The sequence below is a fragment of the Klebsiella sp. Q2 genome (assembly GCF_009900705.1).
Classification (GTDB): domain Bacteria; phylum Pseudomonadota; class Gammaproteobacteria; order Enterobacterales; family Enterobacteriaceae; genus Klebsiella; species Klebsiella quasipneumoniae.
Map to the genome: position 1 here is coordinate 962,028 of NZ_JAAABE010000001.1, position 115,343 is coordinate 1,077,370.

Annotated in this window: 104 protein-coding genes, 7 tRNA genes and 2 pseudogenes (2 of these 113 cut by a window edge); 79 read left to right on the plus strand and 34 right to left on the minus strand. The window is 58.5% G+C overall.

Translation table 11 applies throughout. The features are described from left to right. The 5 genes from sucA to sdhC form a co-directional block, all read right to left on the minus strand. Positions 1-19: the start of a 2-oxoglutarate dehydrogenase E1 component gene (gene sucA, locus GT756_RS04775; protein ID WP_160124575.1), read on the minus strand. The gene continues 2,789 nt to the left of window position 1, outside the view; 19 of the gene's 2,808 nt are visible here — the first part of the coding sequence; it begins with the start codon at positions 17-19; the stop codon falls past the left edge of the window. Between the two features lie 265 nt (positions 20-284). Further along, positions 285-1,001 carry a succinate dehydrogenase iron-sulfur subunit SdhB gene (gene sdhB / locus GT756_RS04780; RefSeq protein WP_008805686.1) on the minus strand — a complete coding sequence of 239 codons (717 nt, stop codon included), beginning with the start codon at positions 999-1,001 and terminating at the stop codon, positions 285-287. A gap of 15 nt (positions 1,002-1,016) precedes the next feature. Further along, positions 1,017-2,783 carry a succinate dehydrogenase flavoprotein subunit gene (sdhA, locus tag GT756_RS04785; protein ID WP_004179067.1) on the minus strand — a complete coding sequence of 589 codons (1,767 nt, stop codon included), beginning with the start codon at positions 2,781-2,783 and terminating at the stop codon, positions 1,017-1,019. Beyond that, on the minus strand, positions 2,783-3,130 hold the full coding sequence (gene sdhD, locus GT756_RS04790) for a succinate dehydrogenase membrane anchor subunit (protein WP_002894949.1): 348 nt from the start codon (positions 3,128-3,130) through the stop codon (positions 2,783-2,785). Before sdhD ends, sdhA begins: the two co-directional genes overlap by 1 nt. Further along, a complete protein-coding gene (sdhC, locus tag GT756_RS04795) occupies positions 3,124-3,528 on the minus strand; it encodes a succinate dehydrogenase cytochrome b556 subunit (RefSeq protein ID WP_004142216.1) in 405 nt (134 codons plus the stop codon). Before sdhC ends, sdhD begins: the two co-directional genes overlap by 7 nt. Before the next feature lie 640 nt (positions 3,529-4,168). Here sdhC and gltA point away from each other — a divergent pair. Further along, positions 4,169-5,452, plus strand: coding sequence for a citrate synthase (gltA, locus tag GT756_RS04800; RefSeq protein WP_004885983.1), 1,284 nt, complete (start codon positions 4,169-4,171; stop codon positions 5,450-5,452). A 90-nt stretch (positions 5,453-5,542) separates the two neighbouring features. Here gltA and nei read toward each other — a convergent pair whose 3' ends face one another. Genes nei through GT756_RS04830 form a run of 6 tightly spaced genes read right to left on the minus strand, consistent with a single transcriptional unit; the run spans position 5,543 to position 10,106 of the window. Further along, positions 5,543-6,334, minus strand: a complete 792-nt coding sequence (gene nei, locus GT756_RS04805; RefSeq protein ID WP_032455732.1) for an endonuclease VIII — start codon at positions 6,332-6,334, stop codon at positions 5,543-5,545. Between the two features lie 15 nt (positions 6,335-6,349). Further along, positions 6,350-6,994, minus strand: a complete 645-nt coding sequence (gene pcp, locus GT756_RS04810) for a pyroglutamyl-peptidase I (RefSeq protein ID WP_004885979.1) — start codon at positions 6,992-6,994, stop codon at positions 6,350-6,352. A 29-nt stretch (positions 6,995-7,023) separates the two neighbouring features. Continuing rightward, positions 7,024-7,776, minus strand: coding sequence for a 5-oxoprolinase subunit PxpA (pxpA, locus tag GT756_RS04815; RefSeq protein WP_032455730.1), 753 nt, complete (start codon positions 7,774-7,776; stop codon positions 7,024-7,026). Continuing rightward, positions 7,766-8,698 carry a 5-oxoprolinase subunit PxpC gene (gene pxpC, locus GT756_RS04820; protein ID WP_004885976.1) on the minus strand — a complete coding sequence of 311 codons (933 nt, stop codon included), beginning with the start codon at positions 8,696-8,698 and terminating at the stop codon, positions 7,766-7,768. The genes pxpA and pxpC overlap by 11 nt, the downstream gene beginning before the upstream one ends. Next, complete coding sequence (pxpB, locus tag GT756_RS04825) at positions 8,692-9,348, minus strand: 5-oxoprolinase subunit PxpB (protein WP_017901415.1); 657 nt, start codon at positions 9,346-9,348, stop codon at positions 8,692-8,694. Before pxpB ends, pxpC begins: the two co-directional genes overlap by 7 nt. 14 nt (positions 9,349-9,362) lie before the next feature. After that, the gene (locus tag GT756_RS04830) at positions 9,363-10,106 is read right to left on the minus strand and encodes a type 2 GTP cyclohydrolase I (RefSeq protein WP_004885970.1); all 744 of its coding nucleotides are present in this window, start codon (positions 10,104-10,106) and stop codon (positions 9,363-9,365) included. Between the two features lie 267 nt (positions 10,107-10,373). Between GT756_RS04830 and GT756_RS04835 the strand changes: the two genes are divergently transcribed. Beyond that, positions 10,374-11,852: an MFS transporter gene (locus GT756_RS04835; protein WP_004885969.1), complete on the plus strand. Its 1,479-nt coding sequence runs from the start codon at positions 10,374-10,376 to the stop codon at positions 11,850-11,852. On the opposite strand, the gene phrB is transcribed toward GT756_RS04835, so the two are convergent. After that, a complete protein-coding gene (phrB, locus tag GT756_RS04840; RefSeq protein WP_004885968.1) occupies positions 11,824-13,266 on the minus strand; it encodes a deoxyribodipyrimidine photo-lyase in 1,443 nt (480 codons plus the stop codon). The genes GT756_RS04835 and phrB overlap by 29 nt on opposite strands. Before the next feature lie 183 nt (positions 13,267-13,449). After that, on the minus strand, positions 13,450-13,659 hold the full coding sequence (locus GT756_RS04845; RefSeq protein ID WP_004142243.1) for a DUF2517 family protein: 210 nt from the start codon (positions 13,657-13,659) through the stop codon (positions 13,450-13,452). A gap of 305 nt (positions 13,660-13,964) precedes the next feature. Between GT756_RS04845 and kdpF the strand changes: the two genes are divergently transcribed. The 6 genes from kdpF to kdpE are packed head-to-tail and all read left to right on the plus strand — an operon-like array spanning position 13,965 to position 21,750. Next, a complete protein-coding gene (gene kdpF / locus GT756_RS04850; protein ID WP_020323459.1) occupies positions 13,965-14,054 on the plus strand; it encodes a K(+)-transporting ATPase subunit F in 90 nt (29 codons plus the stop codon). After that, the gene (kdpA, locus tag GT756_RS04855) at positions 14,054-15,733 is read left to right on the plus strand and encodes a potassium-transporting ATPase subunit KdpA (RefSeq protein ID WP_017901418.1); all 1,680 of its coding nucleotides are present in this window, start codon (positions 14,054-14,056) and stop codon (positions 15,731-15,733) included. Before kdpF ends, kdpA begins: the two co-directional genes overlap by 1 nt. A 20-nt stretch (positions 15,734-15,753) precedes the next feature. Next, positions 15,754-17,802, plus strand: coding sequence for a potassium-transporting ATPase subunit KdpB (kdpB, locus tag GT756_RS04860; protein ID WP_004885966.1), 2,049 nt, complete (start codon positions 15,754-15,756; stop codon positions 17,800-17,802). A 10-nt stretch (positions 17,803-17,812) separates the two neighbouring features. Further along, positions 17,813-18,388, plus strand: a complete 576-nt coding sequence (gene kdpC, locus GT756_RS04865; protein ID WP_004885963.1) for a potassium-transporting ATPase subunit KdpC — start codon at positions 17,813-17,815, stop codon at positions 18,386-18,388. Further along, the gene (gene kdpD / locus GT756_RS04870; protein WP_048323415.1) at positions 18,389-21,076 is read left to right on the plus strand and encodes a two-component system sensor histidine kinase KdpD; all 2,688 of its coding nucleotides are present in this window, start codon (positions 18,389-18,391) and stop codon (positions 21,074-21,076) included. After that, positions 21,073-21,750 (plus strand): two-component system response regulator KdpE, encoded by a 678-nt coding sequence (gene kdpE / locus GT756_RS04875; RefSeq protein ID WP_002894776.1) that lies wholly within the window; start codon positions 21,073-21,075, stop codon positions 21,748-21,750. Before kdpD ends, kdpE begins: the two co-directional genes overlap by 4 nt. Here kdpE and GT756_RS04880 read toward each other — a convergent pair. Genes GT756_RS04880 through seqA form a run of 3 tightly spaced genes read right to left on the minus strand, consistent with a single transcriptional unit; the run spans position 21,732 to position 24,445 of the window. Further along, on the minus strand, positions 21,732-22,169 hold the full coding sequence (locus tag GT756_RS04880; RefSeq protein WP_004885958.1) for a hypothetical protein: 438 nt from the start codon (positions 22,167-22,169) through the stop codon (positions 21,732-21,734). The two genes, kdpE and GT756_RS04880, sit on opposite strands and share 19 nt — an antisense overlap. A gap of 54 nt (positions 22,170-22,223) precedes the next feature. Further along, positions 22,224-23,864: a phosphoglucomutase (alpha-D-glucose-1,6-bisphosphate-dependent) gene (gene pgm / locus GT756_RS04885; RefSeq protein ID WP_002894773.1), complete on the minus strand. Its 1,641-nt coding sequence runs from the start codon at positions 23,862-23,864 to the stop codon at positions 22,224-22,226. A 32-nt stretch (positions 23,865-23,896) separates the two neighbouring features. Next, a complete protein-coding gene (gene seqA / locus GT756_RS04890; protein WP_017901421.1) occupies positions 23,897-24,445 on the minus strand; it encodes a replication initiation negative regulator SeqA in 549 nt (182 codons plus the stop codon). A gap of 183 nt (positions 24,446-24,628) precedes the next feature. Between seqA and ybfF the strand changes: the two genes are divergently transcribed. The 8 genes from ybfF (at position 24,629) to GT756_RS04930 (ending at position 32,287) form a co-directional block, all read left to right on the plus strand. Next, the gene (gene ybfF / locus GT756_RS04895) at positions 24,629-25,402 is read left to right on the plus strand and encodes an esterase (protein ID WP_160124576.1); all 774 of its coding nucleotides are present in this window, start codon (positions 24,629-24,631) and stop codon (positions 25,400-25,402) included. Between the two features lie 133 nt (positions 25,403-25,535). Further along, positions 25,536-25,829 (plus strand): LexA regulated protein, encoded by a 294-nt coding sequence (gene ybfE, locus GT756_RS04900; protein ID WP_004885954.1) that lies wholly within the window; start codon positions 25,536-25,538, stop codon positions 25,827-25,829. A 151-nt stretch (positions 25,830-25,980) separates the two neighbouring features. Then, a complete protein-coding gene (fldA, locus tag GT756_RS04905; RefSeq protein ID WP_002894765.1) occupies positions 25,981-26,511 on the plus strand; it encodes a flavodoxin FldA in 531 nt (176 codons plus the stop codon). A 291-nt stretch (positions 26,512-26,802) separates the two neighbouring features. Continuing rightward, a complete protein-coding gene (gene fur / locus GT756_RS04910) occupies positions 26,803-27,255 on the plus strand; it encodes a ferric iron uptake transcriptional regulator (RefSeq protein WP_004885952.1) in 453 nt (150 codons plus the stop codon). Between the two features lie 127 nt (positions 27,256-27,382). Then, complete coding sequence (tcuR, locus tag GT756_RS04915; RefSeq protein ID WP_108432903.1) at positions 27,383-28,309, plus strand: tricarballylate utilization LysR family transcriptional regulator TcuR; 927 nt, start codon at positions 27,383-27,385, stop codon at positions 28,307-28,309. A 97-nt stretch (positions 28,310-28,406) separates the two neighbouring features. Continuing rightward, positions 28,407-29,810 carry an FAD-dependent tricarballylate dehydrogenase TcuA gene (gene tcuA, locus GT756_RS04920; protein ID WP_108432927.1) on the plus strand — a complete coding sequence of 468 codons (1,404 nt, stop codon included), beginning with the start codon at positions 28,407-28,409 and terminating at the stop codon, positions 29,808-29,810. Then, entirely contained in the window at positions 29,797-30,936 is a 1,140-nt protein-coding gene (tcuB, locus tag GT756_RS04925) for a tricarballylate utilization 4Fe-4S protein TcuB (RefSeq protein ID WP_043521608.1), read from the plus strand. The genes tcuA and tcuB overlap by 14 nt, the downstream gene beginning before the upstream one ends. A 55-nt stretch (positions 30,937-30,991) precedes the next feature. After that, a complete protein-coding gene (locus tag GT756_RS04930; RefSeq protein WP_004885943.1) occupies positions 30,992-32,287 on the plus strand; it encodes an MFS transporter in 1,296 nt (431 codons plus the stop codon). A 51-nt stretch (positions 32,288-32,338) separates the two neighbouring features. On the opposite strand, the gene chiQ is transcribed toward GT756_RS04930, so the two are convergent. Together chiQ and chiP are read right to left on the minus strand one after the other, a co-directional pair. Continuing rightward, positions 32,339-32,671: a ChiQ/YbfN family lipoprotein gene (gene chiQ, locus GT756_RS04935; protein ID WP_023288851.1), complete on the minus strand. Its 333-nt coding sequence runs from the start codon at positions 32,669-32,671 to the stop codon at positions 32,339-32,341. A 47-nt stretch (positions 32,672-32,718) separates the two neighbouring features. Then, positions 32,719-34,122 (minus strand): chitoporin, encoded by a 1,404-nt coding sequence (chiP, locus tag GT756_RS04940; RefSeq protein WP_049003863.1) that lies wholly within the window; start codon positions 34,120-34,122, stop codon positions 32,719-32,721. Positions 34,123-34,196: 74 nt separating this feature from the next. Between chiP and GT756_RS04945 the strand changes: the two are divergent. Then, a pseudogene (locus tag GT756_RS04945) lies at positions 34,197-34,505 on the plus strand (methionine synthase). A gap of 54 nt (positions 34,506-34,559) precedes the next feature. On the opposite strand, the gene glnS reads toward GT756_RS04945, so the two are convergent. After that, a complete protein-coding gene (gene glnS / locus GT756_RS04950) occupies positions 34,560-36,227 on the minus strand; it encodes a glutamine--tRNA ligase (RefSeq protein ID WP_004885933.1) in 1,668 nt (555 codons plus the stop codon). Between the two features lie 178 nt (positions 36,228-36,405). After that, positions 36,406-38,361: a PTS N-acetyl glucosamine transporter subunit IIABC gene (gene nagE, locus GT756_RS04955; protein WP_017901426.1), complete on the minus strand. Its 1,956-nt coding sequence runs from the start codon at positions 38,359-38,361 to the stop codon at positions 36,406-36,408. 315 nt (positions 38,362-38,676) lie between these two features. Between nagE and nagB the strand changes: the two genes are divergently transcribed. The 12 genes from nagB to GT756_RS05015 all read left to right on the plus strand — a co-directional run bounded on the left by nagB (position 38,677) and on the right by GT756_RS05015 (position 45,770). Next, positions 38,677-39,477: a glucosamine-6-phosphate deaminase gene (gene nagB / locus GT756_RS04960; protein WP_002894749.1), complete on the plus strand. Its 801-nt coding sequence runs from the start codon at positions 38,677-38,679 to the stop codon at positions 39,475-39,477. Between the two features lie 112 nt (positions 39,478-39,589). Continuing rightward, positions 39,590-40,738, plus strand: a complete 1,149-nt coding sequence (nagA, locus tag GT756_RS04965; protein WP_004885928.1) for an N-acetylglucosamine-6-phosphate deacetylase — start codon at positions 39,590-39,592, stop codon at positions 40,736-40,738. Between the two features lie 8 nt (positions 40,739-40,746). Beyond that, a complete protein-coding gene (locus GT756_RS04970) occupies positions 40,747-41,967 on the plus strand; it encodes an N-acetylglucosamine repressor (RefSeq protein WP_004885919.1) in 1,221 nt (406 codons plus the stop codon). Between the two features lie 117 nt (positions 41,968-42,084). Beyond that, positions 42,085-42,837: an HAD-IIA family hydrolase gene (locus tag GT756_RS04975; protein WP_004885918.1), complete on the plus strand. Its 753-nt coding sequence runs from the start codon at positions 42,085-42,087 to the stop codon at positions 42,835-42,837. Positions 42,838-43,115: 278 nt separating this feature from the next. Further along, a complete protein-coding gene (asnB, locus tag GT756_RS04980) occupies positions 43,116-44,780 on the plus strand; it encodes an asparagine synthase B (protein WP_004885914.1) in 1,665 nt (554 codons plus the stop codon). Positions 44,781-45,017: 237 nt separating this feature from the next. Beyond that, positions 45,018-45,094 (plus strand) — tRNA-Met (locus GT756_RS04985). A gap of 9 nt (positions 45,095-45,103) precedes the next feature. Beyond that, positions 45,104-45,188, plus strand: a tRNA-Leu gene (locus tag GT756_RS04990). Positions 45,189-45,211: 23 nt separating this feature from the next. Beyond that, positions 45,212-45,286, plus strand: a tRNA-Gln gene (locus GT756_RS04995). Positions 45,287-45,322: 36 nt separating this feature from the next. Then, positions 45,323-45,397, plus strand: a tRNA-Gln gene (locus GT756_RS05000). A gap of 23 nt (positions 45,398-45,420) precedes the next feature. Beyond that, positions 45,421-45,497: transfer RNA gene (locus tag GT756_RS05005), tRNA-Met, on the plus strand. A 47-nt stretch (positions 45,498-45,544) separates the two neighbouring features. Next, positions 45,545-45,619 (plus strand) — tRNA-Gln (locus GT756_RS05010). A 76-nt stretch (positions 45,620-45,695) separates the two neighbouring features. Beyond that, positions 45,696-45,770: transfer RNA gene (locus GT756_RS05015), tRNA-Gln, on the plus strand. Between the two features lie 119 nt (positions 45,771-45,889). Here the strand turns inward: GT756_RS05015 and ubiF are convergent. Next, the gene (ubiF, locus tag GT756_RS05020; RefSeq protein ID WP_094309558.1) at positions 45,890-47,065 is read right to left on the minus strand and encodes a 3-demethoxyubiquinol 3-hydroxylase; all 1,176 of its coding nucleotides are present in this window, start codon (positions 47,063-47,065) and stop codon (positions 45,890-45,892) included. 179 nt (positions 47,066-47,244) lie between these two features. Between ubiF and miaB the strand changes: the two genes are divergently transcribed. From miaB to GT756_RS05075, 11 genes and pseudogenes are all read left to right on the plus strand, one after another. Continuing rightward, complete coding sequence (miaB, locus tag GT756_RS05025) at positions 47,245-48,669, plus strand: tRNA (N6-isopentenyl adenosine(37)-C2)-methylthiotransferase MiaB (RefSeq protein ID WP_004885906.1); 1,425 nt, start codon at positions 47,245-47,247, stop codon at positions 48,667-48,669. 153 nt (positions 48,670-48,822) lie between these two features. Continuing rightward, a complete protein-coding gene (locus GT756_RS05030) occupies positions 48,823-49,869 on the plus strand; it encodes a PhoH family protein (RefSeq protein ID WP_004176871.1) in 1,047 nt (348 codons plus the stop codon). Then, positions 49,866-50,339, plus strand: coding sequence for an rRNA maturation RNase YbeY (gene ybeY, locus GT756_RS05035; protein ID WP_002894722.1), 474 nt, complete (start codon positions 49,866-49,868; stop codon positions 50,337-50,339). Before GT756_RS05030 ends, ybeY begins: the two co-directional genes overlap by 4 nt. A 146-nt stretch (positions 50,340-50,485) precedes the next feature. After that, positions 50,486-51,364, plus strand: coding sequence for a CNNM family magnesium/cobalt transport protein CorC (gene corC / locus GT756_RS05040; RefSeq protein ID WP_004197606.1), 879 nt, complete (start codon positions 50,486-50,488; stop codon positions 51,362-51,364). Between the two features lie 127 nt (positions 51,365-51,491). Further along, complete coding sequence (gene lnt / locus GT756_RS05045) at positions 51,492-53,030, plus strand: apolipoprotein N-acyltransferase (protein ID WP_004885901.1); 1,539 nt, start codon at positions 51,492-51,494, stop codon at positions 53,028-53,030. A gap of 354 nt (positions 53,031-53,384) precedes the next feature. Beyond that, positions 53,385-54,296 carry an amino acid ABC transporter substrate-binding protein gene (locus tag GT756_RS05050; RefSeq protein ID WP_023288842.1) on the plus strand — a complete coding sequence of 304 codons (912 nt, stop codon included), beginning with the start codon at positions 53,385-53,387 and terminating at the stop codon, positions 54,294-54,296. Between the two features lie 164 nt (positions 54,297-54,460). Further along, entirely contained in the window at positions 54,461-55,201 is a 741-nt protein-coding gene (locus GT756_RS05055; RefSeq protein ID WP_002894709.1) for an amino acid ABC transporter permease, read from the plus strand. Further along, a complete protein-coding gene (gene gltK / locus GT756_RS05060) occupies positions 55,201-55,875 on the plus strand; it encodes a glutamate/aspartate ABC transporter permease GltK (RefSeq protein WP_002894707.1) in 675 nt (224 codons plus the stop codon). The genes GT756_RS05055 and gltK overlap by 1 nt, the downstream gene beginning before the upstream one ends. Beyond that, a complete protein-coding gene (locus tag GT756_RS05065; protein WP_004885898.1) occupies positions 55,875-56,600 on the plus strand; it encodes an amino acid ABC transporter ATP-binding protein in 726 nt (241 codons plus the stop codon). Before gltK ends, GT756_RS05065 begins: the two co-directional genes overlap by 1 nt. A gap of 300 nt (positions 56,601-56,900) precedes the next feature. Beyond that, a pseudogene (locus tag GT756_RS05070) lies at positions 56,901-58,570 on the plus strand (ShlB/FhaC/HecB family hemolysin secretion/activation protein). A 63-nt stretch (positions 58,571-58,633) separates the two neighbouring features. Beyond that, positions 58,634-60,412 (plus strand): filamentous hemagglutinin N-terminal domain-containing protein, encoded by a 1,779-nt coding sequence (locus GT756_RS05075; protein WP_080841209.1) that lies wholly within the window; start codon positions 58,634-58,636, stop codon positions 60,410-60,412. A 308-nt stretch (positions 60,413-60,720) separates the two neighbouring features. On the opposite strand, the gene GT756_RS05080 is transcribed toward GT756_RS05075, so the two are convergent. Further along, positions 60,721-61,203, minus strand: coding sequence for a zinc ribbon-containing protein (locus GT756_RS05080; RefSeq protein WP_025999140.1), 483 nt, complete (start codon positions 61,201-61,203; stop codon positions 60,721-60,723). A 226-nt stretch (positions 61,204-61,429) separates the two neighbouring features. On the opposite strand from GT756_RS05080, the gene leuS reads away from it, so the two are divergent. From leuS to lipA, 15 genes are all read left to right on the plus strand, one after another. Further along, positions 61,430-64,012: a leucine--tRNA ligase gene (gene leuS, locus GT756_RS05085; RefSeq protein ID WP_017899092.1), complete on the plus strand. Its 2,583-nt coding sequence runs from the start codon at positions 61,430-61,432 to the stop codon at positions 64,010-64,012. Between the two features lie 14 nt (positions 64,013-64,026). Beyond that, entirely contained in the window at positions 64,027-64,617 is a 591-nt protein-coding gene (lptE, locus tag GT756_RS05090; RefSeq protein WP_004885890.1) for an LPS assembly lipoprotein LptE, read from the plus strand. After that, on the plus strand, positions 64,617-65,648 hold the full coding sequence (gene holA, locus GT756_RS05095) for a DNA polymerase III subunit delta (RefSeq protein WP_004885888.1): 1,032 nt from the start codon (positions 64,617-64,619) through the stop codon (positions 65,646-65,648). The genes lptE and holA overlap by 1 nt, the downstream gene beginning before the upstream one ends. Next, positions 65,641-66,291: a nicotinate-nucleotide adenylyltransferase gene (nadD, locus tag GT756_RS05100; protein WP_023319968.1), complete on the plus strand. Its 651-nt coding sequence runs from the start codon at positions 65,641-65,643 to the stop codon at positions 66,289-66,291. Before holA ends, nadD begins: the two co-directional genes overlap by 8 nt. Before the next feature lie 72 nt (positions 66,292-66,363). Beyond that, positions 66,364-66,993 (plus strand): adenosylcobalamin/alpha-ribazole phosphatase, encoded by a 630-nt coding sequence (locus GT756_RS05105; RefSeq protein WP_048323398.1) that lies wholly within the window; start codon positions 66,364-66,366, stop codon positions 66,991-66,993. A gap of 223 nt (positions 66,994-67,216) precedes the next feature. Further along, positions 67,217-67,534: a ribosome silencing factor gene (rsfS, locus tag GT756_RS05110; RefSeq protein WP_002894623.1), complete on the plus strand. Its 318-nt coding sequence runs from the start codon at positions 67,217-67,219 to the stop codon at positions 67,532-67,534. Between the two features lie 3 nt (positions 67,535-67,537). Further along, complete coding sequence (gene rlmH / locus GT756_RS05115; RefSeq protein WP_002894620.1) at positions 67,538-68,005, plus strand: 23S rRNA (pseudouridine(1915)-N(3))-methyltransferase RlmH; 468 nt, start codon at positions 67,538-67,540, stop codon at positions 68,003-68,005. 27 nt (positions 68,006-68,032) lie between these two features. Then, on the plus strand, positions 68,033-69,934 hold the full coding sequence (mrdA, locus tag GT756_RS05120) for a peptidoglycan DD-transpeptidase MrdA (protein ID WP_004885880.1): 1,902 nt from the start codon (positions 68,033-68,035) through the stop codon (positions 69,932-69,934). Further along, positions 69,934-71,046, plus strand: coding sequence for a peptidoglycan glycosyltransferase MrdB (gene mrdB, locus GT756_RS05125; protein WP_004885876.1), 1,113 nt, complete (start codon positions 69,934-69,936; stop codon positions 71,044-71,046). The genes mrdA and mrdB overlap by 1 nt, the downstream gene beginning before the upstream one ends. A gap of 11 nt (positions 71,047-71,057) precedes the next feature. Next, positions 71,058-72,200, plus strand: coding sequence for an endolytic peptidoglycan transglycosylase RlpA (rlpA, locus tag GT756_RS05130; RefSeq protein ID WP_004885873.1), 1,143 nt, complete (start codon positions 71,058-71,060; stop codon positions 72,198-72,200). 139 nt (positions 72,201-72,339) lie between these two features. Beyond that, on the plus strand, positions 72,340-73,539 hold the full coding sequence (dacA, locus tag GT756_RS05135; RefSeq protein WP_002894539.1) for a D-alanyl-D-alanine carboxypeptidase DacA: 1,200 nt from the start codon (positions 72,340-72,342) through the stop codon (positions 73,537-73,539). A gap of 112 nt (positions 73,540-73,651) precedes the next feature. Next, entirely contained in the window at positions 73,652-73,915 is a 264-nt protein-coding gene (gene ybeD, locus GT756_RS05140; RefSeq protein WP_002894474.1) for a DUF493 family protein YbeD, read from the plus strand. Positions 73,916-74,019: 104 nt separating this feature from the next. After that, positions 74,020-74,664 carry a lipoyl(octanoyl) transferase LipB gene (gene lipB / locus GT756_RS05145; RefSeq protein ID WP_004885871.1) on the plus strand — a complete coding sequence of 215 codons (645 nt, stop codon included), beginning with the start codon at positions 74,020-74,022 and terminating at the stop codon, positions 74,662-74,664. A gap of 130 nt (positions 74,665-74,794) precedes the next feature. Then, positions 74,795-75,754: a YbeF family transcriptional regulator gene (locus GT756_RS05150; RefSeq protein WP_017899088.1), complete on the plus strand. Its 960-nt coding sequence runs from the start codon at positions 74,795-74,797 to the stop codon at positions 75,752-75,754. A 180-nt stretch (positions 75,755-75,934) separates the two neighbouring features. Further along, complete coding sequence (lipA, locus tag GT756_RS05155) at positions 75,935-76,900, plus strand: lipoyl synthase (protein WP_004885864.1); 966 nt, start codon at positions 75,935-75,937, stop codon at positions 76,898-76,900. Positions 76,901-77,080: 180 nt separating this feature from the next. Here the strand turns inward: lipA and tatE are convergent, their stop codons facing one another. Together tatE and GT756_RS05165 are read right to left on the minus strand one after the other, a co-directional pair. Then, a complete protein-coding gene (tatE, locus tag GT756_RS05160; RefSeq protein ID WP_004885862.1) occupies positions 77,081-77,287 on the minus strand; it encodes a twin-arginine translocase subunit TatE in 207 nt (68 codons plus the stop codon). Positions 77,288-77,529: 242 nt separating this feature from the next. Continuing rightward, complete coding sequence (locus GT756_RS05165) at positions 77,530-78,318, minus strand: deaminated glutathione amidase (protein ID WP_064190108.1); 789 nt, start codon at positions 78,316-78,318, stop codon at positions 77,530-77,532. 89 nt (positions 78,319-78,407) lie between these two features. Between GT756_RS05165 and crcB the strand changes: the two genes are divergently transcribed. Then, positions 78,408-78,791: a fluoride efflux transporter CrcB gene (gene crcB, locus GT756_RS05170; protein ID WP_002894459.1), complete on the plus strand. Its 384-nt coding sequence runs from the start codon at positions 78,408-78,410 to the stop codon at positions 78,789-78,791. Between the two features lie 67 nt (positions 78,792-78,858). On the opposite strand, the gene cspE is transcribed toward crcB, so the two are convergent. Both cspE and pagP read right to left on the minus strand, forming a co-directional pair. Then, a complete protein-coding gene (gene cspE, locus GT756_RS05175) occupies positions 78,859-79,068 on the minus strand; it encodes a transcription antiterminator/RNA stability regulator CspE (RefSeq protein WP_002439184.1) in 210 nt (69 codons plus the stop codon). Between the two features lie 194 nt (positions 79,069-79,262). Continuing rightward, positions 79,263-79,781, minus strand: a complete 519-nt coding sequence (gene pagP / locus GT756_RS05180; protein ID WP_004885852.1) for a lipid IV(A) palmitoyltransferase PagP — start codon at positions 79,779-79,781, stop codon at positions 79,263-79,265. Between the two features lie 337 nt (positions 79,782-80,118). On the opposite strand from pagP, the gene dcuC reads away from it, so the two are divergent. The 4 genes from dcuC to uspG all read left to right on the plus strand — a co-directional run bounded on the left by dcuC (position 80,119) and on the right by uspG (position 83,589). Beyond that, positions 80,119-81,492: an anaerobic C4-dicarboxylate transporter DcuC gene (gene dcuC, locus GT756_RS05185; protein WP_004885851.1), complete on the plus strand. Its 1,374-nt coding sequence runs from the start codon at positions 80,119-80,121 to the stop codon at positions 81,490-81,492. Positions 81,493-81,584: 92 nt separating this feature from the next. After that, the gene (rna, locus tag GT756_RS05190; RefSeq protein WP_064794473.1) at positions 81,585-82,382 is read left to right on the plus strand and encodes a ribonuclease I; all 798 of its coding nucleotides are present in this window, start codon (positions 81,585-81,587) and stop codon (positions 82,380-82,382) included. A gap of 179 nt (positions 82,383-82,561) precedes the next feature. Next, complete coding sequence (gene rnk, locus GT756_RS05195; RefSeq protein WP_004885849.1) at positions 82,562-82,972, plus strand: nucleoside diphosphate kinase regulator; 411 nt, start codon at positions 82,562-82,564, stop codon at positions 82,970-82,972. Positions 82,973-83,160: 188 nt separating this feature from the next. Next, positions 83,161-83,589: a universal stress protein UspG gene (uspG, locus tag GT756_RS05200; RefSeq protein ID WP_002894401.1), complete on the plus strand. Its 429-nt coding sequence runs from the start codon at positions 83,161-83,163 to the stop codon at positions 83,587-83,589. A gap of 77 nt (positions 83,590-83,666) precedes the next feature. Here uspG and ahpF read toward each other — a convergent pair whose 3' ends face one another. Together ahpF and ahpC are read right to left on the minus strand one after the other, a co-directional pair. Further along, on the minus strand, positions 83,667-85,232 hold the full coding sequence (ahpF, locus tag GT756_RS05205) for an alkyl hydroperoxide reductase subunit F (protein ID WP_017899084.1): 1,566 nt from the start codon (positions 85,230-85,232) through the stop codon (positions 83,667-83,669). A gap of 242 nt (positions 85,233-85,474) precedes the next feature. After that, a complete protein-coding gene (gene ahpC, locus GT756_RS05210; RefSeq protein ID WP_002894394.1) occupies positions 85,475-86,038 on the minus strand; it encodes an alkyl hydroperoxide reductase subunit C in 564 nt (187 codons plus the stop codon). Between the two features lie 410 nt (positions 86,039-86,448). Between ahpC and dsbG the strand changes: the two genes are divergently transcribed. From dsbG to GT756_RS05230, 4 genes are all read left to right on the plus strand, one after another. Next, the gene (dsbG, locus tag GT756_RS05215) at positions 86,449-87,198 is read left to right on the plus strand and encodes a thiol:disulfide interchange protein DsbG (RefSeq protein ID WP_004885845.1); all 750 of its coding nucleotides are present in this window, start codon (positions 86,449-86,451) and stop codon (positions 87,196-87,198) included. A gap of 179 nt (positions 87,199-87,377) precedes the next feature. Further along, a complete protein-coding gene (locus tag GT756_RS05220; RefSeq protein ID WP_004885842.1) occupies positions 87,378-88,310 on the plus strand; it encodes a LysR family transcriptional regulator in 933 nt (310 codons plus the stop codon). 113 nt (positions 88,311-88,423) lie between these two features. After that, a complete protein-coding gene (locus tag GT756_RS05225; RefSeq protein ID WP_017899082.1) occupies positions 88,424-89,647 on the plus strand; it encodes a phosphoadenosine phosphosulfate reductase in 1,224 nt (407 codons plus the stop codon). Beyond that, a complete protein-coding gene (locus tag GT756_RS05230) occupies positions 89,632-90,258 on the plus strand; it encodes a ParB/RepB/Spo0J family partition protein (RefSeq protein WP_004885834.1) in 627 nt (208 codons plus the stop codon). Before GT756_RS05225 ends, GT756_RS05230 begins: the two co-directional genes overlap by 16 nt. Here GT756_RS05230 and GT756_RS05235 read toward each other — a convergent pair whose 3' ends face one another. Continuing rightward, positions 90,259-91,404, minus strand: a complete 1,146-nt coding sequence (locus GT756_RS05235) for a pyridoxal phosphate-dependent aminotransferase (RefSeq protein WP_170921476.1) — start codon at positions 91,402-91,404, stop codon at positions 90,259-90,261. Positions 91,405-91,545: 141 nt separating this feature from the next. Here GT756_RS05235 and mtnC point away from each other — a divergent pair, with 141 nt between their 5' ends. Both mtnC and GT756_RS05245 read left to right on the plus strand, forming a co-directional pair. Continuing rightward, on the plus strand, positions 91,546-92,235 hold the full coding sequence (mtnC, locus tag GT756_RS05240; RefSeq protein ID WP_004885828.1) for an acireductone synthase: 690 nt from the start codon (positions 91,546-91,548) through the stop codon (positions 92,233-92,235). Beyond that, a complete protein-coding gene (locus tag GT756_RS05245) occupies positions 92,232-92,774 on the plus strand; it encodes an acireductone dioxygenase (RefSeq protein ID WP_004885825.1) in 543 nt (180 codons plus the stop codon). The genes mtnC and GT756_RS05245 overlap by 4 nt, the downstream gene beginning before the upstream one ends. 126 nt (positions 92,775-92,900) lie before the next feature. Here GT756_RS05245 and GT756_RS05250 read toward each other — a convergent pair whose 3' ends face one another. Then, positions 92,901-95,210 carry a molybdopterin-dependent oxidoreductase gene (locus GT756_RS05250; RefSeq protein WP_160124577.1) on the minus strand — a complete coding sequence of 770 codons (2,310 nt, stop codon included), beginning with the start codon at positions 95,208-95,210 and terminating at the stop codon, positions 92,901-92,903. Positions 95,211-95,618: 408 nt separating this feature from the next. Here GT756_RS05250 and GT756_RS05255 point away from each other — a divergent pair, with 408 nt between their 5' ends. Genes GT756_RS05255 through GT756_RS05275 form a run of 5 tightly spaced genes read left to right on the plus strand, consistent with a single transcriptional unit; the run spans position 95,619 to position 101,086 of the window. Beyond that, positions 95,619-96,599, plus strand: coding sequence for a sugar ABC transporter substrate-binding protein (locus GT756_RS05255; RefSeq protein WP_004885820.1), 981 nt, complete (start codon positions 95,619-95,621; stop codon positions 96,597-96,599). Between the two features lie 44 nt (positions 96,600-96,643). Continuing rightward, positions 96,644-98,146 carry a sugar ABC transporter ATP-binding protein gene (locus GT756_RS05260; RefSeq protein ID WP_174562422.1) on the plus strand — a complete coding sequence of 501 codons (1,503 nt, stop codon included), beginning with the start codon at positions 96,644-96,646 and terminating at the stop codon, positions 98,144-98,146. After that, positions 98,143-99,132, plus strand: a complete 990-nt coding sequence (locus GT756_RS05265) for an ABC transporter permease (RefSeq protein WP_004885817.1) — start codon at positions 98,143-98,145, stop codon at positions 99,130-99,132. The genes GT756_RS05260 and GT756_RS05265 overlap by 4 nt, the downstream gene beginning before the upstream one ends. Continuing rightward, a complete protein-coding gene (locus GT756_RS05270) occupies positions 99,129-100,133 on the plus strand; it encodes an ABC transporter permease (protein ID WP_017899077.1) in 1,005 nt (334 codons plus the stop codon). Before GT756_RS05265 ends, GT756_RS05270 begins: the two co-directional genes overlap by 4 nt. Positions 100,134-100,144: 11 nt before the next feature. After that, positions 100,145-101,086 (plus strand): carbohydrate kinase family protein, encoded by a 942-nt coding sequence (locus GT756_RS05275; RefSeq protein ID WP_160124579.1) that lies wholly within the window; start codon positions 100,145-100,147, stop codon positions 101,084-101,086. A gap of 42 nt (positions 101,087-101,128) precedes the next feature. Here the strand turns inward: GT756_RS05275 and GT756_RS05280 are convergent, their stop codons facing one another. From GT756_RS05280 to GT756_RS05290, 3 genes are read right to left on the minus strand one after another with little or no spacing between them, the layout of a single operon-like run. Then, positions 101,129-102,157 carry a 2-hydroxyacid dehydrogenase gene (locus GT756_RS05280; RefSeq protein WP_004885809.1) on the minus strand — a complete coding sequence of 343 codons (1,029 nt, stop codon included), beginning with the start codon at positions 102,155-102,157 and terminating at the stop codon, positions 101,129-101,131. Next, positions 102,154-103,650: an FGGY-family carbohydrate kinase gene (locus GT756_RS05285; protein ID WP_160124580.1), complete on the minus strand. Its 1,497-nt coding sequence runs from the start codon at positions 103,648-103,650 to the stop codon at positions 102,154-102,156. Before GT756_RS05285 ends, GT756_RS05280 begins: the two co-directional genes overlap by 4 nt. Before the next feature lie 12 nt (positions 103,651-103,662). Continuing rightward, complete coding sequence (locus GT756_RS05290; protein WP_008805607.1) at positions 103,663-104,271, minus strand: methylthioribulose 1-phosphate dehydratase; 609 nt, start codon at positions 104,269-104,271, stop codon at positions 103,663-103,665. A 454-nt stretch (positions 104,272-104,725) separates the two neighbouring features. Here GT756_RS05290 and codB point away from each other — a divergent pair, with 454 nt between their 5' ends. The 7 genes from codB (at position 104,726) to GT756_RS05325 (ending at position 113,246) form a co-directional block, all read left to right on the plus strand. Then, positions 104,726-105,988: a cytosine permease gene (gene codB / locus GT756_RS05295; protein ID WP_160124581.1), complete on the plus strand. Its 1,263-nt coding sequence runs from the start codon at positions 104,726-104,728 to the stop codon at positions 105,986-105,988. Further along, the gene (locus GT756_RS05300) at positions 105,985-107,220 is read left to right on the plus strand and encodes a PucR family transcriptional regulator ligand-binding domain-containing protein (protein WP_049115727.1); all 1,236 of its coding nucleotides are present in this window, start codon (positions 105,985-105,987) and stop codon (positions 107,218-107,220) included. Before codB ends, GT756_RS05300 begins: the two co-directional genes overlap by 4 nt. After that, complete coding sequence (gene codA, locus GT756_RS05305) at positions 107,217-108,455, plus strand: cytosine deaminase (protein ID WP_049115729.1); 1,239 nt, start codon at positions 107,217-107,219, stop codon at positions 108,453-108,455. The genes GT756_RS05300 and codA overlap by 4 nt, the downstream gene beginning before the upstream one ends. Before the next feature lie 145 nt (positions 108,456-108,600). Beyond that, complete coding sequence (locus GT756_RS05310; RefSeq protein WP_174562423.1) at positions 108,601-109,551, plus strand: LacI family DNA-binding transcriptional regulator; 951 nt, start codon at positions 108,601-108,603, stop codon at positions 109,549-109,551. A gap of 121 nt (positions 109,552-109,672) precedes the next feature. Further along, complete coding sequence (locus GT756_RS05315) at positions 109,673-110,482, plus strand: inositol monophosphatase (protein WP_017899069.1); 810 nt, start codon at positions 109,673-109,675, stop codon at positions 110,480-110,482. A 110-nt stretch (positions 110,483-110,592) separates the two neighbouring features. Continuing rightward, positions 110,593-111,951 carry an MFS transporter gene (locus GT756_RS05320; protein ID WP_023319949.1) on the plus strand — a complete coding sequence of 453 codons (1,359 nt, stop codon included), beginning with the start codon at positions 110,593-110,595 and terminating at the stop codon, positions 111,949-111,951. A 26-nt stretch (positions 111,952-111,977) separates the two neighbouring features. Then, on the plus strand, positions 111,978-113,246 hold the full coding sequence (locus GT756_RS05325; protein WP_017899067.1) for a histidine phosphatase family protein: 1,269 nt from the start codon (positions 111,978-111,980) through the stop codon (positions 113,244-113,246). A 54-nt stretch (positions 113,247-113,300) separates the two neighbouring features. Here GT756_RS05325 and mtnA read toward each other — a convergent pair whose 3' ends face one another. Beyond that, on the minus strand, positions 113,301-114,329 hold the full coding sequence (gene mtnA / locus GT756_RS05330; RefSeq protein WP_023319948.1) for an S-methyl-5-thioribose-1-phosphate isomerase: 1,029 nt from the start codon (positions 114,327-114,329) through the stop codon (positions 113,301-113,303). Positions 114,330-114,430: 101 nt separating this feature from the next. Here mtnA and mtnK point away from each other — a divergent pair, with 101 nt between their 5' ends. Beyond that, positions 114,431-115,343, plus strand: the 5' portion of a protein-coding gene (mtnK, locus tag GT756_RS05335; RefSeq protein ID WP_004151657.1) for an S-methyl-5-thioribose kinase. Its footprint extends 287 nt past the window's final position; only the first 913 of its 1,200 coding nucleotides appear in the window; it begins with the start codon at positions 114,431-114,433; its stop codon lies beyond the right edge, outside the window.

Consider the following 115,343-nt stretch of genomic DNA (forward strand, 5'->3'; position numbering starts at 1 on the left):
TCATTGCGCCGTTCTGCATCGTGATCCCTTAAGCATTCATATGCTTATTTCGCCGTAGAAACTACCACGCACACCGAGTGCACGTGCCGGGGTTCACTTGTTGCGGACGAGTTGTGGTTTCTATCCGCTAAGGAACCTTTAAAAACTGTCTAACTATCAGGGGCAGTTTTTAGAGGTTTCCTGCTATATCTATTGCCTGATGGCGCTTCGCTTATCAGGCCTACAAGATACGATCCTGTAGGCCGGATAAGACGTTTACGTCGCCATCCGGCAACGAAAACAACTTACGCGCTGCGCTGCAGCAGCATCGACTTAATATGGCCGATGGCGCGCGTTGGGTTCAATCCCTTAGGACACACACTGACGCAGTTCATAATGCTGTGACAGCGGAATACGCTGAAAGCATCGCTCAGACCTTCCAGACGCTCGCTGGTTTCGGTATCGCGACTGTCGATCAGGAAGCGATACGCGGCCAGAAGACCTGCCGGGCCGATGAACTTGTCCGGGTTCCACCAGAACGACGGGCAAGAGGTCGAACAACATGCGCAGAGAATACACTCGTACAGACCATCGAGTTTCTCACGCTGCTCAGGCATCTGCAGATGCTCGCGAGCCGGAGGATTTTGCCCATTATTCAACAAGTAAGGCTTAATCTTCTCATATTGTGCATAGAATTGCCCCATGTCCACCACCAAATCACGGATAACCGGTAATCCTGGCAGCGGACGGATAACAATCTTCTTGCCCGGCTGATTCAGCGCGGAGATCGGCGTGATGCACGCCAGACCGTTTTTCCCGTTCATATTCAGGCCATCGGAACCACAAACCCCTTCACGGCAGGAGCGGCGGAACGACAGCGACGGATCTTTTTCTTTCAGCTGGATCAGCGCATCCAGCAGCATCATGTCACGACCTTCTTCCGCTTCGAGGGTGTAATCCTGCATGTGCGGAGCGTCATCAACATCCGGGTTATAGCGATAAATTGAAAACTCGAGTTTCATTTTCCTGTCTCCGCATTAGTAAGTACGAATCTTCGGCGGGAATGCCGGACGCAGTTTCGGTTCCATGTTGACGCTACGACGCGTCATGGATTCCGACTCTGGCAGATACAGGGAATGGCACAGCCAGTTTTCATCATCACGATCCGGGAAGTCGAAGCGGCTGTGGGCGCCACGGCTCTCGGTACGGAAGTTAGCGGATACGGCGGTCGCGTACGCGGTTTCCATCAGGTTATCCAGCTCCAGGCACTCAACGCGCTGGGTGTTGAACTCGCTGGAGGTATCGTCGAGACGGGCATTTTTCAGGCGCTCGCGGATCACTTTCAGCTGTTCCAGACCTTTGTGCATCGCATCGCCTTCGCGGAACACCGAGAAGTTATGCTGCATACATTCCTGCAGCGCTTTGCGGATCGCCACCGGATCTTCACCGGAACGGGTGTTGTTCCAGCGGTTGAGGCGGTCCAGCGAGCCTTCGATATCGGATTCGCTGGCGTCGCGCAGCGTGCCCTGCTCAGCGATGGATTCCTGCAGATGCAGGCCCGCCGCGCGGCCGAAGACCACCAGGTCGAGCAGCGAGTTGCCGCCAAGACGGTTAGCGCCGTGGACCGATACGCAGGCGATTTCGCCTACCGCGAACAGGCCCGGGATCACCACGTCTTCGCCCTTCTCATTGACGGTCAGCGCCTGGCCGGTCACTTTGGTCGGAATACCGCCCATCATGTAGTGGCAGGTTGGGATAACCGGGATCGGCTCTTTCACCGGATCGACGTGAGCAAAGGTACGGGACAGCTCGAGGATACCCGGCAGACGAGATTCCAGAACCTCTTTACCCAGGTGGTCCAGCTTCAATTTCGCGTGCGGGCCCCACGGGCCATCGCAGCCGCGACCTTCGCGGATTTCGATCATGATGGAACGCGCCACCACGTCACGACCCGCCAGGTCTTTGGCGTTCGGGGCATAACGCTCCATAAAGCGTTCGCCGTGTTTATTGAGCAGATAACCGCCTTCGCCGCGGCAACCTTCGGTGACCAGAACCCCTGCCCCGGCGATGCCGGTCGGGTGGAACTGCCACATTTCCATATCCTGCACCGGCACGCCGGCACGAATGGCCATCCCGACGCCGTCACCGGTGTTGATGTGGGCGTTGGTGGTGGACTGATAGATACGGCCTGCGCCGCCGGTCGCCAGCACGGTGGCGCGGGCTTTAAAGTAGACCACTTCGCCGGTCTCGATGCACAGGGCAGTACAACCCACCACCGCGCCGTCCTGGTTTTTCACCAGATCGAGGGCATACCATTCGGAGAAAATAGTGGTGTGGTTTTTGAGGTTCTGCTGGTACAGGGTGTGCAGCAGGGCGTGGCCGGTACGGTCAGCCGCCGCCGCGGTGCGCGCCGCCTGCTCGCCGCCGAAGTTCTTCGACTGGCCGCCGAACGGGCGCTGATAAATACGGCCGTCGTCAAGACGGGAGAACGGCAGGCCCATGTGCTCCAGCTCGAGAATCGCTTCCGGGCCGGTCTTACACATATATTCGATGGCGTCCTGGTCACCGATATAGTCCGACCCTTTTACGGTGTCGTACATATGCCATTCCCAGTTATCTTCATGGGAGTTACCGAGCGCGACGGTGATACCCCCCTGCGCTGACACGGTATGGGAACGGGTCGGGAAGACTTTAGAGAGCAGCGCACAGGTCTGTCCGCTCTGGGAAATTTGCAGCGCCGCGCGCATACCTGCGCCGCCGGCACCGATGACAACAGCATCAAACTCTCTGACTGGCAATTTCATTACACACCCCACACCACAACAAATCCATAAAGAACGTAAGCCACCAGCGCCACAACGATAGCCAGCTGCAGAACCAGGCGCAGAGCCAGTGGTTTAACGTAGTCCGTTAACACCTGCCACATCCCGATCCAGGCATGGATAAGAATGGAAACGAGAGCCAGCAGAGTGAAGACTTTAGTGAAGCCGGAGGCAAAGAATCCAGTCCACACTTCCCATGAGATCTCACCGGTGGTAGCGAAGAAGCCAACCATGTAGATTATGTAGAGGGTCAGAACGATGGCGGTAGCACGGACCAGAATAAAGTCATGTACGCCGTTGCGTCCCAGTGCTGAGGCGTTGCTTACCATACGAGGACTCCTGCGAGAAGTGAAAGCACGACAGTAATAACAAAAGAAATCTTGGCGGAACGTTTCCCTGCTTCGAGGGTTTCGTCCAGGTAACCAAAGTCCATCATCAGATGGCGGATACCGACAACGACGTGATAGGCCAGCGCGGTGAGAATGCCCCACATGATGAACTTCACAAAGAAGCTATCCATGATCGAGGCCGCCGTCAGAAAACCTTCAGGGGAGGAGAGGCTGGTGCCCAGCAGCCAAAGCAGAATTCCGACCGCCACGAAGGTGATGACACCGGAAACGCGATGGAGAATGGACGCTATCGCCGTGATTGGGAACCGTATCGTTTGTAGATCCAGATTGACAGGTCTTTGTTTTTTCACATTTCTTACCATGAATAACGCCCACATGCTGTTCTTATTGTTTCCTTCCTCCGGTCTGCTTGCGGGTCAGACAGCGTCCTTTCTATAACCAGAAGTCATGTTAAAACGTCTTTTCAGGCATTAAAACATCACTAAACAACGCTGGGTGGCTCGGGATTGCAGGGTGTTCCGGAGACCTGGCCGCAGTATAGGCCGTTCACAAAATCATTACAATTAACCTACATATAGTTTGTTGGGTTTTCTCCGGAACAGTGATCAAGGTCACGATAACAACATTTTTTTAATTTTTAATCACCTGATTTGACAAATATTAAACATTCTTGTTACAACCATTACCAGTTAAATGCAATAATGCTCAAAAGTTATGGGGTCACTCTTTCACCTGAGAATAAGTTATGTAACAGTGTGTCAGTATTGACCGATGTAATCAGGACAGTTATTAGTGGTATACAGGTTTTAATATTCGGACTGCTAAAACGCTGATTTGCTGTTGTTTCACCGCAGCCCTGAAGAACGTGCCATCAAGCGCCGTTGCTCTGTACCCTGCCCTTTTCGCTGACGCAGAGCTGTGTGCAACATAACAAACTGGTAACGTATACGGGCGCGGGCCGAAAGCAAATCCACCACCCGGCAGTCTTAAGCAATAAAGGCGCTAAGGAGACCATAAATGTCTGATGCTAAAGCAAAAATCACCCTGGGTGGTGACACTGCTATTGAACTGGATGTGCTAAAAGGCACGCTCGGTCAGGATGTTATTGATATTCGTAGTCTTGGTTCAAAAGGCGTATTTACCTTTGACCCAGGTTTCACATCTACCGCTTCCTGTGAATCTAAAATTACGTTTATCGATGGTGACGAGGGGATCCTGCTGCACCGCGGCTTCCCGATCGACCAGTTAGCGACCGAATCAAACTATCTTGAAGTTTGTTACATTCTGCTAAACGGTGAAAAACCAACCCAGGCCGAATATGACGAATTCAAAACCACCGTGACCCGTCACACCATGATCCATGAGCAGATCACCCGTCTGTTCCATGCGTTCCGTCGCGATTCTCACCCGATGGCCGTTATGTGCGGGATCACCGGCGCCCTGGCGGCGTTCTATCACGACTCCCTCGACGTGAATAACCCGCGTCACCGTGAAATCGCCGCCTATCGCCTGCTGTCCAAAATGCCGACCATGGCAGCTATGTGTTACAAGTATTCTATCGGCCAGCCGTTTGTTTATCCGCGCAACGACCTCTCCTACGCCGGCAACTTCCTGCGCATGATGTTCGCCACGCCGTGCGAAGAGTACGAAGTCAATCCGGTGCTCGAGCGCGCCATGGACCGTATTCTGATCCTGCACGCCGATCACGAGCAGAACGCCTCGACCTCGACGGTACGTACCGCGGGCTCTTCCGGCGCTAACCCGTTCGCCTGTATCGCAGCCGGCATCGCCTCTCTGTGGGGACCGGCGCACGGCGGTGCCAACGAAGCGGCACTGAAAATGCTGGAAGAGATCAGCTCCGTTGAACACATTCCGGAATTTGTTCGTCGTGCGAAAGACAAGAATGACTCTTTCCGCCTGATGGGCTTCGGCCATCGTGTTTACAAAAACTACGACCCGCGCGCCACCGTAATGCGTGAAACCTGCCATGAAGTGCTGAAAGAGCTGGGCACCAAAGACGACCTGCTGCAGGTGGCCATGGAGCTGGAGCATATCGCGCTGAACGACCCGTACTTCATCGAGAAGAAGCTCTACCCGAACGTCGACTTCTACTCCGGTATCATCCTGAAAGCGATGGGTATTCCGTCCTCCATGTTTACCGTTATCTTCGCCATGGCGCGTACCGTGGGCTGGATTGCGCACTGGAACGAAATGCACAGCGACGGCATGAAGATCGCCCGTCCGCGTCAGCTGTACACCGGCTACGCCAAACGCGACTTCCAGTCCGACATCAAGCGTTAATCTCGCTGTCCGGATGATAAAAACGCGCCTGCTGGCGCGTTTTTTATGCCTGACGATGAAGCCTGGCGCTGACACTGCCTGGCTGCCGGCTTAATGCTGGCAGTGCGGGCACCAGTAAAACGGCCGCGATGAGAGCATGGTCTTCTCAATCACGCCCCCGCAGCGCTCGCACTTTTCCCCATCGCGATGGAAGACCTTAAAGCGGAACAGCGCGCCGTGGTGCTTGTTGTTATCGGGCTGGCCGCGAGTGCGATAAGAAAGCCGCGGGATATCGAGTAGCGCGTGCGCCAGCGCATCCAGCTGTGTTTCATTAAGCTCCGAGGCCTTATGCCCCCCGGTCAGCCCCACCTGCCAGAGGATTTCCACCCGCAGATAGTTACCCAGACCGGCAAGAAAAGCCTGATCCAGCAGCAGGCCGGAAAACTGACGATTGCGGAATTTGGCCGACAGCAGTCGCGCTTTCACCTGCTCCGCGGTTAACGTCATATCCAGCACGTCCGGACCGACGCGCAGCAAGAACGGATGGTTGGCCTCCTGCTCCGCCGTGAGCATCTCAATGTCCGACGCGCTGTAGAGCAAAATCGCCTTGCTGGCCGTCTGTAGCCTGACGCGCAGCACCCGGTTAGAGGCAGGCTGTTCGCCGGCCTCAACCACGCGCCAGACGCCGTACAGCTGATTATGGCTGTACAGGGTCAGGCCGCCGGAGAAGCGGGTCAGCAGGGCCTTGCCCCGGGTGTCGATATGGGTAACCCGCTGACCAATCAGTTCGGTTTGATAAGGTTGCAACCGGGGAAAAGCGAACCAGACGTCGGTTAAGGGTTCGTCTTTGATTGCTGCCTCCAGTGTATCCGCCGCGCGGCGGATCTCCGGACCTTCCGGCATACTGTCATCCTTCTGTTAGTGGGTGGCGCCGCCGCCCAGTTTACTATCCACCGGCTGGTGCAGGGCTACGGCTATGGCCGTCTCCAGCGCTTCCCGTACGGTGGCGGTCGCCATACTCGGCTCGCCGGGATGGGCCGCCGCCTGCGCCGGTAGCCAGGGAATATGGATAAACCCGCCCCTCACCTCATTCTGTCCCTGCAGCTTGTGCAGCAGACCGTACATGACGTGATTGCAGACGAAGGTGCCGGCAGTTTGCGACACCGAGGCCGGGATCCCGCGATCGCGCAGCGCGCTGACGATCGCTTTGATCGGCAAGGTGCTGAACCACGCGGCCGGCCCGCCGTCGACGATCGGCGTGTCGATGGGTTGCTGGCCTTTGTTATCGGGGATACGCGCATCATCGACGTTAATCGCCACACGTTCGACGCTGATATCGACCCGGCCGCCGGCCTGTCCCACCGCGATAACCAGCTTCGGCTGCAGGTCTTCAATCGCCGCGTCCAGCGCCGACAGCGCCTCGCCAAACACGCAGGGAAGCTGCCTGGCAATCACCGGCTGACCAGCAATCATTGTACCGTCAAGCTGCTGCACCACTTCCCAGGAAGGGTTCACCGTCTCGCCGTCAAAGGGTTCAAAACCGGTGAGTAATACGCCCGCCATCGTCTTCTCCTTCGCGGTCCTTCAGATTGTCATATCTCAGCCTCTGGCTGAGCGCTGACCATAATATGGCGCCCGGCGAACGCCGCCCGCAAACGGCGGGCAAATTCGAGGGCATGCGGACCATCGCCATGCAGACATACCGTCTGCGCCACCACGTTCGCCCATTCGCCGCTGACGCTACGCACCCGGTGGTGTTGCACCATTTCGAGGGTTTGCGCCAGGGCCTGCTCTTCGCTGTCAATCAGCGCGCCAGGCTCGGTGCGCGGCACCAGGCTGCCGTCGGCCAGATAACCGCGGTCGGCAAACACCTCCTGACGCGTCGTCAAGCCATAGCGTTGCCCAGCGCGGATCAGTTCGCTGCCCGCCAGACCCACCAGCACCAGCTGCGGGTTAACATCGCGGACCGCGCGGGCGATCGCGTCGGCCAGCGGCGGCGATTTGGCCGCCTGGTTGTAGAGCATGCCGTGCGGCTTTACGTGCTGCAACTCGCCGCCCTGAGCCTGAACGATCGCCGCCAGAGCGCCAATCTGATACAGCGTCTGGGCATAGACCGTTTCCGGCGGCAGATCCATCGCCGTGCGGCCAAAATTTTCCCGGTCGGGATATCCCGGATGGGCGCCCACCGCGACGCCGTACTTCAGCGCCTCGCGCACGCTCTGCACCATCAGCCCGGCGTCGCCGGCGTGAAAACCACAGGCGATATTCGCCGACGACACCAGCTGGAGCAGCGCGCTATCGTTCGCCCCGCCTTCCCCGAGATCGGCATTGAGATCAATCATCATCGTGGAGTCTCCACGCCAGTTGTTCAAGATAACGCTGACGATCGGCCCGCGCCTTCAGCGCCTCCTCCAGCGAGCAGGCCACGAAATGGATCGGCTGCCCCAGTGGGATCTGCGCCAGCTGGTACATATCGGCATCGATGATGCAGGCGATCCGCGGATAGCCGCCGGTGGTTTGCGCGTCGTTCATCAGCACAATGGGCTGGCCGTTGTGCGGCACCTGCACCACGCCCGGCAGCAGGCCGTGCGACAGCATTTCGCGATCGGTGGTGCGTTTCAGCGGCTGCCCCTGCAGGCGGTACCCCATGCGGTTACTCTGCGGACTGAGCTTCCAGGGGGCGCGCCAGAATGACGCCTGTGAGGCCGCGTCAAATTCGTGGTACTCCGGCCCGGGCAGCGCACGAATGCGGTTGCCCAGCGGCAGCTGCTTGACGCCGCGCGGGGTGGTGAAGCGGCGGGCGGCTTTCCCGAGCTTCAGCTTGTCGCCGTCCTGCAGGCGGCGTCCTTCCAGACCGCCAATCCCCGCCTTGAGATCCGTGCAGCGCGAGCCAAGGACCTCGGGTACCGCAATCCCGCCCGCCACCGCCAGATAGCTGCGAATGCCATGCTGCGGCGTTTTCAGCACCAGCCGCTGCCCGGGCCGGTAGGCGGTGCGCCAGCCCACCCAGACCGCTTTACCGTCCAGCGTCGCTTCGCAGGCGGCGCCGGTCAGCGCAAACCAGCCGCTGCGGGCAAATTCGATCTCCACCTGGCCGAGGGTAATCTCCAGCCCGGCGGCATTCGCCTCGTTGCCAACCAGCAGATTGGCAATCACCAGCGAGGGATAATCCAGAGCGCCGCAGCGGCTGATGCCAGACTGGCGCAGGCCTTCTCGTCCACCGTCCTGTACCGAGGTGTACAGGCCGGCGCGGATCAGAGTCAACATACCCCCTCCTTTTGCGGCACAAAGCGAATTTTATCGCCCACGCGCAGCAGCGCAGGCTCCTTCCGCGACGGGTCGAACAGCGTTAGCGAGGTCCGCCCCAGCAGCTGCCAGCCGCCGGGCGTCGCCAGCGGATAGATCCCGGTTTGCGCGCCGCCGATACCCACCGACCCGGCCGGGACGTGCACGCGCGGTTCGGCGCGACGCGGCGTCGCCAGCGCCGCTGGCAACCCGCCCAGGTAGGGAAATCCCGGCTGAAAACCAATAAACCAGACCAGATACTCCACCGAAGCGTGCAGCTCCACGACCTGCTTTTCACTGAGGCCGCTGTGCTGCGCCACCACCCCGAGATCCGGTCCGGCCTCGCCGCCGTAGACGACCGGAATGGTCAGCGAGCGCGACTCCGGCTCGATCGCGAGGCTCTCCTCCCACCAGCGCTGCAGACGGTCTATCGCCTCCCACGCCACCTCCTGCGGGCGGCGGAGCACCACAGTGATATTGTTCATGCCGGGAATGGCGTCAATCACTTCCTCATGGTTCGCCAGACGCTGGGCTAAGCCCCAGATCCGCTGCTGGCTCTCAAGGGTGACCGGCGGCTCCAGCTCCAGCACGACGGCCGTTTCTCCTAACAGATAACAACGCGCTCGCTGCACTTTTCTCTCTCCCGTCAGGCAGGGTTGGGAATATCAATAAAGGTGACGTCCAGGTCAGTGGTTTCCGTCAGCCATTCGCTGAGGGCGCGAATACCGCCCCGCTCGGTGGCGTGGTGGCCGGCGGCATAAAAATGCAGGCCCTGCTCGCGGGCGGAATGGATGGTTTGTTCCGACACCTCGCCGGTGATAAACGCGTCCACGCCAAAGCGCGCCGCGGCGTCGATAAAGCTCTGGCCGCCGCCGGTACACCAGGCGACGCGGCTGACGGTGTCCGGCCCGGTATCGCCGCACCACAGCGGCTTACGCCCCAGCCGCGCTTCAATCCATGAGGCCAGTTCAAGGCCGGAAACCGGCATCGACAGTTCGCCCCAGGGCACCAGCGGTTCGATTTCCCCCAGCACGTTAATCCCCAACAGATGCGCCAGTTGCGCGTTATTGCCCAGCTCGGGATGGGCATCCAGCGGCAGGTGCCAGCCGTAGAGATTGATATCATTGGCCAGCAGGGTTTTCAGGCGCCGGCGCTTCATACCGCGGATCACTGGCGATTCGTTTTTCCAGAAATAGCCGTGATGGACAATCACCGCATCCGCCTGAAGACGAACGGCCTCATCCAGCAGCGCCTGGCTGGCCGTCACTCCGGTGACGATCTTGTGCACCGTGTCGCGCCCTTCCACCTGCAGACCGTTAGGGGCGAAGTCACTGATGGCTGCACTATTGAGCTTGTCGTTTATCAGTTGTTCCAGTTCGCTATTTTTCATCGCCACTCCAGCAGATAATCAGGGTATACAAAGGCATAACATAACCAGATCCATTCGGGTCGTCGATAGTCCGCCTCCGACACTGACGATGACTTTTTACTGAATAGCGCAATTTGTCTATTCACCCCGCCACGCATTCGTGTATATTTATGCACTAATAAAGCATATTAAATAATCAGAAAGCCCCTCAAGCCATGAATATGACTAATTAAACGCTATTCATGCAGAACGATCGACTTTCGCTTTAGGCCAGGAAACACACTTCTCATGAAGACAACATCATCGCAACCGCGGGCGATTTACTACGTCGTGGCGCTGCAAATCTGGGAATATTTTAGCTTCTACGGCATGCGCGCCCTGCTGATCCTCTATCTCACCAATCAGCTCAAATATGACGATAACCACGCTTACGCCCTGTTCAGCGCCTACTGTTCGCTGGTCTATGTAACGCCGATCCTCGGCGGCTATCTGGCCGATAAGCTGTTAGGCAACCGGATGGCAGTCATGCTCGGCGCGCTGCTGATGGCCATTGGCCATCTGGTGCTCGGGGCCAGCGAAACCGCCCCGGCCTTCCTCTACCTGTCGCTGGCGATCATCGTCTGCGGCTACGGGTTGTTTAAATCCAACGTCAGCTGTCTGCTGGGCGAACTGTACGAACCCGCCGATCCGCGTCGCGATGGCGGCTTCTCGCTGATGTATGCCGCGGGCAATATCGGCTCGATCATCGCGCCCATCGCCTGCGGCTACGTTCAGGAGGAGTATAGCTGGGCGATGGGCTTTGCCCTGGCGGCCATCGGCATGGTGGCGGGACTGGTGATTTTCCTCTGCGGCAACCGTCATTTCCAGCATACCGCCGGCGTGAACCGCCAGGCGCTGTGCGCCCGCCGCTTCCTGCTGCCGAACTGGGGCTGGCTGCTGGTGCTGCTGGTCATCGCGCCGCTGCTGATTGCCGTGCTGTTCTGGCAGGAGTGGTCGGTGTATGCCCTGATCGTGGCCACGGCCATTGGCCTCGCGGTGCTGGCGCGGATCTACCTGCGTGCCGAGACCGATAAACAGCGCAAGGATCTGCGCCTGATCGTCGTCCTGACCGCCTTCAGCCTGCTGTTCTGGGCCTTCGCCCAACAGGGCGGCAGCTCCATCAGCCTGTATATTGACCGCTTCGTTAACCGCCATATCATGAGCTACGAAGTCCCTACCGCTATGTTCCAGTCGATCAACGCCTTTGCGGTGATGCTCTGCGGCATGGTGCTGGCGTGGCTGGTGAAAGAGAGCGTCGGCGGTAACCGCACCGTGCGCATCTGGGGGAAATTTGCCCTCGGTCTGGGCCTGATGAGCGCCGGGTTCTGCATTTTGACCCTCAGCGCCCGCTGGTCGGCGGCCTATGGCCAGTCGTCCATGCCGCTGATGGTGCTGGGACTGGCGGTGATGGGTTTTGCCGAACTGTTTATCGACCCGGTCGCGATGTCGCAAATCACCCGCATTGAGATCCCGGGGGTGACCGGGGTGCTGACCGGCATCTATATGCTGCTCTCCGGGGCCATCGCCAACTATCTGGCCGGCGTTATCGCCGACCAGACCTCGCAGGCGTCATTCGACGTCGCCGGGGCGGTGAACTATTCCATTGACGCCTACATCAACGTCTTCAGCCAGATCACCTGGGGCGCGCTGGCCTGCGTCGGCGTAGTGCTGGTTATCTGGCTGTATCACTCGCTGAAGGTCAGGACCCGCCGTCTGGCGGTGGAATAATCCCCTTTCTGGCGGCCTCCCAGGCCGCCAGCGTCTCCTGTCGCGCCTGCTTGTGATCGACTATCGGGCGCGGATAATCCAGCGTCACCCCCTGTTTATCCGCCCACACCCACGGCTGATGCAGCGCCTTCTCCGGCACCTTTGCCAGCTCCGGCAGCCAGCGACGCATAAACACCCCCTGCTTATCAAACTTCTCGCCCTGGGTAGTGGGATTAAATATGCGGAAATAGGGCGCGGCGTCGGTGCCCGTCGAAGCCGCCCATTGCCAGCCGCCGTTGTTCGCCGCCAGGTCGCCGTCAATCAGCTGGCTCATGAAATAGCGCTCCCCTGCCCGCCAGTCGAGGCGCAGATCTTTGGTCAGGAAGCTGGCGACAATCATGCGCAACCGGTTATGCATCCAGCCGGTGGCGTTAAGCTGGCGCATGGCGGCATCGACTATCGGAAAGCCGGTCTCCCCGCGCTGCCAGGCCTGCAGGGCGCCATCCTCTTCGCGCCAGGCGACCTTATCGGTCCAGGCGACAAACGGCCGACCTTTACAGAGTTTCGGATAGTAGACCATCAGATGGCGGTAAAACTCGCGCCAGATCAGCTCATTAAGCCAGGTGGCGCCTGCCCCGCCATCCAGTGCGGCGGGGTGTTCCGTCAGCAGCCGATGCAGGCACTGGCGCGGCGACAGCACCCCGATGGCCAGGCAGGGCGACAGGCGACTGGTCCCTTCCACGGCCGGGAAGTCGCGCTGCCCCTCATAATCCGCCGCCGGTTGCTGACAAAACGCGCGCAGCCGCGCCAGCGCCGTTTTTTCATCCGCGGCAAACAGCAGCCCATCGAACGGCGTTTGCGGATAGTTAAGCTCCGGCACCGGCGGCGCCAGGCGAGCGGGCGCCTGACGCGGCTTTGGCGCGGCCACGCACGCCGGCAATCCTTCCCGCAGCCGGCGAATAAACGCGTTCTTAAACGGGGTGAAGACTTTATACATTTCGCCGCCGCCGGTCAGTACGCTGCCGGGCGGCAACAGGACGCTGTCGTCAAATCCCTGGCAAATCACTTCGCTCAAGGAGCTCTCAACGGCGGCATCGCGCTGGCGTTCATTGAATTCGTACTGATAGTTGTAGAACAGGTGACTGACCTGGTGCTGCTGGCAGAAATGGGCCAGCCGCTCGACGCTGGCGCTAAAATCGTCCGCCTCTTCTACCCACAGCGGTATGCCCCGCTCCGCCAGCGCGGCGTGCAGACTGTGCAAATGGCTGGCGATAAAAGCGGCCTGCCGCGGCGCCAGGTGATGTTCGCGCCACTGCCCCGGGGTGGCAATATACAGCGCCAGCACCTGCGCCTGCGGATCGCGGCAGGCGGCGGCCAGCGCCAGGTTATCGTGAATGCGTAAATCCGTGCGTAACCAGACCAGATGGGTGGCCATATCACTCCTCACTCTCCGTCAGCAAAACTCATCTTATGATCTAAGCCGGCAAAAATAGCGCGCCCCGGCAAAATAAGCACCTGCCAATTCCGCTGCGGCGCCTGAAAACGAGTGTAGACAAGCGACGAAAAAAAACCGCCGGGGGCAACCGGCGGTTAGTGGTTTTCCTCGCAGCAGGGCGAATTAGTAGAAGTCGTGCGCGGCTTTTTCCGCCTGCGCCATCCACACCGGCTGCTCGCTGGTTTTCGACCATACACGGTGCAGCCAGCTGTAATAGCGGGCGCGATCCTTCCAGAACAGCATCACCGGCAGCGCCGCGACGCCAGCCACGACGGCGAAAGCACGACGCAGCAAAATAATATGAGCAGGATAAGCTTTGTACAACGCCATCATTTCTCTCCCCTTTGTCAGGCCGGCAAGCAGCGCCGGAAAATTAATCATGTTTGTCTGAGCAAAATAATACCGCTCTGGTTGTAATTTTACTACTCATCCGACCACTAAAAAGCACGTATTTATACTTAATTTACATTCGCCACGTAAATTAGTTACAAAAAAGTTAAATTAATACTAACCATTAGTTAATTTGTGCCTTTGTCATTTTTATACTTTTTTTACACCGCGCCCGCGGATTTTTGCGAAATCTTTGCGCCGTAATTTCTATCCTCCAGGTAAATCAAAAACACACCCGGAGGTGGATTGTGACTGCAGGCGTACTCACTGGCGTTGGGCTGGTGTTCCTGTTACTGGCTTATCTGGTTTATGCCTTGATACATGCGGAGGCATTCTGATGGCTGCCCAGGGATTTTTATTATTAGCCAGCTATCTGCTGGTATTGCTGGTGCTGGCGCGCCCGCTGGGGATGTGTCTGGCAAGAATGGTGAATGACATCCCGCTTCCCGGCCTGGCCGGGGTCGAGCGCGTCCTGTGGCGCGTGGCCGGGATCCGCGCCGAAGAGATGGGCTGGCTGCAGTATTTGCTGGCGCTCCTGCTGTTCAACGCCCTCGGCGGCCTGGCGCTGTTTGCCCTACTGATGCTGCAGGGCGTGCTGCCGTTTAACCCGCAGCACCTGCCGGGGCTGACGTGGGATCTGGCGCTCAACACCGCGGTCAGCTTTGTCAGCAATACGAACTGGCAGGCCTACGCCGGCGAAAGCACCATGAGCTATCTCAGCCAGATGGTGGGGCTGACGGTGCAGAATTTCCTCTCCGCCGCTACCGGCATCGCCGTGGTCTTCGCCCTGACCCGCGCCTTCGCCCGGCAGAAAATGTCCACCCTCGGCAATGCCTGGGTCGACCTGACGCGCATTACCCTGTGGCTGCTGCTGCCGCTCTCTCTGCTGGTGGCCCTGTTCTTTATTCAGCAGGGCGTGCCGCAGAACCTGCAGGCCTACCAGCCCTTTACCACCCTCGAAGGGGCGCACCAGCTGCTGCCGATGGGGCCCGTCGCCTCACAGGAAGCGATTAAGCTGCTGGGCACCAACGGCGGCGGTTTCTTTAACGCCAACTCCGCCCATCCGTTTGAAAACCCGACGGCGCTGACCAATCTCGTGCAGATGCTGGCCATCTTCCTGATCCCGGCGGCGCTGTGCTTCGCCTTCGGCGAGGTGGTGAGCGATCGCCGCCAGGGGCGCGCCATCCTGTGGGCGATGACGCTGATCTTTATCCTCTGCGTCGCCGTGGTGATGTGGGCGGAAACCCGCGGCAACCCGCACCTGATGACGCTGGGCGCCGACAGCAGCCTGAATATGGAAGGTAAAGAGAGCCGCTTCGGTATTCTCGCCAGCAGTCTGTTCGCGGTGATCACCACCGCCGCCTCCTGCGGCGCGGTCAACGCCATGCATGACTCCTTCACCGCGCTGGGCGGGATGGTGCCGATGTGGCTGATGCAGATTGGCGAAGTGGTGTTCGGCGGCGTCGGCTCGGGTCTCTATGGCATGCTGCTGTTCGTTATGCTGGCGGTGTTTATCGCCGGCCTGATGGTCGGCCGCACCCCGGAGTACCTCGGAAAGAAAATCGATGTCCGGGAAATGAAAATGATCGCCCTGGCCATTCTGGTCACCCCGACGCTGGTGCTGCTCGGCACGGCGCTGGCGATGATGACCGAGGCCGGCCGCGCCGGGATGTTCAACCCCGGACCGCACGGCTTTAGCGAAGTGCTGTACGCCGTCACTTCGGCGGCCAATAACAACGGCAGCGCCTTCGCCGGCCTGGGCGCGGCGACGCCATTCTGGAACCTGCTGCTGGCGTTCTGCATGCTGGCTGGACGCTTCGCCGTCATCATTCCGGTGATGGCTATCGCCGGCTCGCTGGTGGCGAAGAAAATTCAACCGGCCAGCCCCGGCACCCTGGCCACCCACGACGCCCTGTTTATCGGTCTGCTGATCGGCACCGTGCTGCTGGTTGGCGCCCTGACCTTTATTCCTGCGCTGGCGCTTGGCCCGCTGGCCGAACACTTTTCCTTACTTTGAGCGATGCGGAGCACCCTGTTATGAGTCGCAAACAATTAGCCCTGCTGGAGCCGACGCTGGTGCGCCAGGCGCTGCTGGATGCCGTGAAAAAACTCAGCCCGATGGTGCAGTGGCGCAATCCGGTGATGTTTATCGTCTGGGTGGGCAGCCTGTTAACCACCCTGCTGGCCATCGCCATGGCTGGCGGCGCCCTGACCGGCAGCGCCACTTTTACCGCAGCCATCAGTATCTGGCTATGGTTTACCGTGCTGTTCGCCAACTTTGCCGAAGCGATGGCGGAAGGCCGCAGCAAAGCCCAGGCCAATAGCCTGAAAGGGGTGAAAAAAACGGCCTTCGCCCGTAAGCTGCGCGCCCCGCAGCATGACGCGACGGTCGACCACGTGCCGGCGGAAGACCTGCGCAAAGGCGACGTAGTGCTGGTGGAAGCCGGGGATATTATCCCCTGCGATGGCGAAGTCATCGAAGGCGGCGCCTCGGTGGATGAAAGCGCCATTACCGGCGAGTCTGCTCCGGTGATCCGCGAATCCGGCGGTGATTTCGCCTCGGTGACCGGCGGGACGCGCATCCTCTCCGACTGGCTGGTGATCCGTTGCAGCGTTAACCCGGGAGAAACCTTCCTCGACCGGATGATCGCCATGGTGGAAGGCGCCCAGCGCCGTAAAACGCCGAACGAAATCGCCCTGACGATCCTGCTGATCGCCCTGACGCTGGTGTTCCTGCTGGCCACCGCCACCATCTGGCCATTCTCGGCGTGGAGCGGCAATGCGGTCAGCGTCACCGTACTGGTGGCGTTGCTGGTGTGCCTGATCCCGACCACCATCGGCGGTCTGCTGTCGGCCATCGGCGTCGCCGGGATGAGCCGTATGCTGGGCGCCAACGTGATCGCCACCAGCGGCCGCGCGGTGGAAGCGGCAGGCGACGTTGATGTGCTGTTGCTGGATAAAACCGGGACCATTACGCTCGGCAACCGCCAGGCCTCCGCTTTCCTGCCGGCGCGCGGTGTGGAAGAGCGAACCCTCGCCGATGCCGCCCAGCTCTCCTCGCTGGCGGACGAAACCCCTGAGGGACGCAGCATCGTGGTGCTGGCGAAACAGCGCTTTAACCTGCGCGAACGCGATCTGCAGTCGCTGCACGCCACCTTTGTCCCCTTTACCGCGCAAACGCGGATGAGCGGCATCAATATCGATCAGCGCATGATCCGCAAAGGGTCGGTGGACGCCATTCGCCGCCACGTAGAGGCCAACGGTGGCCACTTCCCTGCCGATGTCGAGAAGCAGGTGGAAGAGGTCGCCCGCCAGGGGGCCACGCCGCTGGTGGTCGCCGAAGGGGAAAAGGTGCTGGGGATTATTTCACTCAAAGATATCGTCAAAGGCGGCATCAAAGAACGTTTCGCCCAGCTGCGCAAAATGGGCATTAAAACGGTGATGATCACCGGCGATAACCGCCTGACCGCCGCGGCGATCGCCGCCGAGGCCGGCGTCGACGATTTCCTCGCCGAAGCGACGCCGGAAGCCAAGCTGGCGCTGATCCGCCAGTATCAGTCGGAAGGTCGGCTGGTGGCGATGACCGGCGACGGCACCAACGACGCGCCCGCGCTGGCGCAGGCCGACGTGGCGGTGGCCATGAACTCAGGCACCCAGGCGGCGAAAGAGGCGGGCAACATGGTCGACCTGGATTCCAACCCCACCAAGCTGATTGAGGTGGTCCATATCGGCAAACAGATGCTGATGACGCGCGGCTCGCTGACCACCTTCAGTATTGCCAACGACGTGGCGAAATATTTCGCCATTATTCCGGCGGCGTTTGCCGCGGTCTATCCCCAGCTGGCCATGCTGAACGTGATGGGCCTGCATTCGCCATCGTCGGCGATCCTCAGCGCCGTTATCTTCAACGCGCTGATCATCGTCTTCCTGATCCCGCTGGCCCTGAAAGGGGTGAGCTATCGCCCGCTCTCCGCCTCGGCGATGCTGCGCCGCAATCTGTGGATCTACGGCCTCGGCGGTCTGCTGGTGCCTTTTATCGGTATTAAAGCCATCGACCTGCTGCTGACCCTGAGCGGTCTGGTGTGAGGAACAAACTATGTCATTGATTCGTCCAGCACTTGTGCTATTTATTCTGTTAACCCTGCTCACCGGCGGCGTTTATCCTCTGCTGACCACCAGCCTGGGGCAGTGGTGGTTTAACTCACAGGCCAACGGCTCGCTGATCCGCATGAACGGCGAGGTGCGCGGCTCGGCGCTGATTGGCCAGAACTTTACCGCCGCAGGCTATTTCCAGGGGCGCCCGTCAGCCACCGCGGAGACAGCGGATAACCCGATGGCCTCTGGCGGCAGCAACCTCGCCGCCAGCAACCCGGCGCTGGATAAGGCGGTGAGCGAGCGGGTGCAGGCCCTGCGCGCCGCAAACCCGGATGCCGACCCGCGTGTGCCGGTCGAACTGGTCACCACCTCGGCGAGCGGTCTCGATAACAACCTGACCCCGGCCGCCGCGCTGTGGCAGGCGCCGCGGGTGGCCAAAGCGCGCCAGCTGAGCGTCGACCAGGTGACCGCGCTGGTTAACCAGGCCACACAAAAGCCGCTGCTGAGCTTCCTTGGCCAGCCGGTGGTCAATATACTGCAACTCAATATGGCGCTGGATGCCCTGAAGGATAAGTAAATGAGTGACGAGCCGCTGCGTCCGGACCCTGACCGCCTGCTGCAGCACACCGCCGCCCCGCATCGCGGCAAACTAAAAGTGTTCTTCGGCGCCTGCGCCGGGGTGGGGAAAACCTGGGCGATGCTGGCGGAAGCGCAGCGGCTCCGGGCGCAGGGGCTGGATATTCTGATTGGCGTGGCGGAGACCCACGGCCGGAAAGAGACCGCCGCGATGCTGCAGGGCCTGAGCAGCCTGCCGCCGCGGCGGCTCGCCCACCGCGGGCGCTACGTGTATGAGTTCGATCTCGACGCCGCCCTCGCCCGCCGTCCGGCGCTGATTCTGGTGGATGAGCTGGCGCACAGTAATGCCCCCGGCTCCCGCCATCCGAAGCGCTGGCAGGATGTGGACGAACTGCTGGAGGCCGGGATTGACGTCTTCACCACCGTTAACGTCCAGCATCTGGAAAGTCTGAATGACGTCGTCAGCGGGATCACCGGCGTGCAGGTGCGAGAGACCGTCCCCGATCCCTTCTTTGACGCCGCGGACGACGTGGTGCTGGTGGACCTTCCCCCTGACGATCTGCGCCAGCGGCTCAATGAGGGCAAAGTCTATATCGGCGGCCAGGCCGAGCGCGCTATCGAGAACTTTTTCCGCAAAGGGAATCTGATTGCGCTGCGCGAACTGGCTCTGCGCCGCACCGCCGATCGCGTCGATGAGCAGATGCGCGCCTGGCGCGACCGCCAGGGCCAGGAGAAAGTCTGGCACACCCGCGACGCGATCCTGCTCTGTATCGGGCACAACACCGGCAGCGAAAAGCTGGTGCGTACCGCCGCCCGCCTCGCCGCCCGTCTGGGCAGCGTCTGGCATGCGGTGTATGTCGAAACGCCTTCCCTGCACCGCCTGCCGGAGTCCCGGCGGCGGGCCATCCTCGCCGCGCTGCGTCTGGCCCAGGAGCTGGGCGCCGAAACCGCCACCCTCTCCGACCCGTCGGAAGAGAAAGCGGTCCTCCATTACGCCCGCGAACACAACCTTGGGAAAATTGTCATCGGCCGCCAGAGCAAGCGCCGCTGGTGGGATCGCAGCGGCTTCGCCGATCGTTTGGCTCGCCACGCGCCGGACCTCGATCTGGTGGTCATCGCTCTGGATGAAAAGCCCTTCCCCCTTCAGGCGCGCGCCAGCGACAGCCGTCCGGCGCTGGAGAAATGGCGGCTACAGCTGCAGGGCTGCGCGGTGGCGGTGGCGCTGTGCGCCATCATTACCCTGGTGGCCATGCAGTGGCTGATGGCCTTCGAAGCCGCCAACCTGGTGATGCTCTATCTGTTAGGAGTGGTGATCATCGCTCTGCTCTACGGCCGCTGGCCGTCGGTCCTGGCGACGGTGATTAACGTTATCAGCTTCGATCTCTTTTTTGTCGCCCCGCGCGGCACGCTGGCGGTGTCCGATGTCCAGTATCTGCTCACCTTCGGCGTGATGCTCACCGTGGGCCTGCTTATCGGTAACCTCACCGCCGGCGTGCGCTACCAGGCGCGGGTGGCGCGCTACCGCGAGCGGCGTACCCGCCATCTGTATGAGATGTCCAAAGCGCTGGCGGTGGGTCGTAGCCAGCAGGATATCGCCACCACCAGCGAGCGGTTTATCGCCTCCACCTTTCAGGCCCGCAGCCAGCTGCTGCTGCCGGACGCCCAGGGGAAACTGCTGCCCTTAACCCACCAGCCCGGGCTGACGCCGTGGGATGACGCCATCGCCCGCTGGAGCTTTGATAAGGGTCAACCCGCCGGCGCCGGCACCGATACCCTGCCCGGCGTGCCGTATCAGATCCTGCCCCTGAAGAGCGCCGCCCGCACCTGGGGCCTGCTGGTGGTGGAGCCGGCGAATCTGCGTCAGCTGATGATCCCGGAGCAGCAGCGGCTGCTGGAGACCTTCACCCTGTTGGTGGCCAGCGCCCTGGAGCGTCTCACCCTGACCGCCAGCGAAGAGCAGGCCCGACTGACCAGCGAGCGCGAAAGCCTGCGTAACTCGCTGCTCGCCGCCCTGTCGCACGATCTGCGTACCCCGCTGACCGTGCTGTTTGGCCAGGCGGAAATCCTGACCCTCGATCTGGCCAGCGAGGGCTCGAAGCATGCCCCGCAGGCCAACGAAATCCGCCAGCATGTGCTCAACACCACCCGGCTGGTGAACAACCTGCTGGATATGGCGCGGATCCAGTCCGGCGGCTTTAATCTGCACAAGGAGTGGCTGACGCTGGAGGAGGTGGTCGGCAGCGCGCTGCGCATGCTCGAACCGAGCCTCGGCGGCCAGCACGTTCAACTGGATTTACCCGATCCGCTGCAGCTGGTGCATGTTGACGGGCCGCTGTTCGAGCGGGTGCTGATTAATCTGCTGGAGAATGCCCATAAGTATGCCGGCGCCCGGGCGGACATCGGTATTCGCGCCGAAGCGGACGCCCGGCAGCTGTCGCTGGAAGTATGGGATAATGGTCCAGGGATCCCGGCGGGCCAGGAACAGGCTATCTTTGATAAATTCGCCCGCGGCAACAAAGAATCGGCGATCCCCGGCGTCGGGCTGGGCCTTGCCATCTGTCAGGCCATCGTCGACGTCCACGGCGGGACCATCTCCGCCAGCAACCGGCCAGAGGGCGGCGCCTCATTCCGTGTTACACTGCCGGGAGAAACGCCCCCTGAACTGGAAGAGCTATCTGAGGAATTGTGATTAACGTTCTGATTATCGAAGACGAACACGCTATCCGTCGCTTTCTGCGCACCGCGCTGGAAGCCGACGGCATGCGCGTATTTGAAGCGGAAACCCTGCAGCGCGGGCTGATCGAAGCCGCCACCCGTAAGCCCGACCTCGCGATCCTCGATCTCGGCCTGCCGGATGGTGACGGCATTGATTTTATTCGCGACCTGCGCCAGTGGAGTCAGATGCCGATTATCGTCCTGTCAGCGCGTAGCGAAGAGCATGACAAAATTGCCGCCCTGGATGCCGGCGCCGATGACTACTTAAGTAAACCCTTTGGCATCGGCGAGCTGCAGGCCCGCCTGCGCGTCGCGCTGCGTCGCCACGGCGCGGCGCAGGCCGACGAGCCGGTGGTGCGCTTCGCCGACCTGGAGGTCAATATCCCCGCCCGCCGCATCCTGCGCGGCAGCGAAGAGATCCACCTGACGCCCATCGAGTTTCGCCTGCTGGCGGCGCTATTGAATAATCCCGGCAAAGTGCTTACCCAGCGCCAGCTGCTGAATCAAGTGTGGGGCCCTAACGCCGTGGAGCACAGCCATTATCTGCGGATCTATATGGGTCACCTGCGGCAAAAGCTGGAGGCCGATCCGGCGCGCCCTCAGCATCTGCTGACCGAAACCGGGATTGGCTATCGCTTTATGCCCTGAGCCCCGCCTCTGCAGTACCAGAGGCTGGTGATCTTCAGCCCTTCAGAGAGCAGCAGGAAGCCTGCCAGGATCGCTAAATGCCTGACGCCGGCGGCCTGAATCAGCCACAGACCCAAAGAAAGCGAAGGCTGCATAAACACCAGCCTGAGCGGCGCCTGCCCCCAGGCCAGCCACAGCCCATAGCGGCTCTGACGGAAAAAGAGGATCATCGACAACGGGATGCTGATAATCAGCAGCACATTTAGCGGATAGAGCCAGACCGCCGCAGAGCCCCAGGTGTGCAGCAGCTGGAGATAAGCCAGCAGGTCGTCGTAAAAAGGGAGTCGGCGGTGGGCAATATTCCACCATAAGAATTGCAGGACGAAAAAGAGATCCATCCACGCCCAGAACAAAAACAGGGACTTCCGTTGTATTTTCATCGCTATCCTTGCGAAAAAAATCAGGCCCGCAAGGGGCCTGATGATCGTGCGCCGTTAAGCGTTCTTCAGCACTTCACTGACAATCTCTACCGCTTCTTTTTCAATCAGCTTGCGATGTTCTTCGCCGAGGAAGCTTTCGCAGTAGATCTTGTAGGCGTCTTCGGTGCCTGACGGGCGTGCCGCAAACCAGCCGTTGTCGGTCATCACTTTCAGGCCGCCAATCGCCGCCCCGTTGCCCGGCGCCGCGGTCAGACGAGCGGTGATTGGATCCCCCGCCAGGGTGTCAGCGCTGACCATTTCCGGCGACAGCTTAGACAGCGCCGCTTTCTGCGCGGAGGTCGCGGAAGCCTGCAGACGGTTGTAGCTCGGCGCGCCGAAGCGTTCCGCCAGCTCGTTATAGTGCTCCTGCGGGTTTTTCCCGGTCACTGCGGTGATTTCCGCCGCCAGCAGGCACATGATGATGCCGTCTTTATCGGTGGACCACGGCGTGCCGTCGAAGCGCAGGAAGGAGGCCCCGGCGCTCTCTTCGCCGCCGAAGCCGAAGCTGCCGTCGAACAGGCCGTCAACGAACCACTTAAAGCCCACCGGCACTTCCACCAGCTTGCGGCCCAGATCGTTCACCACGCGGTCAATCATCGCCGAGGAGACCAGGGTTTTACCGACCGCCACCTCTTTGCCCCACTGCGGACGATGCTGGAACAGGTAGTTAATCGCCACCGCCAGGTAGTGGTTCGGATTCATCAGCCCGGCAGGGGTGACAATCCCGTGACGGTCGTAATCCGGGTCGTTGGCAAATGCCAGATCGAACTTATCGCGCAGCGCCAGCAGGCCCGCCATCGCACATTCCGAGGAGCAGTCCATGCGGATGGCGCCGTCTTTATCGAGGTGCATAAAGCGGAAGGTCTGGTCCACCTGGTCGTTCACAATGGTCAGATTGAGCTTGTAGTGCTCGCCAATGCGCTTCCAGTATTCGATACCGGAACCGCCCAGCGGATCGACGCCCAGCGTCAGGCCCGCTTTCTGGATCGCCGCCATGTCGACGATGTCCGCCAGGCCTTCAATGAACGGCTGCACCAGATCCTGCTCTTTGACGTGGCCGGAAGCCAGCGCCGCGTCCAGAGAAATGCGTTTCACACCCTGCAGGCCAGCGGCCAGCAGTTCGTTGGCACGGTTTTCCACCACTTTGGTGACGTTGGTATCAGCCGGACCGCCGTTTGGCGGGTTGTACTTGATACCGCCATCTTCCGGCGGGTTGTGTGACGGGGTGATCACAATGCCGTCCGCCAGCGGACCGCCTTTTTTGTTATGCACCAGAATCGCGTTGGAGACCGCCGGCGTCGGGGTGAAGCCGTTGTTTTCCTGAACGATAACGTCAACGCCGTTGGCGGTTAACACTTCCAGCACCGAAATAAACGCCGGCTCGGACAGGGCGTGGGTATCTTTACCGACATAGCACGGACCGGTGATCCCGTTCTTCGCACGATCTTCCGCAATAGCCTGGGCGATGGCCAGGATATGCGGTTCGTTGAAGTTGTGACGCGCCGCGCTGCCGCGATGGCCGGAGGTGCCGAATTTGACCGCATGCTCCGCATTACCGACTTCAGGCTTCAGCACGTAGTACTGAGCAGTCAGTTGGGCGACGTTAATCAAATCACTCTGTTGCGCAGGCTGCCCCGCACGTTTATCGATTGCCATTGCCTGATCCTTCTGGTGCAAATGTTAAAAAGCTAGATCGTGCCGCAAACCTTTTCAATCAGCTCCGCAGGGAACTGCATCGACTGCATGATGTGCTCAATCATGCTGCATTTACGGCCGGTATTGGTATTGGTGATCACCCACCACGGTGTACCAGGAACCTGTTTCGGTTTGGTCTGATTACCGCTTTTCAGCAGCGTACGCGCATCTTCCGCGAAGTAAACGCGCGTGCGGCCGTGCAGAGACTCAGTGGCCTCGGCAAATGCTTTACTGTCCAGGGAATAGAGGGTGGTCAACACCAGCATAAAACGGTTCACCGCGCGCTTCTGCTCGGCGTATTCATCAGATAACAGCATCTCGCGCATGGCGCGGACTTTATCTTTCACCGGGTTAGCGGGTTTCACCTCAGCGGCAGGCGTGGGCGCCAGCGTCGGCGCGGCTTTGCTGACCGGTGTAGCCGGTTGGGAAACGGCGGAAAATTTCAGCATACGCCGTAAAATGTCGGATGCGCTCTCGCCGATATGCAGAGTGTGGCTGGCAATATAGCGGTAGAGTTCATCATCAACTTCAATTGTTTTCATCTTAATCCAGTGCGATATCTTTTCTGAATACAAATCGTTGGGATTATAAGTACAAATCCCAACCGCGGATAGCGTCAAACCAGGATGGCGGTAAAACTCAGAAAACTTCTGGGTCTTGCAGCCGGATGGCAGAATGTCCAACATAATACCCTAACCCGACGGAGCGAAAAAAAGAACTTTGCCATGAAATTAAATAGCCGAGCGCAATCTGCACAGAATCCGCACAACCACTCCCCGATCGTGCTGGTCCATGGTCTGTTTGGCAGCCAGGACAACCTGGGCATCCTCGCCCGCGACCTGATCGCCGACCACGATATTCTGCAGGTCGATATGCGCAACCACGGTTTGTCGCCGCGGTCGCCAGAGATGACCTACCCCGCGATGGCGCAGGATCTGCTCGACACGCTCGACGCGCATCAGATTGAACGGGCCACCTTTATCGGCCATTCGATGGGCGGCAAAGCGGTGATGGCGTTGACCGCCCTGGCCCCGGAGCGCATCAGCGGTCTGGTGGCTATTGATATCGCGCCGGTGGATTATCACGTTCGCCGCCATGATGAGATCTTCGCCGCTATTCGCGCCGTCAGCGTATCCGCCGCCAGCACTCGCCAGCAGGCGGCGCAGGTGATGCGCGAGCATCTGCAGGAAGAGGGCGTGATTCAGTTCCTGCTGAAATCTTTCGTCGACGGCGACTGGCGCTTCAACGTCCCGGTGCTGTGGGACCAGTACCCGCATATCGTCGGCTGGGAAACCATCCCGGCCTGGCCGCACCCAACGCAGTTTATTCCCGGCGGCAACTCCCCCTATGTGACCGACGCCTACCGCGACGCGCTGCTGGCCCAGTTCCCGCAGGCTCGGGCCCACGTCATCGCCGGCGCCGGACATTGGGTCCATGCCGAGAAACCCGAGGCGGTGTTGCGCGCGATCCGCCGCTATCTGACGAGCATAGCCGCCTGATTGGCTAAAATATGCCCGACCGCGCCGCAGAATGCCCGCGGTCGTTGGCGCAGCCGTTCGCCTGATGTATGATGGCGCGCTATCTGCGCCGGCTAGAGCCCGGCAGCTTGTTTCCCCGAAGTCACTCAGAATCATGGCAAAAGAACAAACGGACCGTACGACATTAGATTTGTTCGCAAACGAGCGTCGCCCGGGAAGACCGAAGACCAATCCGCTGTCGCGCGATGAACAACTGCGCATCAACAAACGTAATCAGCTGAAACGCGATAAAGTGCGCGGGCTGAAGCGCGTGGAGCTAAAGCTCAACGCCGACGCGGTCGATGCGCTTAACGAACTGGCGGAAGCGCGTAATATGAGCCGCAGCGATCTCATTGAAGAGATGCTGATGACGCAATTAACCGCCCTGCGCAGCCAGGGAAAACTCTAACTTTCCGCGAAAAATCCGCATTCATGTAGCAGAGTGTGCAGTCGGGCGTGATTGCTGTTTCCGCGCCCTTGCCTGTTCTGCTATGATTGCCGTTATCTGTGGGCATCGCGTCCCTACCACATCATTTAAGTTTCAAGAGGTTATTTTACTCATGGCAATCATCGGCATCTTTTTTGGCAGCGACACCGGCAACACCGAAAATATTGCAAAAATGATTCAAAAGCAGCTTGGTAAAGATGTTGCTGATGTTCACGACATTGCCAAAAGCAGCAAAGAAGATCTGGAAGCCCACGACATCCTGCTGCTCGGCATCCCGACCTGGTACTACGGTGAAGCGCAGTGTGACTGGGACGACTTCTTCCCGACGCTGGAAGAGATCGACTTTAACGGCAAACTGGTGGCGCTGTTCGGCTGCGGCGACCAGGAAGACTACGCCGAGTACTTCTGCGATGCGCTGGGCACCATCCGCGACATCATTGAGCCGCGCGGCGCGACCATCGTTGGCCACTGGCCGACTGCCGGCTATCACTTCGAGGCCTCTAAAGGCCTGGCGGATGACGACCACTTCGTCGGCCTCGCCATTGATGAAGACCGCCAGCCGGAGCTGACCAACGAGCGCGTTGAGAAGTGGGTGAAGCAGGTGGCCGAAGAGCTGCACCTCGAAGAAATCAAAAACGCCTGATGATTAAGCGGCGCAATCATTGAGTTGCGTCGCATTAATAGACAAAAGCAATCAAACTAATAGCTACAAGTTTTTAACTTTTAATCACATATCTGTACAATGTCCTCTGATTCTACGAGGCACGTGACGCAGTTTGTAGCTGGTGCCTCGTTTTTGACAGCAAACCAGGCCCGATGCTTGCAGTTTTCATTTACCAGTGGCAGTTCTATAATGAGACGCATTACGTCGGGTTAATTTCTGTATGACTTCCGTTGAAGGAAGTAGATCGTTTAGCAACAGGACAGATTCCGCATGACTGACAACAATACCGCATTAAAGAAGGCTGGCCTGAAAGTCACACTTCCTCGACTGAAAATCCTTGAAGTGCTGCAGGAACCGGATAACCATCATGTCAGTGCGGAAGACTTATATAAACGCCTGATCGACATGGGCGAAGAGATTGGTCTGGCGACCGTTTACCGCGTCCTCAACCAGTTTGATGACGCCGGTATCGTGACTCGTCATAATTTTGAAGGCGGTAAATCCGTTTTCGAACTGACTCAGCAGCATCACCACGATCACCTGATCTGCCTCGACTGCGGCAAAGTGATCGAATTCAGTGATGACTCTATCGAAGCGCGCCAGCGTGAAATCGCTTCCCGTCACGGCATCCGCCTGACCAACCACAGTCTGTATCTGTACGGCCACTGTGCGGAAGGTGATTGCCGCGAGGACGAACACGCCCACGACGCGGTGGAAAAGTAATTCCCCGCTTCGCCTGCTCTGAAAAGCCAACCTGCCGGTTGGCTTTTTTATGGGCGCTTCTGCCGCGCACCCCGCTCACGTCCCGGCGGCGACCCTCGCGAGTCCCCGCTTTGTCCGGAGAGTTGATATGGAACTTCGCCAGCTACGCTATTTTGCGCGCATTGTTGAAACCGGCAACATGGGCCGCGCCGCGCTCGATCTGAATATCGGCGTCTCGGCGCTCAGCCAGCAGATCGCGCGTCTGGAAAATGAGCTGGCCATTCGCCTCCTGCAGCGGACCTCCCGCGGCGTGACGCCCACCAGCGCGGGCCTTGCTTTCTACTCACAGGCGCAGCTGGCGCTGCGTCATGCCGATGATGCCATCCTCGCCGCCCGCGAGGCGCGGCTGTCGGGCCACGTCAGCGTCGGCATGGCTCCAAGCACCGCCTCCGTTCTGGGCGTTCCGTTCATCAACGCGATGCGCGAGAGCTACCCCGACGTCCGCCTGCACCTGGTGGAAAGCCTCTCCGGGAATCTGGAGCGGATGATCAACACCCGCCAGCTGGATTTAGCCATCGTCTTCCAGCAGGAGAAGATCCTGCGCTGGAGCGCCAGACCGGTGCTCGAAGAGCGCCTGTTCCTGATTGGCACCCATGCGCTGTTGGCCTCGCTGCCGGATGATCCTGTATCCCCTGACCAGCTCACCACCCTGCCGCTGATTATGCCAAGCCAGGGCCACGGCCTGCGCGGCAGGCTGGAGACGGTTTGCCAGCAGCACAACCTCAGCGTTGAGGTGGTGGCGGACATTGACGGTCTGGCCCTGCTGATGCAGGCCGTGCGCAGCGGGCTGGGCGCCACCCTGCAGCCCGGGGCCGCCATTTCCCATCTCGACCATCAGGCGCTGAGGGTGATCGGCATCGCTAATCCGGTCCTCAGCCGCCCCAACTTTCTGGTCAGCCTGTCGGATGATGAGCTCACTCCGGCTGGCCTTGCAGCACGGGTAATACTGAGCAAAGTCATGCGCCAGCTGGTGGAGTCCGATCGCTGGCCAGGCGCTACCCTTTACGTTAACTAAACCCCTCTTTAGCGCTACGCCATAGCGCCCTGCCGCCGTTACCGCCTACATTCCCATTACAAATTTAACAATTAATTAAATTACAAGGGAACCGATGATGGTGGATGTACTGGTCATTGGCGGCGGCAATGCCGCGCTATGCGCCGCCTTAACCGCCCGGGAAGCCGGCGCCTCGGTGCTGCTGCTGGAGGCGGCGCCGCGGGAGTGGCGAGGCGGCAACTCGCAGCACACGCGTAACCTGCGCTGTATGCACGATGCGCCACAGGACGTGCTGGTCGACAGCTACCCGGAAGAGGAGTACTGGCAGGATCTGCTGCGCGTCACCGAAGGGAACACCAACGAAGCGCTGGCCCGGCTGGTGATCCGCACCTCATCCCAGTGCCGGGACTGGATGCGCCAGCACGGGGTTAACTTTCAGCCGCCGCTCTCCGGCGCCCTGCACGTGGCCCGCACCAACGCCTTTTTTATGGGCGGCGGCAAAGCGCTGGTCAATGCCTATTACCGCAGCGCAGAGCAGATGGGGGTGCAGATCCGCTACAACACGCCGGTGCAGGCCCTGGAGCTGCGCACCGGTGAATTTGTCGCCGCGCTGGCGGGCGAGGAACGGATTGTCGCGAAAAGCTGCGTTCTCGCCGCCGGCGGATTTGAATCCAACCGCGAGTGGCTGCGCGAGGCCTGGGGGCAAAATGACCGCGGCGAATGGCCCGCCGATAACTTTCTCATCCGCGGCACGCGCTTCAACCAGGGGGTGCTGCTCAAGTTTATGATCGACGCTGGGGCCGATATCATCGGCGATCCTTCTCAGTCCCACTGCGTCGCCATTGACGCCCGGGCGCCGCTCTATGACGGCGGGATCTGCACCCGCGTCGACTGCGTTTCGCTGGGGGTGGTGGTCAACCGCGATGCCGTGCGCTTTTATGATGAAGGGGAAGATTTCTGGCCTAAACGCTACGCCATCTGGGGCCGACTGGTCGCCCACCAGCCCGGACAGATCGGCTACTCGATCATCGACAGCAAAGCCATCGGCCACTTTATGCCCCCGGTCTTTCCCGGCGCTCAGGCCAATACCATCGCGGAACTGGCCCGCCAGCTGGGGCTTGACGGCGAACGTTTAGCGCAAACCATCGCCGACTATAATGCCGCCTGCGCGCCGGGCCAGTTCGATCACACCCGCCTGGATAACTGCGCGACCTCTGGCCTCACCCCGGCGAAAACTCACTGGGCGCGCCCCATCGATACGCCGCCTTACTACGGCTACGCCCTGCGTCCGGGGATCACCTTCACCTACCTCGGGCTATACGTCGACGACACCGCCGCCGTCCATTTCGCCGGTCAACCCAGCCGTAATCTGTTCGTCGCCGGGGAAATGATGGCTGGCAACGTGCTGGGCAAGGGCTACACCGCCGGCGTTGGGATGTCGATCGGCACCACCTTCGGCCGTATCGCCGGCCAGCAAGCCGCCCGGGCGGCGCAGCAGGAGAAACACCATGAAGTCGCTTGAAAAGCTGATCATTGACGCGCAGATCATCACCGAACCGGAAGCGGAAGTCGAACGGGTGATGCAGGTGTGTAACGCCTGCCGCTACTGCGAAGGGTTTTGCGCCGTCTTCCCGGCGATGACCCAGCGCCTGGCCTTTGGCAAGGCGGATATCAACTATCTGGCTAACCTGTGCCATAACTGCGGCGCTTGCCTGCACGCCTGCCAGTACGCACCACCGCACGAGTTTGCCATTAACGTGCCGAAGGCGATGGCCGAAGTCCGGCTCGAGACCTATCAACACTACGCCCAGCCCGCCGCCTTTGGCAGCCTGTACCGCCGGGCCGGCATGACCACCGTGCTGGCGCTGGTCGGCGGCCTGATTATCTTTCTGCTGCTGGCGATGGGGCTCAAAGGCTCGCTGCTTCATCCGCCGCTGGCAGGCGACTTCTACCAGATATTCCCCCATAACCTGCTGGCGTGGATGTTTGGCTCGGTCTTGGTGCTGGCGATTGGCTTACTGATGACCGGGGTGATCCGCTTCTGGCGCGAGATCTCCCCTGGCCAGCCGCAACCGATTGATATCGCGAAGGCATCCCATGACGCGCTGACGCTGAAATATCTCGACGGCGGGCACGGGAAAGGCTGCAACGAAGCCGATGACGCCTTCACCCTGCTGCGCCGCCGATTCCACCACTGCACCTTCTACGGTTTTATGCTCTGCTTCGCCGCCACCGTGGTGGCCACGGGCTATCACTATATCGCCGGCCGGGAAGCCCCCTACCCGTTCTTCAGCCTGCCGGTGCTGCTCGGCACCCTCGGCGGCATCGGCCTGCTGGTCGGCCCGGCGGGCCTGCTGTGGCTGAACCTGCGCCGCTCGCCGCTGCACGGCGACGCGCGGCAGAAGCCGATGGATCGCGGATTTATTCTGCTGCTGCTGCTGACCAGCTTCACTGGCCTGGCGCTGCTGGCGGGGCGGGATACCTCGTGGATGGGCATCCTGCTCGCCATCCACCTCGGGGTGGTGATGGCCCTGTTCTTAACCCTGCCGTATGGAAAATTTGCCCACGGATTTTATCGCTGTGCGGCGTTACTCAAGTGGGCGATTGAGAAACGCCGCGGAAAACAGGTGGGCGTCGCCGGCGACTGACCTACCCCCTCTGCACCCGATAACAACAAGATAAAGACAATGGAGAGCACCCCCTATGACCCAACAACCCACCCGCGCCGGCACCGTCGGCGCTATCCTCCGCGTGACCAGCGGTAATTTTCTCGAACAGTTCGACTTCTTCCTGTTTGGCTTTTACGCCACCTATATCGCCCGCACCTTCTTTCCGGCGGAGAGCGAGTTCGCGGCGCTGATGCTCACCTTTGCGGTATTTGGCTCGGGCTTCCTGATGCGTCCCATCGGCGCGGTGGTGCTCGGCGCCTATATCGACAGAATCGGTCGCCGCAAAGGGCTGATGGTCACCCTGGCGATCATGGGCTGCGGGACGCTACTCATCGCCCTGGTCCCTGGCTATCAGACTATCGGTGTGCTGGCGCCGATCCTCGTATTAGTGGGCCGTCTGCTGCAGGGGTTCTCGGCGGGCGTCGAGCTTGGCGGAGTGTCGGTCTATCTCTCTGAAATCGCCACGCCGGGCAATAAAGGCTTCTATACCAGCTGGCAGTCCGCCAGCCAGCAGGTGGCTATCATCATGGCGGCGCTGATCGGCTATGCGCTGAACGCCACGCTGGAACATGAGGAGATCGCCGCCTGGGGCTGGCGCATCCCCTTCTTTATTGGCTGCCTGATCATTCCGCTGATTTTCGTGCTGCGCCGCTCACTGCAGGAAACCGAGGAATTCCTGCAGCGTAAACATCGCCCGGATACCAAAGAGATCCTGACCACCATCGCCAGGAACTGGCGCATTATTACCGCGGGGACCCTGCTGGTGGCGATGACCACCACCACGTTTTACTTTATTACCGTCTATACACCAACCTACGGCAGAGCGGTGTTGCACCTCAGCGCCCGCGACAGCCTGCTGGTAACCATGCTGGTGGGCATCTCCAACTTTATCTGGTTGCCGATTGGCGGAGCCATCTCTGACCGGATCGGTCGTCGCCCGGTGCTGATGGGAATTACCGTGCTGGCGCTGCTCACCACCTGGCCGGTGATGCACTGGCTCACCGCCGCGCCGGATTTCACCCGCATGACGCTGGTCCTGCTGTGGTTCTCGTTCTTCTTTGGCATGTATAACGGCGCGATGGTGGCGGCGCTCACCGAAGTGATGCCGGTTTACGTCCGCACCGTGGGCTTTTCGCTGGCCTTCAGCCTCGCCACCGCCATCTTCGGCGGCCTGACGCCGGCTATCTCCACTGCCCTGGTCGAGCTTACCGGCGATAAAAGCGCGCCGGGATGGTGGCTGATGTGCGCTGCACTGTGCGGCTTCATCGCCACCGCGCTGCTGTTTGTGCGCCTGAGTCGCGGCTATCAGCCGGCGGAGAGTCAGCGCTAAAAAAGCAAACGGGCGGAGATATGCTCCGCCCGTTTGCCGCTGCCGTCTGGCTTAATGGGTCGTATTATTGCTGCGGATCTCCTTCCAGATCTGGTCGCAGCGCGCTTTCACCGCCTGATCGTTGCCGGTGCGGGTAGCCTGGATACACTGTTGGTAATCCAGCACCCGGACGCTCTCCTGGTTAGCAAACTGCTGGTGCTGTTTATCCTCTTTCAGGACATTCAGTACGCTCTGGCAGGCTTCAATCTTGTCCGGATTGCCTTCCGCCGTATTAATACAGGCACTATAGGCATCTTTCAGTTTGGTGTCTTCTTTCGGGGCCGGGGACGTGGTGCAGGCCACCAGAGCCGATGCCATCATGGCAATAAGCAGCATTTTTTTCATTGTCGTTCTCCCAGAGGTGCGGCAGGCTCATGCCCGCCGCGCAGGCATCAGAAAATGGTGAACGGGGCGATAACCATGAACTTCACGTCGCGCTCATCCTGGAAGATGTTGCCGTAGCCGCCGCTCCAGCTCGGAATATCGGAATGGTTGTCGTACTGGGTAAAGTGCAGTTTAAACAGCGTGCCCTTCGCCCGGCCTTCCTGCACGGTATACATAGCATCGAGGCTATAGGCCGACTCTTTCAGGCGATAGTCAGGGTCATAGTACGCATCCGGAGAAGCCATTTTGCCAGGCTTCGCATCCCAGGCGTACACATAAGACGCGCCAAACGCCCAGCCCGGCATATCCCAGTTTTTCATGTCATACATCGCGCCGAAGAAGACTGCTTTTTCACCGTTGGCGTTGAAGTCGGAGCGGTTATCCCACCAGATATCGAGACGACCGTTGGAGGAGGCGTAGGTCGGGGTCATACGCTGCAGGAAGTAGCCCTGCTGGCCATCGGCCTTCACCCAGGTCCCTTCCAGACGCAGATCCAGCACATCCGCTACTTTATAGCCAAAGGTTAACGCCTGCAGCCATGCGGTGCCGTCATAGATGTCGTTGACCCCGCCGTTGCTGACCTTATCGCGAGTGCCGTAGAACTGGTAGCTGGTGCTCAACGGCGCGCCGGCGACGTCAAATTTGTAGCTGGCTTTAGCAAAGTACTGATCGATATAGCCCTGAGCCTGACCAAATGCCGCCTCCAGCACCAGGTCGTTTTTGAAATCATATTTGGCGCCGATGGAGTGAAGATAATCAACTTTGGTCTTCTTATCGTTCTGGTAGAAATCATCCATTTCGATATGCCATGGCGCTTTATACTCGTTCGTCCACATGTAGGAAAAACTTAACGCGCCCGCGGTGCCATAGTCGAAGTTGGCCCCGGCTTCCGCCCCCTGATAGGTCCCCGGCATGAAGCTCCAGTGCGGCGCCAGCAGGGTCTGACCGGTTGGCTGGATGTAGCCCGCGCGCGCCCACGCCGGACCGTATTTGAATTTCGCGGCGGCTTTATACAGGCTGATGCCGCTCTTATCGCCGGAGTAGTCTTCGTCATAGGCTTTGTTGCGCGACGAGAAGGCGATTTCGTTCGGGTGGCCGCTGTCGCCGTTCTCCGCCATTTCAATCGCGGTAAACGCCGCAATATCAAGGCCAAACATATCGGCGGCATAGCCGGACTGGAAGTCCAGGTTGGCGTTCCAGGTGGAGTGGGAAAGGTTGGTTTTGTATTTGTCGCCGTCGGTCACATCTTTACGGTCACGCTCACGCTGCCAGTAATAGATACCGCCGGTTAAAGTAGAATCATCGATAAAGCCTGCTGCGCTGGCCTGCGGAATCACAACCCAGCCCGACATCGCGGTGACGGCGGCAATAGCCAGCGCCAGCGTACTACGTTTGCCACTAAACGTACGCATGTGCATATCCTCTTTGACGTTTTAAAAGGCGAAGACCAGGGGTCATTCGCTAAAAAAATAAATAAAACTGAAAAATGTGGGGCGGCGAAAAAGGCCGCGAAACCACTGTAGATAGACTATTTTTCGTGACGCGAATTATCAATGTTTTTCGTGAGGCAAAGCTTAAGATTATGACAAAGCGCACATAATTTATGTCGTTTTGTTACAGTCTTATCTCTGATGATTTTGTCATGGAAGTCATTGCTAAATAAGGGAAAAATTCGAAGACTGAAAGCGATTACATTGGTTTTTTATATGAGACAGGAAACATGAGAAGCGTTATTTATTTCCCGAGCGAAACAGAATTAATTCGCTTCGCGAAAATTAAAAGAGTAATTGGCTGATTCTGAAACAAAAAAAGCGCCGCAGAGAGCGGCGCTTTGACGGTAGGGAAAATGTTATTCGCCCGCTTTCGCCCAGGTATCGCGCAGACCGACGGTGCGGTTAAACACCAGACTGGTTGCGGTTGCATAGCGGCTGTCGAGGCAGAAGTAACCTTCACGCTCAAACTGGTAAGCTTTACCGGCTTCCGCCTGCGCCAGGCTCGGCTCCGCGTAACCCTGTTTGATCACCAGCGATTCCGGATTGATCACCGCGAGGAAATCCTCCGCTGCACCCGGGTTTGGTACGCTGAACAGGCGATCGTAGAGACGGATCTCTACCGGCAGCGCATGCGCCGCGCTCACCCAGTGGATCACGCCTTTGACCTTGCGGCCGTCAGCCGGATCTTTGCTCAGGGTGTCGGCATCGTAGGTGCAGAAGATAGTAGTGATATTGCCTTCGGCATCTTTCTCCACGCGTTCCGCTTTGATGACGTAGGCGTTGCGCAGACGTACTTCTTTGCCCAGCACCAAACGCTTGTACTGCTTGTTGGCTTCTTCACGGAAGTCCGCGCGGTCGATCCAGATTTCCGCGCTGAACGGCACTTCGCGGCTGCCCATCTCCGGCTTGTTCGGATGGTTCGGCATCGCCACCATTTCGCTTTCGCCCTGCGGGTAGTTCTCGATAACCAGTTTCACCGGATCGATCACCGCCATCGCGCGCGGCGCGTTTTCATTGAGATCTTCGCGAATGCAGGACTCCAGCGACGCCATCTCAATGGTGTTGTCCTGCTTGGTCACGCCGATACGCTTGCAGAATTCGCGGATGGATTCGGCGGTGTAGCCGCGACGACGCAGACCGGAGATGGTCGGCATCCGCGGATCGTCCCAGCCTTCCACGTGCTTCTCAGTCACCAGCTGGTTCAGCTTACGCTTGGACATCACGGTGTATTCGAGATTCAGGCGCGAGAATTCGTACTGGCGCGGGTGCACCGGGATGCTGATGTTGTCCAGCACCCAGTCGTACAGACGACGGTTGTCCTGGAACTCCAGGGTACACAGCGAGTGGGTAATGCCTTCCAGCGCATCGCTGATGCAGTGGGTGAAGTCGTACATCGGGTAGATGCACCACTTGTTGCCGGTCTGATGATGCTCAGCGAATTTAATGCGGTACAGCACCGGATCGCGCATCACGATGAACGGCGACGCCATATCGATCTTCGCGCGCAGGCAGGCCTTGCCCTCTTCGAAGCCGCCGCTGCGCATTTTTTCGAACAGCGCCAGGTTTTCTTCCACGCTGCGGTCGCGATACGGGCTGTTTTTACCCGGCGCTTTCAGGGTGCCGCGGTATTCGCGGATCTCATCAGGAGAGAGTTCATCAACGTAGGCCAGGCCTTTGTTGATCAGCTCAACCGCATACTGATGCAGCTGATCAAAGTAATCAGACGAGTAGCAAACGTCCCCGGACCAGTGGAAACCTAACCACTGCACGTCGTTTTTAATCGACTCCACGTATTCGATATCTTCTTTCACCGGGTTGGTGTCATCGAAACGCAGGTTGCATTGGCCCTGATAATCCTGGGCGATGCCGAAGTTCAGGCAGATGGATTTCGCATGGCCAATGTGCAGATAACCGTTCGGCTCCGGCGGGAAGCGGGTGTGAACGGTGGTGTGCTTACCGGTAGCCAGATCTTCATCAATGATCTGACGGATAAAGTTAGTCGGGCGGGCTTCTGCCTCACTCATCACGGGTTCCTCAAAGCGTAAACAACGTATAACGGCACATGATCTTACAAGCAGGGCGTAGTGACAACTATTAGTTACGTAAAATAGGTATCAGAAGAGGATTATGGGGCCGATTGCTGGAAAAAAAAGCGGCGAAGGTTTCCCTTCGCCGCTGAGGCATAAACTCGACTCAGGAGCCTTACTTGCCTTTAATCTCATACAGCGGCGTCTGGCCGGCTACGACCTTACCGCTCGCCAGTATCACCAGCGCGCTGTAGTCATCGCTATTGCTGCAGACTACCGGGCTAATCATCGAGCGCGCGTTGGCGTTGAGGAAGTCCAGATCCATTTCCAGAATCGGCTCGCCCGCCTTCACGTCCGTGCCCTCTTCAACCAGACGTTTGAAGCCCTTGCCTTCCAGCGCCACGGTGTCGATACCCATGTGGACGACGATTTCCGCACCGTTGTTGGTTTCGAGGCAAAACGCGTGGTTAGTGTTGAAAATTTTCACCACAGTACCCGCCGCTGGCGCGACAACGATGTTGCTGGTCGGTTTCACCGCGATACCGTCGCCGACGGCTTTGCTGGCGAAGGCTTCGTCCGGCACCTGTTCGAGCGCCACCACGTCACCGGTAATCGGCGAAACCAGCGACTCAACGGTCTTCGCGTTCGCTACCGCCTGCGGTTTAGCCGCTGGCGCTGCGGTGGCGACGTTGCCAGCCGGTGCGGTTGCCGCTGCCGCTACCGGGCCGCGGGTAACCACTTTTTTCATCTCATCGCCGATAGACTCTGCCTTCGCGCCGACGATAACCTGGATGGTTTGCTTATTCAGTTTCACCACCCCGGATGCGCCGAGACGTTTACAGGCGGCGTCGTTCACTTTCGCCGAATCGCCCACGGTCAGACGCAGACGGGTGATACAGGCGTCAATCGCTTTCAGGTTGTCCGTTCCGCCCACCGCGGCGATATAGCTGGTCGCCAGCTGGGTCAGGCCTTCTTCAGTGTTGCTGTTGGCTTCTTCCGTTACCACGTCAGCGGCTTTGTCTTCACGACCCGGTGTTTTCAGGTTGAACATGCGGATCACCGCGCTGAACAGCAGGAAGTAGACGAAGAAGAAGACCACGCCCATCACCAGCAGCATCCAGACGTTTTTGCTGGCGGCCGGCAGGCTGTACATCAGCACGTAGTCAATGGCGCCGGCGGAGAAGGAGAAGCCCGCATGAATGCCCAGCGCCGTTGCGATGAACAGACTGATACCGGTCAGTACCGCGTGCAGGAGGTACAGCAGCGGAGCCAGGAACATGAACAGGAATTCCAGCGGCTCGGTTACCCCGGTCAGGAACGCGGTGATGGCAACAGACAGCAGCATACCGCCCACCATTGGACGACGCGCTTTCGGAGCGGCCAGATACATCGCCAGCGCCGCGCCCGGCAGACCAAACATCATGATTGGGAAGAAGCCGGACATGAACATCCCCGCGGTGCCGTCGCCGGCGTAGAAGCGGTTGATGTCGCCGTGGAACACGGCGCCTGCGGCGTTAGTAAACTCACCAATCTGGAACCAGGCGATGGTGTTCAGCACCTGATGCAGGCCGGTCGGGATCAGCAGACGGTTGATAAAACCGAAGATACCGGAACCCAATGCCCCTGCGGAAACGATCCACTCGCCGCCCGCATGGATAGCGTGCTGCACCGGCGGCCAGACGTAGCCGAAGATCGCCGCGAGAATCAGACAGAAGAAGCCGGTGGCGATCGGCACGAAGCGTTTGCCGCCGAAGAAGCTCAGGAAGTCCGGCAGCTTGATGCCGGCCCAGCGGTTGTACACCGCCCCTGCTACCAGACCGGTAATGATACCGGCCAGTACGCCCATGTTAATTTCCGGATTGATGGTGACCATCGCTTTGGTCATCACGAAATAACCTACTGCCCCAGCCAGCGCCGCAGAACCGGCGTTATCTTTGGACCAGCTTGACGCCACACCGATAGCAAAGATCAGCGCCAGGTTGTCGAAGATAGCCCCACCCGCTTGCGCGATGAAGGGTACATTCAACAGGTCTGGTTGCCCGAAACGCAGCAGCAATGCTGCGACCGGCAGCACTGCGATAGGGAGCTGTAACGCCCTACCCAGCCGCTGAAAGAAACCTAAAATATTCATCTTATTCCCCCTATGAGACCCCGATGAGGCTCATTTTCAAAGCCACTTTTTTATTGTGTAACAAGGTCGGTTTTATCACTTACCGGCAAAGTGTGTGAAAAATTAATTCGTATCGCAAATTAAACGGGTATTTTTTGTGATAATTATCACCAAATATCGTATTCCCCCCTCCCTTACACTGGCTAACATCGAAAACTTATTTTATCATTCAAAAAATCAACACGGATTGACCCCGGTCGGCGCAGTTGCTGCAATACTCTCCTCAGAGTGCTGGCGCCAATCCGCCAGAATCTACTTTAACTATAGAGGTGAAGAATGAGACTGATCCCCCTGGTAACCGCTGAGCAGGTCGGTAAATGGGCTGCCCGCCATATCGTTAACCGCATTAATGCATTTAAACCAACCGCGGACCGTCCGTTCGTCCTGGGACTGCCGACCGGCGGCACCCCACTCACCGCCTACAAGGCGCTGGTTGAAATGCATAAAGCAGGCCAGGTTAGCTTCAAACACGTCGTCACCTTCAACATGGATGAATACGTTGGCCTGCCGAAAGAGCATCCGGAAAGCTATCATAGCTTCATGCACCGTAATTTCTTTGACCACGTTGATATTCCGGCAGAAAATATCAACTTGCTGAATGGTAACGCGCCGGACATCGATGCGGAATGCCGTCGCTATGAAGAAAAAATTCGTTCCTACGGTAAAATCCACCTGTTCATGGGCGGCGTGGGCAACGATGGTCACATCGCGTTTAACGAACCGGCCTCCTCTTTGGCGTCTCGTACCCGTATTAAGACCCTGACCCATGAAACCCGCGTGGCGAACTCCCGCTTCTTCGACGGCGACGTGGATCTGGTGCCGAAATATGCGCTAACCGTCGGCGTGGGCACCCTGCTGGACGCAGAAGAGGTAATGATTCTGGTGCTGGGCCATCAGAAAGCGCTGGCGCTGCAGGCGGCGGTAGAAGGTAACGTCAACCACATGTGGACCATTACCTGTCTGCAGCTGCATCCGAAGGCGGTGATCGTCTGTGACGAACCGTCTACCATGGAGCTGAAAGTGAAGACACTGAAATATTTCAACGAATTAGAAGCTGAAAATATTAAAGGTCTGTAATGTAGTGTGTCCCGCGATTTGCGCGGGACCATCTTTTTCTTTGTATGCATCATCATGCCGGCGGCAAACGAACGTACCCGGGCCTGATGAGGCGTATATACCGGGGGTCGTAATGTATGCATTAACCCAGGGCCGGGTTTATACCGGTCATGAAATTCTTGATGACCATGCGGTTGTTATCGCTAATGGCCTTATCGAACGTCTTTGTCCGCTGGCAGATTTGCCGTCTGACATCGAGCAGCGCTCAGTCAACGGCGCCATCCTCGCCCCCGGTTTTATCGACGTCCAGCTCAACGGCTGCGGCGGCGTACAGTTTAACGACAGCCCTGACGCGGTCACTGTCGACACGCTGGAGATCATGCAGAAGGCCAACGAACGCTCAGGCTGCACCAGCTTCCTGCCGACGCTGATTACCTCCAGCGACGATCTGATGAAGCAAGGCGTGCGCGTGATGCGCGAATACCTACAAAAGCACCCGAACCAGGCGCTGGGTCTGCATCTTGAAGGACCGTGGCTGAATATCGTCAAGAAAGGCACCCACAACCCGGACTATGTGCGTAAACCGGACGCGGCGCTGGTCGATTTCCTGTGCGACAACGCCGATGTGATCACCAAAGTGACCCTCGCCCCTGAGCGCGTTGAGCCGGAAGTGATCCGCAAACTGGTCGCCGCCGGGATCGTCGTCTCCGCGGGCCACTCCAACGCCACGCTGAAAGAGGCGAAAGTGGGCTTCCGCGCAGGCATTACCTTCGCCACCCACCTGTATAATGCAATGCCGTACATTACTGGCCGCGAACCGGGTCTGGCCGGGGCGATTTTTGACGAGCCGGATGTCTACTGCGGTATTATTGTCGACGGGATGCACGTCGATTACGCCAACGTGCGCAACGCCAAGCGCCTGAAAGGCGACAAACTGTGCCTGGTCACCGACGCCACCGCGCCGGCGGGGGCGAATATTGACCAGTTCATTTTTGCCGGGAAAACAATATACTACCGCAACGGGCTGTGCGTAGATGAAAACGGCACCCTCAGCGGATCTTCCCTGACCATGATTGAAGGGGTGCGTAATCTGGTTGAGCATTGCGGTGTGGCGCTGGACGAAGTATTGCGCATGGCGACGCTCTATCCCGCGCGCGCCATTGGTGTGGACAAGCAGCTCGGCAGTATTGCGCCGGGTATGGTCGCTAACCTGACCGCCTTTACACGCGATTATAAAATCACCAAGACCATCGTTAATGGTAACGAGGTCGTCACTGAGTAAGTAAAAGTATGACAGCAGGCGGACAAGCTCAAATTGGTAACGTTGACCTCGTAAAACAACTGAACAGCGCGGCCGTGTACCGCCTGATTGACCAGCATGGGCCTATCTCGCGCATTCAGATCGCGGAACAAAGCCAGCTTGCCCCTGCCAGCGTGACCAAAATCACGCGTCAGCTTATTGAGCGCGGCCTGATCAAAGAAGTCGATCAGCAGGCCTCCACCGGGGGGCGCCGCGCCATCTCCATCATTGCGGAGACGCGCAACTTCAACGCCATTGGCGTGCGCCTTGGCCGCTATGACGCCACTCTCACCCTCTATGATTTAAGCAGCAAGACCCTGGAAGAGGAGCATTTCCCGCTGCCCGAGCGCACCCAGGAAACGCTGGAACACGCCCTGCTGAATATCATCGCCACTTTTATTGAAAACTGTCAGCGCAAAATTCGCGAGCTGATCGCCATCTCGGTGATCCTGCCGGGGCTGGTGGATCCGGAAAGCGGGGTGATCCGCTATATGCCGCACATTGCGGTGGAAAACTGGGGCCTGGTCGGGGCGCTGGAAAAACGCTTCAACGTTACCTGCTTTGTCGGACACGATATCCGCAGCCTGGCGCTGGCCGAGCACTATTTTGGCGCAAGCCAGGATTGCGAAGACTCCATTCTGGTGCGCGTGCACCGCGGCACCGGGGCAGGGATCATCTCCAACGGACGCATTTTTATCGGCCGTAACGGCAACGTCGGCGAAATCGGCCATATTCAGGTCGACCCGCTGGGCGAGCGCTGCCACTGCGGCAACTTTGGCTGTCTGGAGACCGTCGCAGCTAATGCCGCCATCGAACATCGCGTTCGCCACCTGCTGGAGCAGGGCTATCAGAGCCGTCTGACCCTCGATGACTGCACCATCAAAACCATCTGCAAAGCGGCCAACAAAGGCGATGCCCTGGCCTGCGAAGTGGTCGAGTACGTAGGGCGTCACCTCGGAAAAACGATCGCCATCGCCATCAACCTGTTCAATCCACAAAAAATCGTCATCGCCGGCGAAATTGTGGAAGCCGAGAAAGTGCTGCTCCCGGCCATTGAGGGCTGCATTAACGCCCAGGCGCTGAAGGCGTTTCGTAAGAACCTGCCGGTGGTGCGCTCCACCCTCGATCATCGCTCAGCGATTGGCGCCTTCGCGCTGGTCAAACGCGCCATGCTCAATGGCACGCTGCTGCAGCGCTTGCTTGAGAGCTAACCGCCCCTTTATTGATAAGCGCGTCGCTCTGTCGTTGGCGGGCATCGCCCGTCAGAGGTGTGAAACCTCATCAATGACGCGTATAGTTTCGTCTTTGATAATGATTCTGGACCCACCATGACCATTCAAAACATAATTTGTGATATTGACGGTGTGCTGATGCACGATAACGTCGCCGTTCCCGGCGCTGCCGAGTTTATCAAGCGCATCCTCGAGAAAGGCATGCCGCTGGTGATGCTGACCAACTACCCGTCGCAAACCGGCCAGGATCTGGCGAACCGTTTCGCCACCGCCGGGATTGAGGTTCCGGATAGCGCCTTCTACACCTCGGCGATGGCGACGGCCGATTTTCTGCGCCGCCAGGAAGGTAAGAAAGCCTATGTGGTGGGTGAAGGGGCGCTGATCCACGAGCTGTACAAAGCCGGCTTTACCATTACCGACGTCAACCCGGATTTTGTCATCGTCGGGGAAACCCGCTCCTTTAACTGGGAGATGATGCATAAGGCGGCCTTCTTTGTCGCCAATGGCGCCCGCTTCATTGCCACTAACCCGGATACTCACGGTCGCGGCTTCTACCCGGCCTGCGGCGCCCTGTGCGCCGGGATCGAGAAGATCTCCGGCCGTAAGCCGTTTTACGTCGGTAAACCCAGCCCGTGGATCATCCGCTCAGCGCTGAACAAAATGCAGGCCCACTCCGAACAGACGGTGATTGTCGGCGACAATCTGCGCACCGACATTCTGGCTGGCTTCCAGGCGGGGCTGGAGACCATTCTGGTGCTCTCCGGAGTCTCAACCCTCGACGACATCGACAGCATGCCGTTCCGCCCGTCGTGGATCTACCCCTCCGTCGCGGAAATCGATATTTTCTAATGTCAGCCACGTCTCAGGACGTGGTTGTTCATTTTTGACGCCTGCCAAAAGCACCATATCTAATAAAAACGGCTTAAAATTGCGTATTCTTCAATGAAGCCGTTCAAAAGATACTCTTTTTTTACTATTCAACAATCGCAGTTGCGTTTTTTCTTTTTCCGGCCGTAAAACCCTTGCGCCTGCTCCCCCTTTACGGCATTTTCTTAAGCACGCACTCAGGCTTCGCCACGAGACGAAGCCAGCACAACATCAAACACGACAGGGTAATGGAGAAGGCTATGTGTTCTATTTTTGGCGTACTGGATATTAAAACTGACGCAGGTGAGCTGCGTAAAAAGGCGCTGGAGCTTTCCCGCCTGATGCGCCATCGCGGTCCGGACTGGTCTGGCGTGTATGCCAGCGACAAAGCGATTCTGGCGCACGAGCGCCTGTCGATTGTCGATGTCAACGCCGGCGCTCAGCCGCTGTACAACGCCGAAAAAACCCATGCGCTGGCCGTTAACGGCGAAATCTACAACCATCAGGCGCTGCGCGCGGAATATGGCGACCGCTATCAGTTCCAGACCGGCTCCGACTGCGAAGTGATCCTCGCGCTGTATCAGGAAAAAGGCCCGGCGTTCCTCGACGACCTGCAGGGGATGTTCGCCTTCGCCCTGTACGACAGCGAAAAAGACGCGTACTTAATTGGCCGCGACCATATCGGCATTATTCCGCTGTATATGGGCCATGACGAACACGGCAACTTCTATGTCGCCTCTGAAATGAAAGCCCTGGTGCCGGTGTGCCGCACCATTAAAGAGTTCCCGGCGGGGAGCTATCTGTGGAGCAAAGACGGTGAAATTCGCCAGTACTATCAGCGCGACTGGTTCGATTACGACGCGGTAAAAGACAACGTTACCGATAAGAACGAGCTGCGCCAGGCGCTGGAAGAGTCGGTGAAAAGCCATCTGATGTCCGACGTCCCCTACGGCGTGCTGCTCTCCGGCGGCCTTGATTCTTCGGTCATCTCCGCCATCACCAAGAAATTTGCCGCCCGTCGCGTCGAAGATCAGGAGCGTAGCGAAGCCTGGTGGCCGCAGCTGCACTCCTTCGCGGTCGGTCTGGAAGGCTCTCCTGACCTGAAAGCGGCGCAGGAAGTGGCTAACCACCTCGGCACCGTGCACCATGAAATTCACTTTACCGTCCAGGAAGGGCTGGATGCGATCCGCGACGTTATCTATCACATCGAAACCTACGATGTGACCACTATTCGCGCTTCGACGCCGATGTACCTGATGTCGCGGAAAATTAAAGCCATGGGCATCAAAATGGTGCTTTCCGGCGAAGGCTCGGACGAAGTGTTCGGCGGCTACCTCTACTTCCATAAGGCGCCGAACGCCAAAGAACTGCACGAAGAGACGGTACGTAAGCTGCAGGCGCTGCATATGTTTGACTGCGCCCGCGCCAACAAAGCGATGTCCGCCTGGGGCGTGGAAGCCCGCGTACCGTTCCTTGACAAGAAGTTCCTCGACGTGGCGATGCGCATCAACCCGCAGGATAAGATGTGCGGCAACGGCAAAATGGAAAAACACGTGCTGCGCGAATGCTTTGAATCCTATCTGCCGGCCAGCGTTGCCTGGCGCCAGAAAGAGCAGTTCTCTGACGGCGTCGGCTACAGCTGGATCGATACGCTGAAAGAAGTGGCCGCGAAACAGATCAGCGACCAGCAGCTGGAAACCGCAAGCTTCCGCTTCCCGTACAACACGCCGACCTCCAAAGAAGGCTATCTGTACCGCGAGATCTTCGAAGAGCTGTTCCCGCTGCCAAGCGCGGCGGAGTGTGTTCCTGGCGGTCCGTCGGTGGCCTGCTCTTCTGCTAAAGCCATTGAGTGGGATGAAGCATTCAAAACCATGAACGATCCGTCAGGCCGCGCGGTAGGCGTCCACCAGTCGGCCTATAAATAAGCCCTGACAGGCGTTGAAACGCGAAACGGACCCTCCGGGGTCCGTTTTCTTTTTGCGGGAATTATGCCTCTGAAAAACGATAAATAACCAATAATTGCCGATTATTGCAGCGAGCTGTTCGCAACCTAACCAAACAGTCACATTACAACGATTTTCCTTGAAAAAGAGGTTGACGCTCGCAGGCCCAATACGCATAATGCGCCCCGCAACGCCGATAAGGTTACGCGAAAAAAAGATGGCTACGTAGCTCAGCTGGTTAGAGCACATCACTCATAATGATGGGGTCACAGGTTCGAATCCCGTCGTAGCCACCATCTTTTTTTGCGGGAGTGGCGAAATTGGTAGACGCACCAGATTTAGGTTCTGGCGCCGCAAGGTGTGCGAGTTCAAGTCTCGCCTCCCGCACCATTCACCAGTCAGCGTTGTACGGATGGGGTATCGCCAAGCGGTAAGGCACCGGTTTTTGATACCGGCATTCCCTGGTTCGAATCCAGGTACCCCAGCCATATTTCTTCGATATTTGCGGGTCACCGCGACGGTATTGGGGTATCGCCAAGCGGTAAGGCACCGGTTTTTGATACCGGCATTCCCTGGTTCGAATCCAGGTACCCCAGCCATCGAAGAAACAGTAAGACAATTTGGCTACGTAGCTCAGCTGGTTAGAGCACATCACTCATAATGATGGGGTCACAGGTTCGAATCCCGTCGTAGCCACCATATTCGGGACGTATCGATACACATCGATAAATCCGCAAACAATTTGTTGGGGTATCGCCAAGCGGTAAGGCACCGGATTCTGATTCCGGCATTCCGAGGTTCGAATCCTCGTACCCCAGCCAAATTAAAAAGTCGTTCAGCAATGAACGCACTGTTGCTCTTAAACCGGGATAGTGACGGTCAGGCGCAACAGACAATTGGGGTATCGCCAAGCGGTAAGGCACCGGATTCTGATTCCGGCATTCCGAGGTTCGAATCCTCGTACCCCAGCCAATTAAATGCAAAAAAGCCCACCTCGGTGGGCTTTTTTGCTATTGGCGTATAGCCATCCTGGCGCGTTACTGACTGCCGGGCAGGCGCTTTCCACTACGCCCCTGCCCGGGAAGCCGGAGTTACAAGCCTAACGCATACTTCAGCGCCTGACGCTTCAGCACCCCGGCGCGTTCGGCCGCCATCAGGCCAATATTACGCAGCATCCGCACCGGCGCCAGGTCATTGCTGAATCCGGCGTAAAACAGATCCATCCCCGACTGCATAATAAAATTATCCGCCCGCCGCCGCGCCTGGTAGCGCTTGAGCACCGGCAGGCTGGCCCACTCTTCGCCTTGGCCGCGCGCTTGCGCCAGGATCTCCAGCAGGGCGTCGACATCGCGATAGCCAAGGTTAACCCCCTGCCCCGCCAGTGGATGAATGGTGTGCGCCGCATCGCCCACCAGCGCCAGACCAGGCTGAACATACTGCAGCGCATGACGCCGGGTGAGCGGGAAGGCGCCGGCCGCCTGCGGCGTCACCCGCCCGAGACGCGCCGGGAAATGGCGGGCGATCTCCTGCTGAAGCTGGGGCATGGACATGCCCAGTAGCTGACGGATCCGCGCCGGGGCGTCATACCACACCAGCGAGGCCCAGTTGTCGAACAGCGGCAGGAAGGCGCGCGGTCCGCTGGGGGTAAACTGCTGCCAGGTGCTGTCGCCGGGATCGTCGGCGCATTCGACGCTGATCAGCATACAGGACTGCTGATATTGCCAGGCATGCACGCCGATGCCGGCCATCTCCCGCACCTGAGAGCTGGCGCCGTCGGCGCCGATAACCAGCCGGGCGTGGATCGTCTCCCCCTCGCGTAAACGCAGCGCCGTCTGCGCCTCGCCGCGCTGCATCGCCTCCAGTTCGCCGCCAACGCGGAGGGTAACCCCTTCGTGCGCCGCCAGCGCTTGCCACAGGCCCCACTGCAGGACCTTGTTCTCAACCATATAGCCCAGCTCTGGCAGCTTGAGCTCTGCGGCGTCAAAGGCGACGTGCGCGCTCTCCCACTCCCAGGTCTCCAGACGACGGTAAGCGTGGACGCGCATCGCCCGCACGGCATCCCAGACGTCAAGGCTTTTCAGCAGGCCGACCGAGGCCGCGCTGATCGCCGAGATCCGCACATCCGGGGCGGATGCCGGATCGAAAGCCGGGGGCGCCGTTTTCTCAAGCACCGTCACGGTAAATCCCTGTTGCGCCAGCCCTAACGCCAGGGCGCCGCCGACCATGCCGCCGCCCACGATGGCGACATCTGTTGCGTGAATTGTCATGGCTATTATCCTTAAAGCAGAATCCGTTAAGTTTACCGGATTTTTCGCCCTCTTGCGGTGATAACGCTCGCACTGGTCAGGGGGCGACCAAAGCATTACAATACGCGCCCTGGAATGCGAAATTCACCCTGTATATATCCCCGCGTTTTGGATATCTATTACTGAGCATGAGCAAGTCAATGACAAAAAAACTCCATATTAAAACCTGGGGCTGTCAGATGAACGAGTATGATTCATCAAAGATGGCCGATCTGCTGGATGCGACACATGGGTATCAACTGACCGAAGTGGCGGAAGAAGCAGATGTGCTGTTGCTCAATACCTGCTCAATTCGTGAGAAGGCCCAGGAAAAAGTTTTCCATCAGCTTGGACGCTGGAAGCTGCTGAAAGAGAAGAACCCGGACCTGATTATTGGCGTTGGCGGCTGCGTGGCCTCCCAGGAAGGCGACCATATTCGTCAGCGCGCGCACTATGTCGATATTATTTTCGGGCCGCAAACCCTGCACCGCCTGCCGGAGATGATTAACTCTGTGCGCGGCAACCGCAGCCCGGTGGTTGATATCAGCTTCCCGGAAATTGAAAAATTCGATCGCCTGCCAGAACCGCGCGCCGAAGGCCCGACCGCCTTTGTCTCGATTATGGAAGGCTGCAACAAATACTGCACCTACTGCGTGGTGCCCTACACCCGCGGTGAAGAAGTCAGCCGCCCGTGCGACGATATCCTGTTTGAAATCGCCCAACTGGCGGCGCAGGGCGTGCGTGAAGTCAACCTGCTGGGCCAGAACGTGAACGCCTGGCGCGGTGAGAACTACGACGGCACCACCGGCAGCTTTGCCGATCTGCTGCGCCTGGTGGCCGCTATCGACGGCATCGACCGCATTCGCTTCACCACCAGCCATCCGATCGAATTTACCGACGACATCATCGACGTCTATCGCGATACGCCGGAGCTGGTGAGCTTCCTGCACTTGCCGGTGCAGAGCGGTTCCGACCGCGTGCTGAACCTGATGGGACGGACCCATACCGCGCTGGAGTATAAAGCGATTATTCGTAAGCTGCGTGAAGCGCGTCCGGATATTCAGATTAGCTCCGACTTTATCGTCGGCTTCCCCGGCGAAACCACGGAAGATTTCGAAAAGACGATGAAGCTTATCGCCGACGTCAATTTCGATATGAGCTACAGCTTTATCTTCTCCGCCCGTCCGGGCACCCCGGCGGCCGATATGGTCGACGACGTGCCGGATGCCGACAAGAAACAGCGTCTGTATATTCTGCAGGAGCGCATCAACCAGCAGGCGATGGCCTGGAGCCGTCGCATGCTCGGCACGGTACAGCGCATCCTGGTGGAAGGCACGTCGCGCAAGAACATCATGGAGCTCTCCGGGCGTACGGAGAACAACCGGGTGGTCAATTTCGAAGGCACCCCGGACCTCGTCGGCAAGTTTGTCGATGTCGAAATTGTCGATGTTTACACCAACTCGCTGCGCGGCAAAATCGTGCGCACCGAAGCGGAGATGGGTCTGCGTATCGCTGAATCACCCGAATCAGTGATTGCCCGCACCCGTAAAGAGAACGATCTTGGCGTGGGTATCTATCAGCCGTGATCCCTTCAGGCCTGTCGGTTCCGGCAGGCCTTGTAATTCCTCTCTCCGTCCCTATATCTACAGCAATGCTTGCGCCATTTTCCTGTGACGTAAATAATTTCCTGATTAGCCGGCCACGCGCCGCGTCCGGCCACCTGCGTAAAGAGGAACAGTTTGAACATAGACACTCGTGAAATTACCCTGGAGCCAGCGGATAACGCACGCCTGTTAGCCCTGTGCGGCCCGTTTGACGACAACATCAAACAGCTGGAGCGTCGGTTAGGCATTGAGATTAACCGCCGCGACAATCACTTTAAGCTGACCGGACGCGCCCTGTGCGTACACGCCGCCGCCGATATTCTGCGCAGCCTGTATGTCGACACGGCGCCGATGCGCGGTCAGATTCAGGATATTGAACCAGAGCAGATCCATCTGGCGATCAAAGAGGCGCGCGTGCTTGAGCAAAGCGCCGAGAGCGTGCCGGAGTACGGAAAAGCCGTCAATATCAAGACCAAGCGCGGGGTGATCAAACCGCGTACGCCGAACCAGGCGCAGTACATCGCCAATATCCTCGATCACGACATCACCTTCGGCGTGGGTCCGGCGGGTACCGGGAAAACCTATCTGGCGGTGGCGGCGGCGGTTGATGCGCTGGAGCGTCAGGAGATCCGCCGCATTCTGCTGACCCGTCCGGCCGTCGAAGCGGGTGAAAAGCTCGGCTTCCTGCCCGGCGATCTGAGCCAGAAGGTCGACCCGTATCTGCGCCCGCTGTACGACGCGCTGTTCGAGATGCTCGGCTTCGAGAAGGTGGAAAAGCTGATTGAGCGTAACGTCATCGAAGTGGCCCCGCTGGCCTATATGCGCGGACGGACGCTGAATGACGCCTTTATCATTCTTGATGAAAGCCAGAACACCACCATCGAGCAGATGAAAATGTTCCTGACCCGCATCGGCTTTAACTCCAAGGCGGTGATCACCGGCGATATCACGCAGATTGACCTGCCGCGCAGCACCAAATCCGGTCTGCGCCACGCCATCGAAGTGCTGGCGGAAGTCGATGAGATCAGCTTTAACTTCTTCCATAGCGAAGACGTGGTCCGCCATCCGGTGGTCGCCCGCATCGTGAACGCCTATGAGGCATGGGAAGCCGCAGACCAGAAACGTAAAGCAGAACTGGCCGCCGAGCGCAAACGCGAAGCCCAGGAACAGGAGCAAAAATGAGTCAGGTGATCCTCGATTTACAGCTGGCCTGCGAAGAGACCAGCGGCCTGCCGGACGAAGCCCTTTTTCAACGCTGGGTCGACGCCGTCATTCCGCCGTTTCAGGAGGAGTCAGAGTTAACGATTCGTCTGGTCGACGTTGCAGAAAGCCATGAGCTGAACCTGACCTATCGCGGCAAGGATAAGCCGACCAACGTCCTCTCTTTCCCGTTTGAAGCGCCGCCGGGAATTGAAATGCCGCTGCTCGGCGATCTGATCATTTGCCGTCAGGTGGTGGAGCAGGAAGCCAGCGAGCAAGGGAAGCCGCTGGAGGCGCACTGGGCGCATATGGTGGTGCACGGCAGCCTGCATCTGCTGGGCTACGATCACATCGAAGATGACGAAGCGGAAGAGATGGAAGGCCTCGAAACAGAGATAATGCTTGCTCTGGGCTATGAGGACCCGTACATTTCCGAGAAGATTGCTGAATAGCCCCCTGCCGGATCGTGGCGCTTGCGCCTCATCCGGCTGCTGTTCATGCATTTTACCCGCCTGAACGTCAGGCAACCCATGCCGTCCGGCGCTGAGTTTACGCGCGACGAGCGACATTAAATCAACATGAGAACCCAAACGACGCCATGAGCGACGACAATTCACACAGTAGTGACACAGTAAACAGCAAAAAGGGATTTTTCTCCCTGTTACTCAGCCAGCTCTTTCACGGGGAACCGAAAAACCGCGATGAACTGCTGGCGCTGATCCGTGATTCCGGGCAGAACGATCTTATCGATGAAGATACGCGTGACATGCTCGAAGGGGTAATGGATATCGCCGACCAGCGGGTCCGCGACATTATGATCCCCCGTTCACAAATGATTACCCTGAAACGCAATCAGACGCTGGACGAGTGCCTCGATGTCATCATCGAATCCGCTCACTCGCGCTTCCCGGTCATCAGTGAAGATAAAGATCACATCGAAGGGATTCTGATGGCCAAGGATCTGCTGCCGTTTATGCGCAGCGACGCCGAAGCCTTCAGCATGGAAAAAGTGTTACGGCCGGCGGTTGTCGTTCCGGAAAGCAAGCGGGTCGACCGCATGCTGAAAGAGTTTCGCTCACAGCGCTACCATATGGCGATCGTTATTGACGAATTCGGCGGCGTCTCCGGTCTGGTGACCATCGAGGATATCCTTGAGCTCATCGTCGGGGAAATTGAAGACGAGTACGACGAAGAAGAAGATATCGATTTCCGCCAGCTGAGCCGCCATACCTGGACGGTACGCGCCCTGGCCTCCATCGAAGACTTCAACGACGCCTTCGATACGCACTTCAGCGATGAAGAAGTGGATACCATTGGCGGGCTGGTAATGCAGGCCTTTGGCCACCTGCCGGCTCGCGGCGAATCTATCGACATTGATGGTTACCAATTCAAGGTAGCAATGGCAGATAGTCGTCGTATCATTCAGGTGCATGTTAAGCTGCCGGATGATGCTCCCCAGCCGAAGCTGGAAGAGTAAGCGGCGGCGCTGAAGGTCACGGCCAGCCGGGAGACAGACCGTGGCGATACTCGGTTGTCCCCTCCCCCGGCTGGCAAACAGCATAGCCTGTGGCAACAGGCGTTAATTTACGGGACGATTAGCCTAAATGGTATTTGCCTCTCTTCTTGAACGCCAGCGCGTACGTCTGCTGCTGGCGCTGCTATTCGGAGCCAGCGGAACGCTGGCTTTTTCACCTTACGACTTCTGGCCAGCAGCGATTATTTCACTGGTCGGTCTGCAGGCGTTAACCCTCAACCGCCGCCCGCTGCAAAGCGCCGGCATCGGCTATTTCTGGGGACTTGGCCTGTTCGGCACGGGAATCAACTGGGTTTATGTCAGTATTGCGCAGTTTGGCGGTATGCCGGGTCCGGTTAACGTCTTCCTCGTCGTTTTGCTGGCGGCCTATCTGTCGCTCTACACCGGCCTGTTTGCCGGCCTGCTCGCCCGGCTGTGGCCCAAAACCAGCTGGCTACGGGTGGCGATCGCCGCCCCCGTCGTCTGGCAGATCACCGAGTTCCTGCGCGGTTGGGTGCTGACCGGCTTTCCGTGGCTGCAGTTCGGCTATAGCCAGATCGACGGCCCGCTGAAAGGCCTGGCGCCGGTGATGGGGGTTGAGGCGATCAACTTCCTGCTGATGATGGTTAGCGGCCTGCTGGCTCTGGCCCTCGTGCAGCGCAACGGGAAGGCGCTGGTGATCGCCGCGGTGCTGTTCGCCCTGCCGTTCCCGCTGCGCTATATCCAGTGGTATCAGCTGCTGCCGGAGCGCGCGACGCAGGTCTCGCTGGTGCAAGGCGATATCCCGCAGGCCATGAAGTGGGACGAGAAACAGCTGGTTAATACCCTGAAAACCTACCTGGCGCTGACCCAGCCGCATATCGGCCACTCGCAGCTGATTATCTGGCCTGAATCGGCGATCCCGGATCTGGAGATCAACCAGCAGCAGTTCCTCAGCATGATGGACGATCTGCTGCGCGCAAAAGACAGCTCGCTGATCACCGGCATCGTCGACGCGCGTCTTAATAAGCAGAATCGCTACGACACCTACAACACCATCATTACCCTCGGCAAAGATAACCCGTACCGCTACGACTCGACCAACCGCTACAACAAGAACCATCTGGTGCCGTTCGGCGAGTTTGTACCGCTGGAGTCGATTCTGCGTCCGCTGGCGCCATTCTTCGACCTGCCGATGTCCTCCTTCAGCCGCGGTCCCTACGTGCAGCCGCAGCTGATGGCGCATAACCTGAAGCTGACCGCGGCCATCTGCTACGAGATCATCCTCGGGGAACAGGTGCGGGATAACTTCCGTCCGGATACCGACTTCCTGCTGACCATCTCTAACGACGCCTGGTTCGGCAAGTCCATCGGCCCGTGGCAACACTTCCAGATGGCGCGGATGCGCGCCCTGGAGCTGGCCCGCCCCCTGCTGCGCAGTACCAACAACGGCATTACCGCCGTGATCGGCCCGCGCGGCGAGATCCAGAAGATGATCCCGCAGTTTACCCGTGAGGTGTTGACCACCACCGTGACGCCCACCAGCGGCATGACCCCTTACGCTCGCACTGGCAACTGGCCGCTGTGGGCGCTGACGGCGCTGCTCGGCTTCGGTGCGCTGCTGATGAGCCTGCGTCAGCGTCGCCGATAAGTTCTCTACCGGCGACGCCCGTCGCCGGCTTTTTTCTTCCCGTCATTTGCCACCCTGGCACAGTCATTGCTTTATTTAATCGGGTAGCGCCGTCCTCCGGCCCAGTGCAACCGGGTTGCACCATAAACGATCGGTGGTCGCGCTATTTTGGTGCAATGGAAGATATTTGCCTCCCATTGGTGCGGAGCGCTTCGCAAAAATAAACAATAAAGCAGCAAAATATTTACATTAAGCCAAACTAAATGCTAACAAACACATACAAATGCGGCACGTGGATGCGTGCCCCTAATAACAACACACACAATCACAATGGGTATCAATAGCGTCGGTGACGCTGCGGATAAGGAGTTGGATATGCAATTACGTAAACTGGCCACGGCAATGCTGGTAATGGGAATGACCGCTGGTCTGGCGCAGGCGGAAGATGCTGCCCCGGCGGCTGGCCAGAGCACTCTGGATAAGATCGCGAAAAATGGCGTTATCGTTGTCGGCCATCGCGAATCTTCCGTCCCTTTCTCTTACTACGATAACCAACAGAAGGTTGTGGGTTACTCTCAGGACTACTCCAACGCCATCGTCGATGCCATCAAGAAAAAACTGAACAAACCCGATCTGCAGGTCAAACTGATCCCGGTCACCTCGCAGAATCGTATTCCGCTGCTGCAGAATGGCACCTTTGATTTCGAGTGCGGCTCTACCACCAACAACCTTGAGCGCCAGAAACAGGCGGCCTTCTCCGATACTATCTTCGTCGTCGGCACTCGTCTGCTGGTGAAGAAAGGCGGCCCGATTAAAGATTTCCCTGACCTGAAGGATAAAGCGGTCGTCGTCACCTCCGGAACCACCTCAGAGATCCTGCTGCACAAGCTGAACGATGAGAAAAAAATGAATATGCGCATTATCAGCGCCAAAGATCATGGCGACTCTTTCCGCACCCTGGAGAGCGGACGCGCGGTGGCCTTTATGATGGATGATGCCCTGCTGGCTGGCGAACGCGCCAAGGCGAAGAAACCGGATAACTGGGAAATCGTCGGCACCGCGCAGTCGAAAGAAGCCTATGGCTGCATGCTGCGTAAGGACGATCCGGCCTTCAAGGCGCTGGTCGATGAAACCGTTGCCCAGGCCCAGACCTCTGGCGAAGCGGCGAAGTGGTTCGACAAATGGTTCAAAAACCCGATTCCGCCAAAAAATCTTAACCTGAACTTCGAGCTGTCGGACGACATGAAAGCGCTGTTCAAATCACCTAATGACAAAGCACTGAACTAATTATAACAACCAGGGGCGGGATATCCTGCCCTCCCGATGATTGTCACAGCACGGACAGACTATACGGCGGCTGGTCGTTCCCCAGCCGCCGCGAATACCGAAACAAGCTGGACAACCGTCTTCGAGGGTAGCAATGGCTACCCTTTTTTTTCCAGGAGTCATGTATGTCAATAGACTGGAACTGGGGGATATTCCTGCAACAGGCCCCCTTCGGCAACACTACCTACCTGGGCTGGCTGTGGAGCGGTTTTCAGATCACCGTCGCCCTCTCCATCTCGGCCTGGATCATCGCTTTTCTCGTCGGCTCGCTGTTCGGCATTTTACGCACGGTCCCCAATCGCTTCCTCTCGGGCATTGGCACCTGCTATGTCGAACTGTTCCGCAACGTGCCGCTGATCGTGCAGTTCTTTACCTGGTACCTGGTGGTGCCGGAATTCCTGCCGGAAAATATCGGCATGTGGTTTAAATCGGAGCTGGACCCAAACATTCAGTTCTTTGTCTCCTCCATGCTGTGCCTGGGGCTGTTTACCGCCGCTCGCGTCTGCGAGCAGGTACGCGCCGCTATCCAGTCGCTGCCGCGCGGGCAAAAGAACGCCGGTCTGGCGATGGGGTTGACCCTGCCGCAAACCTACCGCTACGTGCTGCTGCCGAACGCCTATCGCGTTATCGTGCCGCCGATGACCTCGGAGATGATGAACCTGGTGAAAAACTCGGCCATCGCCTCCACCATCGGTCTGGCCGATATGGCCGCGCAGGCGGGCAAACTGCTGGACTACTCAGCTCATGCCTGGGAGTCTTTTACCGCCATCACCCTGGCCTATGTTTTCATCAACGCGGTGATTATGCTGATTATGTATGTGGTCGAGCGTAAGGTTCGCCTGCCTGGCAATATGGGAGGCAAATAATGTACGATTTTGACTGGAGTTCGATCGTTCCCTCCATGCCCTACCTGCTGGCAGGGCTGGTGATCACCCTGAAGATTACGGTGATCGCCATCGTGGTCGGCATCGTCTGGGGCACCCTGCTGGCGGTCATGCGCCTGTCCAGCTTTCTGCCGCTGGCCTGGTTTGCTAAATCCTACGTTAACGTGTTCCGTTCTATCCCGCTGGTGATGGTTCTGCTGTGGTTCTACCTGATTGTCCCGGGCTTCCTGCAGAACGTGCTGGGACTGTCGCCGAAAACGGATATTCGCCTGATCTCGGCGATGGTGGCCTTTTCGATGTTCGAGGCCGCCTACTATTCAGAGATTATCCGCGCCGGTATCCAGAGCATCTCCCGCGGCCAGTCAAGCGCCGCGCTGGCGCTGGGAATGACCCACTGGCAGTCGATGCGGCTGGTGATCCTGCCGCAGGCCTTCCGCGCCATGGTGCCGCTGCTGTTAACCCAGGGGATCGTCCTGTTCCAGGATACCTCGCTGGTGTATGTATTGAGCCTCGCCGACTTCTTCCGTACCGCCTCCACGATTGGCGAGCGTGACGGGACCCAGGTCGAAATGATCCTGTTTGCGGGCGGCGTCTATTTTGTGATTAGCCTCAGCGCCTCGCTGTTGGTCAGCTGGTTGAAGAAAAGGACTGTGTAATGATTACCCTGAAAAACGTTTCAAAATGGTATGGTCACTTTCAGGTGCTGACCGATTGCTCCACGGAAGTGAAAAAAGGCGAAGTCGTGGTGGTCTGCGGGCCGTCAGGCTCCGGTAAATCCACGCTGATTAAAACCGTGAACGGCCTTGAGCCGGTGCAGCAGGGGCAGATTATCGTCGATGGCACCGTGGTTAACGATAAAAAGACCAATCTTGCCAAACTGCGCTCTCACGTCGGAATGGTGTTTCAGCATTTTGAACTGTTCCCGCACCTGTCGATTATCGACAACCTGACGCTGGCGCAGGTTAAGGTTCTCAATCGTGACAAAGCGTCGTCGCGCAAGAAGGGCCTCAAGCTGCTGGAGCGCGTTGGCCTGGCGGCGCACGCGGAAAAATATCCGGCGCAGCTCTCCGGCGGCCAGCAGCAGCGCGTGGCCATTGCCCGAGCCCTGTGTATGGACCCGATCGCTATGCTGTTTGATGAGCCCACCTCAGCGCTCGACCCGGAGATGATCAACGAGGTACTGGACGTCATGGTGGAACTGGCCAACGAAGGGATGACGATGATGGTGGTTACCCACGAAATGGGCTTCGCCCGCAAGGTGGCCAACCGGGTGATCTTTATGGATGAAGGAAAGATAGTCGAAGATGCCGATAAAGAGGCCTTCTTCGCCAATCCACAATCCGATCGCGCTAAAGATTTCCTCGCCAAAATTCTGCACTAACTTCTGCGGCGCGCACGATATCACCGTGCGCGCCTGTCAGCCCCTCCCCTTTTCAATTGCTTCATCTCAAAGCGACAGCTTCACAACGTGAAGTAAAAATTTCACAAAGAATTCAGGGGCCGTAGAATAGATTAACCGCCACGTCATCGTTAGCATACGGCATCTTGTAATAATCCCCGTGAGTTTAAATTTCTTGGAAATAATATTTCAATTGACTTGCTATAGGCCGCGCAGGCTATTTCATGCCGTGCACAACCATTAATTATAATCTTACTCAATGAAACAAACGGATATTGCTTCATGCGGACTAACACTAACGGACTGGCCATTATTTTGTGTTTAAATTTGCTCACCTGCTTTACCGCGCGGGCGGGTATTGACTCCGCCACGGTAAACCAGGTAGAACAGGATAAAGCCCGTGAAAGCGCATTAATGCCCCATCAGCAGCAATACCAATCTTCTCGCACCTATGCGAAAACGCAAACCTTGATATTTCCCGAGGAAGCGACCTGTCGGTACATCACGAAAGTTGATATTGCCTCCGAGGACAACGCAAAAACCACCGCCCTCCTCGGGAAGATCGCTGCCCAGGCGCCCGGCCATTGCCTCGGAATAGAAGGGATTCGCCTGCTGACGAACGCCCTACAAAATGAACTGATAACACAAGGGTATATTACTTCCCTGATCGATATCCCTTCTCAGTCACTAGAAGGGGGCATTCTCAAAATAACGCTGACTTATGGCAAAACGGGGCATATTGATTTTGCGCCAAATAGTGCCGTGACGAACCTGTGGACCTCCATGCCCACCCATACCGGTAAAATCCTGCGCCTCAGCGATCTTGAACAAGGGATGGCTAACCTGCAGCGCCTGCCTGGCGCCAGCGCCCATATGAAGCTGCGGCCCGGGGAACACATTGGCGAAAGTGATATTGAAATCGCCCGGGTAATGGATAAACAGTGGCAGGTTGGCGCCTGGCTTGATGACGCAGGCAGCCGCGCCAGCGGTCGCTATCAGGGTGGCGGCGCGCTATACCTTTACGATTTATCTTCATTGAACGATATTCTTTCCATCTCGGCAGGCGGCGACGTTGAATTCAACCAGCACAACGACGGCAACCATAACGGCAACCTTTACTACTCCGTGCCTTTTGGTTACTGGTCATTGAGCCTGTACGGCTCCTACAGCCAGTACCGCCAGCTGTTTAAAGGAAGATGGTCAAGCATCGACTATAAAAGTAAAAACCGTTATTACAGCGCGACCCTTAGCCGCCTGCTTTCGCATACCCGACAACAAAAAACGACCGCCGATCTGCGCATAGCGAAGAGCAGTTCGCACTATTTCTTTGGCGGCGATGAGTTGTATGTGATGCGTAAACAAAATCCTGTCTGGGAATTTACCGTGCGCCATCAGCACTATTTCAACAGGAAAATTATCGACGCAAGCCTGGGCGTTCAGCGCAGCCTGCCGTGGCTGAGCTCCGTCCCCACCCCCGAGGAAAAAGGCGGTTTATATAGCCATCAATCGCGCATTGTTCACGCCGATATACAGGCCTTGATGCAGTTTGCCGCAACCGGCGATAAGTTTAGCTGGATGCCGCGTTTCCATGCCCAGTTCAGCCGGATAGATTATCTTCGGACAACCAGTTTAATATCGGCAATCGCTGGACGGTTCGCGGCTTTGACGGTGAAAATACGCTTTCGGCCAATCAAGGCTGGTACTGGCGCAATGATTTTAGCTGGAATATTCCCACCCCCGACCAGCAGGTATATCTTGGCCTTGACTTCGGCAGGATCATTGGTACCGAGCGCGCCAGGCAGGGAAAAAGCCTTTCAGGCGCAGTCGGCGGCGTCCGCGGAGAAATAGCGTCTACGCAATATGATTTTTTTATCGGCACGCCCATCAGTAAACCTGATGACTTTCATAGCGATGCCATGAACCTGGGCTTTTCATTACAGTGGAGGTATTAGTTTTCATCGGCGCATTACTGCAATTTACTGATTCATTTTTTACTATTTAAAGGAATAAATTACATGTTTAAATTCAAGGTTTCATATGTTGCGCTGGCTGCAGCGCTAAGTTCATCCGTTGTTTATGCCGATCCGTCAAGCTATACGCATAGATCAGGGGCAAATGTTATTGATATCGAAGCTCCTAATGCCGCTGGCGTCTCGCATAACTTATATCGCGAATTCAACGTCGGCCCTAACGGCACTATTTTAAACAACAGCGCCAGCGACGTGAACCACAGCACTCACGGTAATATCGCTAAGAATAATAATCTGACCAACGGCAGCGCTTCCGTTATTTTAAATGAAGTCACCTCCAATAAAATGAGTAATCTGCAGGGCTTTATCGAAGTTAACGGACAAAAAGCCGATGTCGTTATCGCCAACCCTAACGGCATCACCTGCTCCGGGTGCAGTTTTATTAATACTAACAAAGCAGTGCTGACGACAGGCCAGGTCAATCTGAGCGATACCGGCGCGATTGATAGCTATACGGTCACGCAGGGTAAAATCACCATTGACGATAAAGGTATGAACGCGTCTAACAGCTATGCAGCCTTGCTGGCCGACGCCATCGCGATTAACGGCACAATGACGGCAGCCAACGCTATGGTGGGCGCGGGCAACTTAACGTTTGATAACAAAACCGGAAAGATGACCAGCCTTGGAAAAGCAGCCACAGCCAAACAAATATTATATCCGGAATACAGCATTGATATTAGCCAACTAGGCGGAATCAAGGCCAACAGTATCACCATGACTGGTAATAATCTGGGTTTCGGCGTCCGGAATAAAGGCACGATGGCTGCAAACACCCTTCTCACCATGACCAGCAACGGTTCACTGATTAATGAAGGCGCTATCACTGGGAAAGGCATCGCGACGCAAATCGTCTCAGCAGGTGAGATGAAAAATAAGGGCAGCATTAACAGCAGCGCCCTCGCCACTCAGGTCACCACTCTGAACACATTGACCAATGAAGGCACGATTACCAGTGACAAAACGCTTAACGTGAGCGCCGCCGGCAACCTCGTCAATACCGGCAGAATTAATGGCACCAAGGCATTAACCTTAACCACCCTCGGCGATATCAATACCACCTATGGTTCAACGATTAACGCCGATGGCCAGTTAAATATTTCTGCCCACAATATCAACAACGGCGGTACAATGTGGGGCGAAATCACCAACGTCAAGTTTAGCGGGGATAATCTCACCGTCACCGGTAACCTTTGGGGCTACACTAATCTGGCTATCGTGTCGGCAAAGGATAGCAACGTCAGTTCAGGCAACATCCATAATACAGGGCGAATTTCTGGTATCGATATATCGCTTATCACTAATGGCGATATCATCCAGGACGGTAACCTTGTTAGCGGAAACTCTATGACGGTTAAAAGCGTCCAGTTCAAAAATAACAACTACGTTTACGGAAAATCCGTACAGATTGAGAGTAATAACGTTCACAATAAGGCAACTATTGATAGTGTCGATGCGAATATCATCGCTTATTATGGTATGAAAAATGAAGGCCAAATCATCGCAGCCAAAGATCTCACCTTGGATACGAAAAATTTTGCCGATATCACCAACTACGGCACTCTTCAGGCAGGAGAGAATCTGACGATTATCGCTAATAAAGTCTATAATGGCGGCTATCGCTGTGGTTTCCTGAAGCTTTCAACTTGTAATGTTGGTTCTATCTCCACTAACAAACTGGTGCTGAACTCCGCGCACAACTATGTTTCCGAGATGGGCGGTCATCAGCAGTTTAAACAAGCTGAAATCACGACCAAGCGGTAAGAGCAGGCGATGCGCTGATGTCAGCGCATCGCCGGTAGTCATTTTATTATGGCGCACCATGCTGGCACACGCTTTCCATTCGCGCGGAAAGATCTATCACGAGATAGTAATCATCAAGCCGCATTCATGCTGAGGACGAGTGCTCTGCTCGCTCATAATGATTATATGAAGCGCGAAGTGATCAGGGGTAAAAGAGACAGCTGAGATATTTTACAATCACAGGGAAGACGTTTATCTATCTCGTTAATGCAATGATAGGTCGTTTTTAATCAGGCCCGATGCTATTAATACGCACCGGGCCGGATGCATCAGGGTTCAAATGGCCGGCGCTGGAACTGATCGTGGCCGCATTTCGGACAGCGCGGTAGCACATCCGGGGTATACACCGCCAGGTGATAGTGACACTTCTCACACACCAGGTTGCCTAAACCGACCACTTCGCCGCTGTGGTATACGCCGTGGTGATTCAGATCCTGAAAAACCTCCCGCCACTCAAGCTGGGTTTTGTCAGTGATATCGGCCAGCTCCTGCCACAGGCTCTCTTTGATCACCCGCATAAACACGCTGTCGCTCTCGTCTTCATGACTCTCTTCGTAGCTGCGGGCAAACTCCTCAAGATCGCGCTTGACCGCGGCTATCACCGACTCAATCTCGCTCTGCGTCAGATCGCCGGCGCGGACAATTTTATCGCGTGCCTGCGTCACCAGCGCGTCAATATCGCGTTCTCCATGGCGGAGCCGTTCGCTGAGCGAGGAGACCAGTTCACGGTAATATTGAGCAACCTTGTTCATCATTTCGCCTCCGGTGTGGTTAACGTCTTCTGATAATAGACCTTATTCCTCTCCCGCTGTGTCTGACAAGCCACAGACTCGCGAAATAATCTGCCCAGCTTTTGCCGATGTTGATGTGCGAAAAGCTGTTTTGACGTTGGCGTTTGGGCTATGCTATGCCGATCTGAAATAACACATCCATTGGCTACATTTTGTAGCTGTATTGAAAACAGGACCACTGGCTGCCATGCAAGAGCAATACCGCCCGGAAGAGATAGAATCGAAAGTCCAGCTTCACTGGGACGAAAATCGTACATTTGAAGTAACTGAAGACGAGAGCAAAGAGAAGTATTACTGCCTGTCGATGCTTCCTTATCCTTCTGGTCGACTACACATGGGTCACGTGCGTAACTACACCATCGGCGACGTGATTGCCCGTTATCAGCGCATGCTGGGTAAAAACGTCCTGCAGCCAATTGGCTGGGATGCGTTCGGTCTGCCGGCGGAAGGAGCGGCGGTAAAAAACAACACCGCGCCAGCGCCGTGGACCTACGACAACATCGCCTACATGAAAAACCAGCTCAAAATGCTGGGCTTCGGCTATGACTGGAGCCGCGAGCTGGCAACCTGCACCCCGGAATACTACCGCTGGGAGCAGAAGTTCTTCACTGAGCTGTATAAAAAAGGCCTGGTGTACAAAAAAACCTCCGCAGTGAACTGGTGCCCGAACGACCAGACCGTGCTGGCCAACGAGCAGGTTATCGACGGCTGCTGCTGGCGCTGCGACACCAAAGTCGAGCGTAAAGAGATCCCGCAGTGGTTTATTAAAATCACCGCCTACGCCGATGAGCTGCTGAACGATCTGGATAAGCTGGACCACTGGCCGGACACCGTGAAGACCATGCAGCGCAACTGGATCGGCCGTTCTGAAGGGGTGGAAATCTCCTTTGACGTCAACAACTACGCCGACAAGCTGACCGTCTATACCACCCGCCCGGACACCTTTATGGGCTGTACCTACCTGGCGGTCGCTGCGGGTCACCCGCTGGCGCAGCAGGCTGCGGCGAACAATCCGGCGCTGGCCACCTTCATCGACGAATGCCGCAACACCAAAGTGGCGGAAGCCGACATGGCGACGATGGAGAAAAAAGGCGTCGATACCGGCTTTAAAGCTATCCACCCGCTGACCGGTGAAGAAATTCCGGTATGGGCGGCTAACTTTGTGCTGATGGAGTACGGCACCGGCGCGGTGATGGCCGTTCCGGGCCACGACCAGCGCGACTACGAGTTCGCCAGCAAATACGGGCTGAACATCAAGCCGGTGATCCTCGCCGCCGACGGCTCCGAGCCGGATCTTTCCCAGCAGGCGCTGACCGAGAAAGGCGTCCTGTTTAACTCCGGCGAATTCAGCGGCCTCGATTATGAAGCGGGCTTCAACGCTATTGCTGACAAACTGGCTGCCATGGGCGTAGGTGAGCGTAAAATTAACTACCGCCTGCGTGACTGGGGCGTATCCCGTCAGCGCTACTGGGGCGCGCCGATCCCGATGGTTACCCTGGAAGACGGCACCGTGCTGCCGACCCCGGAAGATCAGCTGCCGGTGATCCTGCCGGAAGACGTAGTCATGGACGGTATCACCAGCCCGATCAAAGCCGATCCTGAATGGGCCAAAACCACGGTTAACGGCCAGCCGGCGCTGCGCGAAACCGACACCTTTGACACCTTTATGGAATCCTCCTGGTACTATGCGCGCTACACCTGCCCGCAGTATCAGGAAGGGATGCTGGATTCGCAAGCGGCCAACTACTGGCTGCCGGTCGATATCTACATCGGCGGCATCGAACACGCGATCATGCACCTGCTCTACTTCCGCTTCTTCCACAAGCTGATGCGCGACGCGGGGATGGTCAACTCCGATGAGCCGGCGAAACAGCTGCTGTGCCAGGGCATGGTGCTGGCTGACGCCTTCTACTACGTAGGCGAAAACGGCGAACGTAACTGGGTCTCCCCGGTTGACGCCATCGTCGAACGTGACGAAAAAGGCCGCATCGTGAAAGCGAAAGACGCGGCGGGTCACGAGCTGGTGTACACCGGCATGAGCAAGATGTCCAAGTCGAAAAACAACGGCATCGATCCGCAGGTCATGGTTGAGCGCTACGGCGCGGATACTGTCCGTCTGTTCATGATGTTCGCATCCCCGGCGGATATGACCCTCGAGTGGCAGGAATCTGGCGTCGAAGGGGCGAACCGCTTCCTGAAACGCGTCTGGAAGTTGGTCTACGAACACACCACCAAAGGGGACGTTGCGGCCCTGAACGTGGCGGCGCTGAGTGAAGATCAGAAAGCGCTGCGTCGCGATATCCACAAAACTATCGCCAAAGTGACCGATGACATCGGCCGTCGTCAGACCTTCAACACCGCCATCGCGGCGATCATGGAGCTGATGAACAAGCTGGCGAAAGCGCCGCAAGAAGATGAGCAGGATCGCGCCCTGATGCAGGAAGCCCTGCTGGCGGTAGTGCGTATGCTCAACCCGTTCACCCCGCACGTCAGCTTCACCCTGTGGCGTGAGCTGAACGGCGAAGGTGATATCGACAACGCGCCGTGGCCGGTGGCGGATGAAAGCGCGATGGTGGAAGACAGCACCCTCGTCGTCGTCCAGGTCAACGGCAAAGTTCGTGGTAAAATTACCGTTGCGGTAGACGCAACTGAAGAGCAGGTCCGCGAGCGCGCCGGCCAGGAGCATCTGGTGGCGAAGTATCTCGACGGCAAAACCGTGCGTAAAGTGATTTACGTCCCGGGTAAACTGCTCAATCTGGTCGTTGGCTAAGCGCGGGAGGAAGCGTGCGATATCTGGTAACAATGTTGTTATCTCTGGCGGTGCTTGCCACCGCCGGCTGTGGCTGGCATCTGCGTAGCACTACCAAGGTGCCCACCACCATGAAAACCATGATTTTCCAGTCGAGCGATCCGAATGGCCCATTAAGCCGCGCGGTGCGCAATCAGCTGCGTCTTAACGGCGTGGAACTGATCGACGCCAGCACGCTGCGTAAAGATGTCCCTTCTCTGCGCCTCGATGGTTCGTCGATTCAGAAAGATACGGCCTCGGTGTTCCAGGACGGTCGTACGGCGGAATATCAGATGGTCATGACCGTCCATGCCAGCGTTCTGATCCCGGGTCACGATATCTATCCGATAACCACTAAGGTCTATCGTTCGTTCTTTGATAACCCGCAGGCGGCGTTAGCCAAAGACGCCGAGCAGGATATGATTATCCAGGAAATGTACGATAAAGCGGCGGAACAGCTGATTCGTAAACTACCAAGCGTTCAGGTAGCGGATGTTGAAGCCACCCAGCAGGAAGAAAAACCGGTCGCGGGCAGCACCGCGCCGGCGTCCTCGGGTAACCGCGTCTCCACCACGCTGGGTCAATGATGATTCGGTTGTACCCGGAACAGCTCCGCGCGCAGCTCACTGAAGGGCTGCGCGCGGCCTATCTGCTGCTTGGCAACGATCCTTTGCTATTGCAGGAAAGCCAGGACGCTATTCGCGAAGCCGCTGCCGCACAAGGCTTTACCGAACACCATACCTTTTCTATCGACAACAGCACCGACTGGCAGGCGCTTTTCGCCTTAAGCCAGGCGATGAGCCTGTTTGCCAGCCGGCAAACCCTGTTGCTAATCCTGCCAGAGAATGGCCCCAACGCGGCGATCAACGAACAGCTGGCGACGCTGGTCGGTCTGCTGCACGACGACCTGCTGCTGATAGTTCGCGGTAGTAAGTTGACCAAAGCCCAGGAGAATGCCGCGTGGCTCACCGCGCTGGCGCAGCGCGCCGTCCAGGTCAGCTGCCAGACGCCGGAATACGCGCAGCTGCCGCGCTGGCTTGCCGCCCGGGCCAAACAGCATCAGCTGCAGCTCGACGACGCGGCCAGCCAGCTGCTGTGCTACTGTTACGAAGGCAATCTGCTGGCGCTGGCGCAGGCGCTGGAGCGTCTGGCGCTACTCTGGCCGGACGGTAAGCTGACGCTGCCCCGCGTTGAGCAGGCGGTGAACGATGCCGCGCACTTTACCCCTTACCATTGGGTCGATGCCCTACTGGCAGGCAAAAGTAAGCGCGTGCTGCACGTCCTGCAGCAGCTCCGTCTTGAAGGCTGCGAGCCGGCGATCCTGCTGCGTACGCTACAGCGGGAGCTGCTGCTGCTGGTGACCCTCAAGCGCCAGTCGGCACAGACGCCGCTGCGTTCGCTGTTTGATAAACATCGGGTCTGGCAAAACCGCCGTCAGCTGCTCAGCGACGCCCTCGCCCGACTGAGCGGCGAACAGCTGCGCCAGGCGGTGACTCTTCTGACCCGCGCGGAACTGACCTTTAAACAGGATTACGGGTACGACGTCTGGCCCGAACTGGAAAGTCTTTCGTTGTTGCTCTGCCACAAAGCCCTGGCGGACGTTTTTATTGATGGTTGATATGACTCACTTACAGGCAATCTATGGCGGCACCTTCGATCCGGTGCATTATGGTCACCTCAAGCCGGTCGAGATCCTGGCGAATCAGATTGGCCTGAGCAAGGTCATCATCATGCCTAATAACGTCCCGCCGCACCGTCCACAACCGGAAGCCACCAGCGCCCAGCGCGTGCACATGCTGAAGCTGGCGATTGCCGATAAGCCGCTGTTCACGCTCGATGAACGCGAACTGCAGCGCGATACCCCCTCCTGGACGGCGCAAACGCTGCAGGAGTGGCGCCAGGAGCAGGGGCCGCACAAGCCGCTGGCGTTTATCATTGGCCAGGATTCGCTGCTCACCTTTCCCACCTGGCACCGCTATGAAACCATCCTCGACAATGTCCACCTGATTGTCTGCCGCCGGCCGGGTTACCCACTGACCATGGCCCATGAGGCCGATCAGCGCTGGCTGGATCGCCATTTAACCCACGATGTGGAATCTCTGCATCGCCGCCCTTCCGGCGTGATCTACCTGGCTGAGACACCGTGGTTCGATATTTCGGCGACGATCATTCGCCAGCGCCTCGAGCGCGGCGAGTCCTGCGCCGAGATGCTGCCGGCCGCGGTGCTGGACTACATCCGCGAGCAGGGTCTCTATTGCTGACCCCGCGCTGGGCCTGACGCGAAAAAAGCGCTATGGTAACGCCACCTCTCCATCGCCCGTCAGAGCCTGTTCATGAAATTATGGTTAGTTCGCCATGGCGAAACCGAAGCCAACGTTGCCGGATTATACAGCGGCCATGCCCCAACGCCCCTGACGCCGCGAGGCGTCGCTCAGGCGCGAGCGCTCGGCGAACGGCTGCGCGCGGTGCCTTTCGATAAAGTCTTCTGTAGCGAGCTGGCGCGGACCGGGACAACGGCCGATCTGCTGCTTGGCGATCGCGCTATCCCGCGCGAATGCCATGCCGCGCTCAATGAGATGTTTTTCGGCGACTGGGAGATGCGTCATCATCGCGACCTTCAACGAGAAGATGCGCAAAACTATGCCGCGTGGTGTGCTGACTGGCAGCACGCGGCCCCCACTAACGGCGAAAGCTTTCAGCGTTTTGCCCGCCGCGTCAGCGAGTTTATCCCCACGCTGACCGACTGCCGCCATCTTGACCATCTGCTGATCGTCGGCCATCAGGGCGTTCTGAGCCTGCTGACCGCCCTGCTGTTGCAGATGCCCGCCGCGGCGATGTGGCACTTTCCGATAGCCCATGGCGCCTGGAGCCTGCTCGAAATCCGCGACGATTTCACCACCCTGCGGGTATTAAATAGCCAGGCCGTCTGGCAGTCGGAAGAAGAATTCCCGCCGAACCATTGACAGGCCAGAGCAGGCTGCTATTCTCCGCTGCCAGGCAGCATCCGCCAAAGCCGCTTTGCAGAAAATTGTTTTACAAAAATGGCGATGCAATCCTCGGCGAGGGATGGGATGATACCCCGCCGCGAACGCCTGCCGACAGACATTTCACCCGACTTTTTCATCAGTTCAGGTATACTGTCAGGCTCTTTATGATTATCAATCTTCACGCACCCAGGGGGAACACTTGCAGGGTAAAGCACTCCAGGATTTTGTTATCGACAAAATTGATGACCTGAAAGGTCAGGACATCGTTGCCATTGATGTACATGGCAAATCCAGCATCACCGATTGCATGATTATCTGCACCGGCACCTCCACGCGTCATGTGATGTCCATCGCCGACCACGTGGTTCAGGAATCCCGCGCCGCCGGCATGCTGCCGCTGGGCGTTGAAGGGGAAGCCGCCGCCGACTGGATCGTCGTCGACCTCGGCGACGTGATGGTTCACGTCATGCAGGAAGAGAGCCGTCGTTTGTACGAGCTGGAAAAACTCTGGAGTTAATGCGTGAAGTTGCAGCTGGTGGCCGTTGGCACCAAAATGCCGGACTGGGTACAGACCGGCTTTAGCGAGTATCTGCGCCGTTTTCCCAAAGATATGCCGTTCGAACTGGTGGAGATCCCAGCCGGTAAGCGCGGCAAGAACGCTGATATCAAGCGCATCCTCGAAAAAGAGGGCGAGATGATGTTAGCCGCTGCCGGTAAAAACCGCATCGTGACCCTGGATATTCCGGGTAAACCATGGGATACGCCGCAGCTGGCGCGCGAACTGGAACGCTGGAAACAGGACGGGCGCGACGTCAGTTTGCTGGTCGGCGGCCCGGAAGGCCTCTCTCCAGCCTGTAAAGCAGCGGCGGAACAGAGTTGGTCGCTCTCCACCCTCACCTTACCTCACCCGCTGGTGCGCGTACTGGTGGCCGAGAGCCTGTATCGGGCGTGGAGCATTACCACCAACCATCCGTACCACCGTGAGTAATGATGATCAGGGTAGACTGAGCAGCGAATGAAATTACAGAATTCTTTCCGCGACTATACGGCTGAATCCTCGCTGTTCGTGCGCCGGGCGCTGGTCGCTTTTTTGGGGATTTTGCTGCTTACCGGCGTTCTGATCGCCAACCTGTACAATGTGCAAATCGTTCGCTTCGACGACTATCAGACGCGTTCGAACGAAAACCGCATCAAGCTGGTGCCGATCCCGCCGAGCCGCGGCATTATTTACGATCGTAACGGCACTCCGCTGGCGCTTAACCGCACCATTTATCAGCTTGAGATGATGCCGGAGAAAGTCGATAACGTGCAGCAAACGCTGGATGCGCTGCGCGACGTCGTCGATTTAACCGACGATGATATCGCCGGCTTCAAAAAGGAGCGCGCCCGCTCCCATCGCTTTACCTCGATTCCGGTAAAGGTCAACCTCAGCGAAGTGCAGGTGGCCCGCTTTGCCGTCAACCAGTACCGCTTTCCCGGCGTGGAAGTCAAAGGCTACAAGCGCCGTTACTATCCCTATAACTCGGCGCTGACGCACGTCATCGGCTACGTTTCGAAAATTAACGATAAAGACGTCGACCGCCTCGATAAAGAGGGCAAACTGGCCAACTACGCCTCGACCCACGACATCGGTAAGCTGGGTATTGAGCGTTATTACGAGGACGTCCTGCACGGTCAGACCGGCTACGAGGAGGTTGAAGTGAACAACCGCGGCCGCGTGATTCGTCAGCTCAAAGAGGTGCCTCCACAGGCCGGACGCGACATCTACCTCACCCTCGACCTCAAGCTGCAGCAGTATATCGAAACGCTGCTGGCTGGTAGCCGCGCCGCAGTGGTGGTCACCGACCCGCGTACCGGCGCCATTCTGGCGCTGGTTTCGACGCCGAGCTACGACCCGAACCTGTTCGTCGACGGCATCTCCAGTAAAGATTACTCCGGCCTGCTCAACGATCCGAACACGCCGCTGGTCAACCGTGCGACGCAAGGGGTCTATCCGCCGGCATCGACGGTCAAACCGTACGTCGCCGTCTCGGCGCTGAGCGCCGGGGTGATCACCCGCAATACCAGCCTGTTTGACCCGGGCTGGTGGCAGCTGCCCGGCTCAGAAAAACGCTATCGTGACTGGAAAAAATGGGGCCACGGCCACCTGAACGTCACCAAAGCGCTGGAGGAGTCCGCGGATACCTATTTCTATCAGGTCGCCTATGACATGGGCATCGATCGCCTCGCGGAGTGGATGAGCAAGTTCGGCTACGGCCACTATACCGGTATCGACCTCGCCGAAGAGCGCTCGGGCAACATGCCGACCCGCGAATGGAAGCTCAAACGCTTTAAGAAACCCTGGTACCAGGGGGACACTATTCCGGTGGGCATCGGCCAGGGTTACTGGACTGCCACGCCGATCCAGATGAACAAAGCGCTGATGATCCTGATTAACGACGGGGTGGTGAAAGTGCCGCACCTGCTGCAAAGCACCGTGGAAGACGGCAAGCCCGTTCCGTGGGTCCAGCCTCATGAGCCGCCGGTAGGCGACATTCATTCCGGCTACTGGGAAATCGCCAAAGACGGCATGTTCGGCGTGGCCAACCGCGGCAACGGCACCGCGCACAAGTATTTCGCCAGCGCGCCGTATAAAATCGCGGCCAAGTCCGGTACCGCCCAGGTGTTTGGCCTGAAGGCCAACGAAACCTATAACGCGCACCGAATCTCTGAGCGTCTGCGTGACCATAAACTGATGACGGCGTTTGCGCCTTATAACAACCCGCAGGTTGCCGTGGCGATGATCCTGGAAAACGGCGGTGCCGGCCCGGCGGTCGGTACGATTATGCGCCAAATCCTCGATCACATCATGCTGGGCGATAACAACACCACGCTACCAAGCGAAAACCCGGCGGTGACCGCAGGGGAGGATCAATAATGACGGATAATCCGAACAAAAAATCGCTGTGGGATAAGATCCATCTTGACCCCACCATGGTGCTGATCCTGCTGGCGCTGCTGACCTACAGCGCGCTGGTTATCTGGAGCGCCAGCGGTCAGGACGTCGGCATGATGGAGCGTAAAATCGGCCAGATCGCCATGGGCGTGGTGATCATGATCGTCATGGCGCAGATCCCGCCGCGGGTCTATGAAGGCTGGGCGCCCTATCTCTATATTTTCTGTATTATTCTGCTGGTGGCCGTCGACGCCTTCGGCGCCATCTCCAAAGGGGCGCAGCGCTGGCTGGATCTCGGTATCGTCCGCTTTCAGCCGTCGGAGATTGCAAAAATTGCCGTGCCGCTGATGGTGGCGCGCTTTATTAACCGCGACGTCTGCCCCCCTTCGCTGAAGAACACCGGTATTGCCCTGGTGCTGATCTTTCTGCCGACGCTGCTGGTGGCGGCGCAGCCTGACCTCGGGACCTCGATTCTGATCGCCCTCTCCGGTCTGTTTGTGCTGTTCCTCTCCGGCCTCAGCTGGCGACTGATCGGCATTGCGGTGGTGCTGGTCGCCGCCTTTATCCCGATTTTGTGGTTCTTCCTGATGCACGACTATCAGCGCCAGCGCGTGATGATGCTGCTCGATCCTGAAACCGACCCGCTGGGCGCGGGGTATCATATTATTCAGTCTAAAATTGCCATTGGCTCTGGCGGTCTGCGCGGCAAAGGCTGGCTGCACGGCACCCAGTCACAGCTGGAGTTCCTGCCGGAACGCCATACCGACTTTATCTTCGCCGTTCTCGCCGAAGAGCTGGGCCTGATTGGCGTGCTGATCCTGCTGGCGCTCTATATTCTGCTGATCATGCGCGGACTGTGGATCGCCGCCCAGGCGCAGACCACCTTTGGCCGGGTCATGGCCGGTGGTTTAATGTTGATTTTATTCGTTTATGTCTTCGTAAATATTGGTATGGTGAGTGGTATTTTACCGGTGGTGGGCGTACCGTTGCCGCTGGTGAGCTACGGGGGCTCCGCCCTGATCGTATTGATGGCCGGGTTTGGTATCGTGATGTCGATCCATACCCACAGAAAAATGTTGTCGAAAAGCGTTTAAAGGGGTTCGCAATGCGTAAGCAATGGCTGGGGATCTGCATAGCAGCGGGGCTGCTGGCGGCATGTTCGAGTGATGACGTGCAACAAAAGACGGTCAGTACTCCACAGCCGGCCGTCTGTAATGGCCCGACGGTTGAGATCAGCGGCGCCGATCCGCAGTATGAAACGCCGAACGCGACGGCGAATCAGGATTATGAGCGCGACGGTAAGCGCTACAAAATCGTCCAGGATCCGGCAAACTTTACTCAGGCCGGTTTCGCGGCGATCTATGACGCGGAACCCAACAGCAACCTGACCGCCAGCGGTGAAACCTTCGACCCAACGCAGTTGACCGCGGCGCACCCGACGCTGCCGATCCCGAGCTATGCGCGGATCACCAACCTCGCCAACGGGCGCATGATCGTCGTGCGGATTAACGATCGCGGTCCCTACGGCAACGATCGGGTTATCTCGCTCTCGCGCGCGTCCGCCGACCGCCTGAACACCTCGAACAACACCAAAGTGCGTATCGACCCCATCATCGTCGCGCCTGACGGTTCGCTTTCCGGCCCGGGAATGGCTTGTACCACCGTCGCCAAACAGACTTACGCTCTGCCCGCCCGTCCGAATCTGGACGGCGGTGACGCTGCTGGCATGAACCAGCCTGCGCCCACTGACGTTCGCCCGATCAGCAACAGCACGCTGAAGCCGGAAGATAGCGTTGGCGCTCCGGTGAACAGCGGCGGTTTCCTCGGCGCCCCGACGCCGCTGAACAGCGGCGTGCTGGAGAGCAGCGAACCCGCGGCCGCCACCGCGACCGCACCTGCCGCCGGCGCCACGCCAGCAGCGCCGGTGACCGCCCCCGGCTCCATCCAGGGTAGCGTCGCGCCCGCAGCGGCCGCAGCCGCCGGCGCCGTTGCCGCTTCCTCTTCCGCCACCTCCAGCGCCAGCGGTAACTTTGTCGTCCAGGTGGGCGCAGTGAGCGACCAGGCGCGTGCGCAGCAGTATCAGCAGCGTCTGAGCCAGCAGTTCTCTGTGCCAGGCCGGGTCATGCAAAACGGCGCGGTGTGGCGTATTCAGCTGGGACCATTTGCCGACAAGGCGCAGGCCAGCGCCGTTCAGCAGCGCCTGCAAAGCGAAGCGCAGCTGCAGTCCTTTATTACTCGCGCCAACTAAAGGCCGCGGGCAGCCCGTTCACCTTGCGCATGTAAAAGTCATTAACAAACTCATGCGCAATGTCGGATGCTGGCCCGCAGAGCATTTGCTATAGTAAGGCACTTTTTTTAACTCCATCACGGATGCCGTTGTTCTGACCATGAAGACCTCTTTCACCGCTCGTTTACTCATCACGGCGCTCTCCGTTGCAGCGCTCTCCTCCGCTGCCCGCGCCGATGACCTGAATATCAAAACGATGATCCCAGGCGCCCCGCAGATTGACGCCGAATCCTGGATCCTTATCGATTACAATTCTGGCAAGGTGCTGGCTGAAAACAACGCCGACTCCCGCCGCGACCCGGCCAGTCTGACCAAAATGATGACCAGCTATGTTATTGGTCAGGCGATGAAAGCGGGCAAATTCAAAGAGTCCGATCTGGTCACCGTCGGCAACGACGCCTGGGCCACCGGCAACCCGGTATTCAAAGGCTCTTCCCTGATGTTCCTCAAACCGGGGATGCAGGTGCCGGTTTCCCAGCTGATCCGCGGTATCAACCTGCAGTCCGGTAACGATGCCTGCGTGGCGATGGCCGACTATGTCGCCGGCAGCCAGGATGCCTTCGTCAGCCTGATGAACAACTACGTCAACGCCCTCGGCCTGAAAAACACCCATTTCCAGACCGTTCACGGCCTCGACGCTGACGGCCAGTACAGCTCGGCGCGCGACATGGCGCTGATTGGCCAGGCGCTGATCCGCGATGTGCCGAACGAATACTCGATCTATCGTGAGAAAGAGTTCACTTTCAACGGCATCCGCCAGCTGAACCGTAATGGCCTGCTGTGGGATAACAGCCTGAACGTCGACGGCATCAAAACCGGCCACACCGACAAAGCAGGCTACAACCTCGTCGCTTCCGCCACCGAAGGCCAGATGCGTCTGATCTCGGCGGTAATGGGCGGCCGGACGTTCAAGGGGCGTGAGTCGGAAAGCAAAAAACTACTGACCTGGGGCTTCCGCTTCTTCGAAACCGTCAACCCGATTAAAGCCGGCAAAGAGTTTGCATCCGAACCAGCCTGGTTCGGCGACAGCGATCGCGCTTCGCTGGGGGTGGATAAAGACGTCTACCTGACCATCCCGCGCGGCCGGATGAAAGATCTGAAAGCCAGCTACGTGCTGAATAACACTGAGCTGCATGCCCCGCTGCAGAAAAACCAGGTCGTCGGCACCATTAACTTCCAGCTGGATGGTAAAACCATTGACCAGCGCCCGCTGGTGGTGCTGCAGGAAATTCCGGAAGGTAATTTCTTCGGTAAAATTATTGATTACATTAAATTAATGTTCCACCACTGGTTTGGTTAAAAATCGAACGCTTGAAAGTGTGATTTCCATCCCCATATACTATTCATCCAAGTAACCTGATAACTCCCGCCCTTGGTGGGAGTTATTATTTTGTCGTAACACCGGAGCTGACATGAAAACCAAACTTAACGAACTGCTTGAATTCCCTACGCCATTTACTTACAAAGTAATGGGGCAGGCGTTGCCTGAGCTGGTTGATCAGGTGGTGGAAGTGGTACAGCGCCATGCGCCTGGTGATTACTCGCCGTCAGTAAAACCGAGCAGCAAAGGTAACTATCACTCGGTCTCCATCACCATCAACGCCACCCACATTGAACAAGTGGAAACGCTGTACGAAGAGTTAGGCAATATCGATATCGTTCGGATGGTGCTGTAACCCTTTCCCTGACCCGGCCGCCGTGCCGGGTCTTCTCATTCCCTTTCACACGGCTGTGATATACTCCCCGACCTGAATTCTCTCTTCCCGGCGGAGATGTTGTTTTGCAGCACAATAAAATTCTAATCCGGCAGCTTGGCCTGCAACCTTACGAACCCGTCTCGCAGGCGATGCATGAATTTACCGACGCCCGTGATGAAGATACCCTCGATGAGATCTGGCTGGTAGAACATCACCCGGTCTTCACCCAGGGTCAGGCCGGCAAAGCGGAACACCTGCTGGTGCCCGGTGATATTCCGGTGATCCAAAGCGATCGCGGCGGCCAGGTAACCTATCACGGCCCGGGACAGCAGGTAATGTACGTCCTGTTGAACCTCAAGCGCCGCAAGCTGGGGGTGCGTGAACTGGTGACGCTGCTGGAGCAAACGGTCGTCAATACCCTTACCGAATATGGGATTGAGTCGCACCCCCGCGCCGATGCCCCTGGCGTCTACGTCGGCGATCGCAAAATCTGCTCTCTGGGATTGCGGATCCGTAAAGGCTGCTCTTTCCACGGCCTGGCGCTCAATATCGCGATGGATCTGACGCCGTTTCTGCGTATCAACCCCTGCGGCTATGCCGGTATGGAGATGACGCAAATGCGCCAGTGGCTACCGGAAGCCACCCCGGAGACTGTCGCTCCGCGGCTGGTCGCCAATCTGCTGGCGCTGTTGAACCATCCCCCGCACGAATACCTGCCTCAGGGTTAAGCGGCAGATCAGCGCCCCGCTGACGGCGGGGGGCTGAACAAGTAACACATTATTTTTGCAATCAATTGTCACGCACGGCAACGCCGCGGGCCGCTATACTTGGCCTATCATTCCCAACCGGACTCATCGCGTGCCAGAGAATACGCCGCCGTCAGAATCTCCTGACAGACAGGACGAACGTTACGACCGTCAGATGTTTCGCATCCTGCGTAATATTGACCTCAATCTGTTGACCATCTTCGAAGCCGTGTATGTACACAAAGGTATCGTCAATGCCGCGAAGATACTCAATATCACGCCGTCGGCCATTAGCCAGTCAATTAACAAACTGCGGGCGCTGTTCCCCGATCCGCTGTTTATCCGCAAAGGCCAGGGCGTGACGCCCACCGCCTATGCCACCCACCTTCACCAGTACATCAGCCGCGGTATGGAGGCTTTCCTTAGCGCGCTGGATATCACCGGCAGCCCGGACCAGCAGCGGGTGATCACTATCGCCACTACGCCAGCTATGGGGGCGCTGCTGATGCCTTGCCTGGCCAGCGCGCTGAAGCCGGCCTTTCCGCAGATCCTGCTGCACAACATCGCCCTTACCGACGCCGCGCGGCAGCTCGACCAGCGCCAGGTGGATCTGTTAATCGACACCCATCTGCACAGCGGTCAGGCGCTAAGCCATCACGTGCTGTATCAGGATCGGGTGCAGATGTACTGCCGCGCTGGGCATCCTGCGCTGGACGGTCCACAAGATGAATCCGCCCTCGCGCAATACGAGTTTGCGCTGCTGCTGCCTGAAGGCCAGCGCTACCCTACGCTGCATCGTCGACTGCAGGAGGAGATGGGCGAGCGCCGCTGCGGTTTCAGCACCTTCAACCTGCTGACCCAGGCGGCAATGATCGCCGAGAGCGATATGCTGGGGCTAACCACCGAGCGCCTGTTCGCCATGGTATCCCGTCTCTGGCCGCTGCAAACCCTGGATGTTCCCTCCCTGCGGGAAGAACAGATTGATGTTGCGCTGCATTTCAATAAGCAGAGCGGGAAAGAGCCATTGCTGAAAGAGATCATTGAGACCGTGATCCAGGCGTTTAAGGCGTAGCGCACGGAAGGGAAAAGGATAAAACAACAACTATTTTACAATTTGCCGGGCAGGCAGGCTGCTTTCTGCCCCTTTTCAATGGTATACTGCCTGCTCTTGATTCAAAAATAGTTGATAATTGCAACATTTCATTGAATTAATTCGCTTTCCTTCGTGACTCGCAACTGGAACACGCACGCTATGAGTAAACCCATTGTGATGGAACGCGGTGTTAAGTACCGCGACGCCGATAAAATGGCCCTTATCCCGGTGAAGAACGTGGCAACTGAGCGTGAAGCTCTGCTCAGAAAACCGGAATGGATGAAAATCAAACTTCCGGCAGACTCGTCCCGTATCCAGGGAATCAAAGCAGCGATGCGTAAGAACGGCCTGCACTCCGTATGCGAAGAGGCCTCCTGCCCGAACCTTGCAGAATGCTTCAACCACGGTACCGCGACCTTTATGATCCTCGGCGCGATCTGTACCCGCCGTTGCCCATTCTGCGACGTCGCGCATGGCCGCCCGGTCGCGCCAGATGCGAACGAGCCACAGAAGCTGGCGCAAACTATCGCCGATATGGGGCTGCGCTACGTGGTGGTCACCTCGGTGGACCGTGACGACCTGCGCGATGGCGGCGCACAGCATTTTGCCGACTGCATCAGCGCCATTCGCGAGAAAAACCCGACGATTAAAATCGAAACGCTGGTCCCGGATTTCCGCGGCCGCATGGATCGCGCCCTGGAGATTCTGACGGTGACCCCGCCGGACGTCTTCAACCACAACCTCGAAAACGTACCGCGCCTCTATCGTCAGGTGCGTCCGGGCGCGGATTACAACTGGTCGCTGAAGCTGCTGGAGCGTTTTAAAGAAGCGCACCCGGAGATCCCGACAAAATCCGGCCTGATGGTGGGCTTGGGCGAAACCAACGACGAGATCATCGAAGTCATGCGCGACCTGCGCCGTCATGGCGTCACCATGCTGACGTTAGGCCAGTATCTGCAGCCGAGCCGTCACCACCTGCCAGTGCAGCGTTACGTTAGCCCGGAAGAGTTTGAAGAGATGAAAGCAGAAGCCATGGCGATGGGCTTCACCCACGCCGCCTGCGGCCCCTTCGTTCGCTCTTCCTATCATGCCGACCTGCAGGCTAAAGGGATGGAAGTTAAATAACCTGCCGCTTCTCCCGCTGCGTCACTTCCCGGCGCAGCGGCGCTCTCCGCTTCGCCTTCCCGTAACAATTAGTTGCATCTTTCCTGAGCGGCGTCGATAAAAACGACAAAGGCCGCAACGTAAACGTCGCGGCCTCTTCGCCGAACCTTCCGCATCCCGCCAGGGGACGCAGCCGGAGAATTACTCTTTATGAGAGAGCTTCTGCGCCGGTACTTCGTCTTCAGCGGTGGTTTTCTTCGCGCTATCGTCATCTTCGTTCATGGCCTTTTTAAAGCCCTTGATAGCCGAACCCAGGTCGCCGCCCAGCGTACGTAATTTCTTGGTACCAAACACTAAGATAATCAGTGCTGCAACTACCAGCAGTTTGGTAATACTAATCTCACCCATAGCTAACCTTCTTCTCTATACAAGCTGCGAATACGCCATCATACACGTATTTATCCGTCATATTGTAATCCACCTGTGCGCGGGCCGCGTGATTCAGCCCGAGGCCTCCCCTCCGGGAGTGAGCGCTGGGGTGTCCGTCCTGACGTGCACAGCGAATTATTGGGATAAACAATACGGGTATTTGGCGCGCGGACACAATAGCAATCTGTAACAAGGTGAATCAAGCCTTGTTTAAAAAAACGTCACAATAATTGCGGTGGCGCAAACCGTCGGTTCTGCAGCACCGGCAAACGCTCGCGAACCCGCGTAAGGTAGTCTGCGGAAATATCGGCATAGATCAGCTGCGGCTCGCTCCCCGCGCCCGCCACGGTGGTCCCCAGCGGATCGATGATGCGGCTCTGCCCGATGTTACGCGTCCCGCATTCGCCTGCCGCCACGACGTAGCAGGTCGTGTCCAGCGCGCGCGCTGCCAGCAGCGTCGCCCAGTGATGCTCTTTTTGCGGCCCTTTCACCCATGCGGTGGGCAGCACCAGCAGCTGCGCACCGTTCAGCGCCAGCGACAGCGCCAGTTCCGGAAAACGCAGATCGTAACAGGTCATCAGGCCAACGCGAAATCCCGCCACGTCAATCACCGGGGGAATTTGCCGGCCGGGATCCACCCGCCGGGACTCCTGCATTGCGAAGGCGTCGTATAAATGAAGTTTGTGATAATGGGCAATGATTTTCCCTTCACGCAATACCACCAGCGTGTTGGTTGCTCTTCCCTCCCCCGACGGCACATGCAGCGTCAGGATCGTCGTCAGGCCGTTACGCGCGCTCTCGGCCTGCAGCAGCTGCAAAAACGCCCCATCCAGCGTTTGGGCCGATTTCACCGACAGATCCGGGTCGTTGTCATCACGTGCCAGCAACGCCTCCGGCAGCACCAGCAGCGCCGCCCCTTCACGCGCCGCCTGCTGCATCATCGCCACACAAGTGTGCGCATTCGTCTGCCATACTGGCGTGACGATAAACTGCCCTGCCGCTACCCGCATGTTTTTCTCCCGTCAGGTTATGAATAGCCAATTGCGCCCGTTGCGCGCTACACTTGACACTCTCTTACATCAAATAGCAGGAAACGACCGTGTTTCAACTTCTTTGCGCCGTTTTTATTGGCGGCGGCACCGGCAGCGTTTTGCGCTGGTGGCTCGGCATGAAGCTTAATCCTGTGCACCATGCTATCCCTATTGGAACGCTGACCGCCAACCTGTTAGGCGCCTTTGTGATCGGCGCCGGGCTGGCGTGGTTTAATCGACTGACCGGCATTGACCCGATGTGGAAGCTACTGATCACCACGGGTTTCTGCGGCGGGTTGACCACCTTTTCCACCTTCTCTGCGGAAGTGGTGTTTCTTCTGCAGCAGGGGCGAGTGAGCTGGGCGCTCCTCAACGTTGCGGTGAACTTGCTGGGTTCGTTTGCCATGACGGCTGTCGCCTTCTGGCTCTTCTCGCAGGCCGCCAGCCGCTAAAGGCGTAATCAACAGGCAAAAAAAAACCCGCTGTTTAGCGGGTTTTTATATTCTACTGACGCGTTGCTTACAGAGCGATTACGTTTGCAGCAGAAGGGCCTTTGGCACCGTTAGTGATTTCGAACTCTACGCGCTGACCTTCAGCCAGAGTTTTGAAACCGTTGGACTGGATTGCAGAGAAGTGTACGAATACATCTTTGCTGCCATCTTCCGGAGTAATGAAACCGAATCCTTTGGACTCATTAAACCACTTAACGTTACCTTTAATCTTAGACATCAAAATTACCTTTATATGAAAAATCGACACTAATGCTGTGTCGGGTATCAGTACACCAATTGTGGTACCTTTTGTCCAGTGCAACTTTGCTAAAAAGTGATAAAAGTCGCTATCTTTTTTAGTGGGTAACGCTTTAGTCCTTGTTTTTCCACAAGACGCGTCACTTATCTCATTTATTGCTAAGACTTAGCGAATTAAAACTGTATGCGAGCCCAGGCGAAGTAAACGTTACCGTTATTGTAGGTGCCGGGAATGTAGGTCATCTGGAACGTTGCCGGACCGTAACCTATTGACGCTAATGGCAAGATCACCGGAATCGGAATGTAGTTCCAGTTATCGCGCGCCGTCACCCCAAGGGTATAGCCGAGACCGAGGCGGAAGTTCTGATCCGTCAGCGGGCGCCAGGTTTTCTCCCAGCCGTAGCCGCCAATGGGCTCCCACTTATTGAAAGAGTCTTTAAACGCCATCAGGTACAGGCCGTGCCAGTTCCCTTTCTCATCCCAGCGGGAGACGCCGAAACCGGCCCCCCACGGACGTTCGTTATACTTATCCGTCTTTTCCTTATCGTAGGCAAAGCGCGCGTGCCAGGTGATGGCTGGAACGTACAGATCATAGTGCTCTGGCTCGTTCCAGGTCTGCGCAACGTTATTACTTAAGGTATGGTAACCTTCGCTAAGGGTCGATGAAAACGACGCGCTGGCGTTTCCGGACACCAATAACCATCCTAAAAAACCAAGAGAAAACAATGAAAAACGACGTAACATCAACACTTTTCTATTACCACTTTCATTTAAAAGCCACCTAAAATAGCAAAGATAGTCTCAATACAGGTTGAACGAAATAAGGCAAACTCCTGATTTTCTCCCGCTGACCATCAGAACCACTTAACTATCCATCTGGTGATTATATCCAGGCGTAACGGGGACGCGTAGTTCTTGTCGCTTTATTGATTTGCATCAGCGAGTTTCGTCCGTTTTTTCGGCACATTCGCACATTAAAATTTGGTGTGACGCTTTTTCACTACATATTCTTTGGGCTTAGGGGTAATAAATGCTGACGTTTATTGAGATCCTGATCGGGATCGTGGTCATTGTGGGCGTCGCCCGCTATATCATCAAAGGCTACTCGGCCACCGGGGTGCTGTTCGTCGGGGGCTTAATCTTATTGATCGTCAGCGCCCTGCTGGGACATAAAGTCTTACCAGGCAATACCGCGGGCACCGGTTACTCCGCCACTGACATTATTGAATACATTAAGATTCTCCTCATGAGCCGTGGCGGCGATCTGGGTATGATGATCATGATGCTGTGCGGCTTTGCCACTTATATGACTCATATTGGCGCCAATGATATGGTGGTGAAATTAGCCTCAAAGCCATTGCGCTATATCAATTCGCCCTATCTGCTGATGATTGCCGCCTACTTTGTCGCCTGCCTGATGTCACTGGCCGTCTCCTCCGCGACCGGCCTCGGCGTGCTGCTGATGGCGACCCTGTTCCCGGTGATGGTAAACGTCGGTATCAGCCGCGGGGCGGCGGCGGCCATCTGCGCCTCGCCGGCGGCGATTATCCTTTCGCCCACCTCGGGCGACGTCGTGCTGGCGGCCAAAGCGGCCGAAATGCCGCTGATCGACTTTGCCTTTAAGACCACGCTGCCGATCTCCATCGCCGCTATCATCTGCATGGCGATCGCCCACTTCTTCTGGCAGCGCTACCTGGATAAAAAAGAGAACATTTCCCACGAAATGCTCGACGTCAACGAGATCACCACCAACGCTCCGGCGCTGTACGCCATCCTGCCGTTTACGCCGATTATTGGCGTGCTGATCTTCGATGGCAAATGGGGACCGGAACTGCACATTATTACCATCCTCGTCGGCTGCATGCTGCTGGCGGCGATCCTCGAATTCCTGCGCGGGTTCAACACCAAAAACGTCTTCAGCGGACTGGAAGTCGCCTACCGCGGGATGGCTGACGCCTTCGCCGGCGTGGTGATGCTGCTGGTCGCCGCCGGCGTTTTTGCTCAGGGATTAAGCACCATCGGCTTCATCAATGGTCTGATCTCCATCGCTACCTCCTTCGGCTCGGCCAGTATTATTCTGATGCTGGTGCTGGTGATCCTGACCATGCTGGCGGCGATGACCACCGGCTCCGGCAATGCCCCGTTCTACGCCTTTGTCGAGATGATCCCCAAGCTGGCGCACTCCTCCGGCATCAATCCGGCCTATCTGTCGATCCCGATGCTGCAGGCTTCAAACCTTGGCCGCACAATATCGCCAGTCTCTGGCGTGGTGGTGGCCGTCGCCGGGATGGCGAAGATTTCCCCGTTCGAAGTGGTCAAACGCACCTCGGTGCCGGTGATGGTTGGCCTGCTGGTGGTGATCGTCGCGACCGAGCTCCTCGTCCCCGGCAGCGCGGTCCACTAATGGTCTAACCACGTGAAAAGGCGCCAGCAGGCGCCTTTTTTATGCTTTAATAACTCCCCGTTATCTTTTGCCATCCACAATCAGGAATAAACATGTTCAGGAAGGAATTCGCCGCGCTTGCCCTTGTGCTTACCGCCACTCAGGCCGGCGCTGAACCGCTCACCGCGACGCGATACGCTGATTTTGACCGCTATGTCCTGGCCCTCTCCTGGCAAACCGGATTCTGTCAGAGCATGTATGACCGTAACCGCAATGAACCGGAAGAGTGTCGCCTGCAGCAGGAAACCGCGAATAAAGCCGATTTTCTGACCGTGCATGGCCTGTGGCCCGGGCTGCCAAAGTCCATTGCCGCGCGCGGAGTGGATGAACGACGCTGGATGCGCTACGGCTGCGCCACGCGCCCGGTGCCCGACATGCCGGAGGTGAAAGCGAACCGCAAATGTCAGGCGGCGGAGACCGGGTTGTCGCTGGAGATGGCCAACAAACTGAATAGCGTGATGCCGGGCGCGGGCGGCACCTCCTGCCTCGAACGTTACGAATACGCCAAACATGGCGTCTGCTTCGGCTTCGATCCCGACAGCTATTTTGGCGCCATGGTGCGCCTGAATGGAGAAATTAAGCGCAGCCCGGTGGGCGATTTCCTTGCCAAACACTATGGCCAAACCGTTAGCCGCGCCGACTTCGACGCCGCTGTGGCCCGCGCCTGGGGTCCGCAGAGCGTGAAGGCGTTTAAATTAACCTGTAACGGTAATCCGGCCTATTTGACCGAGATGCAAATCTCGCTCAACGCCGCGACCATCAATGCCCCGCTGGCCACTTCCGCCTTTTTGCCTCAGCCTCACCCAGGTAACTGCGGCGCGCAGTTTATCCTCGATAAGGTTGGCCACTAGCGCGACGCCGCGTGCTGACCAGAAAACGTCGTTCGCCGGGGGGGCGTTGCGCGCTGATTGTGCGTTTCATCACTTCAAACTGCCGGCAACTCTCAGTATGATGGGAGAACCTTAACCCTTGCCTTTTTCGGCGAGGGTTTTCTTTTACGGACAGGTTCCTGGATAACATGGAGTATGCAATGACCAGACCCGCAATCATCATTAACGAACTGGATGCCGAACGTATCGACAGGCTGCTGGAGCAGCCAGCTTTCGCCAGCTCGCCGGTTGCCGATGCCCTGAACGACGAGCTCGACCGCGCGCAAATGCTGGCGCCGGAAGCGATGCCGCACGATGTCGTCACCATGAACAGTACGGTTAAATTCCGCGATTTAACCAGCGGCGAAGAGCGCGTGCGGACGCTGGTGTTTCCGTCGCAGGTGACCGACAGCGCCAGCCAGCTCTCGGTCCTCGCGCCGGTGGGCGCCGCTCTGCTCGGCCTCAAGGTCGGCAGCACCATTCACTGGGAGCTGCCGGGCGGGGCGTCGACGCACCTGGAAGTGCTGGCGCTGCTGTACCAGCCGGAAGCCGCTGGCGAATTCCACCGCTAATCTCCGCTGCCTGAGGCGTATCGCGCTTTATTCAGAGGATGTCCACACATCCTCTTTCTGCTGTCTTGCCCCCCGCTAACCTTTTTTTACGCTTTGCGCCTGCCTGACTGACAGTTTTGCGACCTGAATGACACAATATCCGCATATAATATGTTGATATAGACGCAAACGAACAAGGAGGATTGCATATGTATAAGACTATCATTATGCCGGTTGATGTCTTTGAGATGGCGCTGAGCGATAAAGCCGTCCGGCACGCGGAGTTTCTGGCCCAGCAGGACGGGGTGATCCATCTGCTCCACGTATTACCCGGTTCAGCGAGCTTCACCATGAGCCGGTTTACCGCCGACCTGCGGCGTTTTGAGGAGCATCTGCAGCATGAGGCGGAAACCCGCCTGCAGACCATGGTCAGCCATTTCAGCATTGACCCCTCACGTATCAAGCTGCATGTGCGTTTCGGCAGCGTGCGCGACATGGTCAACGAACTGGCCAGTGAAATAAACGCCGACGTGGTGGTGATTGGCTCACGCAATCCCTCCATCAGTACCCACCTGTTGGGATCCAACGCCTCGAGCGTCATCCGTCATGCCCATATCCCGGTGATGGTCGTCAGGTAAGGGTGAGGAAAAAGAGCATAAAAAAAGAGGCTACCCCAGGGTAGCCTCTTGGTTATGCAGGTCTATTGTCTGACTTGTTATGCGGTTTTCGTGCGGATCAGGTAGTCAAAGGCGCTCAGCGACGCTTTCGCCCCCTCCCCTGCCGCGATAATAATCTGCTTGTACGGCACAGTAGTGCAGTCACCGGCGGCGAATACGCCTTTGACGTTGGTTTCGCACTTCGCATCGATGATGATCTCACCCATACGGTTACGCTCAACCGCGCCTTCCAGCCAGGTGGTGTTAGGCAGCAGGCCGATCTGCACGAAAATCCCCGCCAGCGCGACATGATGCTCATCGCCGCTCACCCGGTCACGGTACTGCAGACCGGTGACCTTACTGCCGTCGCCTTTCACTTCCGTAGTCTGCGCATTGAGAATGATATCGACATTCTTCAGACTGCGGACTTTATCCTGCAGCACCTGGTCGGCCTTCATCTCCGGTGCGAATTCCAGCAGGGTCACGTGCTCCACGACGCCCGCCAGGTCGATAGCCGCTTCCACGCCGGAGTTACCGCCGCCAATTACCGCCACGCGTTTGCCCTTAAACAGCGGACCGTCGCAGTGTGGGCAGTAGGTTACGCCTTTGGTGCGATACTGATCTTCGCCAGGCACGTTCATATTGCGCCATTTCGCCCCGGTGGCGATGATGACGCTGCGCGCCTTCAGCACCGCGCCGGAGGCAGTTTCGATCTGGTGCAGGCCGCCCTCTGTCGCCGCCGGCGTCAGTTTGGTCGCGCTCTGGGAGTCGATCACATCGACGTTATAGTCGCTAACGTGCGCTTTCAGGGCCCCGGCCAGCTTCTGGCCTTCGGTTTTCGGCACCGAAATGTAGTTTTCGATATCCACGGTATCCAGCACCTGGCCGCCGAAGCGTTCGCCCATCAGGCCGGTACGAATCCCTTTACGCGCAGAGTAAACCGCGGCCGCCGCGCCGGACGGGCCGGAACCGACGATCAGCACATCGTAAGCGTCACGCTGATTCAGCTCTTCCGCTGCGCGTTTTTCCGCACCGGTGTCCACTTTGGCGACGATTTCCGTCAGCGTCATCCGTCCCTGACCAAACTCCTGGCCGTTCATGAACACCGCCGGCACGCCCATCACGTTGCGCTCGGTGATCTCATTCTGGAACGTCCCGCCGTCAATCGCCGTATGTTTGATACGCGGGTTGAGCACCGCCATCAGGTTCAGCGCCTGGACTACGTCCGGGCAGTTATGGCAGGAGAGCGAGTAGTAGGTTTCAAACTCAAAGTCGCCATCGATATCGCGGATCTGCTCCAGCAGAGACTGGGCCTCTTTCGACGGATGACCGCCGGTCCACAGCAGCGCCAGCACCAGCGAGGTAAACTCGTGGCCCAGCGGGGAGCCCGCAAAGCGTGGGCCCTGGTCGGAACCTGGGTTAGTAATCAGGAACGATGGCTTGCGTACCGCCAGCGTGTTGTCTTCTTTAAAGGTGACTTTGTCTGACAGTTCAGCAATTTCAGCCAGCAGTTCCCTGATTTCTGCCGATTTAGCGCTGTCATCCAGCGTGGCAATCAGCTCAACAGGCTTAGTCAGCTTCTCAAGATAGGCCTTGAGCTGGGTTTTCATGTTGGTGTCGAGCATTGTTATCTCCTGGGCTTAAAACATCATCATGCAAGCGGCCTTGTCAGGCTGCCTGAATGCGCTTGCATCATGGTGTTGGAATAAAATGGGCGCCAAAGCGCCCTGATAATCTACGCAATTTCCTAAGCATTTCGCGCCAGAGCAAGGCGGCTAGCCTGAGAATCCCCGGGAGCTTACACCTGTAAGTGACCGGGGTGAGCAGGCAACGCCAACGCCGCTATAGCGTGAAAGGCGACGGAAATTTAGATTTTACCGACCAGGTCCAGAGATGGAGCCAGCGTCGCTTCGCCTTCTTTCCATTTCGCCGGGCACACTTCGCCTGGGTGGGAAGCAACATACTGCGCCGCTTTGATTTTACGCAGCAGGTCAGACGCATCACGGCCGATACCTTCAGCGGTAACTTCGATTGCCTGGATGATACCCTGCGGGTCAACCACGAAGGTGGCGCGGTCAGCCAGACCTTCATCTTCACGCATGTTGTCGAAGTTACGGGTCAGGGCGCCAGTCGGGTCGCCAATCATCGCGTATTTGATTTTCGCGATGGTTTCAGAGCTGCTGTGCCACGCTTTGTGGGTGAAGTGGGTATCGGTAGAAACAGAGTAAACGTCTACGCCCAGCTTCTGCAGTTCTTCGTAATGGTCAGCCACGTCGCCCAGTTCGGTCGGGCAGACGAAGGTGAAGTCAGCCGGATAGAAGAAGAAGACGCTCCAGCGGCCTTCGGTGTCTTTCTCGGTGACTTCGATGAATTCACCATTTTTGAATGCCTGATTTTTGAACGGTTTGATTTTGGTGTTAATTAAGGACATCTATACTTCCTCCGTGTTTTCGTTGAGGTCTAAGTTAACGAATTTTTCCTGACCCGACCAATGCGTTTACATTATCGAATCAATAAGCGTTATCTAACAACCGGAACAAGACAACTTTGTGAACCTGGCGACGCGTTCAGCGCTGTTCGCTGTTTTTCGCATCATTTGCCGCGACAAAAGTAAAAAGGCCACCTTTTCAGGCGGCCCCGTTACCTGAAATACCCGAAGGTAGGTTCAGCGCCAGTCAGACTGGCTATGTGTTGCGCTCTACATTACCTTAATGTAACAGCATCCAAGATTACATCACCCACGCCAGGAAAGGGCAATCCGTCGTTCTGCTGATCCTGCCTATAACTGTAATAGGTTTGGCAATCTTTCTTCCTTTCCTGCTGATTTTACAAGGAATACTCATGTTAAAACGTCTGCTGTTGCTCAGCCTTTTGCCTTTTTGCAGCTATGCGGAAGAACTACCCGCCCCGGTAAAAGCTATTGAAAAACAAGGCATTACTATCATCAAACCCTTTGACGCGCCGGGGGGAATGAAAGGCTGGCTGGGTAAATACCAGGATATGGGCGTCGCCATCTACCTCACGCCAGACGGCAAACATGCCATTTCCGGCTATATGTATGACGAGAACGGCAACAACCTCAGCGAGCAGTTGTTTCAAAAAGAGCTCTACACGCCGGCGGGACAAGAGATGTGGAAGAAGATGGCCAGCGCCCACTGGCTGCAGGATGGCAACAAAGACGCCCCCATCGTGCTATATGTCTTTGCCGATCCCTTCTGCCCTTACTGCAAACAGTTCTGGCAGCAGTCCCGTCCCTGGGTAGACGCCGGTAAAGTGCAGATCCGCACCCTGCTGGTGGGCGTGATCAAGCCGGAGAGCCCGGTCACTGCCGCAGCGATTCTCGCCAGTAAAGATCCGGCGAAAACCTGGCACGATTACGAGCAATCGAACGGCAAAATGGCCCTGACGATACCGAAGGCTATCCCGCCCGAGAAAATGAAAATGCTCAACGTCAATCAGCAGCTGATGGACGATCTGGGGGCCAACGTCACGCCAGCCATTTATTATATGAATAAGGACAATATGCTGCAGCAGGTGGTCGGCCTGCCGGATAAAGAGAAGCTACAAATTATGATGGGTGAAAAGAAATAATCTTATTGTGGAGTGGCGCCAGACAACAACCACCGCTGGCGCCGCTATCGACAATAAGATATATTAAGCAAAGCTTAATATTACTGGCCAAAAATAAATTCACACCACGCATATTAAGCCATTCAACATTCTTATTATGAATATTTCAATTCGCACTGATAATACACAGGACTGCATTAATGGCAAATCTTTACGACCTGAAAAAGTTCGATTTAAACCTATTGGTTATTTTTGAGTGTATATATCAACATTTAAGCATCAGCAAAGCGGCGGCGACGTTATTTATCACCCCGTCGGCGGTGAGTCAGTCATTGCAGCGTCTGCGCCAACAATTAAATGATCCGCTATTTGTTCGGGTCGGGAAAGGCATGACGCCCACCACCGCCTCCGTCAATCTTCATTATCATCTGCAACAAAACCTTGAACAACTGGAAAAAACAATCAATCTCAATAAACGCACCGAACTGCGAAAGCGTATTGTGATATATGGCCCGCCGCTGTTCTGTTCAGTAAACAGCCATTTTATGATTAACCAGCTCTGTCATCAGGCTAATTTACAGATTGAGCACCATAACCTGACCACCACGGAATCGGCGGAGGAGTTGCTGGCGTATCGCCAGGCGGATCTGGTATTCACCCGAATGCCCATCAACAACCGCGCTACTATTTGTCAGCCCTATAAGACGGTGCAGACGCTGGCGTTGTGCCGGAGGGACCATCCGCGGCGTGAGGAACTCACATCGGTTGAAGCGCTGGCGCAGGAGTTTTTTACCCACTACATCACCAACGATCCCGTGATTCAGCGCGTTCAGCAGAGCAGCATGCCGTGGCTGAACCCGAACAATATCGCCTTTCGCAGTGACTCGTTTATGACCATTCTTAATATGATCAGTAAAACCGACTTAATTGGCTTCGTTCCTTCCTATTTATTTGATTTTATTTCACCCACTATGCAGCTTCACGTCATTAATATAGACAATCTCTTCCCGGATATCACAATATACATTAACCACCATCATTCATCTTCGCAGAATCATTTCTTATCTGAATTAATCAGCATTCTAATGGATGATAGAGTAGCATCACAACCACAAATTAATAACAATGGATAACATATCCACTATTTACCCCATATTGTCCGAATAAAAAAACGACCATTAAACTCCCGGCCCTCATCGTTTATACTGACCAAATGGGAATATCTCGTATTAAAGGATTAATGGTCATGTCGTTTATTAAATATCCCTTACCGGAGTCGGTACTGCAGGCGACGGAACAGCGGATCCAATGGGTTCTGGATAATTTTTCACGCGTTTGCGTCTCTTTCTCTGGCGGAAAAGACTCCACCGTTATGCTGCATTTAACCGCGCAGGCAGCTCGGTTACAGGGTAAGAAAATCAGCGTACTGTTTATTGACTGGGAAGCACAGTTCTCTTGCACCATCGCCCACTGTGAAAAACTGCGCGCCCTGTATCAGGATGTCATCGACACCTTTTACTGGGTCGCCCTGCCGCTCACTACCCAAAATGCCCTGACGCAGTATAAGCCGCAATGGCAATGCTGGGAGCCCGGAACCCGCTGGGTCCGCCAGCCGCCGCCAGGGGCGATCGCCCACCCGGATTATTTCCCCTTCTACCAACCCGGAATGAGCTTTGAGGCTTTCGTCAGCCATTTTGCCGAGTGGTTTTCCCAGCGGCGGCCCGCCGCCGTGCTGGTGGGCATTCGGGCTGATGAGTCGCTGAATCGCTTTATGACCATCTCTTCCCAGCGCAAACAACGCTTCGCTGACGATAAACCGTGGACCACCTCGGCGCCGGGGGGACACGCCTGGTACATCTACCCGCTCTATGACTGGAAAACCGCCGATATCTGGACCTGGTTTGCCAGAAGCGGCCAGCCCTATAACCCGCTGTACGATCTGATGTATCAGGCCGGGGTGCCGCTGCGCTACATGCGCATCTGCGAACCCTTCGGTCCGGAGCAGCGCCAGGGGCTGTGGCTGTACCATGTGCTGGAGCCGGAACGCTGGGCCGCGATGTGTCAGCGGGTCAGCGGCGCGCACAGCGGCGGCGTCTATGCCGGGCATGACAATCAGTTCTACGGTCACCGAAAAATCGACAAACCCGACCATTTGACATGGAAAAGCTATGCTCTTTTCCTGCTCGACAGCATGCCGGAAACCACCGCCGAGCACTATCGCAATAAAATCGCCGTCTACCTGCGCTGGTATCAGAAAAAAGGGATGGAAGATATTCCCGACACCCAGCCCGGGGACATTGGCACAAAGGATATCCCCTCCTGGCGACGAGTCTGCAAAGTGCTGCTCAATAACGACTACTGGTGCCGTCAGCTCTCGTTCAGTCCGACCAAAAGCAGTCACTATCAGCGCTACCGAAAACGTATGGAAAAACATCGTCAACAATGGGGGATATTATGCAACAACAACTAACGCAGGCGCTGGACGCTTTCCTGCAAACGCTGGATGATGAAGCGCGCATCGAGGCTATCAACGCGTTTCGCCATGTGCTCCACCAGCGCAGCCCCTTCCGCTCCCAGCCGGTTGACTGCGTGCTGTGGGTCAAACAGGAGCAAGTCGCCCCCAATGACTACAATCCGAACAACGTGGCGCCGCCGGAAAAACGTCTGCTGCAGACCTCGCTGGAAGCCGATGGCTTTACCCAGCCGGTGGTGGTCATCCGCCAGGGTCCGCAGGCGTATACCATTGTCGATGGTTTTCACCGTCATGAACTGGCCTGCAGCAAAGCGTCATTGAAAAATGCCCTGCATGGCTATCTGCCGGTGACCTGTCTGCCGAATGAAACCGCCTCCCGCGATGGGCTGATGGCGGCAACCATACGCCACAACCGGGCGCGGGGACGTCACCAAATCCACGCCATGTCGGAGATTGTGCGCGAGCTGACCCGGCTCGGCTGGACACCGCAAAAGATCGGCAAAGAGTTGGGGATGGATGCCGATGAGGTACTGCGTCTGAAGCAAATCAGCGGCCTGACGGAAATGTTCGCCGGCCGCCAGTTCTCTCAGGCATGGACCATTAAATAACTATAGCTGGCACAAACGCGCCGCCGCGGCCAGCAGGGTCTCCGGTTGTTTAGCGAAGCACAAACGGATCAGCTTGTGCGGGAACGGGTCGGCGCAGAAGACGGAGAGCGGGATCGCCGCCACCCCAACCTCTGTCGTCAGCCAGCGGCAGAAGCTCACGTCGTCAAGATCGGAGAGGGCGCTGTAGTCCGCCAGCAGGAAGTAGGTGCCTTCACAGGGCAGGAGTTCCAGCCGGCTGGGGCGCAGCGCCTCAATAAACAGATCGCGGCGTTCACGATAAAACGCCGGCAGCTCGAGATAGTGCTCTGGCGCCTCGCGCAGCATATCGGCGATCGCCAGCTGCGCCGGGGTATTCACCGAGAAGGTCAGATACTGATGAACCTTACGCAACTCCGCGCTGATGGCCGCCGGGGCCACGCAGTAGCCAACCTTCCAGCCGGTCATATGAAAGGTTTTGCCAAACGAAGAGACTGCCACCGCCCGCTCGCGCAGCTGCGGATGCGCCAGCACGCTGGCGTGGCCGTCTTCGGCAAAGTTGATATGCTCATAGACCTCGTCGCTGAGAACATAGATCTCACGTTCGGCTATCGCCTGCCACAGGGCGGCAAAATCCTCGCGTTGCCAGACCGTGGCCGAGGGGTTGTGCGGGGTATTGAGGATCACCAGCCGGGTTTTGTCGCTCAGCGTCGCGGCAAACTGCTGCCAGTCGACGCGAAAATGCGGCGGCTGGAGCGCAATACGGTGTAATTCGCCGCCGGCCAGCGCCACCGCGGGGGCATAGCTGTCGTAGCTGGGATCGAAACAGACCACCTCATCCCCACGGCGCACCAGGGCGGTGATCGCCGCGTACAGGGCCTCCGTCGCCCCGGCGGTGACCGTGATATCGCTGTTGACGTCGGGTCGATATCCATACAGCTCCGCCGTCTTGTCAGCGATCGCCTCGCGCAGCGCCGGCACGCCGGTCATCGGGGCATACTGGTTCGCCCCCTGCGCCACGTGGTACGCCAGACGCTCCTGAAGATAGCGCGGGCCGTCAAAATCGGGAAAGCCCTGAGACAGGTTGATGGCCTGATGCTGCTGGGCCAGGGCGCTCATCTGGGTAAAAATGGTGGTACCGAGCGCCGGGAGTTTACTCTCTGGAATCAACGGGTTATTGCTCATTCTTGTTTTACCGATTGTAATGCTGTTGTTGAAGCCACTATAACACGATGTTAATATTTGGCAATCAAGACGCTTAGACGTCTAAATGCTAATGTTATTCCACGCTACGCCCACTCTGGAGAAACCATGATCCGCGCCATCGTGACCGACATCGAAGGCACTACCAGCGATATCCGCTTCGTGCATAACGTACTGTTCCCCTACGCCCGCGAACGACTGGCCGGCTTTGTGACCGCTCAACAGCACGCTGAGCCGGTGAGAACGATTCTCGACAACTTGCGCCGAGAGACAGACTCCCCCGCCGCCAGCACCGCCGACCTGATTGCTACCCTCTTCGCCTTTATGGACGAAGACCGTAAATCCACTGCGCTGAAGGCACTCCAGGGGATCATCTGGCGCGATGGCTACCTCAACGGCGACTTTACCGGCCATCTCTACCCGGACGTGCTGCCGGCGCTGGAGAAGTGGAAAGCACAGGGCATTGATTTGTATGTATATTCTTCTGGCTCCGTGGCAGCGCAGAAATTGTTATTTGGCTACAGCGATGAAGGTGATATTACTCATCTGTTTACGGGCTATTTCGATACCCTGGTAGGCGCTAAACGCGAAGCGCAGTCCTACCGCAACATTGCTGAACACCTGGGCCACGCCCCCGGGGCCATCCTGTTCCTGTCGGATATCCATCAGGAACTCGACGCCGCCGAAGCCGCGGGGTTGCGCACTGTCCAGTTGGTACGCGGCGATCGCGACCCGGCAAGCCACCACCCTCAGGTTCAGCGTTTTGACGACATTCATCCGGAGCAGATCCCAGCATGAGCGCATTAACCCTATTTTCTGTGACCGATCCGCAAACGCCGGTCTGGCACAGCACCGACGCCAAAGCGATTCAGGAGCAGCTTAACGCCAAAGGCGTCCGTTTCGAACGCTGGCAGGCCGACCGCGACCTCGGCGCAGACCCCAGCGCAGAAACGGTGATTGCCGCCTATCAGCATGCGATTGACAAACTGGTCGCCGAAAAGGGCTATCAGAGCTGGGACGTCATCAGCCTGCGCGCCGATAACCCGCAGAAAGAGGCGCTGCGGGAAAAATTCCTGAATGAGCACACCCATGGCGAAGACGAGGTCAGGTTTTTTGTCGAGGGCGCCGGTCTGTTCTGCCTGCACATTGGCGACGAGGTGTTCCAGGTGCTGTGCGAAAAGAACGATCTGATTTCGGTTCCTGCCCACACTCCGCACTGGTTTGATATGGGATCAGAACCGAACTTCACCGCCATTCGCATTTTTGATAACCCGGAAGGCTGGATCGCCCAGTTTACCGGCGACGATATCGCCAGCGCCTACCCACGGCTGGCGTAACGTCGTCCTGTCATCCATTACCGCCTGGTCAGGAGCCTTAAACTGCCTGGACCGCGCTTTCCCGGAGGCGGCGCATACTGCGCCTTCTCCGGGCTACCCGCCCCGCCGCCGGCGATACTCCCACGCTTAAACCGCAATAAACTTCGGCGGGTCAAAGGCGGTGATCGGCGGCAGTTCCTCTCGCCACGGGGCGATTTCCACCCAACAACTCTGGGCGCTACAGCCCTGCCCCAGGCGCGAACTGCCGCGATCCTCGGTTAACACGTTGGGATTACCGTGCTTATCGAGGGTTCCTTTTTCATTCGGATCCAGAGGGTCATACCAGGCGCCGGTGGACATCTGTACCACCCCCGGCAAAATCTGTTCACTCAAATGCACGCCCGCCAGAATCGCCCCGCGGTCGTTATACACCTTCACCACGCTGCCTTCGTGGATGTCTCTTGCCTGCGCGTCCCGCGGATGCATCCACAGCGGCTCGCGTCCCTGAATTTTCGTCGCCCGACTGACGCTGCCGTGATCATACTGGCTGTGCAGGCGGGCGCGTGGCTGACTGGAGAGCAGATGAAGCGGCCAGCGCGCCGCCTCCAGTCGTTGCCGGGCAGCCTCTTCCTCATCCCACCAGGGATGGCCAGGGCATTCGCAATAGCCAAACCCGGCGACGGTAGAGGAAAAGAGTTCAATCTTGCCGGAGGGCGTGGAAAGCGGATAGCGCTGCGGATCGGCGCGAAAATCGGCGAGAAAGACCTGCGGCCGCTCCGGCGCACTGTACTCCAGCACCCCTTGCTGCCAGAAATCCTCGAACGAGGGCAGCGCAATGCCCTCCTCCTGCGCCCGCGGCCTTGACTCCTCATAGAGATGGCGCAGCCACTGCCCGGCGTCCCGCCCCTCGCTGAACAGTTCTCCGAAGCCCAGCCGCCCGGCAAGATCGAGGAAAATAGCGTAATCATCACGCGCCTCGCCCACCGGCGGGATCTGCGCGCTCATGGCAATCATAAATCCGTCATGACCGCCGCTGCCGATATCCTCTCGCTCCAGCGAGGTGGTAGCCGGCAGAACGATGTCAGAGAATTTGGCCTGCGCGGTCCAGTACTGCTCATGCACCACCACCGTCTCCGGACGGCGCCAGGCCTCGCACAGTCGGTTAATATCCTGGTGATGGTGAAACGCATTGCCTCCCGCCCAGTAGACCAGACGGATGTCGGGATAATGCAGCAGCTGACCGTCGAACTCATAGGCTTCTCCCGGGTGCAGCAGCATATCGGACAGCCGCGCCACCGGGATAACGCTGTCCACCGCATTTTCGCCGGCGGGCAAGCGCGGGCCGGAAAACGCTTTTCGCACCGCCCCCGCCAGGTTGGTACAGGCATAGCCAAACCCGAGGCCGCCGCCCGGCGTGCCGATCTGTCCCAGCAGCGCGGTCAGGGCCACCGTCGCCCAGTAGGCCTGCTCCCCCTGACGGGCGCGCTGGATGGACCAGGAGATATTCACCATCGTCCGGTGGCGGGCCATCTCCCGCGCCAGCTCGGCGATGCGCTGGGCGTCAAGGCCGGTAATTGCCGCCGCCCACGCCGGTGTTTTCGCTATGCCGTCATGCTCGCCCAACAGATACGCGCGGTAAGGGGCAAACCCGACGGTATGGCTGGCGATAAACGCCTGGTCGTAGAGGGACTCAGCGATCAGCACATAGCTCAGCGCCAGCAGCAGTGCGGTATCGGTGCCCGGCCGAATGGCCAGCCACTCGGCGTCGGGCACCGCGCTGAGGTCATTGCGCACCGGACTGATATTAATAAACCGCGTGCCGTTGGCCTGCATCTTATCCAGCCAGTACGGCAACATATGGTCATTGGCGCCGCCGCCGTTGACCTGGGCATTGCGCAGCGGCAGGCCGCCAATCGCGACAAACAGCTGACACTCCCGCGCCAGCTCGGAAAAATGGGTATGCTGACGATGCAGCGGGCTCAGCGGCCCAAGGATATGCGGCAGAATACGCTCGCCCGCGGCGCTGCTATAGGTATTGGTGCTGGCGGTATACCCGCCAAAGCCCTTAAGAAAACGGTGCAGCTGGCTCTGCGCATGGTGAAAGCGCCCGGCGCTGGCCCAGCCGTAGGAGCCGCCGTAAATCGCCTCATTGCCGCAGCGCGCCTTGACCGAGCGCAGCTCGCGAGCCACCATGTCCAGGGCCACCTCCCAGCTGACTTCGACAAAGGGCTCCTTGCCTCGCCCTTCTCGTGACGCCGGCCCGTGCTGCAGATAGCCGGCGCGTACCGCCGGGCGACGAATGCGCGTTTGGCTGGTCACCGCGTCGGGGAGCGACTGACCGATGCGTGAAGGGTTTTTATCCCAGGGCACCGGCTTAACCGCCACGATCTCGCCCTCGCGGCTCTCCACCTGCCAGGTTCCCCAGTGCATCACCGTATAATTATGCTGTTTCTTCATAGCGCCCGCGTTCTTCTCAGCCTAAGGTTCGTTAAAATAAAGCGGGGAAATGCGGTAATATTGCTTACCCGGCCAGACATTGCGCTGCTAAAAAAAGCTTTAGCCCGCGCAATCTTCTCTTTTTCTCTGTAGATGCCGTATTTCCCATACACTCATAATAAACAGAAAATTGTCTTTATCTGCTAAATAAACACGGAACAAGCCAAAAATAAAACCACAAAATAAAAAGGCCTATCCGCCATCATGAAATATTTTCAGGTTCTTCATGACAAAATAAACTTTTTCTCTGGCGTTTCCGCGATATAACATTGCCGGCATAACTTAGACTTATTTTGTATTTGAGGTGGCGAGGTGCTTCTTGTCATGCTACCGGTCCGCAACCACCTTCATCACAGGATCATAATAACAATGTCGCAGAAGAGAAAATTATTGCCTGCCGCGCTGGGACTGCTTTCCCTTGCCTCGCTGAGCGTCACTGCCGCTGATACCCTCTCCTTACAGGGAAAAACCATTGGCGTTGCCGTAGTAGGCACCCAGCATTTCTGGGATCGCGAAGCTTTTAAAGGCGCGACAGAGGAAGTGGAGAAACTGGGAGGCAAAGTCATTGGCGTCGATGGCGGCCGGGATAATCAGGTTCATGCCAATAATCACGATATTTTACTGTCACGCAAGGTGGATGCGGTAATTAGTATTCTCGGCGACAGCGCCGTCGAACCCAAATTTAAAGCATTACGTGATGCTGGTATCCCGGTATTCACCGTGGATCATGTTTCACAATATTCGGTCAATAATACCACCTCCGATAACTACACTCTGGGCTCCACCATCGGTCGCTACATGGCGGACGAATTAGGCGGTAAAGGTAATGTGGCCGTATTTAACGCGTTCTCCAGCGCGCTGCGTATTTGCGGAATTCGTTACGATCAGTGGAAATATGTCCTTAAGGATTACCCGGATATTCATATTATCCAGCCCGAGCTCGCGGAACAGTTCGCCAACTCGCCGGAAGACGCGCGGAAGAAAACCCTCGAATTACTCAGCCAGTATCCGAAAGGCAAACTGGATGCCATCCATGTCGCCTGCTGGGATCAACCGGCCATCGGTATCGTCCAGGCGCTGGAAGAGACCGGCCGTGATAAGGACGTGAAAGTGACGGCCATCGACGCCGGTCCGGAAACGCTGGAGATCATGGCGGAGCCCGGCAGTCCCTTCGTGGCTAACGTCGCGCAGCAGCCGCATCTGATCGGCCAGACCTCCGCCGACAACGTGGCCCGCTACTTTGCCGGTCAGAAACTGCCGGTGCAAACCTTTATCCCGGTGATACCGGTGAAAGGTCCGCAGGAAGCGAAAGCGGTGTATAAACAGTTGGGATACGGCGAACTGCAGTGATAAATCAACACCCTGGCGGGGAGCGCCCCGCCGCGGGTCTGGTCATGGACCAGATCGGCAAACGTTTTGCCAGCGTAATGGCGCTTAATGCGGTTACCCTGCGCCTCAATCCGGGGGAGATTCATGGCCTGATTGGCGAGAACGGCGCCGGTAAATCGACGCTGATCAAGATCCTCGCCGGCGTTTATCAGGCCGACAGCGGCAGCGCGACCCTCGACGGTCGCCCGCTGCCCCTCGGCAACCCGGCAGCCATCGAAGCCGCTGGCATCCGCGTTATCCACCAGGAGCTCAACCTGATCCCGCACTTTACCGTCGCGGAATCGGTGTTTCTGGGCCAGGAGTATCGCACCCGCTGGGGGGCGCTGGATCGCCGACGGATGAAGGCCGCCACGGCGCAATTTTTCCAGCAAAACTGGCAGCTGGCGATCGACCCCGAACGCCTGGTGCGAGACCTGAGCCTGGCCGAGCGCAAGCTGGTGCAGATTGCCCGCGCGCTGATCGACGGCGCGGCGCGGCTGGTGGTGTTCGATGAGCCCACCGCCCCCCTCGAGGCGCACGAGGCCAGTCTGGTCACCTCCGCCATCCTGCGCCTGCGCGACCAGGGCATTGCCATTCTGTATATTTCCCATTATCTCAATGAGATAGCCAGCCTCTGCGACCGCGGCACTGTGCTGCGCAACGGGGAAGTGGTCGGTTATCCCGACCGCGACCTGCTGCAGAATACCGAGGCGCTGATCGCCATGATGGTCGGCCGGGAAATCGACCAGCTGTATACTCCGCGCCAGCGCCCGGCGGCAGACAACGGGGAGGCTCCGCTGCTCTCGGTGCGCCAGCTGAGCGACGGACGGCAGCTGCAGGATCTCTCTTTTGATATTCACCCGGGGGAGATCGTCGGCGTCGCCGGCCTGCTCGGCGCCGGGCGCGATGTGCTGGTGGACTTACTCTACGGCTTGCGTCCGGCGGAGCGCGGCACTATCCATCTCGACGGCCTGCCGCGACGAATCCGTACGCCAAAGCAGGCGATCCGCGCCGGAATGGCGCTGGTCCCGCGCGACCGCCGCCATCAGGGGCTTATCCTCTCCTTCACTACCGCCGACAATATTAATCTCGCCTCGCTGCCGGAGACCGCCACCTTTGGCTGGGAGCGGCGGGGGATCGCCGAGAGGAAAGCGCGCGACTGGATAGAACAGCTGGCGATCCGCCCGGGTCGCCCGGCACTGCCGGTACGCTACATGAGCGGCGGCAACCAGCAAAAAGCGATCCTCGCCCGCTGGCTCGGCACCGATGCCCGGCTGTTTATTCTCGATGAACCCACCCTCGGGGTTGATATCGGCGCCCGCCGCGATATTTATCAACGTACGCGCCAGCTGGCCGATAAAGGGCGGGCGGTGCTGGTCTCCTCCAGCGACGCCACCGAACTGCTCGGACTATGCGACCGGATCCTCGTCCTCTGGCGCGGTGCGCTGGCGGCCAATCTGCCCACCCGCGGGCTGACCCTCGACGCCCTGCTGGTGACGATCAACGGCGGACAGGAGCCTTCACCATGAATACCGCTATCCAGCGTCGCGGCCGTCCGGGCCTGGCGACGCTTGTTGAAAAATTCCCCCTGATCCTGTTTCTGGCGCTGCTGGTGTGGCTGAGCGTGCAGTCGCCCTACTTCCTCAGCTGGCAAAATATCAGCCTGATGCTGGTCCAGAGCGTTCCGCTGGCGATCCTCTGTTTCGGCCTGGTCTGCGTCATCGCCGTTGGCGGAGATGACGTGGTCTCCGGCGGCATCGACCTCTCCCTGCCGGCGACGGCGGTGCTCGGCGTCGCGCTGCTGAGCCTCGGGCTGGCCGAATGGCACACGCCGTATCTCCTGCTGCTTGCGCTGCTGGCGGCGGTTTGCCTGCTCTGCGGGGCGATCAACGGCTTCCTGGTGCTGGCGGCCGGCCTGCCGCCGCTGCTGGCTACCCTCTCGACCTCCGTGGCGTTTACCGGCCTGACGGACCTGCTGACCGGCCAGCGGCGCATCGCGGTCAGCGATCCGCTGATGGTCGCCTTTCGCGATAACAGCCTCCTCGGCCTGCCCTGGCCGCTGGTCTATCTGCTGGGGGTATTTATCCTGTTCCAGTTCCTGCTCCATCACTCCCGCTTCGGTCAGCATGTGCAGGCGGTGGGCGGCAATCGCGATATGGCGCAGATGAGCGGCCTGAACGTGCGCCGCTTAACCCTGCAGGTCTGGCTGTTAGCCGGCATCGCCGCCGGGTTGGCTATTCTGCCGCTGCTCAGCCAGGGCTCCGGCAGCTCCAGCGGAACGGCCACGCCGCTGCTGCTGGAAACCGTGCTCGCGACCTTTATCGGCGCCGCCTTCTCCCGCCGTCGGGTGGTCACCATCTGGGGCGCGCTGCTGGGGGCGATTCTGGTTAACGCCCTCTCTAACGGGCTCGGCCTGCTGGGGGTCAATATCTTCTGGATGGGCGCCATTAAAGGCGGCCTGATCCTGGTGGTACTGGCGGCCTCGGCGGTCAGACACAAAGGAGGCGAGGCATGAGCCAAATCACCCTGAAAACTCCAGCTCCTGCGGAACAGACGGCCAGCAGCCCGCTGGCCTGGCTGTCGCGGGCCGGATTCGGCATCATCACCCTGCTGGCCATCGCCCTGTTCGGCTGGGCGAATCCAGTATTTTTAACCGTGGATAACTGGGCCAACCTGCTGCAGGGCAGCGCGATCCTGCTGATTGTGGCGATGGCGATGACCCTGATTGTCAGCGCCGGGGCGATTGACCTGTCGGTGGGCGTCGCGCTCGATTTCGGCGCCGCCTTCGCCCTCGTCGCCCTGAAAACCTGGCATCTGCCGTGGCAGGCGGCGGTGGGCTGCGCCCTACTCGGCGGGGTGCTGATTGGCCTGCTCAATGCCTTTCTGATCCTTATCTGCCGGATCCGCCCCTTCCTCGCCACCCTCGGCACCTGGTTTATCGCCAGCAGCGCCGAACGTATCTATACCGATGGCGGCGGCGCGATAGCCTATCGGCGGATGGCTCCTGAGTATCACGACCTGGCGGTGGGTAACCTTGGCGGGATCCCCACGCCGGTAGCGATCGTGCTGGCGCTGTGGCTGGCGGCCTGGCTGGTGACCGAGCGCACCCTGTGGGGCAAATATATCCGCGCCATCGGTCAGAACAGCGAAGCGGCGCGCATCGCCGGGATCCGCGATCGCCTGACCATGCTCGGCGTGCTGGTGGCCGCCTCAGCCCTCTGCGCCGTCGGCGGGGTGATCCTCTCCGCCAACCTGCGGCAATTTACCCCGCTGGCCGGGCAGTCTTACCTGATGGACGCCATTGCGGCGGTGTTTATCGGCACCGCCTTTAACCGTCTGGGCCGGGTCAGCATCGCCGGCACCCTCGGCGGCGTGCTGTTCCTCGCCATTATTGATAATGGTCTGAACCTGATGGGGCTCAATTATCTGGTGAAGGACGCGCTGGTCGGCGTGATTCTGGTGGTGGCCCTCGCCCTATCCTTCTGGCAGGCGCGTCTGCGCCAAACGCATCGCTAAACGGGAGAACGATGGCAACCTTTGACGCCGTATTTGTCGGCCTGACTATTCTGGATATCGCCGGGCGCCCGGTGGTGGCGATCCCGCCGCGCGGTGGCGTCGCTTTTATTGAGCAAATTCGCCTCAACCCCGCCGGCACCGCCGCGGGGGCTAATATTAACGCCGCGAAGCTCGGGATCCGCACCGCGGCGGTGGCCTGCCTGGGCGAAGATGAAAAGGCCGACTTTATCCTCGCCAGCTATGCCCGGCTGGGCATTGACTGCTCGCTTATCCAGCGCACCGCGCTGAAGGAGACCTCGGCGACGATCCTGCCGATTCACCCCAACGGCGAACGTCCGGCCCTGCACTGTCGGGGCGCGTCTGACGCCCTGTTCGTCAGTGAAGCGGAATTTGACGCCGTCCTTGACTGTCGCTTCCTGCATCACGGCGGGACCGGACTGCTGGCGGCAATGGACCAGGGACAGAGCGCACGGCTGCTGCAGGCGGCCAAAATGCGTGGAGTCACCACCAGCTTTGACCTTATCGCGCCGAATGAACACACCCTGGAACTGCTGCGGCCCCTGCTGCCGTCGGTGGATTATTTTATGCCTTCGCTGGAGGAAGCCGCCTTTCTCTCCGGGGAGACGCAGCCGGAGGCCATCGCCCGCTTTTTCTTCGCGCTGGGCGTGGGCACCTGCATTCTGAAAGACGGCGAGAACGGCTCCTGGCTTATCGGCCGCGATGGCGCGCTGGAGCATATTGCGCCGTGGCCCGTCGAGGCGGTGGATACCACCGGCTGCGGCGACAGCTACTGCGGCGGGTTTATTGCCGCGCTGGCGCGCGGGCTCAGCGTGAAAGCGGCGTGCGACGTCGCCTCGGCGGTGGCCGCGCTGGTGGCGACCGGGATGGGCTCGGATGCCGGAGTGGTAGACTGGGAACAGACCCAGGCTTTTATGGCGGCCCATCGCCCCTGACGTTGGACCCACGCCGCTGCAGGACGCGGCGGCGCAAGCGGCTTAACGCCACTGGTACAGCAGCGGCTCCCCGGCGACATAGCGCTGAAGATCGGCGGCAATCATCGCCGTGTGTTTGGCGATACTCTCCCGGGTGGCCCCGGCGATATGCGGCGTGATAATCACGTTATCGAACTCGGTGACAAAAGGGTGATCGCGCCACAGCGGTTCGCGATGATACACGTCCAGCGCCGCGCCGCCCAACGGGCCGTGACGCAGAGCCTCAATCAGCGCCGCTTCGTCGACCACCGCCGCGCGGGAGGTATTGATCAGCAGCGCGCCGGGCTTCATGCTGTTTAACAGCGCCGCATTCACCAGCCCGTCGCTGTGCGGCCCGCTGCTCAGATGCAGGCTGACGATATCCGCCTCTCGGAACAGCGCCTCCAGGGTCGTTTTCTGTAACCCTGGCTCATTGATATCCTCTGCGGCGACGAACGGATCCACCACCCGCACCGCCATGCCAAATGCCCGGGCGATACGCGCCACCCGGCGGCCAATGTTGCCATACCCCACCAGGCCCAGCGTTTTATTGCGCAGTTCACTGCCCTTAAACACTTCATAGGGGCTTTCCGGACTCACGTCCCAGACCACATCCCGGCGCAACCCCTGCTGGGTGGCGGCGGCGGCATTGTCAGCCTGCGTGAATTCCCCCCGCTTCAGCGCCGCATGGGATTGCGGAATATGGCGCGCCAGGCTGAGCATCAGGCCAAGCGTCAGCTCCGCGGCGGCATCGGCATTGCGCCCCGGGGTGTAGAGTACCCGGATGCCGCGCGCCTGCGCGGCCTGGGTATCAATATTCACCGGATTCGCGCGGGTACAGGCGATCACCTGCAGGCGCGGACAGGCGGCCATCACCGCATCCGTCACCTCATCATAGCTGGTCACCAGCACCTCAGCGTCGTGGGCCAGCTCAATCAGCTGACCGGCGCTGAGTTTCGGTTTGCCCAGCGCCCACCCCTCCACCAGCAGCTCACCCAGCTGGTGGAAGGCGCTAAGGTCGCCAGCATGCTCGGCGGTAAAAACGATTTTCATGGTTGTACTTCCTGAGAAAGACGTTGAAGAGCGGCCTGCCTGGCCTGCCATACCGGCAGCATCTGCTCACGCAGCAGGCGATAAACGGGATACAGCGCCGCGTAGCGGGCATGCGCCTGAGGGCGCGGCTGATAGCGGGTCTGCGCCAGCGGAGGCGTCTCGGCCAGCGCCGCGACGCTGCGGGCCGCCAGAATCGCCGCACCGCGCGCGCTTAGTTCATTAAAGGCGCTGGAGACCACCGTGCGCCCGGTACAGTCGGCGATAATCTGCAGCCAGGTGGCCGAGGCTGCGCCGCCGCCGGTCAGATACAGCTCGCCGCCCTGGGGATAACCCTGCAGCGCATCGACAATGGCGAAGGCCAGGCCTTCAAACACCGCGCGCTGTAGTTCGGCGCGGGTGGTGTGCGGGCTAATGCCGATAAAGCCGGCCCGCGCATCAGGGCTGTAAAACGGCGCGCGTTCGCCATTGAGATACGGCTGCCAGAAGACACCGCCGCTGCCTGGCTCCACCTCCGCGATCGCCTGCTCCAGCCGACCCAGATCGGCGTCCAGCGAAATATGCTGCTGCAGCCAGTCAATGTTTGGCGTACCGGCCTGCATCGGAAACAGCGAGATCACCTGCCCGGCTTCGGTGTGAGTGACGAAGCGCGTCGCCTCGTTCACCGTCTGCGGACCGCGGCAAACGATTCCGGTACAGCAGGTGGTGCCGAGGATCGTGTAGATATCCCCTTCGTTGACCGCGCCGCAGCCCAGCGCGGCGCTACAGACATCCAACGCCCCGGCGGCCACCGGCGTCGCGGCGGGCAGTCCGGTCAGCGCCGCCACCGCGTCGCTCAGCGTACCGGCCGGAGCGTCCGGGGCCAGCAGAGGGGGAAACAGCGGCAGCAGTTCGTCCAGCCCCATCTCGTTCATCACCACCGAGGACCAGCTGCCGCTCTGCTGATTGAGTAATGAGCTGCTGGCGTCCGTCAGTTCCAGCGCCGCCACGCCGGTCAGGCGAAAGCGGATCCAGTCCTTGGCGAAAAACAGATAGCGCGCGGCCGCCAGCCGCTCCGGCTGATACTGTTTCAGCCAGTACAGTTGCAGGCTGGTATTGCAGGGCTGCAGGTGGGTGCCGGTATCGGCGAAATAGCGGCGGTCAAAACCGGGCCGGCGCAGCAGGTCGCTCATCAGCTCGTGGCTGCGGGTATCGCTCCACAGGATCCCCGGCCCCACCGGTTCGCCCTGCGCATCGCTGAGCCAGACCCCCTCCCCTTGCCCGGCGAGGCCGATGGCCCGCAGCCGCCCCTCCTGCAGCGCCGGGTGGCGCGCAATCTGGCGCAGAATAGCCAGCACCGAATGCCACTGCTGGGTCATATCCTGTTCCGCGTAGCCATTGGCCGACAAGCGGGGGGAGGTGTTTTCCGCAGCGCTGGCGCGCGCGGTGAAATGCTGATCAAACAGCACCGCTTTCACCCGGGAGGTGCCGATATCGATACCAAGATAAAAATCCATAGCTGCTCCGGCTCAGGGCTCGTAGCGGCGGCGCATCAGCTCGCACTCGAACAGGAACTCCAGCCCCTCCAGTTGCCGGCGGGCCTCCTGAATATCTTTCCCCCAGCAGGTCAGGCCATGTCCGCGCAGCAGAAAGCCGTAACGCAGCGGGCGGGTTTGCGCATAATCGGCAATCCGCGCCGCCAGGGCGTCAATATCCTGATCGTTATCGAAGATGGCGACCGGAACGGTATCGAGATGGCTGTGCTGCCCGCTGAGGGTTTTCTGCATTTCATACCCCTGCAGCGCCAGCGTGTCGCTTTTTTCGATGCGCGACAGCACGGTGGCATTGACGGTATGCACATGCAGCACCACGTTGGCCTCCGGGAACAGGCGGTAGACCAGGGTGTGCAGGCCGGTCTCCGCCGACGGTTTCCGTCCGGAAGGGGCCTGATTGGTGGCGATCTCCACCTGCAGAAAATCCTCGGTCGTCAGGCTGCCTTTATCGCGGCCCGACTCGCTTAGCCAGCACCAGGTATCATCCTGACGCACCGACATATTGCCGCCGGTCGCCGGCGCCCAGCCTTTCGCGCCGATCCAATGACAGGTGGTGACCAGTTGCGCGAGTCTTTCTTGCCACATAGCAGTTCCTTAGGTTAGCGATGGTTTTTTTTAGCCGTCTAAATGGCTATTTATCCGATACTAACACCGCTAACCGGAGGGAACAATATTTCAGGAAACACACATAAGACAAATGGTTATATCATAAATGCATATTAAATAACCTTTATTCACAGCAATTTAACCAACCGTTTTTAGTACGCCACTATTCTCTACTCCTCTCTGGCCAAAAAATGGCGAATTGCCCTGGATGAAATTCTCCTCCTGCGCCAGAAATACCCTCGCCGCCCTCCTCTGCCCCGGACTGGTGCAAAACATGGCAGGATGCACACTAAAATGGCATTACTCCTCCTGAATCCCTCAATAACCGTGCACATTGCACACTATGCGCTATTCCTCATGCCCGGTTTTTCCTGGCACATCTCTTGCTACTTCCGGCTATCACCGCCCATCTAACCCAGCCAGAGGTTCCAGGATGTCAAACAGCAATGATTTTCCCCTCGTCGAAGCGCCCACCGCCGGACGCAAAGGCGTATTTTCCATCGCCATGGTGTTATTCAGCTTTACCTTTTTCACCGGCACGATGTTTGCCGGCGGCAAACTCGGCGTCTCCTTTTCCATCGTCAATCTGCTGTGGATAGCCGTCATCGGCAACGCCTTGCTGGCTCTCTATGCCGCATCGCTGGGCTGGATTGCCGCGCGCAGCGGCCTGAATACGGTGCTGATGGGCCGGTTCTGCTTCGGGGAGATCGGCAGCAAGCTGGCCGATTTTATCCTTGGCTTTGCCGAGCTGGGCTGGTACGCCTGGGGGACCGCCACGGTCGCTATCTCGCTGGTGAAGATCCTCGCCCTGCCCGAGGCGCTGACCCAGCCGCTGATGGTGCTGTTTGGCATTCTGTTCTGCGTCACCGCGCTGGTGGGCTACAAGGGGCTGGACGCGCTGTCGCGCCTGTCGGTGCCGCTGATGTTCGTGCTGCTGGTGGTCTCCATGTATCTGGCGCTGCACCACGCCGGCGGCTGGCAGGCGATGACCCGCATTGCGCCGAGCGACACCATGACCTGGTCGGCGGCCATCACCATGGTCTTTGGCACTTTCGCCAGCGGCGCCACCCAGGTGACAAACTGGACCCGGCTGGCCAACTCCAGCCGGACCGCCATTCTCGCCAGCATGGGCAGCTTCCTCATCGGCAACGGGCTGATGATCGTCGCCGGCGCCTGGTGCGCCATCGTTTATCAACAGGCCGATATCGTCGAAGTGCTGATCCTGCAGGGGCTGTCAGTCGCCGCGGTGATCATGCTGTGTCTCAACCTGCTGACCATCCAGGGCCCCACCATCTATAACGTCTCCGCCGCCGCCTGCCATCTGCTGCGCAGCGAACGTCGCCGCACGCTGACCCTCGCCGCCGCCGGGGTGGGCATTGTGCTGGCCATTGGCGGAATGTACGAAATGCTGATCCCGTTCCTTGTGCTGCTGGGCAGCATTATCCCGCCCATCGGCGGGGTGATTCTCGCCGACTACTGGTTCGCCCGCGGCGGGCGCTATCCCCTGCTGCAGAACGCCCGCCTGCCGCGTTTTAACTGGCTGGGACTCGGCGCCTACGCCGCCGGCGCGGTGGTGGCTTATCTGTCACCGTGGATCGCGCCGCTGGTGGGGATCACCGTTTCCGCGCTGGTTTATATCGCCCTGACCATGGTCAGCAAACGTCAGCCTGCCGCCGTCGCGGAGCAAGAGCCATGAGCCTGACGGTCAGCGAACTGCTGGCCCTTGAGGGACTCTCCGCCCTGCGTTTGCGGGCGGGAAAGCAAGGGCTGCAGCGGGCGGTACGCTGGTACTACGTGGCGGAAAATGAGCATATCGCCGAGTGGATCATGGGCGGCGAGCTGGTCTTTATCACCGGCATCAACCATCCCCGGGATGAAGCCAACCTGATCCAGCTGCTGATGGAGGGCAAACAGCGCGGCATCGCCGGGATGGTGATCCTCACCGGCGAGGCCTATATCCACGCCATTCCCGCCACGCTGATCGCCCTCGCCGACGAGCTGGGCATTCCGCTGATCGAGCAGCCCTACCTGCTGAAGATGGTGATTGTCACCGAGCGGGTCGGCACCGCGCTGGTCCGCAGCGAAAACGCCCTTCAGTCGCAGCGCGACATCCTGATGCAGCTGGTCACCGGCGACTATCCGGACCTGCAGATGCTTCACCAGCGCGCCCTCCACCAGCAGCTCGATTTTACCCGCCCGCTGCGGCTGGCGGCGCTGCGCCTGGAGGGACTGTCCCGCCTGTTTCGCCAGTACCCGCCCGAACAGGCCGAAGCCTGGCTGCAGCAGGCCCACCGCAGCGTGCGCCAGCAGCTGCAGCAGCAGCTCAACCAGCAGGGCAACCCCTTCCCGCTTCTGGAACGCAGCAACATGTTCCTTTTCCTGCTGCCGGATGAGGAGGGGGAAGACTTTCAGCAGAAAAAGTGGCTGCAGCAGTGGCTGCAGACGCTGGCGGAGGGGGAAGAGCGTTTGTCACTGCTCTGCGGCCTCTCGGCGCCGGTCAGGCAGCTGCAGGGCTACCCGCGGGCGTTGTCGCAGGCGCGCCAGGCGCTGGATCTGTGCGATACCCTGCGGCCGACCCAGCGCATCAGCGACTATCAGCAGCTGGGGTTTATCAAACTGTTGTCCGCGGTCAGCGACCCGGCGCTGCTCAACGATTTTATGCACGACACCCTCGGCTGCCTGATCGAGCCGGGCCGTAAAGCGCCGTGGCTGCTGCTGGAGACCCTCGAGACGCTGCTGCAGGAGAACGGCAACGTGGTGCGAGCCGCCGACCGGCTGGGTCTCCATCGCAACACCCTGCATCAGCGCATCCAGCGTATTGAAAAACTGACCGGCTACCCGGTCAGCCACCCTCAGTTTCATCTCAACGCCTCGGTCGCGCTGGTGATCTGGCGTTTATCGCAAAACCATTTACAGGACCAACCATGAAAATTGTTAACGCCCGCCTGCGCCGCCAGGAGGCGCTGTTTACCCTTGAGCTGCAGGACGGCATCATTCGCCGCATGACCGCCCAAACCGCGATGCAGACCGCCGACACCGGGGATATCGACGCCCAGGGTCGGCTGGCGATCCCGCCCTTCGTCGAGCCGCATATCCATCTTGACGCCACCCTTACCGCAGGCGAGCCGGAGTGGAACCGCAGCGGCACCCTGTTTGAAGGCATCACCCGCTGGAGCCAGCGCAAAGCGAGCATTACCCCGGAGGACACCCGCCAGCGGGCGCTGAAAACCATCGGCATGCTGCGCGATTTCGGCGTTCAGCACGTCCGGACCCATGTGGATGTCACCGACCCGTCGCTGGCGGCCCTGCAGGCGCTGCTGGCGGTGAAACAAGAGGCCGCCGATCTCATCGATCTACAGATTGTCGCCTTTCCGCAGGAGGGGATCGAATCGTATCCCAACGGCCGGGAGCTGATGACGCGCGCCATCGAGATGGGCGCCGACGTGGTGGGCGGCATTCCGCACTATGAGAATACCCGCGACAAAGGGGTCAGCTCGGTGATGTTTTTGATGGACCTCGCCCAGCGCTATGGCCGCCTGGTGGATGTCCACTGCGATGAAATCGACGATCCGCAGTCGCGTTTCCTCGAAGTGCTGGCGGAAGAGGCCCGGGTGCGCGGTATGGGGGCGCAGGTCACCGCCAGCCACACCTGCGCGATGGGCTCTTATGACAACGCCTACTGTTCGAAGCTGTTTCGCCTGCTGAAAGCCTCGGGGATCAACTTTATCTCCTGCCCGACCGAAAGCATTCATCTGCAGGGCCGGTTTGACAGCTGGCCGAAACGGCGCGGCGTCACCCGGGTGGCGGAGCTGGATCGCGCCGGCATCAACGTCTGCTTTGCTCAGGACTCGATTCAGGATCCGTGGTATCCGCTGGGGAATGGCAATATCCTGCGCATTCTGGATGCCGGACTGCACATCTGCCATATGCTCGGCTATGACGATCTACAGCGCTGTCTCGACTTCGTCACCGACAACAGCGCCCGGGCGCTTTGTCTGGGCGATAACTACGGCCTCGCCGAAGGCCGCCCGGCTAACCTGTTGATCCTTGATGCGGAAAACGACTACGAGGCCGTCCGCCGCCAGGCGCGGGTGCTGACCTCCATTCGCCACGGCAAGGTGATTTTGCAGCGTGAGGTGGAGCACATCCGCTATCCGGCATAAGGCGCAAGGCGCTGCGCGTCGGCGCCTTTCTGTGATACCTTTTCAGGCAGTGTGCGTGACCGACGCCCGTCCGGGCGTTGGCTTCCTGGAAAACAGACGGCGCGAAACGACGATGAGCGATAAAAAATGGATTAAGGCCGAGGACGTGGCCAGACTGGCCGGGGTCTCGCGCTCGGCGGTCTCCCGCACCTTCACCCCCGGCGCCTCGGTGTCGGAGAAGACCCGGCAGAAGGTGCTGAACGCCGCGGAAGCTCTGGGCTATCAGGTGAATATCATCGCCCGGACGATGATCACCGGCAGCAGTAATTTTATCGGCATCGTCACCGCCGGTTTCGACAATCCGTTTCGCAGCAAACTGCTGGCGCCGCTGGTCCATCAGCTGGCGCTCAACGGCTTTATGCCGCTGCTGATGAACGCTGACGATCCGCAGCAGCTCGCCCCTTCGCTTAAGCAGCTGCTGAGCTACCACGTCGCCGGGGTGATCATCACCTCCGGCGCGCCGCCGCTGTCGCTGGCGGAAGAGTATCTGGCGCGCAAGATCCCCGTCACCCTGATCAACCGTCATGCGGATCTCGCCGGCTGCGACCGGGTGTGCAGCGATAACGCCCAGGGGGCGAAGCTGGTGGCGGGCTTGTTCAGTCGTCGAGGCTGGCGGCAGGTTGGCTTTATAGGCGAAAATCGCGAGAACTTCAGCACCTGCCAGCGTTATGACGCTTTCATCGCGCAGACGTCGGGCATGACGGTGACCAGCCGCTTCTGCGACGGCGGCGGCTATCAGGCTGGCTACCAGGCTGCCAGAGAAATCGTTGCTGAAAACCCCGGGGTGCAAGCGCTGTTTTGCGCTACCGATATGCTGGCGCTGGGCGCCCAGGACGGCCTGCGGGACGCCGCTGCCCCGCTGCCGGCCATCGTCGGCTTTGACGATATCCCGCAGGCGGACTGGCAACCCTACCAGCTTACCACCGTTCAGCAGAATACCGCCCTGCTGGCCCACCACGCGGTGGATCTGTTAATGACGCGGATCGCCCGCTTCAGCCTGCCCTCGCGCCATCGCGAAGTGCCGGTGAAATTAATTATTCGTCAAAGTGCGAAATGAAAAAATCATTTTATGCTGGAGCGATCACAGAATCTTCTGCGAAACCCGGCCACACTCATTCGGCCCTTCGGGGCTGTTTTTTTCACGCAAAATGCACACGTGTGCAAAATAGGGAGTCAATATGCAATCTCAGGAATCAGAAGCGCTACAGGCCCGCTACCGCCTGGCCTGCGAGCTGGCGAAAGCAGGGGCTGAGCTGGCGTTTGAATACTATCAGCAACGCGAAGCGCTGACCGTCGACCATAAAGGCGACGACCTGCAGGACGTGGTCAGCGTGGCCGATAAGCGGGTGGAGGCCTTTGTGAAACAGCGTATTCAGAGCGCGTTTCCGGAGGATGGCTTTCTCGGCGAAGAGAGCGGCGCCCGCCTGCCCGACGCGCAAGTGCTGTGGGTGGTCGACCCCATCGATGGCACCAGCTGTTTCCTCAACGGCCTGCACACCTGGTGCCTGTCGCTGGCGATCGTCGCCGACGGCGAACCGGTCATCGGCGTGGTCTACGACCCCAACCATCGCGAGCTGTTTCACGCCCTGCGGGGTCATGGCGCCTGGCTCAATGACGCCCCGATCCGTCCGCACCCCGCGGCGACGGTCAGGGAGGGAGTGATGGGCGTCGGCACCTCGCATCGCGTCACCCCGGCGGACTTTCTGCCGTTTCTGCAGGCGCTGCTCAGCGACGGCGGCATGTTTATCCGCAACGGCTCCGGCGCGCTGATGAGCGCCTGGGCGGCGGCAGGCCGGTTGATTGGCTACTACGAGCCGCACATGAACCCGTGGGACGCCCTGCCGGGGCTGGTGCTGATGCGCGAAGCGGGCGGCGCCAGCAACGATTTTCTGGCGCAGGAGGGGATCCAGCGCGGCAACCCGCTGCTGCTGGCCAGCTCAACGCTCTACCCGCAGCTGAAAAAGATGATCCCACAACCATTACATTAACCCTTACGGGTCAGGCTATTTCTGATTATGTACTCTACACAGTAACGATAACTTCATTCACGGACGAACCACATCAATCAGTCAGGCCTCCGACCTGCGGAGAACCACCTATGTCTGGAATTATCGCTTTTTTCCGGGCGTCGCCGCCGAAAGCGGGCGCCGCGTTTGATGAACAGCGTTTTCGCCGGGTGCGCTGGCAAACCTTTATCGCCATGACCCTGGCTTACGTCACCTTTTACGTCTGCCGGTTATCCTTCACCGTCGCCAAAAGCGCGCTGGTGGAGTTGGGGATCACCCCGACGGAGCTCGGCATGATCGGCTCCACTCTGTTCTTCAGCTACGCCATCGGCAAGCTGGTCAATGGCTTTATCGCCGATCACGCCAACGTGGTGCGCTATATGAGCCTCGGTTTATTGCTCAGCGCCGGGATGAACCTGATGATGGGGATGACCACCAACGCCCTGCTGCTGGCCATCTTCTGGGGGATCAACGGCTGGGCGCAGTCGATGGGCGTCGGCCCCTGCGCGGTCTCGCTGGCGCGCTGGTACGGCGTTAAAGAGCGCGGCACCTTCTATGGCATCTGGTCGACGGCGCATAATATCGGCGAGGCCGTCACCTATATGGTGATCGCCGCGGTGATCGCCGGGTTTGGCTGGCAGATGGGCTACCTGTCCACCGCCGCGCTCGGCGCCGCCGGCGTGGTGCTGTTGGTGCTGTTCATGCACGATTCGCCGCAGAGCAGCGGCTTCCCGTCCATCAACGTCATCCGCGATGAACCGCAGGAGGAGGTCGAAGCCCGCGGCTCGGTGTTTAAAAACCAGCTGCTGGCGCTGCGCAACCCGGCGCTGTGGACCCTCGCCCTCGCCTCCGCCTTTATGTACATCGACCGCTACGCCGTCAACTCCTGGGGGATCTTCTTCCTCGAGCAGGATAAAGCCTATTCCACGCTGGAGGCATCCGGGATTATTGGCGTCAACGCCATCGCCGGCATCGCCGGGACCATCATTGCCGGCATGCTCTCCGACCGCTTTTTCCCGCGCAACCGCAGCGTGATGGCCGGCTTTATCAGCCTGCTGAACACCGCCGGCTTCGCCCTGATGCTCTGGTCGCCGCACAATTATTACACTGATATTCTGGCGATGATTATCTTCGGGGCCACCATTGGCGCTCTGACCTGCTTCCTCGGCGGGCTGATCGCCGTCGATATCTCCTCGCGCAAAGCGGCGGGGGCCGCGCTCGGCACCATCGGCATCGCCAGCTACGCCGGCGCCGGCCTGGGCGAGTTTCTCACCGGGATCATTATTGATAAAACAGCTATCCTTGAGAACGGCAAAACGCTGTATGATTTCAGCACGTTGGCGCTGTTCTGGGTGGGTACCGGTCTGGGTTCCGCGCTACTCTGTTTTACCACTGCCGCCATCGTCGCCCGGCGCCATGCCGTCGAACGGCAGACCTCGTTCTCCTCATAACCGATTAACGAATTAAGGAAGAAGATATGATGCCTGCAAGACATCAGGGGCTGTTACGCCTGTTTATCGCCTGCGCGCTGCCGCTGCTGGCGCTGCACTCAGCCGCCGCCGCAGACTGGCAGCTGGAGAAAGTGGTGGAGCTTAGCCGCCACGGCATTCGTCCGCCGACGGCCGGCAACCGGGAAGCCATCGAGGCCGCCACCGGACGCCCATGGACCGAGTGGACCACCCATGACGGCGAGCTCACCGGTCATGGCTATGCCGCCGTGGTCAACAAAGGGCGTGAGGAAGGCCAGCACTATCGCCAGCTCGGCCTGCTGCAGGCGGGATGCCCGACGGCGGAGTCGATTTACGTGCGCGCCAGCCCGCTGCAGCGGACGCGGGCGACCGCCCAGGCGCTGGTGGATGGCGCCTTCCCCGGCTGTGGCGTCGCTATCCATTACGTCAACGGGGATGCCGATCCGCTGTTTCAGACCGACAAGTTCGCCGCCACGCAAACCGACCCCGCCCGCCAGCTGGCGGCGGTGAAAGAGAAGGCCGGGGATCTGGCGCAGCGTCGGCAGGCGCTGGCGCCGACTATCCAGCTATTGAAACAGGCGGTTTGCCAGGCCGATAAGCCCTGCCCGATCTTCGATACCCCATGGCAGGTCGAGCAGAGCAAAAGCGGCAAGACCACCATTAGCGGACTGAGCGTGATGGCCAATATGGTGGAAACGCTGCGTCTCGGCTGGAGTGAAAACCTGCCTCTCAGCCAGCTAGCGTGGGGCAAGATCGCCCAGGCCAGTCAGATCACGGCCCTGCTGCCGCTGTTAACGGAAAACTACGATCTGAGTAACGACGTGCTGTATACCGCGCAAAAACGCGGGTCGGTGCTGCTCAACGCCATGCTCGACGGCGTCAAACCAGAGGCGAGTCCGAACGTACGCTGGCTGCTGCTGGTGGCGCATGACACCAACATCGCCATGGTGCGCACGCTGATGAACTTTAGCTGGCAGCTGCCGGGCTACAGCCGGGGGAATATCCCGCCGGGCAGTAGCCTGGTGCTGGAGCGCTGGCGCGACGCGAAGAGCGGGGAACGCTATCTGCGGGTCTATTTCCAGGCGCAAGGCCTCGACGACCTGCGTCGTCTGCAGACGCCGGACGCGCAGCACCCGATGCTGCGTCAGGAGTGGCGTCAGCCGGGCTGCCGTCAGACCGACGTCGGTACGCTGTGCCCCTTCCAGGCGGCCATCACCGCGCTGGGTCAGCGTATCGATCGGCCCTCCGCCCCGACGGTAGCGATGGTCCTGCCGTAGCGGCGTTTGCCGGGCCCGGGAAAGCCGTTTTTTCCAGGCCCGGCACGGCGTCCGTTATCCGTTATCCGGCGCAAACGCCCCGGCGGAGACCTGCGCCGGGGTGACCACCCCGCTGTCCAGCACCCAGCCGCTTATCAGCCCAGCAGGCGTGACATCGAACGCCGGATTGTACACAGCGGCCCCGGTCGGCGCCCACTGTACCGCGCCAAAGCTGCCCGCCACTCCGGTCACTTCGGCCGCGGCGCGCTGCTCAATGGGAATGGCCGCCCCGTTCGGGCAATGGCGGTCGAGGGTCGTCTGCGGCGCAGCGACGTAAAACGGGATCTGGTGGTAATGGGCCAATACCGCCAGGGAATAGGTGCCGATTTTATTCGCCACGTCGCCGTTGGCGGCGATGCGGTCGGCGCCGACCCACACCGCATCCACCTTCCCTTGCGCCATCAGGCTGGCGGCCATTGAATCGGCGATCAGCTGATAGGGCACGCCCAGCTCGCCCAGCTCCCAGGCGGTTAAACGACCGCCCTGCAGCAGCGGCCGGGTTTCATCGACCCACACGCTGGCCACTTTTCCCTGCTGATGCGCCAGCGCAATGACCCCCAGGGCGGTACCTACCCCGGCGGTCGCCAGGCCACCGGTATTGCAGTGGGTCAGCAGTCGACTGTCGGGCTTCACCAGCGCACTGCCCGCCTCAGCGATCCGGTCGCACAGCTGTTTATCTTCTTCGACCAGACGCAAGGCTTCCGCTTCCAGCGCCTGCGGGTAATCCTCCCGGGCCAGCGCCTGCTTCATGCGATCCAGATTATTCATCAGGTTGACCGCCGTCGGCCGCGCCGCGCGCAGCGTCTCCAGCGCCTGCTGGAGTTCATCCCGGCTCAGGCCGCGCTGGGCCAGCAGGGCCAGCAGCAGGCTGGCGGACAGGCCAATCAACGGCGCGCCGCGCACCCGCAGGGCGTGAATATGGTCCACCAGCAGCGCAACGTTATCCGCCGCCAGCCAGCGTTTTTCCTGCGGCAAGGCCTGCTGGTCGAGAATAAAAAGCTGATTTTCACTCACCCGCAGGCTGGTGGTCTGTAATGTCTGCATGTCGTTAAATCCCTGTTGCGTTGTTGTATCACATTGTGTCAGGATGGAATCCAGAAGTATAGACGTCTGAACGGCTTAATCAGAATTCGAGGATCGAGGCAATGTCGCAATACCATACCTTCACCGCCCATGACGCCGTGGCTTACGCGCAGCAGTTCGCCGGCATCGACAACCCATCTGAGCTGGTCAGCGCGCAGGAAGTGGGCGATGGCAACCTCAATCTGGTGTTTAAAGTGTTCGATCGCCAGGGCGTCAGCCGGGCGATCGTCAAACAGGCCCTGCCCTACGTGCGCTGCGTCGGCGAATCCTGGCCGCTGACCCTTGACCGCGCCCGTCTCGAAGCGCAGACCCTGGTCGCCCACTATCAGCACAGCCCGCAGCACACGGTAAAAATCCATCACTTTGATCCCGAGCTGGCGGTGATGGTGATGGAAGATCTTTCCGACCACCGCATCTGGCGCGGGGAGCTTATCGCTAACGTCTACTACCCTCAGGCGGCCCGCCAGCTTGGCGACTATCTGGCGCAGGTGCTGTTTCACACCAGCGATTTCTATCTTCATCCCCACGAGAAAAAAGCGCAGGTTGCGCAGTTTATTAACCCGGCGATGTGCGAGATCACCGAGGATCTGTTCTTTAACGACCCGTATCAGATCCACGAGCGCAATAACTACCCGGCGGAGCTGGAGGCCGATGTCGCCGCCCTGCGCGACGACGCCCAGCTTAAGCTGGCGGTGGCGGCGCTGAAGCACCGTTTCTTTGCCCATGCGGAAGCGCTGCTGCACGGCGATATCCACAGCGGGTCGATCTTCGTTGCCGAAGGCAGCCTGAAGGCCATCGACGCCGAGTTCGGCTACTTCGGCCCCATCGGCTTCGATATCGGCACCGCCATCGGCAACCTGCTGCTGAACTACTGCGGCCTGCCGGGCCAGCTCGGCATTCGCGATGCCGCCGCCGCGCGCGAGCAGCGGCTGAACGACATCCACCAACTGTGGACCACCTTTGCCGAGCGCTTCC

What these genes read in the sequence shown, in the direction of transcription:
- GT756_RS05075 (WP_080841209.1), top strand. Translation starts at nt 58,634, where the DNA reads ATGTTTAAATTCAAGGTTTCATATGTTGCGCTGGCTGCAGCGCTAAGT.
- ahpC (WP_002894394.1), bottom strand. Translation starts at nt 86,038, where the DNA reads ATGTCCTTAATTAACACCAAAATCAAACCGTTCAAAAATCAGGCATTC.
- ybfE (WP_004885954.1), top strand. Translation starts at nt 25,536, where the DNA reads ATGGCAAAAGAACAAACGGACCGTACGACATTAGATTTGTTCGCAAAC.
- chiP (WP_049003863.1), bottom strand. Translation starts at nt 34,122, where the DNA reads ATGCGTACGTTTAGTGGCAAACGTAGTACGCTGGCGCTGGCTATTGCC.
- lipA (WP_004885864.1), top strand. Translation starts at nt 75,935, where the DNA reads ATGAGTAAACCCATTGTGATGGAACGCGGTGTTAAGTACCGCGACGCC.
- GT756_RS05300 (WP_049115727.1), top strand. Translation starts at nt 105,985, where the DNA reads ATGAGCCTGACGGTCAGCGAACTGCTGGCCCTTGAGGGACTCTCCGCC.
- GT756_RS04880 (WP_004885958.1), bottom strand. Translation starts at nt 22,169, where the DNA reads ATGAAAATACAACGGAAGTCCCTGTTTTTGTTCTGGGCGTGGATGGAT.
- seqA (WP_017901421.1), bottom strand. Translation starts at nt 24,445, where the DNA reads ATGAAAACAATTGAAGTTGATGATGAACTCTACCGCTATATTGCCAGC.
- nagE (WP_017901426.1), bottom strand. Translation starts at nt 38,361, where the DNA reads ATGAATATTTTAGGTTTCTTTCAGCGGCTGGGTAGGGCGTTACAGCTC.
- mtnC (WP_004885828.1), top strand. Translation starts at nt 91,546, where the DNA reads ATGATCCGCGCCATCGTGACCGACATCGAAGGCACTACCAGCGATATC.
- GT756_RS05050 (WP_023288842.1), top strand. Translation starts at nt 53,385, where the DNA reads ATGCAATTACGTAAACTGGCCACGGCAATGCTGGTAATGGGAATGACC.
- rna (WP_064794473.1), top strand. Translation starts at nt 81,585, where the DNA reads ATGTTCAGGAAGGAATTCGCCGCGCTTGCCCTTGTGCTTACCGCCACT.
- GT756_RS05285 (WP_160124580.1), bottom strand. Translation starts at nt 103,650, where the DNA reads ATGGATTTTTATCTTGGTATCGATATCGGCACCTCCCGGGTGAAAGCG.
- ybeD (WP_002894474.1), top strand. Translation starts at nt 73,652, where the DNA reads ATGAAAACCAAACTTAACGAACTGCTTGAATTCCCTACGCCATTTACT.
- rnk (WP_004885849.1), top strand. Translation starts at nt 82,562, where the DNA reads ATGACCAGACCCGCAATCATCATTAACGAACTGGATGCCGAACGTATC.
- sdhC (WP_004142216.1), bottom strand. Translation starts at nt 3,528, where the DNA reads ATGTGGGCGTTATTCATGGTAAGAAATGTGAAAAAACAAAGACCTGTC.
- GT756_RS05325 (WP_017899067.1), top strand. Translation starts at nt 111,978, where the DNA reads ATGATGCCTGCAAGACATCAGGGGCTGTTACGCCTGTTTATCGCCTGC.
- sdhD (WP_002894949.1), bottom strand. Translation starts at nt 3,130, where the DNA reads ATGGTAAGCAACGCCTCAGCACTGGGACGCAACGGCGTACATGACTTT.
- GT756_RS05280 (WP_004885809.1), bottom strand. Translation starts at nt 102,157, where the DNA reads ATGAAAATCGTTTTTACCGCCGAGCATGCTGGCGACCTTAGCGCCTTC.
- asnB (WP_004885914.1), top strand. Translation starts at nt 43,116, where the DNA reads ATGTGTTCTATTTTTGGCGTACTGGATATTAAAACTGACGCAGGTGAG.
- codB (WP_160124581.1), top strand. Translation starts at nt 104,726, where the DNA reads ATGTCAAACAGCAATGATTTTCCCCTCGTCGAAGCGCCCACCGCCGGA.
- leuS (WP_017899092.1), top strand. Translation starts at nt 61,430, where the DNA reads ATGCAAGAGCAATACCGCCCGGAAGAGATAGAATCGAAAGTCCAGCTT.
- mrdA (WP_004885880.1), top strand. Translation starts at nt 68,033, where the DNA reads ATGAAATTACAGAATTCTTTCCGCGACTATACGGCTGAATCCTCGCTG.
- sdhB (WP_008805686.1), bottom strand. Translation starts at nt 1,001, where the DNA reads ATGAAACTCGAGTTTTCAATTTATCGCTATAACCCGGATGTTGATGAC.
- GT756_RS05255 (WP_004885820.1), top strand. Translation starts at nt 95,619, where the DNA reads ATGTCGCAGAAGAGAAAATTATTGCCTGCCGCGCTGGGACTGCTTTCC.
- GT756_RS05275 (WP_160124579.1), top strand. Translation starts at nt 100,145, where the DNA reads ATGGCAACCTTTGACGCCGTATTTGTCGGCCTGACTATTCTGGATATC.
- GT756_RS05250 (WP_160124577.1), bottom strand. Translation starts at nt 95,210, where the DNA reads ATGAAGAAACAGCATAATTATACGGTGATGCACTGGGGAACCTGGCAG.
- nei (WP_032455732.1), bottom strand. Translation starts at nt 6,334, where the DNA reads ATGCCGGAAGGTCCGGAGATCCGCCGCGCGGCGGATACACTGGAGGCA.
- uspG (WP_002894401.1), top strand. Translation starts at nt 83,161, where the DNA reads ATGTATAAGACTATCATTATGCCGGTTGATGTCTTTGAGATGGCGCTG.
- pcp (WP_004885979.1), bottom strand. Translation starts at nt 6,994, where the DNA reads ATGGCGGGCGTATTACTCACCGGTTTTGAACCCTTTGACGGCGAGACG.
- sdhA (WP_004179067.1), bottom strand. Translation starts at nt 2,783, where the DNA reads ATGAAATTGCCAGTCAGAGAGTTTGATGCTGTTGTCATCGGTGCCGGC.
- nagA (WP_004885928.1), top strand. Translation starts at nt 39,590, where the DNA reads ATGTATGCATTAACCCAGGGCCGGGTTTATACCGGTCATGAAATTCTT.
- codA (WP_049115729.1), top strand. Translation starts at nt 107,217, where the DNA reads ATGAAAATTGTTAACGCCCGCCTGCGCCGCCAGGAGGCGCTGTTTACC.
- nagB (WP_002894749.1), top strand. Translation starts at nt 38,677, where the DNA reads ATGAGACTGATCCCCCTGGTAACCGCTGAGCAGGTCGGTAAATGGGCT.
- GT756_RS05320 (WP_023319949.1), top strand. Translation starts at nt 110,593, where the DNA reads ATGTCTGGAATTATCGCTTTTTTCCGGGCGTCGCCGCCGAAAGCGGGC.
- chiQ (WP_023288851.1), bottom strand. Translation starts at nt 32,671, where the DNA reads ATGAAAAAAATGCTGCTTATTGCCATGATGGCATCGGCTCTGGTGGCC.
- GT756_RS05065 (WP_004885898.1), top strand. Translation starts at nt 55,875, where the DNA reads ATGATTACCCTGAAAAACGTTTCAAAATGGTATGGTCACTTTCAGGTG.
- kdpA (WP_017901418.1), top strand. Translation starts at nt 14,054, where the DNA reads ATGGCTGCCCAGGGATTTTTATTATTAGCCAGCTATCTGCTGGTATTG.
- dacA (WP_002894539.1), top strand. Translation starts at nt 72,340, where the DNA reads ATGAAGACCTCTTTCACCGCTCGTTTACTCATCACGGCGCTCTCCGTT.
- ubiF (WP_094309558.1), bottom strand. Translation starts at nt 47,065, where the DNA reads ATGACAATTCACGCAACAGATGTCGCCATCGTGGGCGGCGGCATGGTC.
- GT756_RS05290 (WP_008805607.1), bottom strand. Translation starts at nt 104,271, where the DNA reads ATGTGGCAAGAAAGACTCGCGCAACTGGTCACCACCTGTCATTGGATC.
- kdpB (WP_004885966.1), top strand. Translation starts at nt 15,754, where the DNA reads ATGAGTCGCAAACAATTAGCCCTGCTGGAGCCGACGCTGGTGCGCCAG.
- ybeY (WP_002894722.1), top strand. Translation starts at nt 49,866, where the DNA reads ATGAGTCAGGTGATCCTCGATTTACAGCTGGCCTGCGAAGAGACCAGC.
- nadD (WP_023319968.1), top strand. Translation starts at nt 65,641, where the DNA reads ATGGTTGATATGACTCACTTACAGGCAATCTATGGCGGCACCTTCGAT.
- GT756_RS05270 (WP_017899077.1), top strand. Translation starts at nt 99,129, where the DNA reads ATGAGCCAAATCACCCTGAAAACTCCAGCTCCTGCGGAACAGACGGCC.
- GT756_RS04835 (WP_004885969.1), top strand. Translation starts at nt 10,374, where the DNA reads ATGAAGACAACATCATCGCAACCGCGGGCGATTTACTACGTCGTGGCG.
- gltK (WP_002894707.1), top strand. Translation starts at nt 55,201, where the DNA reads ATGTACGATTTTGACTGGAGTTCGATCGTTCCCTCCATGCCCTACCTG.
- GT756_RS05245 (WP_004885825.1), top strand. Translation starts at nt 92,232, where the DNA reads ATGAGCGCATTAACCCTATTTTCTGTGACCGATCCGCAAACGCCGGTC.
- phrB (WP_004885968.1), bottom strand. Translation starts at nt 13,266, where the DNA reads ATGGCCACCCATCTGGTCTGGTTACGCACGGATTTACGCATTCACGAT.
- pxpA (WP_032455730.1), bottom strand. Translation starts at nt 7,776, where the DNA reads ATGATGATTGATCTCAATGCCGATCTCGGGGAAGGCGGGGCGAACGAT.
- corC (WP_004197606.1), top strand. Translation starts at nt 50,486, where the DNA reads ATGAGCGACGACAATTCACACAGTAGTGACACAGTAAACAGCAAAAAG.
- gltA (WP_004885983.1), top strand. Translation starts at nt 4,169, where the DNA reads ATGTCTGATGCTAAAGCAAAAATCACCCTGGGTGGTGACACTGCTATT.
- GT756_RS05315 (WP_017899069.1), top strand. Translation starts at nt 109,673, where the DNA reads ATGCAATCTCAGGAATCAGAAGCGCTACAGGCCCGCTACCGCCTGGCC.
- GT756_RS04845 (WP_004142243.1), bottom strand. Translation starts at nt 13,659, where the DNA reads ATGATGGCGTTGTACAAAGCTTATCCTGCTCATATTATTTTGCTGCGT.
- cspE (WP_002439184.1), bottom strand. Translation starts at nt 79,068, where the DNA reads ATGTCTAAGATTAAAGGTAACGTTAAGTGGTTTAATGAGTCCAAAGGA.
- miaB (WP_004885906.1), top strand. Translation starts at nt 47,245, where the DNA reads ATGACAAAAAAACTCCATATTAAAACCTGGGGCTGTCAGATGAACGAG.
- dcuC (WP_004885851.1), top strand. Translation starts at nt 80,119, where the DNA reads ATGCTGACGTTTATTGAGATCCTGATCGGGATCGTGGTCATTGTGGGC.
- mrdB (WP_004885876.1), top strand. Translation starts at nt 69,934, where the DNA reads ATGACGGATAATCCGAACAAAAAATCGCTGTGGGATAAGATCCATCTT.
- tatE (WP_004885862.1), bottom strand. Translation starts at nt 77,287, where the DNA reads ATGGGTGAGATTAGTATTACCAAACTGCTGGTAGTTGCAGCACTGATT.
- tcuA (WP_108432927.1), top strand. Translation starts at nt 28,407, where the DNA reads ATGGTGGATGTACTGGTCATTGGCGGCGGCAATGCCGCGCTATGCGCC.
- GT756_RS05105 (WP_048323398.1), top strand. Translation starts at nt 66,364, where the DNA reads ATGAAATTATGGTTAGTTCGCCATGGCGAAACCGAAGCCAACGTTGCC.
- pxpC (WP_004885976.1), bottom strand. Translation starts at nt 8,698, where the DNA reads ATGTTGACTCTGATCCGCGCCGGCCTGTACACCTCGGTACAGGACGGT.
- GT756_RS05220 (WP_004885842.1), top strand. Translation starts at nt 87,378, where the DNA reads ATGGCAAATCTTTACGACCTGAAAAAGTTCGATTTAAACCTATTGGTT.
- pgm (WP_002894773.1), bottom strand. Translation starts at nt 23,864, where the DNA reads ATGGCAATCGATAAACGTGCGGGGCAGCCTGCGCAACAGAGTGATTTG.
- tcuR (WP_108432903.1), top strand. Translation starts at nt 27,383, where the DNA reads ATGGAACTTCGCCAGCTACGCTATTTTGCGCGCATTGTTGAAACCGGC.
- GT756_RS05055 (WP_002894709.1), top strand. Translation starts at nt 54,461, where the DNA reads ATGTCAATAGACTGGAACTGGGGGATATTCCTGCAACAGGCCCCCTTC.
- tcuB (WP_043521608.1), top strand. Translation starts at nt 29,797, where the DNA reads ATGAAGTCGCTTGAAAAGCTGATCATTGACGCGCAGATCATCACCGAA.
- kdpD (WP_048323415.1), top strand. Translation starts at nt 18,389, where the DNA reads ATGAGTGACGAGCCGCTGCGTCCGGACCCTGACCGCCTGCTGCAGCAC.
- fur (WP_004885952.1), top strand. Translation starts at nt 26,803, where the DNA reads ATGACTGACAACAATACCGCATTAAAGAAGGCTGGCCTGAAAGTCACA.
- glnS (WP_004885933.1), bottom strand. Translation starts at nt 36,227, where the DNA reads ATGAGTGAGGCAGAAGCCCGCCCGACTAACTTTATCCGTCAGATCATT.
- GT756_RS05080 (WP_025999140.1), bottom strand. Translation starts at nt 61,203, where the DNA reads ATGAACAAGGTTGCTCAATATTACCGTGAACTGGTCTCCTCGCTCAGC.
- GT756_RS05265 (WP_004885817.1), top strand. Translation starts at nt 98,143, where the DNA reads ATGAATACCGCTATCCAGCGTCGCGGCCGTCCGGGCCTGGCGACGCTT.
- GT756_RS04930 (WP_004885943.1), top strand. Translation starts at nt 30,992, where the DNA reads ATGACCCAACAACCCACCCGCGCCGGCACCGTCGGCGCTATCCTCCGC.
- GT756_RS04970 (WP_004885919.1), top strand. Translation starts at nt 40,747, where the DNA reads ATGACAGCAGGCGGACAAGCTCAAATTGGTAACGTTGACCTCGTAAAA.
- fldA (WP_002894765.1), top strand. Translation starts at nt 25,981, where the DNA reads ATGGCAATCATCGGCATCTTTTTTGGCAGCGACACCGGCAACACCGAA.
- GT756_RS04975 (WP_004885918.1), top strand. Translation starts at nt 42,085, where the DNA reads ATGACCATTCAAAACATAATTTGTGATATTGACGGTGTGCTGATGCAC.
- dsbG (WP_004885845.1), top strand. Translation starts at nt 86,449, where the DNA reads ATGTTAAAACGTCTGCTGTTGCTCAGCCTTTTGCCTTTTTGCAGCTAT.
- GT756_RS05225 (WP_017899082.1), top strand. Translation starts at nt 88,424, where the DNA reads ATGTCGTTTATTAAATATCCCTTACCGGAGTCGGTACTGCAGGCGACG.
- GT756_RS04830 (WP_004885970.1), bottom strand. Translation starts at nt 10,106, where the DNA reads ATGAAAAATAGCGAACTGGAACAACTGATAAACGACAAGCTCAATAGT.
- GT756_RS05165 (WP_064190108.1), bottom strand. Translation starts at nt 78,318, where the DNA reads ATGCGGGTAGCGGCAGGGCAGTTTATCGTCACGCCAGTATGGCAGACG.
- ybfF (WP_160124576.1), top strand. Translation starts at nt 24,629, where the DNA reads ATGAAATTAAATAGCCGAGCGCAATCTGCACAGAATCCGCACAACCAC.
- rlpA (WP_004885873.1), top strand. Translation starts at nt 71,058, where the DNA reads ATGCGTAAGCAATGGCTGGGGATCTGCATAGCAGCGGGGCTGCTGGCG.
- mtnA (WP_023319948.1), bottom strand. Translation starts at nt 114,329, where the DNA reads ATGCAGACATTACAGACCACCAGCCTGCGGGTGAGTGAAAATCAGCTT.
- GT756_RS05230 (WP_004885834.1), top strand. Translation starts at nt 89,632, where the DNA reads ATGCAACAACAACTAACGCAGGCGCTGGACGCTTTCCTGCAAACGCTG.
- GT756_RS05260 (WP_174562422.1), top strand. Translation starts at nt 96,644, where the DNA reads ATGGACCAGATCGGCAAACGTTTTGCCAGCGTAATGGCGCTTAATGCG.
- ahpF (WP_017899084.1), bottom strand. Translation starts at nt 85,232, where the DNA reads ATGCTCGACACCAACATGAAAACCCAGCTCAAGGCCTATCTTGAGAAG.
- holA (WP_004885888.1), top strand. Translation starts at nt 64,617, where the DNA reads ATGATTCGGTTGTACCCGGAACAGCTCCGCGCGCAGCTCACTGAAGGG.
- lnt (WP_004885901.1), top strand. Translation starts at nt 51,492, where the DNA reads ATGGTATTTGCCTCTCTTCTTGAACGCCAGCGCGTACGTCTGCTGCTG.
- kdpC (WP_004885963.1), top strand. Translation starts at nt 17,813, where the DNA reads ATGTCATTGATTCGTCCAGCACTTGTGCTATTTATTCTGTTAACCCTG.